The following is a 106,595-nucleotide window of genomic DNA, read 5'->3' as shown; positions in this document are numbered from 1 at the left end:
TTGTCTACGGGTGATGTCACCGGTCGGCGCCTCCAGCTTGAGGACGTCCGCACCCAGCCAGGCCAGCAGCTGGGTCGCCGAGGGACCGGACTGCACATGTGTCATGTCGAGGACTCGGATGCCTTCAAGAGCCTTCGTAGTCACAGGTCACCTCACTTGTCCGTTGCTTCCAGCGCCCTGGCGTCACAGGTCCTGAGCCCTGCTCGGCACATTGCATACAGTCGACGGATACTGTATGAAGATTGTTATCCCGCATCCGATGGGTGATGTCCAGGGGGCGTGCAGCACTTTTAAGACAGGAGCCTGATGATGGACCTGTATGAGCACCAGGCGCGGGCACTCTTCGAAGAGCACGGCATCGTGGTGCCGCGGGCCGAGGTCACCGACTCACCCAAGGAGGCGCGCGAGATCGCCCGCCGACTGGGTGGCAATGTGGTGGTAAAGGCCCAGGTGAAGATCGGCGGGCGCGGCAAGGCGGGTGGGGTGAAAGTCGCCGCGGACCCGGCCGCGGCCGAGCTGACGGCACGTCAGATCCTCGGAATGGACATCAAGGGTCACACGGTTCGCACCGTGATGCTGGCCCAACTCGTGGACGTCGAGAGCGAGTTCTACGTCTCCTACGTCCTCGACAGGGCCGCCGGACAATTCGTCGCGATTGCCTCCGCCGAGGGCGGCATGGAGATCGAAAAGGTGGCTGCGACCAGGCCAGAAGCGGTAGCGCGCATTCCGATCGACCCCGCCGAAGGCGTCACGTCCGCAAAGGCGACCGAAATTATCCAGGTAGCAGGCCTACCACCACAGGCGGTTGACGTGCTGGTTCGGCTGTGGCAGGTGCTGACGCGCGAGGACGCCGTCCTCGTCGAGGTGAACCCCCTCGTCCGTACGGCCAAGGGGCAGATCCTGGCCCTGGACGGCAAGGTCACCCTCGACGACAACGCCCGTTTTCGGCAGGCGCGGTGGGGCGAGAAGGACACCGAGCACGACGATCCGCTGGAGGCGGCGGCCGCCGCCAAGGGCCTCAACTACGTCAAGCTGGACGGCGAGGTCGGAGTCATCGGCAACGGCGCGGGGCTGGTCATGTCGACGCTCGACGTGGTCGCCGGCTGCGGCGCCCGCCCGGCCAACTTCCTCGACATCGGCGGCGGAGCCTCCGCCCAGATCATGGCCGACGGCCTGTCCGTGATCCTCTCCGACCCGGACGTGAAGTCCGTCTTCGTCAACGTCTTCGGCGGGATCACCGCCTGCGACGCGGTCGCCGACGGCATCGTGCAGGCCCTGGAAACCGTCCGGCTGACCAAGCCGCTGGTGGTCCGGCTCGACGGCAACAACGCCGTCCGCGGTCGCGCCATCCTCGACGACCGCGCGCACCCCCTGGTGCAGCAGGCCACCACCATGGACGGCGCCGCGCGCCGTGCCGCCCAACTCGCCAACGCCGCCTGAAGGAAGTGGACATGGCCATCTTTCTCACCAAGGAATCCAAGGTCCTCGTCCAGGGCATGACCGGCGCCGAGGGCATGAAGCACACCCGGCGGATGCTCGCGGCCGGCACCGATGTCGTCGGCGGCGTCAACCCGCGCAAGGCGGGCCGGACCGTCGACTTCGACGACCGCGCCGTCCCGGTGTTCGGGTCGGTGCGCGAAGGCATCGAGGCGACCGGAGCGGACGTGAGTGTCGTCTTCGTTCCACCGGCCTTCGCCAAAGCCGCCGTGCTGGAGGCCGCCGACGCCGGGATCGGACTCGCCGTCGTCATCACCGAGGGCATCCCGGTCCACGACTCCGTGGTCTTCAACGCGTACGCCGCCACCAAGGGCACGCGCGTCATCGGCCCCAACTGCCCGGGCCTGATCAGCCCCGGCGAGTCGAACGCGGGCATCATCCCCGCCGACATCACCAAGCCCGGCCGTATCGGCCTGGTCTCCAAGTCCGGCACTCTCACCTATCAGCTCATGTACGAGCTGAGAGACATCGGCTTCTCGACCTGTGTCGGCATCGGCGGCGACCCCGTCGTCGGCACCACCCACATCGACTGCCTGGCGGCCTTCCAGGAAGACCCCGACACCGAACTGATCGTTCTCATCGGGGAGATCGGCGGCGACGCCGAGGAACGGGCGGCCGCGTACATCCGCGACCACATCACCAAGCCCGTCGTCGGCTACATCGCCGGATTCACCGCCCCTGAAGGAAAGACCATGGGGCACGCGGGCGCCATCGTCTCCGGTTCGTCGGGCACCGCCCAGGCGAAGAAGAAGGCCCTGGAGGCGGTCGGAGTGCGCGTGGGCGGCACCCCGACCGAGACGGCGCGGCTGGTGCTCAACCAGCTCGAAACGGAACGTGACGTCACTCATAGTTGACGTGAGGTGACTGCCGGAGACATCGCGGCCTCACTACGTTCCTCCGTACGGACACAGCTGCCTCACAGCCACTCCGTACGTACGCGACACCTGCTCGCGCGGGTCTGAGCTTTCTGCGGTTCGGCAGAAGCCGGGCCCCCCGCCCCCGACTGTGCACCGAGAGCGGAGACATCCAATGACCACCACCCTCGACACCACCAACCTCGTCCTGAAGTCCGGTACATCCTGGGCCGACGCCTGGCAGCGCTGCCTCCAGGTGGCGCCGGAGGCGTTCCGGGACGACCGGGTTCTCAACCTCTGGGGCTCCGCCTGGCAGGCGGACGGCCGGGCGCTGCCCGCCACCAGCCCCGTCGACGGCAGCCCCATCGCGGGCCCGCCGCGTCTGGACGGCGCCACCGCCCAGCAGGCCGTACGCGCCTCACTCGACCAGCACCGCGCCTGGCGCCACGTTCCACTCGCGGAGCGCCGGGCCCGCGTCGCGGCGACCCTCGACGCGCTGACCGAGCACCGCGAACTGCTCGCCCTTCTGCTGGTCTGGGAGATAGGCAAGCCCTGGCGGCTCGCCCAGGCCGATGTGGACCGGGCCATCGACGGCGTGCGCTGGTACGTCGACGGCATCGAGCCCATGGTGCAAGGCCGGACCCCGCTGGACGGGCCCGTGTCCAACATCGCGAGCTGGAACTACCCGATGAGCGTGCTCGTTCACGCAATGCTGGTACAGGCACTGGCAGGCAACGCGGTCATCGCCAAGACCCCGACCGACGGCGGCGTCGCCTGTCTCACCCTGGCCAGCGCGCTCGCCGCCCGCGAAGGGATCCCCGTCACCCTCGTCAGCGGCAGCGGAGGCGAGCTGTCCGAGGCCCTCGTCCGCGCGCCCGAGATCGGCTGCGTCTCCTTCGTCGGCGGCCGCGACACGGGCGCCGCGGTGGCCACCGCCGTCGCCGACCTGGGCAAGCGACACGTACTGGAACAGGAGGGGCTGAACACCTGGGGCATCTGGAACCACACGGACTGGGACGCACTGACCGCGGTCATCCCCAAGCTCTTCGACTACGGCAAGCAGCGCTGCACCGCCTACCCGCGCTTCGTCGTCCAGCGGACCCTGTTCGACGAGTTCCTGGACGCCTACCTCCCGGCGGTCCGCACCCTGCGCATCGGCCACCCGCTCGCGGTGGAGCACCCCGACGACCCGTACCCGTCCCTCGACTTCGGCCCCGTGATCAACGCTGCCAAGGCCAAGGACCTGCACGACCAGGTCGCCGAGGCCATCGACCGGGGCGCCGTCCCGCTGCACCGCGGCAACCTGTCCGACGCGCGCTTCCTGCCGGGCCAGGACACCTCGGCGTACGTCCATCCCGTCACGATCCTCAACCCGCCCCCGTCCTCGCCGCTGCACCATGCGGAACCCTTCGGCCCGGTCGACACCATCGTCCTGGTCGACACCGAGGCCGAGCTGCTCGCCGCCATGAACGCGTCCAACGGCGCGCTGGTGGCCACCCTGTCGACGGACGACAAGTCCACGTACGACCGGCTGGCACCGCAGATCCGGGCGTTCAAGGTCGGTCACGGCAAGCCCCGTTCCCGCGGCGACCGCGACGAGCTCTTCGGCGGCTTCGGCGCGTCGTGGCGCGGCGCGTTCGTGGGCGGGGAACTGTTGGTGCGCGCGGTGACGCAGGGACCGGCGGGCGAGCGGCTGCCGGGCAACTTCCCCGACTACCACCTCATGCCGTGAGCTGAGGACGGTGCGGGCGGCGTCCAGGATCTGGGCGCCGCCCGCCGTCTCCCGCGTAGTCCCCGGGTCGCCCACTGTGAGCCTCGTAAGGCACCTCCACCTGGGCCCGCGTACCCGCCCCGACAGCCCGGATATGCAGGTGAAAGGCGCTCCGAAACCTTGGTATTGTTGTGCATGTCGCCGCGGGGAACACCCCCGTCCAGGCGGCAGACACCTAGTCCGGGTGGCGGAATGGCAGACGCGCTAGCTTGAGGTGCTAGTGCCCTTTATCGGGCGTGGGGGTTCAAGTCCCCCCTCGGACACAGAACAGATACACAGCTACAGATCACATCCCAGCCTGTGCGGGTCGAGCGAAGCTCGGCTCGCACAGGCTGTTTTCCGGGGATACGACCGATCCCGCTCGTCCTGCGGCCAGGACGAGCGGGCAGGTGAGGCGCGGCCGGTAGCGCCGGGCATCACCCGCCGGCGAACGACCTCAGGGCTTGTCCACCGCCGACGCCCAGTCGAAGTTCACGCCCATCTGGGCGTACATGGTCGAGTATCCGACGAAGCAGTTGAACTTCTCGACCTTGCCGTTGTGCAGGTACCAGAAGTCGGCAGTCGGCGCGTCGACCCTCGCGCCGGTCGGCTTGACGGTGCCTGCCGGCGACTGCAGCGGCCCTTCGAACGTGCCCTGGATCGACAGCTCGATACTGACCACGTCACCGTTCACGGTGATGCGCTTGAGGTCACGGTGGACATCGGGGAAGAGGTTTGCCATGTAGGTCGGAACGCCTCCGAGTGCCTCACCCCGATAGGACTGGCCGGCGACCACGTCGTTGAAGACGCCGTCCTTGGCGAAACTGTTGACGAACGTGTCGACGTCCAGGCTGTCGCCCTCCGCCACGTGGTACGCGCGCAGGACGACTGCGAGGTTGGCCCGCTCCTTCTTGGTCAGGTGGCGGTCCGTGAGCGGCAGCTTCGACAGGTCGCCGGGACTCAGGTCCGCGCGGTCTGCCGCGCTGCTGACGGCAGGGCTTGCGGCCTGTGTCGGCGCAGCGGCGATGGAAAGACCGCCCAGGATCGCTATCGCGGCCGTGGCGGTGATCGTCTTCCGGCTGAGCAACTTCATGTCGTGTTCCTCCAGGTTGGTTCTCAGGATCTGAGACCCGTCGCAACGGTCCCTCGCGCTTCCTTGATAAATCAAACGCTCGCTTTAATTTATGAACGGTAGTGAAGGATGTCAAGCAGATGTTTGAGTTGTCTGGTGGCGGGCGTGCTCACCCCTGGGGCTGGATCCGGTCGAGTCCAGTCGCGATCCACGGGACGGCTGTTTGACAATGAAGTCAAGCATCTGCTTGAGTTCATGCTGTGATGCGGGAGGAAAAGACGGACCTGCGCCGAGAGGCCGGTCAGCGCACGCGGGACGGTCTGCAGACGGCCGCCCTGGAGTTGCTCGCGCAGCGAGGCCAGGAGGGCGTGACACTCCGCGAGATCACAGCTCGCGCCGGAGCCAACGTCGCAGCGGTGAGTTACCACTTCGGGTCGCTGAAGGCACTGTGCGACTCGGCGATCGAGCACGCGTTGGAACGGTATCTGGACGCGCAGATCCTGGCACTCGGTTCCCTTGGCTCCACTTCGACACTGCAGGAGGTGGCGGGAGCCTTCGCCGGGCCGATGGTGCGCGCGCTGGCGGCCGGTGGACAGGACCTGGCGGTGATGCGGACTGTCGCGCGCGTCGGCATCGATCCGCCCCAGGGGTGGGAGCGGCTGACCGGCAAGTTCGACCAGAGCCGCCGGGAGGCCCTCCGGGTGCTGACACCCAACCTTCCCGGAGTCGACGAGCAGGAGCTGATCTTCCGTACGCGATGTGCGGCCGGCCTGCTGAACTGGCTCGCGCTCGCACCCATCGGCGTCGAGCTGGCCGCCATGTCCGCCGAGCAGATCGAGCGACAGCTGGTACCCGTGGTGGCCGGGGCGTTCCGCGGGGACTCCTCCGTCGCCCGCTGACCAGGCCGAAGGCCACCGGAATCCCAACAACTCAAGCGCGTGCTCGGGGCGAGCGCGGCCTCGGCTCGAACAAGCTCTTTTCCGGGTTCGCGTACGTCAGTTTCTGACCAGCAACTGGAAGTCGAACGCGTACCGCGACGCACGGTAGATGTGCGTCCCGTACTCGACCGGACGGCCCGTGTCGTCGTACGCCGTGCGCTGCATGGTGAGCAGTGCCGCCCCCTCCTTCTCGTCGAGGCGGGCGGCCTCCTCGGCGGTGGCCGAGCGGGCGCCGACGGTCTGGCGGGCGCTGTGCAGGGTGATGCCGGCGGTGCGCATCATCCGGTACAGGCCGGTCGACTCCAGCCGGGTGGCGTCGAGTTCGAGCAGATTCGCGGGCAGGTAGTTGCAGAGGAAGGCCATGGGCTGGCCGTGCGTGGCGCGCAGCCGCTCCAGGAGCGTGACCTCGCTGCCCTCCGCGACGCCGAGGGCGGCCGCGACATCGGCGGTCGCGGGCACGCCCTCGTTGCGCACCACCTGCGTGGATGGGCCCTGCCCTGCCGACTCCAGGTCGTCGTAGAGACTGCTGAGTTCCAGTGGCCGCTTGACCTGGCTGTGCACCACCTGCGTACCGACCCCGCGCCGGCGCACCAACAGGCCCTTGTCGACGAGGGACTGGATCGCCTGGCGGACCGTGGGCCGGGACAGGCCCAGGCGCACGGAGAGATCGACCTCGTTGCCCAGGAGATTTCCCGGGGCGAGGGACCCGTGCTCTATCGCCGCCTCCAGTTGCTGCGCGAGCTGGTAGTACAACGGCACCGGACTGCTGCGGTTCAGGGCGAAGTTCACGGCGTCGAGCGCGGGGGCGGTCACGGCACGGGAGCGGTCACGGGTCGCGGCCACGGGGGCTCCTCCTCTCGGATCGTCGGCACGGGTCAGGAGTGGCTGGGGAAACCGAGGTTGATCCCGGCGTCGGACGGGTCCGGCCAGCGCGTGGTGATCACCTTGCCCTGGGTGTAGAAGGCGACGCCGTCGTTGCCGTACACATGCAGGTCGCCGAAGAGGGAGTCCTTCCAGCCGCCGAAGGAGTGGTAGCCGACGGGGACCGGGATCGGCACGTTCACGCCGACCATGCCCGCCTTGACCTCCAGCTGGAAGCGCCGGGCGGCGCCGCCGTCCCGGGTGAAGATCGCGGTGCCGTTGCCCCAACGGGAGTCGTTGATCAGCTTGATGGCCTCGTCGTACGACTCCGCGCGGACCACGACCAGCACCGGGCCGAAGATCTCGTCGCGGTACGCGTCCGCCGTCAGCGGCACCTTGTCCAGGAGGGAGACGCCGAGGAAGAAGCCCTCCTCGTGGCCGTCGACCGAGCAGCCGGTGCCGTCGACGACGACCTCGGCGCCCTGCTCGGCGGCCGACGCGACGTACGACGCGACCTTGTCGCGGTGCTCGCGCGTGATGAGCGGGCCCATCTCGCTCGCCGGGTCGTTGCCGGGGCCGATGCGCAGCTTTCCGGCGCGCTCGGCGATCTTGGCCACCAGCTCGTCACCCGTGTCGCCCACCGCGACCACGACCGACACGGCCATGCAGCGCTCGCCCGCCGAACCGTACGCCGCGTTGATCGCCTGGTCGGCCGCGAAGTCCAGGTCCGCGTCCGGCAGGACCAGCATGTGGTTCTTGGCGCCGCCCAGGGCCTGCACGCGCTTTCCGTGCTCAACTGCCTTGAGCTGGATGTACTTGGCGATCGGGGTCGAGCCGACGAAGGAGACCGCCTCGATGTCCGGGTGCTCCAGGATGCGGTCGACGGCCACCTTGTCGCCCTGTACGACGTTCAGTACACCGTCCGGCAGGCCCGCCTCGGAGGCGAGTTCGGCCAGCCGGAAGGACGCCGACGGGTCTTTCTCGCTGGGCTTCAGCACGAAGGTGTTGCCGCATGCGATGGCGATCGGGAACATCCACATCGGCACCATGGCCGGGAAGTTGAACGGCGTGATGCCCGCGACGACGCCCAACGGCTGGCGGATCGAGGCGACATCGACGCGGGTCGAGACCTGCGTGGACAGTTCACCCTTCAGCTGCACGCTGATCCCGCAGGCCAGCTCCACGATCTCCATGCCGCGCGCGACCTCGCCGAGCGCGTCCGAGTGGACCTTGCCGTGCTCGGCGGTGATCAGCTCGGCGATCTCGTCGCGGTGCGCGTCCAGCAGCTCGCGGTACTTGAACAGGATCGCCGTGCGCTTGGCGATCGAGGCCGTGCCCCAGCTCTCGAACGCGGCCTTCGCGGAGGCCACGGCGGCGTCCACCTCATCCACGGTCGCGAAGGCGGCCTGCTTCTCCTGTGCGCCGGTGGCCGGGTTGTATACGGGTCCGAATCGGCCGGACGTGCCCTCGACGGGCTTGCCGTCGATCCAGTGGGTGATCGTCTTCATGGTGCAAGGGCCTTTCGGGGGAGGGGAGTTCAGAGGTGGTGGCGGCGGTCGGCGACCTTGCGGTCGTAGGCCGAGCGGGCCGTCGTCGCGGCCTCGCGGGACGCGACCTGGGCCACGGGAACGTCCCACCAGGCCTCGGCCGGGGGCGCGGTCGCGGTGACGGTGTCCGTCTCGACGTACACGCACGTCGGCCGGTCCGAGGCGCGGGCGGTAGCAAGGGCCTCGCGCAGTTCGCGCACCGTCTTGGCGCGCAGCACGTCCATGCCGAGGCTCGCCGCGTTGGCGGCGAGGTCGACCGGGAGCGGGGCGCCGGAGAAGGTGCCGTCGGCGGCCCGGTAGCGGTAGGCGGTGCCGAAGCGCTCTCCGCCGACCGACTCGGAGAGGCCGCCGATCGAGGCGTAGCCGTGGTTCTGGATCAGGACCAGGTTGACGGGCAGGCCCTCCTGGACGGCGGTGACGATCTCGGTCGGCATCATCAGGTAGGTGCCGTCGCCGACCAGCGACCAGACGGGCGTGTCAGGGGCGGCCTGCTGGACGCCGATGCCGGCCGGGATCTCGTAGCCCATGCAGGAGTAGCCGTACTCCAGGTGGTACTGGCGGGGGCTGCGCGCCCGCCACAGCTTGTGCAGGTCGCCGGGGAGTGAACCGGCGGCGTTGATCACCACGTCGTCGTCGCCCACGATCGCGTCGAGGGCGCCGAGCACCTGCGTCTGGGTCGGTACGGCGTTCTCGTCGGCGGCGGTGAAAGCGGCGTCAACAACTTGTTCCCAGCGGCCCTTGCCGACGCGGTACTCGGCCTCGTAAGCCGAGTTCACACGGTGGCCGGACAGTGCCTCCGTCAACGCCGTTAGCCCCGCCCTCGCGTCGCAGACCAGCGTCCGCGCGGCCAGCTTGTGGGCGTCGAACGCGGTGATGTTGAGGTTGACGAAGCGGACGTCCGGGTTCTGGAAAAGGGTGCCGGAAGCAGTGGTGAAATCGGTGTAGCGGGTGCCGACGCCGATGACGAGGTCGGCGCCGCGTGCGAGGTCGTCGCTGACCGCCGTGCCGGTGTGGCCGATGCCGCCCAGGTCGGCGGGGTGGTCGTGGCGGAGTGAGCCCTTGCCCGCCTGGGTCGACGCGACCGGGATGCCGGTGGCGTCCACCAGCGCCTTCAGCGCCTCCTCGGCCCGGCTGTGGTGGACCCCGCCGCCCGCCACGATCAGCGGGCGCTCGGCGGCCCGGATCGCCGCCACCGCCTCCGCCAGCTCGAACGGGTCGGGCGCGGGCCGCCGTACGTGCCAGACGCGCTCGGCGAAGAACTCCTCGGGCCAGTCGTATGCCTCGGCCTGAACGTCCTGCGGCAGAGCGAGAGTTACGGCTCCGGTCTCCACCGGGTCGGCGAGCACGCGCATGGCGTTCAGGGCGGACGGGATCAGAGCCTCGGGGCGCGTGATCCGGTCGAAGTAGCGGGACACCGGGCGCAGCGTGTCGTTGACCGACAGGTCCGCCTCGACCGGGTGCTCCAACTGCTGGAGGAGCGGGTCGGCGGCGCGGGTGGCGAAGTAGTCGCCGGGGAGGAGCAGGACCGGCAGGCGGTTGATCGTGGCCAGCGCGGCACCCGTGACGAGGTTGGTGGCGCCCGGTCCGATGGAGCTGGTGACCGCCTGCGTGGACAGCCGGTCCAGGTGGCGGGCGTAGCCGACCGCCGCGTGCACCATGGCCTGCTCGTTGCGGCCCTGGTGGTACGGCATCGCCTCCTCGCCCGCCTCCAGGAGCGCCTGGCCGATGCCTGCCACATTCCCGTGCCCGAAGATGCCCCAGGTACCGGCGATCAGCCGGTGCCGCACGCCGTCGCGCTCGGTGTACTGGACCGACAGGAAGCGCACCAGGGCCTGGGCGACGGTCAGACGGCGGGTGGGGGTGCTCATCAGGACTTCTCCGGTGCCGTGTAGAGGGGGAGGCGGGGGTCGACGGGCTGCTGCGGCCAGGTGGAGCGGACCCAGGCGTGATCGGGGTGGTCGCAGATCAGCCAGGAGCGGTCGTCCTCGGGGCCCGCCATGACGTTGAGGTAGTACATGTGGTGGCCGGGCACCGCCATCGAGGGCCCGTGCCAGCCGTCGGGGATCAACACGACGTCTCCGCCGCGCACTTCGGCCAGAACGTCCGTGTTACGGCCCTGCCCGGACGGGGAGACGCGCTGGTAGCCGAGGCCGGGCGTGCCCTCGTGGTCGGCGAACTCGAAGTAGTAGATCTCCTCAAGGACGGACTCCTCGCCGGGGCGGTGCTCGTCGTGCTTGTGCGGAGGGAACGACGACCAGTTGCCGCCCGGGGTGATCACCTCGACGGCGATCAGCTTGTCGCACTCGAAGACCCCTGCGGCCCCGAAGTTGTTGACCTGACGCGAGCTGTTGCCGGTGCCGCGCAGCTCCACCGGCACCGACGAGGCGGGGCCGTAACGGGCGGGCAGGCGGCGGGTGCAGCGCGCGCCGGTGAGGGCGAAGCGTCCGCCGCCGGTCGACGAGATCGTCGTACGGGCATCGCGTGGGACGTACGCGAAGTCGCTGACGGCGGTGAACACGCTCTTCCGGCCGTGGAGTTGGAAGGTCTCGTGACCGAAGTCGTCGTCGGTGGCGACGGTGCAGGCGCCGCTCAGCGGCAGCACGATCCACTCGCTGTCGCCGGTGTCGAAGGTGTGCCCGCCGCCCGGCGGCAGTTCCAGGACGCGCAGGCTGGAGTAGCCCCAGTCGGCGGACTCGGGGCTGACGTCCACGACGTAGGGGCCACCCAGGGCCTTTCCGGCGGGAAGGTGATACGCACTGGTCATTGTGTGCCTCCGGTTCACAACAGACTCACGGCCGTGTCCACCGCCGTCTCCACGCTGCCCTCGGCGGGGTACAGCAGGGAGCGGCCGACGACCATGCCCTGGACGGTGGGCAGGCGCAGCGCCTTGCGCCAGCGTTCGTACGCGCCTTCCTGGTCGTCCCCGACCTCACCGCCGAGGAGGACGGCGGGCAGGGTCGACGTCTCCAGGACCTCGGCCATGTCGTCCGGGTCGTGGGTGACGGGGAGCTTCAGCCAGGTGTAGGCGGAGGTGCCGCCCAGGCCCGAGGCGATGGCGATCGAGCGGATGACGGCCTCGGCGGACAGGTCGTTGCGGACCGCGCCGTCGATCCGGCGGGAGATGAACGGCTCGACGAACAGGGGGAGTTGAGCCGCCGCCATGTCGTCTATGGCGCGCGCGGTGGATTCCAGGGTGGTCAGCGAGCCCGGGTCGGCGTAGTCGATACGGAGCAGCAGCTTGCCCGCGTCGAAGCGGAGCCGGGCGATGTCCTGGGCGCGGTGGCCGGTGAACCGGTCGTCCATCTCGAAGGTGGCGCCGGCCAGGCCGCCGCGGTTCATCGAGCCCATCACGACCTTGCCGTCGAGGACGCCGAGCAGGAGCAGGTCCTCCAGTATGTCGGCGGTGGCCAGCACCCCGTCGACGCCCGGCCGCGACAGCGCGACGCAAAGGCGCTCCAGCAGGGCGGCCCGGTTCGCCATGGCGCTTCGGCGGTCGCCGACACCGAGGGCGCCGCGCGCCGGATGGTCGGCGGCCACGATCATCAGCCGGCCGCTGTCACCGAGCAGTGGGCGGCGCACCCGGCGGGCGGCCGCCTCGGCGACGGCCTCCGGATGCCGGGCCCTGACCGTGACCAGGTCGGCGATGCTGATGCTCAAGAGAAGCTCCGTTCAAGGGTGGCTCGGTCGGCCGCGTACTCCACGGCGTGCTCAGCCGCTCACTCGGGCGCCAACTCCGGCGCTTGCTTCGGCGCTCACGAGGAGATCCTCGACCTCGGACCCGGTCGGCATCGCGGAGGAGCAGGCGAGCCGGGAGGCGACGAGGGCGCCGGCCGCGTTGGCGTACCGCATGGTTGTCTCCAACTCCCAGCCGGACAGCAGCCCGTGGCACAGCGAGCCGCCGAACGCGTCGCCCGCACCGAGGCCGTTGAGCACCTCGACCGGGACCGGTGGCGCCTCGGCGGTCCTGCCGTCGCGGTGCATGGCCAGGACGCCCTTGGGACCCTGCTTGACGACTGCGAGTTCGACGCCCGCGTCGAGCAGTGCCTGGGCGCAGGCGCGCGGTTCGCGGACGCCGGTGGCGATTTCGCACTCGTCGAGGTTGCCCACCGCGACCGTCGTATGACGCAGCGCTTCGGCGTAGTACGGGCGAGCCTCCTCCGGGTCCCGCCAGAACATCGGGCGCCAGTCGAGGTCGAAGACGGTGATGCCCGCCCTGTCGCGCGCCTTGAGGGCGGCGAGCGTGGCGGAGCGGCTCGGCTCCTCGCTCAGACCGGTGCCGGTGATCCAGAAGACGCGGGCCTTCCGGATCGCGAAGTAGTCCAGCTCGTCGGTGCGGATCTCCAGGTCGGGAGCCTTGGGCTGCCGGTAGAAGTACAGCGGGAAGTCGTCCGGCGGGAAGATTTCGCAGAATGTGACCGGGGTTGGGTGGTCGGCGACCGGCGTGACCCAGCGATCGTCCACGCCGAACTCCCTGAGCGCCTCGTGCAGATAGGTGCCGAAGGGGTCGTCGCCGGTGCGGGTGATCACCGCGGTGCTGCGGCCGAGCCGGGCGGCCGCGACCGCCACGTTGGTGGCCGAACCGCCGAGGAATTTGCCAAAGGTCTCCACGCGCTCCAGGGGCACGCCTGTCTGCAGCGGGTAGAGATCCACCCCGATGCGGCCCATCGTGATCAGATCGAAGGACTGGGCTGACTCGGCCATGCGCGACGCTCCTCGATCGAGCTGCGGGGGTGTGCGGGTCCCAGCGGGCCTGCCGCTTACCAGGTGTAGGACTCGGAGGGGTGCGCTGTCAATAGTTTGTACTTACATTCGGACCTGATCGTGAAATGATGTCTTAACAAAGTATTGACAGCGGACGCGCCCAGGGATTGGATTCCGTCCCAACACGACAGCCGCTTTTCGTAGCGCAAGACCCGGAATCTCCGCAGATCCCGGGCCCCGGATCCTTGTGATCCCTGCTCCCTTTCTTCCGTAGCACAGTGAGGTGCAGGAAAGATGGACCGCTCTTCTCAGACCCGCTTCCGCAGAATGGCCCCCTTCGTAGCCGTGGCCGCGGCAGCGGCCCTGACCCTCGCTGGTTGCTCCAGCAGCTCGGGCGGCAAGAAGGCCGAGGAGAGCGCCGACGGCGCCTCCGCGGGCAAGGCCACCACGCCGCGGATGACGGTCGCCCTGGTCACGCACCAGGCACCCGGTGACACGTTCTGGGACATCGTCCGCAAGGGCGCCGAGGCAGCCGCCGCCAAGGACAACATCAAGCTCATCTACTCGGCGGACCCGAACGCGGGCAACCAGGCCAACCTGGTCCAGAACGCCATCGACCAGAAGGTCGACGGCATCGCGATCACCCTCGCCAAGCCCGACGCGATGAAGGACGTCCTTAGCAAGGCCAAGTCCGCGAACATACCCGTGGTCGGCCTCAACTCCGGTGTCAGCGACTGGAAGAGCCTCGGACTGCTGGAGTTCTTCGGCCAGGACGAGACCGTCGCCGGCGAGGCGCTCGGCAGCAAGCTGAACTCGGAAGGCGCCAAGAAGGTCGTCTGTGTCATCCAGGAGCAGGGCAACATCGGTCTGACCCAGCGCTGCGACGGCGTGAAGAAGACGTTCAGCGGAACCACCGAGACACTGAACGTCAACGGCACCGACATGCCGTCCGTGAAGTCGACCATCACCGCCAAGCTCACGCAGGACAAGGCCATCGACTACGTGGTCACGCTCGGCGCCCCGTTCGCGCTGACCGCCGTGCAGTCGGTGTCCGACGCGGGCAGCAAGGCGAAGATCGCCACCTTCGACCTGAACAAGGACCTGACGAGCGCCATCAGCAAGGGCACCATCGAGTTCGCCGTGGACCAGCAGCCGTACCTCCAGGGCTACTTGGCCGTGGACTCGCTGTGGCTCTACAAGAACAACGGCAACTACAGCGGCGGCGGTGAGCAGCCCGTGCTGACCGGACCGGCCTTCGTCGACAAGACCAACGTCGAGAGCGTCGCCAAGTTCGCCGCCAACGGAACCCGGTGATGAGCATGACCCAGCATGCCGAGCCGGCGGTGACCTCACCGCCGGCCTCCGGCCCGCAGCAGACCGACGGCCGGACCACCCAACGCCCCCTGGCACTCAGGTTGTTGGCCCGCCCCGAGGTCGGCGTCTTCCTCGGCGCCGCCGCGGTCTACGTGTTCTTCCTGATCTCGGCGCCGCCGGTGCGCGAGGCCGGCTCCATGGCGAACGTCCTCTACGGGTCGTCGACCATCGGCATCATGGCGCTGCCGGTGGCTCTGCTGATGATCGGCGGGGAGTTCGACCTGTCGGCCGGTGTCGCCGTGATCACCTCCGCGCTCACCGCGAGCATGCTCAGCTACCAACTGACCATGAACGTATGGGTCGGTGTGATCGCCGCGCTGGTCGTGTCGCTGGGGATCGGCTTCCTCAACGGCTGGCTGGTGGTCAAGACCGGGCTGCCCAGCTTCCTCGTCACCCTGGGCAGCTTCCTGATCCTGCAAGGTGTCAACCTGGCGGTCACCAAGCTGGTCACCGGCAATGTGGCGACCGACGACATCAGCACCATGGACGGCTTCGACCAGGCCAAGAAGGTCTTCGCGTCGAGTTTCGACATCGGCGGCGTCCAGGTGAAGATCACCATCGTGTGGTGGCTGGTCTTCGCGGCCATCGCCACCTGGGTGCTGCTGCGCACCAAGTACGGCAACTGGGTCTTCGCGGTCGGCGGCAACAAGGAGTCCGCGCGGGCCGTCGGTGTTCCGGTGGCCTTCACCAAGATCTCGCTGTTCATGCTGGTCGGCTTCGGCGCCTGGTTCATCGGCATGCACCAGTTGTTCTCCTTCAACACCGTGCAGTCGGGCGAGGGAGTCGGCCAGGAGCTGATCTACATCTCCGCGGCGGTGATCGGCGGTTGCCTGCTGACCGGCGGCGCGGGCTCCGCGATCGGCCCGGTCTTCGGCGCGTTCATGTTCGGCATGGTGCAGCAGGGCATCGTCTACGCCGGCTGGAACCCCGACTGGTTCAAGGCGTTCCTCGGCGTGATGCTGCTCGGCGCCGTAATGATCAATCTGTGGGTCCAGCGCACAGCGACCCGGAGGTGACCCCTATGACAAGCAATGGAACCGGCACCCATGGCGCCATCCTCAAGGACACCGTCCCCCAGGGCGAAGCCCCTCTCGTGGAGCTGCGCAACGCGGGCAAGTCGTACGGCAACATCCGCGCCCTGCACGGCGTAGACCTCACCGTCCGCCCCAGCCAGGTCACCTGCGTCCTTGGCGACAACGGCGCCGGCAAGTCCACCCTCATCAAAATCATCTCGGGGCTGCACCAGCACACCGAGGGCGAGTTCCTCGTCGACGGCGAACCGGTGCACTTCTCGACCCCGCGCCAGGCCCTCGACCGCGGCATCGCCACCGTCTACCAGGACCTGGCCACCGTCCCGTTGATGCCGGTGTGGCGCAACTTCTTCCTCGGCTCCGAGATGACCAAGGGCCCCTGGCCGATCCGCCGCCTCGACATCGAGAGGATGAAGAAGACGGCGGACGAAGAGCTGCGCAACATGGGCATCATCCTGGACGACCTGGAACAGCCCATCGGCACACTCTCCGGCGGCCAGCGCCAGTGCGTCGCCATCGCCCGCGCCGTCTACTTCGGCGCCCGCGTGCTGATCCTGGACGAGCCGACGGCCGCGCTCGGCGTCAAGCAGTCCGGCGTCGTGCTGAAGTACATCGCCGCCGCCCGCGACCGCGGCCTCGGCGTCATCTTCATCACCCACAACCCGCACCACGCCTACATGGTCGGCGACCACTTCAGCGTGCTGCGTCTCGGCACCCTCGAACTCAGTGCGGAGCGCAACGAGATCACCCTCGACGAACTGACCAACCACATGGCCGGCGGCACCGAACTCGTAGCCCTGAAGAACGAGTTGGCCCAGGTCCGCGGTGTCGACGTGGAGGGTCTCCCCGGGGAGAGGGACCTCAAGGCTCCGGTGACCGCTCCGGCTACCGCTTCGCCCGAAGGGACCTCCTGACATGCCCGACCGCCCCCTTCTGGACCGCATCCGGGTGGGCTCCGCCCCCGACTCCTGGGGCGTCTGGTTCCCTGACGACCCCCAACAGGTGCCGTGGCAGCGCTTCCTGGACGAGGTCGCCGAGGCCGGCTACTCCTGGATCGAGCTGGGCCCGTACGGCTATCTGCCGAGCGACCCGGCCCTGCTCACCGACGAGATCGCCAAGCGCGACCTGTTGGTCTCCGCGGGCACGGTCTTCACCGGCCTGCACCGCGGCCCCTCCGTCTGGGACGCCACCTGGGAGCACGTCAGCCAGGTCGCCGCGCTCACCCAGGCGATGGGCGCGCGGCATCTGGTCGTCATCCCCTCCTTCTGGCGGGATGACAAGACCGCCGAGATCCTGGAGCCGCCGGAGCTGACCGGCGCGCAGTGGGCCCACCTCACCAAGGGCATGGAACGTCTCGGGCACGAGGTCAAGGAGACGTACGGCCTCGACATCGTCGTGCATCCGCACGCCGACACCCACATCGACACCGAGGACCACGTCGAGCGCTTCCTCGACTCGACCGACTCCGAACTGGTCAACCTCTGCCTGGACACCGGGCACTACGCCTACTGCGGCGGCGACAGCGTCAAGCTGATCGAGACGTACGCCGAACGCATCGGCTATCTCCACCTCAAGCAGGTCGACCCGGAGATCCTGGCGGACGTAACAGCGAACGAGGTGCCGTTCGGGCCGGCTGTGGCGCGCGGGGTGATGTGCGAACCGCCGTCCGGCGTACCGGAGTTGGAGCCGGTGCTGATCGCGGCACAGCGGCTGGGTGTGGAGCTGTTCGCGATCGTCGAGCAGGACATGTACCCGTGCGAGCCGGACAGGCCGTTCCCCATCGCGGAGCGCACCCGTAAGTTCCTGCGTTCCTGCGGCGCCTGACGACGACGGCGGCGCCGCGTGCACCGGGGTCGGTGTGCGCGGCGCCGCCGTCGTCAGCCCGCTCAGGCCTGCCGTACCTCCTGGACCGTGACGGGGCGGTGCTCGTGCAGGGAAAGTGTGCACGCGTCGGCGATCCAGCCGGCCTCCAGGGCGTCGGCGACCGTGCACGGCGAGGGCCGGGTGCCGGCCACGACCTCGGTGAACGCGGTGAGTTCGGCGCGGTAGGCGGCGGCGAAGCGGTCCATGAAGAAGTCGTACGGGGTGCCCGCCGGGAAGGTCACGCCGGGTTCGACCGAGCGTAGCGGGAGCCTGTCCTCCAGGCCCACGGCGATGGTGTCGTCGAAGCCGTGGATCTCCATGCGGACGTCGTGACCACGGCCGTTGTGGCGGGAGTTGGAGACCACCGCGATGGTGCCGTCGTCCAGGGTGAGGATCGCGCCGGTGGTGTCGGCGTCGCCCGCCTCCTTGATGTACTCGGCGCCCCGGTTGCCGCCCACCGCGTACACCTCGGTCACCTCGTGGCCGGTCACCCAGCGGATGATGTCGAAGTCGTGCACGCTGCAGTCCCGGAAGATGCCCCCGGAGGCGGCGATGTACGCGGCCGGCGGCGGCGCCGGGTCCAGCGTGGTCGACCGTACGGTGTGCAGCTTGCCCAGTTCGCCGGACCGGACAGCGGCGCGCGCGGCCACGAAGCCGGCGTCGAAGCGGCGGTTGTAGCCGATCTGGATCGGCACGTCGCTGCCCCGGACGGCCTTGAGCACCTCGACGCCCTCGCGCATGGTCTTCGCGACGGGCTTCTCGCAGAAGACGGGGACGCCCGCCTCGACCGCGGCGAGGATCAGGCCCGGGTGGGCGTCCGTCGCCGCGGCGATCACGACACCGTCCACCCCGGCGGCCAGCACGGCCTCGGGGGAGTCCGCGACCTCGGCGCCGAACCGGTCGGCGGCCTTCTTCGCGGCCTCCGCGAACGGGTCGGCCACGACGAGGGACTCGACCGCGTCGAGTCCGGAGAGGGTCTCGGCGTGAAAGGCGCCGATGCGGCCGAGGCCGAGGATTCCGATGCGCATGGTCGTGCGGCTCCTTAAAGGCGGTACGAGCGGAGGAGGGGGGAGGTCTGGTCGAGTCCGCCGAACGAGCGGAGGAAGGGGGAGGTCTAGTCGAGTCCGCCGAGCACGTTCTGGTCCCAGTCGATCACCGAACCGGTGACCACCCCGGACCGCTCGGACAGCAGGAACACCACGAAGTCGGCGATCTCGTCCGGCTGGCCGAGCTTGCCCATCGGGAGGCGTTCGGCGGCCTGTTGGAGCCAGTCGTCGCTGGCGCCGTGGAAGGCCCGCTGGGTCGCGTCCTCGCCCTCGGTCGCGGTCCAGCCGATGTTCAGCCCGTTGATCCGGACCCGGTCGAAGCGGTGCGCGTGCGCGGCGTTGCGGGTCAGGCCCATCAGCCCGGCTTTCGCGGCGACGTACGGAGCCAGGAAGGACTGCCCGCCGTGCGCCGAGGACGTGATGATGTTGACGACCGTGCCGGGCGCCTTGCGCGCCACCATGTCGGCCACCACTGTCTGCATCGCGAAGAACGGCGCCTTCAGGTTGATCGCGATGTGCTGGTCGAACAGCTCGGGCGTGGTGTCGAGCAGCGTGCCGCGCGAGGTGAGCCCGGCGGAGTTCACCAGACAGTCCACCCGGCCCTGCGCGGCGATCACCTCGGCCGCGGACGCCTTCGCCTGCTGGGCGTCCGTCAGGTCGGCCCGTACGAACATCGCCTTGCCGCCCGCCTCGGTCAGCTCGGCCACCAGGGCCTCACCGGGCTCGGGACGGCGGCCGGTGACGGCCACCATCGCGCCCTCGCGCACCGCGGCCCGGGCGATCGCGGCGCCCACGCCCTGGCTGCCGCCGTTCACGAGGACGACCTTGTCGTCGAGAAGTCCCACGGTGTTCCTCAGCTCTCGCGTCGCTCGGCACCGGCGCGCAGCTCCTCGCGGAGCGCCTGCGGGGTCCATTCCTCGCGCACCGCACGGCGTACGACGTCGGCCTGCGAGGACGGGGCAAGGCCGTCGACCGGCGGGTCGCTGTCGAGGTTGGTCGGGAAGGGGTAGCCCTCGGCGCAGGCCGCGACGACCGTGTCCAGCCACTCCTCGCCCGCGCCCTCGGCCTTGCGCTTCAGCAGTACGGGAAAGACCGCGTTGGTCACCGCCTCGCGGTCCACCGTCTCCATCGCCCGCCCGAACGCGGAGGACACCTGGAGCAGGTTGGCCATGCGCCGGACGTCCGCCGTGCGGTTGGTGCCGGCCGCGTGGAAGAGCGCGGGGTTGAAGAAGACGGCATCACCCTTGGCGAGGGGGAGTTGGATGTGGTTGGCCTCGAAGTAGGCCTGGAATTGCGGGAGTCGCCACGCCAGATAGCCCGGCTCGTACTTCTGGGAGTGCGGCAGGTACATCGTCGGGCCCGACTCGACCGGCATGTCACAGTGCGCGACCGCCCCTTGGAGCGTGAGCACGGGGGAGAGGCGGTGCACATGAGCCGGGTAGCCGGCGGCGACCTCGTTGGAGAGGAAGCCGAGGTGGTAGTCGCGGTGCACCGTCTGCGCCGCGCCGCCCGGGTGGACGACGTTGACCTGCGAGGTGACCTGGTAGCCGGGGCCGAGCCAGGCGGCCGACGCCAGGGCCAGGATGTCGTTCGCGTAGTAGTCGGCGAACGCCTCGGGGTCTTGGAGGGCGGCCTTCTCCAGGGCGTTCCACACCCGGTCGTTGGCCCCCGGCTTGGCGAAGTGATCCCCGGCGCCCGCGCCCGAGGCACGCTGCTCGGCGATCAGGGCGTCGAAGACGGCGGTCGTATGGTCGACGACCGACGTGTCCGGGAAGGCGCCCTGGAAGACCGCGATGCCGGGCCCCTCGGCGAACGCCCGGACCAGTTCGGCCTGGATGTCGCGGCGCTCGCCGGCCGCCACGGCCTTGCGCAGCCGGTCGCTGTCGTAGACGAGGACGTTCCGTTCCGCCGTGGAGGCGTACGGGAAGTCGGAGAGGCCGGTCGGCTGCTCGACCAGCGCGCGGAAGGCGCCGAGGTCGCAGTCCTGCTCGGAGAGCCGGGCGCGGGGTTCTGCGGAAGTGAAGGACATCGTCGTCCCCTCGGGTCATGGACCGGTGCGGCTCTGTCATTCTTGTCATGACAAACCCTTCGAACAACCAGCAGGAACCCATCAAAAACCCCTCAGGGAGCCGTCGCATGGGCCACCCCTTCCCGATCCGGGAAATCGCACGTCAGGCAGGTCTCAGCGAGGCCACCGTGGACCGGGTCCTGAACGGCAGGGGCGGGGTGCGGGACAGCACCGTGCGTGAGGTCCGGCTGGCCATCGCCGATCTGGACCGGCAGCGCACCCAGGTCAGGCTGGTCGGCCGTACGTTCATGATCGACATCGTGATGCAGACACCGGAGCGGTTCTCCACCGCCGTACAGGCCGCCCTGGAGGCCGAGCTGCCCGACCTGCACCCGGCCGTCGTGCGCTCACGCTTCCACTTCCGCGAGACCGGGCCGGTGGAGGAGCTGGTCAGGACGCTGGACCGGATCGCGCGGCGTGGCTCGCAGGGCGTGATCCTCAAGGCCCCGGACGTGCCGGAGGTGACCGCCGCCGTGGGCCGGCTCGTCGCCGCCGGCATTCCTGTCGTCACCCTGGTGACCGATCTGCCCGCGAGCGCTCGGCTCGCCTACGTCGGCATCGACAACCGGGCGGCGGGCGCGACGGCCGCCTACCTCATGGGCCAGTGGCTCGGTGACCGGCCCGGCAATGTACTGACCAGCCTCAGCAGTGGCTTCTTCCGCAATGAGGAGGAGCGCGAGATGGGCTTCCGGGGCGCGATGCGCGCCCGGCACCCGGAGCGGACCCTCGTCGAGATCGCCGAGGGGCAGGGCCTGGACGCCACCGAGTACGACCTCGTCCGGGCCGCCCTCAAGCGCGACCCGGACATCCGGGCGGTCTACTCGATCGGCGGCGGCAACAACGCGACCCTGCGCGCCTTCGCGGACATGGGCCGCGAGTGCGCCGTGTTCATCGCGCACGACCTCGACCACGACAACACCCTGCTGCTGCGCGAACAACGCCTGTCGGCCGTGCTCCACCACGATCTGCGCCAGGACATGCGCGAGGCCTGCCGCCTCGTGATGCGGGCCCACGACGCCCTGCCGCTCGCCGGCCCGACCCTGCCGTCCGCGATCCAGGTGGTCACGCCCTACAACATGCCTACGACACGGCCACGTTGACCCAGGAGCGGGTCTCCGCCGACCGTGCCCGCCCCGGAGATCCGGGGCATCACGGCCGACGTCAGAGGGTGACCGCTCCGGCCCTGCGCAGTGTCTCGTGCACCGTTCACGTCGTACGGTCGCGGGTTTCGTGGTGTTCGGGTTGTGGCCCTCGCAGGCCAACTTCGGCCGTTGGTGGCTCTTTTCCATCGGTGTGCGGCCGTAGGTGACTGGGAATTGATGTCCCTTGGTGGGAGTGGGAGGGAAGTGTCCTGTGGGGGGAACTATGGGTGTGTGCGTGATCGGTGCGGGTTTGTCGGGTCTGGCGGCCGCGCACGCTCTTGCGGCCAGGGGCGTCGATTTCGTCTGCCTTGAGAAGGCACCGGACGTCGGAGGGATCTGGCGTCAGCCGCAGGCGGGGGAGCGGGGGCCGGGCTATCTGCCGCTGCACCTCAACACCGCCAAGCAACTCACCGGTTACACCGGTTTCCCGATGCCCGAGTCCTTTCCCCTCTACCCGCGGCACAGTGACGTCGCCGCCTACTTGCGTTCCTACGCGGAGTGGGCCGACGTACTGCCACGCATCGAACTGCGCACCGAGGTGCTGTCCGTGCGCCAGGATTCCGACGACGCGTGGACGGTCGTCAGCCGGGACGCGAGCGGAGCATCGACGTCGCGGCGGTTCGAGCATGTGATCGTCGCCTCGGGGCACAACACGAAGCCGGCCTTCCCCGACCCGCTGCCGGCCGGCTCACAGTCGTACGCCGGAACGATTCTGCACTCCATCGACTATCGCGACGGCAGCGACTTCGACGGGCAACGTGTCATCGTCGTAGGGCTCGGCGCGTCGGCGGTGGACATCGCGGCGGACGTCTCCCGGCATGCCGCACAGACGGTGCTCTCGGTCCGCCGCGGGCTGCACATCGTTCCCAAGCAGCTCTACGGACTGTCGCTCGACGAGATAGCCAACGCCCCGTGGTGGACCCAGATGTCCCTGCCCGAGCAGCGTCACTTCGTCGAGCAGTCGCTGCTTGTCGCGCGGGGGAGGCTGACCGACTACGGCCTTCCCGAGCCCGACCATCGGATCTTCGCCTCGGCCGTCACCATCTCGGACGAGATCCTCAGCCGAATACGTCATGGCGCGGTGATCCCCAGACCCGCGATCGAGTCCCTTGAGGGAAGACGGGTCCTCTTCACCGACGGAAGCTCCGAAGAGGCCGACGCGATCGTCTACTGCACCGGGTACCGCATGGCCTTCCCGTTCCTTCCCGCTGGATGGCCGTCAGGCCCGGAAGGGCCGGTCGAGCTGTACAAGCGGGTCGTTGCCCCTGATCACCCGGGCCTGCACTTCATCGGCCTGGTCCGGCCCGTCGGAGCGATCACCCGCCTGGTGGAAGCCCAGGCACGCTGGGTGGCGCGGATCGTCGACGGCGACGTGGACCTCCCGTCCGCGGAGATCATGCACAAGGAGATCAGCGCCTACGTGCGTGGCGTCGTCGACCGCTATGGGGAGGGAGAGGGTTCCTCCATCCAGGTCGATGTCGTGCCGTATCTCCAGGAGTTGTGCGACGAGCAGGACGGCTCGTACGCCGCATAGCCATCTGGCTCGTACCTGCATAGCCAACTGCTCGTACGCCGCATAGCCACCCGAACGAAGCTCCTGCCGGACGGCTTGCCTCCCAGGGCAAGCCGTCCGGCAGGGGCTTCGCGGGTCGAGGCGTGCCTCAGTGCACCGTTTCGACCTGATGGCGCAGTGGGGCGACCGGCGGCCGGACCGCGTAGGCCTCCGAGGAGATGTACGTGGTCACCCGCGTCGGCCGACCGTGCTGGTAGGTCAGCGCGAGATAGGCGATGAGTCCCACACCGTCCCGCGGCCGGCGCGAGGTGACGGCGGCCATTGAGCCGAGGAGCGGCGAGGGGTCCATGCCGTGCCGGCACAGTACGGTCACTGCCCGGGCGAGAGCCTCCCCGTCGTGCCGGACGTAGTCCCTGACCGGGATGTGGAGGGTGAAGCCGCTCGGCAGGCCGGTCGCCGTCTCGGTGAAGGCGTGACAGGACAGGACGGGCCGGCCGCCCAGTCGTGCGTCCGGCCCGTCACCGGACTTGAGGCCGGCTGCCGTGCGGAAGAAGCCCTGGACCTCCGCGGATCCGGGGCCCGGGATCGTACGAGGCAGGCGCCCGGCCTCTGCTTCCGACAGGTCGTCGTGCCGGAGGTAGACCTTCACCCGGGGTGTGTCCCAGTCGCCGAGGTCCAGGGCGAAGAACGGGTAGCCGTCCGCCTGCGGCAGGGTCGCGAACGCCTGCTCGTGGCCAAGTCGGCGCAGCGCTTCCCGTACTGTCCCGGCGGAACGTTCCGGTCCGGACGCCGCGGGATTCAGGTACACCTTGACCTTGGGCACACCGCCGGGGCGCAGCTCCAGCGCGCACCACAGCGCGAAGGGGCCCTCGGCGGAGGACGGGAAGAACAGGTCCTCCAACTCGTCGAGTTGGCCGGTGGAGAAGTCCCAGCGCTTTGCCATCTCGCGGATGACCCGCAGCCCCGTGTGCCCGGTCTGCGTCAGACCGCCGGCACCGCATCCCGGTTCCAGTAATAGGCGCAGTGTCGGGGCCGTTTCCGGCAGGAAGGACAGCGAGAACTCCACCGGCGTGTGATCGTCGGAGAGGAAGCTGTCGGAGGGCGGCGGCCGGTCCAGTGGACGCTCGGCGAGGGGACCCAGCGCGTCGATGAGTACATGCGCGTAGATCTCGGCGTCGGCCCCCTGCAGGCCCGCGACATCGCAGAGCTGCACCAACTGTCCCGCCGCGAACCCGCCGAGCGCCGGAGCGTTCGAATCGCTCCGGTCGCCGGGCCGGGCGGCGGTCACCGTTCGTCTCGCTGTACACCGGAGCGCACAAGAAGATACCCGCCTGCGGGGGCGGGTATTTTGCCTTGTTGTCTATGAAGTTGGGCCGTGATCGCGGCGCTGGTTGGTATGTGGTACACGACACCCCCTATGTCTGGTAGCGACTCAACTGACGCGTTGGTCACTACCCGTGCGGTTGAACTGTCATGCAGTCATGGGGAGTTGACGGTTGTCGTGTACATCACCTTGCAAGTCGGGACAGAAGCTGCCTCCGATCGTGTCGTAGGCGTCGTCGCCCGACACGCCCGGGATCAGAGTTGGGCTTCGGCGAAGCCGGTCAGGAGGACGAGGAAGCCGCCGATCTCACCGGCGATCAGCGCGGCCAGCATGAACCGCATGCTGTGCGGTGCGTTGCGCATCTGGTTGTCGGTCTCGCCCTGCCAGCCGAGCCGGACATAGTTCGTGATCGTCACGATGAACAGCAGGATTATCGCCCCGGCTGCGGTGCCGTTCACCGCGGACGGCCAGCCGGACAGCTGGACGAATGCCGCGATGAGCCCCGTCGCGAACGAGTACAACAGAGCTGACCTGTGTGCGATGTCGACGTACGGGTGCGCCGCGCCGTTCGCCGTGGTGACCATCTGCTGCCATTTCCAGACCCCGAGAATCAAGGCCCACACAAAGATGAGCCCGGCGAAGAACAGCACCCAGGCCGCTTCCGTGCGAATCACGTCATACCTCCGAAAAGAAACGCGCGGAACGGGAGGCCGCGCCCCTCGACTTCGCGCTGTTGGGGCAGCACAGCACCTTGAGGCAGCACGGCACCTGGTAGTGGACCGCAAGAAGGTACCCGCCTGCGGGGGGCGGGTACCTTTGATTGCCTTGCTTCATCACCGACACCAACGCCGCGTGCTCACTACCCCTGCGGTTGAAGGTTCATGCGGTCATGGGGAGTTGACGGATGCCGGGTACGTCACCCCCGCAACCAGGACAGGAACCCGCTCCACCCCGAGCGCTCCGGCTTGCGGGCCGCGGCGGCGTCATTGTCGCGCGCAGGCGCCTCCGTTCGGGACGGAGCGGTTGCCTGCCGCACCGGCTGAACCGGGGTGAAACGGGTGGGAAGTGTGGCCAGCGCCCGGTTGAAGGGGCCGGGTCGCCAGGTCAGGCTGTCCTCGGGCACGGTGAGTTGGGTGTCGGGCAGCCGGTTGAGCAGGTTCTCGATGGCGGTGACGGTGATGTGCATGGCGGGGTCTTTGGACGGGCAGGCGTGCGGACCCGCGCTCCACGCCAAGTGGGCCCGGCTGCTGCCCGCCTGACGTGCGGCCGAGAGCGCGGGACCGGTGTTGGCGGCGGCGAAACTGACCATCACCAGATCACCCGCCGCCAGCTTTCCTCCGGCGAACTCGATGTCGGCCGCCGGGTAGTGCGGCGCGTAGTTCGACATGGGCGGGTTCTCCCACAGCGTGTCCTCAAGGGCTTCCCCGATCAGCCCGCCGTCGTGCGCGTACTTGTCGTGGGTCAGCAGCCGGTGCAGCGTGTTGCCGATGAGGTTCCGCAGCGGTTCGGCTCCCGCTCCCAGGAGCAGAGCCAGCTGATAGACCATCTCCTCGTCGGTCAGCCGTGCCTCGTGCTGCATCAGCCACGAGGCGACGTCGTCACCGGGCTTGGCCCGCTTGAGCGCCACCAGTTCGCCCACGGCCTGGAAGAACACCTCGGCCGCCTTCTCGGCGTTGACGCCGTCGAACATGCCGGAGATGCCGAAAAGAACCCGGTCGCCGATCTCCGCGGGGCAGCCGAAGAGCTCGTTGAACACGAACAGCGGCAGCTGCTTGGCGTAGTCGCCGACCAGGTCGGCCGAACCACGGGCACTGAACTGGGCGATGAGATAGTCCGACACCTGCGTGGTGCTCCGGCTCAGCCGTCGGGAGTCCACCCGCGCCATGGTGTCGGTGACCGCCTGGCGCAGCCGCAGATGCTCGGCGCCGTCACTGAACATGCAGTTGGGCCGGTACGCCAACAGCGGCAGGACCGGGCTGTCCGGGCCGATCTTGCCTTCATTGAAGTCCCGCCAACGGCGAGCGTCCTTGCGGAACGTGCTGGAGTCCTGCAGCAGTTGCAGTGCCGCCGAGTAGTCGGTGACGAGAGTCGCCTCCACGCCCGGAGCGAGTTCCACGGGTGCGGTCGGTCCGTAGTGGCGCATGAACTCGTAGTACGCCTGCGGATCGGCCGCGAACTCCGGCCCGTACAGCGGCACACGGCCGCCGGAATTGTGGGCCGGGCACCCGGGCGGTGGCACGGGTGCGGCGGATTGAGCGTCCATCTCTGCTCCTAGTGGGCACGGTCCTGCAAGTGGCGGACGAGTGTGATCAGTGCTTCGGCCGACGATTTCTCGTCCCGCGCGTCGCAGGTGACGACAGGAGTGTCGTCGAGGAGATCCAGTGCCTCGCGCAGCGCCTGTTCGTCACGAACCGGCACTCCGGTGAAGTGGTTCACGGCGATGGCGTAGTCGAGTCCGTACTGCTCGATCAGGTCGATCACGGGGAAGGAATCCGCGAGCCGCTCGGGGTCGACCAGCACCAGCGCTCCCAGGGCGCCCCGGGCCATGTCTTCCCACATCTGCACGAAACGCTGCTGGCCGGGCGTTCCGAAGAGATAGAGGACGACGCGCTCGCTGATGGTCAGGCGCCCGAAGTCCATGGCGACCGTCGTGGTGGTCTTGCCCTGGACGCCTTTGAGGTCGTCGACCGTTTCCGCGGCCCGCGTCATCGTTTCCTCGGTGGACAGCGGAACGATCTCCGATATCGACCCGATGAACGTGGTCTTGCCCACCGCGAAATGCCCGACGACCAGGATTTTCACCGCGGTCTGTGTCGCCCCGTCACGGACGTAGGCCTCTTCATCCAAACCTTGAACGGAGACCATTCAGCACCTCCTGAAGGATCTGTTGGTCAGCCAGGGCAGCACGTTCCACGGGCGGCCGGGCGATGAGATAGCCCCCCTCGATGAGAGAGGAGAGAACGATCCGCACCACTCCCAGGGGTAACTGCGTGTGCCCCGCGAGCTCGGCGACCGAGAGGTAGCCGACGGCGGAGATGTCCAGCAGTCGCTGCTCCTCGGGAGAGAGCCGGGTCGGCCGCTGGTGCTCGTCGGCCACCGCCGTGACCAGGGTGATCAGCGAGAGCTTCGACTCGTCGGGGAGGCCGCGGCCCTTGGTGACGACGTAGGGCCGCACCAACTCCCCGGCCTCGAACTCCTCTTCATCGGGCCGCGTCATGAGGGTGCGCCGAGGTCTGCGCGAGGCGGCGTCGTCAGCGCCTTGCCGAGCTGGCTGACGAGCTGCTGCATCCGGAAGGTGATGTCCGCCATGTCGACGTCGGGGGAGGCCGACACCGCGAGATAGGCGCCCGGTCCGGCGGAGATCAGGAAGACCCAGCCACCGTCGAACTCAACGAGTGTCTGCCGCCACTGCTGCCGTGGGTCCGCGCAGAAGAACGCGAGCGCGCGGCTCAACGACTGCATACTGCTCATCGCGGCGGCAACTCTGTCCGCGTCGTCCCTGTCGAGATCCTTTGTTCGGGTCATCAACAGACCATCGGCGGAAATCAGCACCGCATGCACGGCCCCGGGTATCTCCAGGGCGCTGTCGAGCATCCATGCCAGATCAGAATCGTCGTTCACGAGACCTCATGTCCTTCGCTGCTTGCACCACGTGTGCCGCTCGTCTGATCCGCCGTGTCCGGATCGGCGTCTCGACCGGACGTCGTGCCTCGTTGGAAGGCCCCGAAGATCGCTGCCCTCTCCGCGCCTGAACGGGTCGAGGTGCCGGAAGCCGCCGGCGTGCCCGGCACGACGGCCATCGGCCGCTTGCGGCGTCGCCTCGGCAGACCGTCGGAGGACGCGGTCAGGGTGGGTTCGGGTCCGATCGAACCCGACACCGCGGCAACGGGGGCCGCAGGCGGTTGTGCCTTCGGCTCCGGCATGGTGGCGAGAAGTTCGTGCGGCAGAAGGAGAATCGACCGCACGCCCCCGTAAGGGGACGAGGAATCCACGGACACCTCGAAGCCGAAGCGCTCGCAGAGCACGCCGATCACGGCGAAACCGAACTGCGGAGGGTTGCCGAGTCCTGAAACACCCGACACCCGCTCACTCGACAGGAGTTTTGCGGCCCTGGCCCTCTCCTCGTCATTCATACCGACACCGGCGTCGTCGACGACGATGCAGATCCCCTTGGGCACGGTACGAATATTGATCTCGACAACGGTGTCAGGGCTGGAGTAGCTCGTGGCGTTGTCGAGCAGTTCCGCGAGAGCCAGTGCCACGGGTTCCACGGCTCGGCTGGTGACGCCGAAGTCGACCTGCGAGAGAATGTCCACCCGCCGGAAGTGGCGGATCCTTCCCTGTGCACTGCGGACCACGTCGTAGACCGAGGCGACCTCACGCCGGCTCCCCAGCCAGCCGCCACACAGCACGGCGATGGACTGGGCGCGCCGCCCGAACTGTGAGTTCGTGTGGTCGATCTCCAGGAGGTCCTGGAGGATAACGGAATCCCCGTATTTCTCCTGAAGCTGAGAGATGATTTTCTGCTGCTCAGCGGCAGTTACCTGGAGTGTCCGCATGGCGGACTTGAGGACTGTTTTGATTTCTTCCTGGGCGTGTTCCTGGGCTTGCTCCTGGGAATCCAGAATGGATTGCGAGTAGTCTTTCTCTCGCTCCGAGTGACGAGCTCTGAGCCCTTCCATCTCCCGTCGCGAATCCCGCGCCGCCCTGCGTTGGACAACAATGACGGCGACTGCGGCAAGGAAGACGAGAAGGAGAGCCCAGAATATCGGGTTCTGTATGTAATGCGTCATAAGACTCTCTTCAGGCGACTGACGGCCAGCTGCTGAATTTCCGTCAATGCGGTGGACCGGTGGACTGCCGGCGTCGGAGTTACCGCCCGGACTGTCCCCGTAGTCGGAGATGTCGTTTTGCACCCATCTGCCCACTCCGCAAGTGCGGAGATCGTATCACCATACGATCACTTGACTGACCGTCAATAGGTCGAATTCCGGGGGGCGTTGATGCCCTATCGAGTCCCGCCCCTCAACGGGGTGGTGACGGCCGACGAGGCTATCTATTTGTCGATTCAAATCCGGACCGCGCTCGACGCGGAAACGGGCACCGGCGCCAGGCCTCCGGTCCGACGACCCCTCGGACGCACGCAGGGCAGGCGCGCGAGCCCTCTCGTCGTCCCACCTGTCTGAGGGCATGCATGAGAGCCCCCACGTTTTCCCACCTGGTCGCAGGGCTTGACTCGGCAACGATCACGCCGGGAAAGTGTCGCTGTCCCCGCGCAGCCCCCCACCCCCGGAGACCGCCCCGTGAGACGTCGAAGAATCCGTCACCCCCTGAGCGCCGTCGCCGCCGCGACGGCGTTGTTCTTGAGCCTCGCCACCGCCGCGGAGGCCGCGCCGACAACGTTGTCGGCATCCGCCGCGACGGCGTCTCTCGTCGAGGACCCCGCCGACTATGTCGATCCGTTCATCGGCACCGGCCTGAGCGGCAGTTCGTTTGGCGAGATCAACAACTTCCCCGGTCCCGCCGCGCCGTTCGGGATGATGCAGTTCTCGCCCGACACCCAGAACAGCTATGCCGGGTACCAGTACCACAACGACCGGATCCGCGGCTTCAGCCTCGATCACGCCTCCGTCGGATGCAGCGCCTTCGGCGATGTGCCGATTCTCCCGGTGGTGGGCGACATCGGCTCCGCACCCTGGGACCGCACCGAGAAGTACTCGCACGACGCCGAGGAGGCGGAGCCCGGCTACTACGCGGTGACGCTGGAGGACTCCGACGTACGCGCCGAGTTGGCCGCGACGACCCGGACCGGGCTCGCCTCCTTCACCTTCCCGGCCACGGACGCCGCCCAGGTGCTGGTCAAGGGCGGCGCGAGTCTGGGTGGGAACGACGCGGCCGACCTGAGGATCGTCGGCGACAACCAGGTCACGGGCTCCGCCACGACGGGGCACTTCTGCGGCAAGTCCAACACGTACACGCTGTACTACTCGATCACCTTCGACCAGCCGTTCACCGCGCACGGCACCTGGGACGGTTCGGCGGTCGAGCCGGGCAGCGACACGGTGGACGCCAAGCGGGCCGGCGCCTATCTGACCTTCGACACGGCGGCCGGTGAGGACCGCACCGTGCAGGCGAAGGTGGCGATGAGCTACGTGAGCGTGGCCGGGGCGCAGGCCAACATGGCCGCGGAGATACCCGGTTGGGACCTCGACGCGGTCGCGCAGAAGACCCGCGACCAGTGGACCGACACCCTGAGCAAGGTACGGGTGGCCGGCCGGGACGAGGGTGAGCTCAAGACCTTCTACACCTCGCTCTACCACTCGCTGATGCACCCGAACACCTTCAATGACGTCGACGGCCGCTACATCGGCTTCGACGACAAGATCCGCACGCTGCCCAAGGGCCGTACGCAGTACGCGAACTTCTCCGACTGGGACACCTACCGCTCCTTGGCCCCGCTCCAGGCCATGCTCTTTCCCGAGGAGGCGAGCGACATGGCGCAGTCGCTCGTGAACGACGCCGAACAGAGCGGCTGGTGGCCCCGCTGGCCGATGGCCAACCAGTCCACGAGTCAGATGACCGGTGACAACTCCGTGCCTCTGGTAGCCGCGTTGTACGCGTACGGGGCACGTGACTTCGACGTGGACACGGCGTTGAAGTACCTCGTCAAGGGTGCGACGACGGTGGACGAGACGCCCGGCGCGTACAAGGAGCGCCCTGGCATCGAGAGTTACGTCGACCTCGGTTACCTGCCCAACAACGACTCCGCGCGCGGCGACCACCAGCGCGTCGGTGCCTCCATCACCCTGGAGTGGTCGATCGACGACTTCGCCATCGCGCAGCTCGCCGAGGCCGTGGGCGAGGACGACACCGCCGCCGAGTTCACCCGGCGCGGCCAGAACTGGCAGAACATCTTCAACGCGTCGACCGACTACCTCCAGCCGCGCACCGAGGAAGGGCTCTTCCCCGACGGCCCCGCGTTCCAGGCCCCGACCTCAGGGATCGGACAGAGCGGCTTCGACGAGGGCAACGCCGCCCAGTACAACTGGCTCGTACCGCAGAACATGGCAGGTCTGACCACCGCCATGGGCGGCCGTGAGGTGGCGGCCGACCGGCTCGACACCTTCCTGACCAAGCTCAACGTCGGCCCCAACGAGCCCTACATGTGGGCAGGCAACGAGCCCAACTTCGCCGTGCCGTGGGCCTACAACTACCTCGGCGAGCCGTGGAAGACGCAGGAGACGGTCCGCAAGGTCGCCACCACGCTCTTCGGACCCACGCCCGACGGCGAACCCGGGAACGACGATCTGGGCGCGCAGTCCGCCTGGTACGTGTGGGCCGCCCTCGGTCTGTATCCCGCGACGCCGGGCACCTCCGATCTCACCGTGCACAGCCCGCTGTTCGAGCGCGCGGTGCTCGATCTGCCCGGCAAGCACACACTCGACCTCCGCGCGCCGGGGGCGTCCGCGGACACCCAGTACATCCACGACCTCAAGCTCAACGGCTCCAACTGGGAGCGCACTTATCTGCCGCAGAACGTCGTACGCAAGGGCGCCAGGCTGGACTTCAAGCTGAGCGAGACCCCCGACACCACCTGGGCGACTTCCGCGAAGGCCGCGCCGCCGTCGTACCGGGAGGGCGAGGAGGCCTTCCTCGCGAGCGCCTCGCCCAACCAGGTCACCGTCGCGCCCGGCGAGTCCGGGACGTTCACCGTGGACGGGCAGCGGCTGAGCGGGCAGGACCGCAAGCTCACCGTGACCGCCGAGGCACCGGAAGGGGTGAGCCTGAGCGCGGCGAAGAAGACGCTGACACTCGACAAGAGCAGCGGTTCCGGCAGCGTCGAATTCACCGCCACCGCGGGGGCGGACACGGCCGACGGGTTCTACGAGATCCCGGTGACCGTGCGCGGTGGCAGGGGCCCGGCGGTCAAGCAGACCGTGTACGTCCAGGTCGCCGCCGAGGGGAGCTTCGCGGCCGCCTACAACGCCACCGCCATCTCCAGCGACACCGACACCTCGCAGGGCGACTTCGACCGCTCCGGCGGCAGTTACTCCCGCCAGGCGCTGGCCGCCGCCGGCCTGAACCCCGGTGCGCAGGTGGAGGTTTCGGGCACCACGCTCACCTGGCCGGACTCCCCGCCCGGCCGCCCCGACCACCTCTACGCGGACGGTCAGACCATTGGCCTCGACGACGCGCAACGGCTGGTGTTCGTGGGCGCGGCGATCTACGGAGACGTGCGGACGACGGCCACGGTCACCTTCACCGACGGCAGTACGGAGCAGACCGACCTGTCGTTCGGCGACTGGGTGTACCCGGGCGGCGGCTCCCAACCCGTCTTCGACAACACGGTGGTGGCCAAGACCGAGTACCGCAATCCGGGCCATGCCGGTCCCGCGTACGTCTTCGCCACCAAGCCCTTCCAAGCACCCGAGGGCAAGCGCATCGCGTCGGTCACGCTGCCGAAGAGCGTGAACACACACCTGTTCGGCATCGGCGTCGGCTGACCGAACCGGCGCACGACTGAGGGGTCTTCACGGGCTGACGCCGGTGAAGACCCCTCTCACGTCGGGCGTCCGACGCTCACGTCACCATTCCCAGGAGGCCTGCGCGTTCCGCAGAGCCGTCCTGGCTGTCTGCTCGCCCGCGATGGCCAGGGCGAGTTGGTCGCACAGCAGCTGCAGGTTCTGCGGAGCGGCGGCGTCCTTGGGCCAGGCAACGGGCGCGTGGACGTCCAGGCCGTCGCGGATGAGCTCGAAGGCGGTCGGAGTGGCCGCCGCGTAGGAGGGGTCGTACAGGACGCTGGTGCGGTTGGGGTCGATGGCGCTGTTCGGCGTGGTCGCCTGTACGAGCACCTCCTCAGGGCTTGTCGCCCACGCCGCGAACGCCAAGGCCTCGGCCTGGTGCTTGGAAGCGGTCGACACGCCGAGCCCATAGCCGTTGTTGAGCGGCGTACGGTGCGTCGTGTTGTTCCCGCCCACCGGGATGGCGACCGCGCCCCACTTGTCGGAGATCTTCGAAAGGGCGGGGTCGGCGGCACGCTGGGCCATACCCGACCAGGTCTCGATCATCGCGACCTGGCCGGCGAGATAGGCGTTGTTCGCGGTGGAGAATCCGGTGGTGAGCGGTGAGGGCAGCGCGTACTGATTGATGTCGATCAGGTGCTGGGCGGCGGCCAGCGCGGCGTCGCTGGTGAGGGTCGGCCTGCCTGAGGGGCTGACGAGGGTGCCTCCGTACCCGACGAGCCGGTTGATGAAGGCGCAGCCCAGAAGCAGTGCGGACGGCTGGCCCTGCACGGCGGCCCCGTAGTACTCGCCACCGCCGGCCTGGGTGATCTTCTTGACCGCGGCGTCGTACTCGTCCCAGGTCGTCGGCGGCTGGAGGCCATGCCGCTCGAGGAGCTCGGTGTTGTAGTAGACGAGGTGCTGGCAGCCGTCGAACGGCAGGCCGTAGCGCCGGCCCTCGAAGAGGGTGTACGGGTCGTAGACGGACGGCAGGTAATCGCGGGTCTTGAGTTCCTTGTGCCGGGCGATCCAGCCGGTGATGTCGACCAAGGTGTCGGCCTCCACCAGCGAACCCAGCCCGTAATAGAAGTAGTCGAATATGTCGTACTCGCCGGTCCCGCTCTGTACGTCCTCGATCTGCTTGGCGATCAACTGGTCGTACGGGACTGCCGTCGCCACCAGCTTGCCACCGGTCTGCTGCTCCCAACGGGGGGCCAGGACATTGTTGTACGTGGCGAGATGCGGCGTATTGACCAGCACCTTGAGCGTGACGCCTGCCGGAGCCGCCTCGGCGTCGGAGGCCTGCGGGCTCGTCGACGCCGCGTAGGCGGGGGCGCCCCCGACGGTGGCCAGCCCGGCGGCCGCGGTGGTTCCCCGGAACAGGGTCCGGCGCGTCCACGCGCGGGTCGGTCTGGGGTCCTGGGACGCGGCGTTGTCAGGTTGGTCGGCGTGGCGGGAGGACATTGTGCTCCTTCTTCGGAACGGACTGTGCAAGGGACTTGGTAATGGGCTGAGTGACGGATTCGGTAACGGATTCAGTAACGGACCGAGTAAGCCTGATGGCCGAGCGACTTGGGGTCGCCGATCGCTGTCAGTATCTCGTCCTGGGAAATTAAGATTCCGCGGTCCAGGATCTGCCCGGCTGAATTGAATGCGTATTCCTGGGCGAGGCGAAATCGCAGGAGGTCGGAATGCGAGCTCAGTCGCCGGAACCGCGCTGGACGAGGCTGCTGGTCCACGCCGTTCACGAGGAACGCGTCGCCGCGACCCGTACCTTCGTCGACCACCGAACATCCCTACAGCGTAGGCGAATTGTTGTGAGCGGGCGTGCCGATGGTGGAGATCCTGGGAGTGGCGCCACGGGCCCCGGGTGACGGGGCGAGGCCGAACTGGGCGATATCGCGCGGCCGTTCGCCGGGAAACGGCCCTGGCGACCGCTGATACCGACGTCCGGGTTGGTCATCGCCAAGGATTAATCGCCTCATGGCCGTATTCCTTCGTCGGTCGGTCGATCTGGACCCGATAAGAGGGACCATAGAAACCTACTAGGGAGCTCCAGGGCATCAAGAGGCGGTGCGGGATTCATAGCAAACTCAAAGGAGACTCCCAGGGGCGCCATGAGAATTCACCGTCCAAGGTGGGCCGGCGCTTCCCGCTCCCCGTGACCTTCTCGGCTGCCGACCCCCTGTGTGGCGGAGGTTGACGACCGCGTGTGTCGGCGCCGCCCGCTCGTGGCAGGCCGGCGCCAGGGCCCGCCGACCACCCCTATTTTCAGGGGCTGTTGAAAACCTTGACCGAGTTTGGGTACAGCAGTAACTTCACGGCAACACTGTTCCCACGCCGGGAGCGGTGTACCTGGAAGATGGCGGGCAGAGCATGGTGCGAACTGCGAGAAGGCCTGGTCGAGCCCTGTCGGCATGCTTGACGGCGGCGTTGCTGATGTTGTGTGCGTGCTCGAACTCAACCCCGGAGGGAGAGGGTTCGGACGACTCCTCGCCCTTGGTCATCGGGGCGTCGCTGTCGCTGTCGGGTGACTTCGCCGAGCTGGCCGAACCGGCGAAGAAGGGCTACGAGTTGTGGGCCGACACGGTGAACGAGAAGGGCGGTCTGCTCGGACGGAAAGTCAGCCTGAAGATCGTCGATGATGCGTCGAACCCGACCCAGGCGGTCACCAACTACCAGAACCTGATCACCCGCGATCGCGTCGACTTGGTGTTCGGCCCCTTCTCCAGCTTGCTCACCATCCCGGCGGCGGGAGTCGCGAAGCGTTTCGACTACGCGTTCATCGAACCGTCAGGTGGGGCTCCTCAGGTATTCGACCTGAAAATGCGCAACTTGTTCTTCGTCCAGCCCGCGCCGATCGTGAACTCCGGTGACGCCTTCGCCGAGTACATTCTCTCGCTGCCCGCGGACCAACGGCCGAAGACAGGTGCCTACCCGACGGCCGACAACCCGTTCACCTCGCCGATCGTCGCGCGGATCCGTGAACGGCTGGAGCGCGCCGGTGTCAAGACGGTGTACTCCAAGACCTATTCAGCCGAGACCGTCGACCTGAGCCCCGTCGTGACCAGGCTCGTCGAGGAGAAGCCCGAGCTCATCGTCTCGGGGACCGGCGGCCCCGACGCCGTCGCCGAGGTCAAGGGCATGGTCCAGTCCGGCTGGACGCCGAAATACCTGTTCTTCACCGGTGGCCCGAACTCCCCGTCCTTCCCCTCGAAGATCGGCGCGGCCAACGCGGAGGGGATCTTCAGCACCGGCGACTGGTTCCCGACCGCCAAGACGACCGGCACCCCCGACTTCATCAAGGCCTACACGGAGAAGCACGGAGGCAAGGCGGAAGACATCGACTCCGCCGCGGCCGAGGCGTTCGCATGCGGCCAGCTCCTCGAACTGGTGGCGGAGCGAGAGAACAAGGTCGACAACAAGACCATCATCGCGGCCCTCCACGAGGGCACCTGGCCCACCTTGGTGGGCGACCTCCGCTGGGACGCGTACGGCGCTCCCCAGGGCCAGAACATCGTCGTGCAGTGGATCGACGGCCGCCTTACGCCGGTGTACCCGAAGGACGAAGCCCTCGCCGACCCGATCGCCAAGCCCTCCTGGGGCGGGTGAGCCGTGCATCTGTTCATACAGGCCGTAATTGTGGGAATCCTGATCGGCGGCGTCTACGCGCTGCTCGCCGGCGGTCAGGCGATGATCTTCGGGGTCACCCGCACCGTGAACTTCGCCCAGGCGATCTTCGCGATCATGTGCTCCTACCTCAGCTACACGCTCTTCCAGGACTTCGGGCTCGACCCCTTCCTCTCGGTCCTGGTGCTCGTGCCGGCCATGTTCGTCTTCGGCAGCGCCATCCACATCGTCCTGCTGCGCCGGCTCAGCAGATCCGGCGCCGAACTCTCCCTGCTCGTCCTGTTCGCGTTGGGCATCGGCATACAGGGGGTGCTGGACTACTTCTACAAGACCGACACCCGGGTCATCGCGACGTCGTACGCGAACGACTCCTGGACCGTCCTCGGCTACCAGGTCCCGGCGGTGCGGTTCTTCGCCTTCCTCCTCGCGGTGGCGGTCCTGGGCGCGCTGCACCTGATCCGTCAGTACACCAAGTTCGGCCGGGCGCTCCGGGCCACCACCCAGAATCCGGATGCGGCCCGGTTGCTGGGCGTGGACGTGGAACGGGTCTCGGCCATCGCGATGGGACTGGGAGTGGCCGCGGCGGGGGCCGCCGGAGCCGTGTTCGGCATGGTCATTCCCTTCAGCGGCAACAGCCAACTCGATCTGCTGAACAAGCTCCTGGCCATCGGCGTCCTCGGCGGAATGGCGAGCTTCCCGGGAACCATCGTGGCCGCGGTCATCCTCGGCGTCATCGAATCGGTCGTGGCCGTCAACCTCTCACCTGACTGGTCCTCCTTCTCCTTCCTCGTCGTCCTCTTCGCCGTGCTCACCTTCCGACCGCAGGGCCTGTTCGGGCAGCGACTACGAGGGGCGGCCTGATGACTCGGCGCAGCACGGAATCGCGGATCCGACCGGCGAGCGCCGCACGCGCGACTGCGTTCGTCGCGTTCCTCGCCGTACTCCCCCTGGTCTTCGCCGGCCACTGGCAGGTCAGCCTGTTGGTGTTCACGGTGATGTACGCGGGTCTCGCCTGCGCCTGGAACCTGCTGGGCGGTTACGCCGGCTACCCCGCCCTCGGCCACGGTGCCTTCTTCGGTATCGGGGCCTATGCGATGGCCATCACCGCCCCGCATCTGGGCGTCGGCAACGGCTACCGTCCCTTTCTCCTCGTCCTCCCGATCGTCGTCGCCACCGCGCTGGCGGTACTGCCCGTCGCGCGGCTGCTCCTGCGGACGCGGGCCGCCGCCTTCGCGGTGCTGAGCATCACGGTGATGTTCATGGTCGCGACGCTGGTCTACAACGTCCGTGGTCTGACGAAGGGTTCCGAGGGCCTGCCCGTGCCGGTCGCGCCGTTCGACGTGGCCACCTTCGAGCGGCCCTTCTACTACGCGATGGCCGTCCTGCTCGCGCTGACCGTGGCCGTCTGCTGGGTGGTGCGGACCAGCAAACTCGGGCTGGCGCTCAACGCCGTGCGCGACGACGAAGACCGCGCCCGAGGACTCGGTGTGCAGACCGAGCTGGTCAAAATGGCCGCCTTCGCGCTGAGCGCCGGTCTCACCGCGGGCTTCGGGGCGGTGTGGGCGTACTACATCACCTACGTGTATCCGCCGTTCGCATTCGACCCACTGCTCTCGCTCGGCGCCGTCCTCATGGCCTTCCTCGGCGGGCGGCGCACCCTGTGGGGTCCGGTCGTCGGCGCGGCTCTGATCGTCCCCGCCCAGCAGTACTTCGCCTACCGCTACGGGGCGAGCCAGCTCTATCTCATCGCGTACGCCGCCCTGTTCCTGCTGGTCATCTACGTCCTCCCGGACGGGATCGTCCCGTCGACCACCCGGCACCTGCGGCGGCTCCGATCGGCCTACCGCGTCCACCTGCGGCGTGACCGGGCGGCGGTGGGCCCTGTCTCGACCCGAGGAGGACAAGGATGAGCACGCTGCTCAAGGTGGAGGGGCTCACCAAGTCGTTCGGAGGGATCCGAGCTCTCGACGAGTGCGGTTTCGAGATCGCCGAAGGGTCGGTGAGCGCCCTCATCGGACCCAACGGCTCCGGAAAGACAACGGCGTTCAACGTGATCACCGGCTACCAGCGTGCCGAGTCGGGCCGACTGACCTTTCGCGGGCGCGCGATTCGCCGTCCCGACCCGTGCCGTCTGCAGCGGCTCGGCCTCGCCCGCACCTTCCAGCAGGCGCGGGTCTTTCCCGGACTGTCGGTGCTGGAGAACATCGTGCTCAGCCGCAGCCAGCCCTGGCACGCCCTGCTCCGCCGCCGGGTGCCCGGCCGGGACCGGCTGCGCGCCGAGGAGCTTCTCGAGGAGTTCGGACTGGCGGCCCATGCCGACAAGCCCGCCGCGCAGTTGTCGTACGGACAACGCAAACTGCTCGAATTCGCCGGCGTGCTCATGGCCGAGCCGCTCCTCGTCCTGCTCGACGAACCCACCGCCGGGGTCAACCCGGTCATGGTGGAGGCGATGGAGCAGCACATTCGCCGACGGCACGCGCAGGGCGTCACCTTCCTGATCGTGGAGCACGAGATGCGGTTCGTGATGCGGCTGTGCGACCCCGTCATCGTGCTGGACCGTGGCCGCCCCATCGCCTGTGCCGCCCCGGAGAAGGTTCAGAACGACCCCCATGTCCTCGACGCCTACCTAGGAGACTGACCCATGGCCGCAGGGCTGGAGCTGCAGGGCGTCGTCGCCGGCTACGGCCAGGGTGACATCCTGCGCGGTCTCGACCTCGACGTGCCCGCGGGCCGGATCACCTGCCTCATCGGGCCGAACGGCTCCGGCAAGTCGACGGTCCTGCGGGTCATCAGCGGCCTGCTCGCCCCGAGAGCCGGTCACGTCCTGCTCGCCGGGCGGAAGGTCACCGGCTGCTCGCCCTCGGCCATGCTCGGTCATGGCGTCGCCCACGTGCCCCAGGAACGCAGCCTCTTTCCCGCCATGTCGGTCTGGGACAACGTCCTCATGGGCGCGTACATCAACCACGACCGCGACGCCGTCGCGCGACGGGCCACCGAGATCGCGCAGCGCTTCCCGATCGTCGCCCGACGCCGGCACGACCTGGCGGGCTCCCTGTCCGGTGGTGAGCAGAAGACCGTGGAGATCGCCCGGAGCATGATGCTCGACCCTCCCGTTCTCTGCTTCGACGAGCCGTCGATCGGCCTGGAACCGCGGGCACGCAGGATGATCTTCGGGATCCTCGACGAACTCCGCCGCGACGGGCGGACCATCCTTCTCGTCGAACAGAACGCGCGTTCCGGGCTGGCCGTCGCCCAGGACGGCGCCGTCCTGGAGGCCGGTGTCATCCGACTGGCCGCCCCTGCCGGCCAACTCCTCGACAGCCCCGAGGTCGGACGTCTCTATCTCGGCGCATCCTGACGATCCCGGCGCATCCTGACGCCTCGGACAAGGACGTGCGATGAACCGTTCTGTGGTGGCGATCAGCCTTCCGGTTCGGCGGCCCGCCGCAGCCGCAGCTCGACGCCGTCCAGGAAGCACTGCAGTCCGAACTCGAACTCCTCCGTGCCGGTTCGTGATGTCAGCGCGTCGGCGAGCTCCACCAGCTGCGGGAACTGCTCGGCGGGCAACGAGCGGTAGAAGTCGCGCAGCGTCAGGCTCTTCGAAGCGCCCAGACCTCCGGTGCGGAAGTCGTTGGTCGATTCCTGCAGGATCGAGGCGAACACCTGATGGGCCAGCGCGGTGTAGACGTCGGCCGCCAGAGCCTGGTCGAAGCCGCGCTCGCGCAGGACGCCGAGGGCAAGCTCTCTGGCGCGCAGCGAGTTCGGGCCGACCGGGATCGCGGTGGCGAGCAGGGTGGCGACGCTCGGGTGGGCGCTCAGCACCCTCCGCATGGAGCGGGCCAGTTCCTCGAGGACCTCGCGCCACCCCAGCCCGTCCACGGGGCGGAGGAGCTGTGCCTCGCCGAGCACCGCGTCGGCGACCAGCACCAGCACCTCGTCCTTGCCGGCGACATACCGGTAGAGCGTCGTGGTGCCCGTCTGCAACTCGGCGGCCAGGTTCCGCATGCTCAGCGCGGCCAGCCCCTCGCGGTCGATGAACGCGAGGGCACCGAGGACGATGCGATCCAGCGTGATGGGAGGGCGCCGGGACGGCTCCTCCCTGCCCTGGCGGGCCGCCCACCAGGCCGGCGAGCCCGGGGCCCTCAGGTCCTGCCAGCCATCGCCCGTCTCATGCGCTTGTGTTCCTGTCACAGGAACAATGTACCCACCGCGGGACATGTGTCTGGCCTTGACCGCGGTACCCGAGGCCGACGCGGTCGCCCGCAAACCCCTTTTCCCGCTTCTCAGTTGGGTGGATTTCCCACTTCCCGTTGCGCGTGCGCGAGGGGTTGACCGGTCCTTGGGCCACTCCTACTGTCCATGGCAACAGTGTTCCCACCGTGGGTCCACTGTAGCCGAATACGGATGGTGACAACCCATGGGAGTACCTGCTCGTCTTGCTACACCCTGGCTCGCGGTCTGTGCGGTGGTCGCTCTGGCCTTGCAGGCCACCGCGACCGGGCCGGTGCAGGCAGCGACCGACAGCACTGGAACCGCGAGCACCTGCACGGGCTCGACCGTGCCGGGTCAGGCGTCCGCATCGTCCACCGCCACGCGGGAACGAGTGAGCAGCGTCCAGATCCCCAAGGACGAGGCTCCCCATCAGGATCCGGACGAGTGGTGGTACTACGTCGGGCATCTCTCGGGCGTGGACCCGGCCGGCCGCGTGCACTGCTACGGATTCGAGCAGGTGGTCTTCCAGTTCCTCGAACTGGCGCCGGAGCCCGTGTACTTCGGGCACTTCGCCATCACCGATCTCACCAGTGGCACATTCCAGTACGACGGCAGGCAGGACTCCTATCCGGTCCCCAGCACACCCGGCAGCTTCTCGCTGCACACCGGCGAATGGACGATGAGCGGAGGATCCGGCAAGAGCAAGCTGCACGCCGCCCTGCCCGACTACGCGCTGGATCTCCAGCTCCAGACCACGAAGCCGGCGGCGTTGCACGGCGACCGCGGCAACATCCCGTACGGGCCGCTGGGCACGTCGAAGTACTACTCGTGGACGTCCCTGAAAGCCAGCGGGACGATCGTCGACCACGGCGTTCCGGTGAAGGTCACCGGGCTGTCGTGGTCGGATCACCAATGGGGCGCGTTCGACTTCGAAACCGGCGCCGGCTGGGACTGGTTCAGCGTCCAGCTGACCAACGGGAAGCAGTACATGCTGTACTTCATCCGCGACCGGGACGGGGCGATCGTCGAGACCATCGGCACGCTGGTCGACTCCTTCGGCAGGACCACGAACCTGGACCCGGCCAAGCTCAGTGACACGGCCACGGGCTCATGGACCAGTCCCACGTCAGGCATCACGTACGGCTCCGGATGGCGGGTGACCGTGCCGGGCGGGACCTTGACCGTCACACCGAACCTGGTCAATCAGGAGGTCGACCTCCTGTCCACCCAGGGCCTCGCCTACTGGGAAGGCTCCGTATCCGTGAGCGGCAACATCGGCGGCGCGTCGGTGACGGGCGTCGGGTACACCGAGATCTTCCCTCACCTCTGACCGAAAGACGTCCGGACCGGGAGAGAGTGACGCCGCTCTCCCGGTCCGCTGTCCTGGCAACGCCCGCTAGGCACCTGCCTTGTACAGCCCCTCGATCTCGGCGGCGTACTTGGTGGCGATGGAGCGCCGCTTGAGCTTCAGGGTGGGCGTCAGCTCGTCGCCCCCCGGTTCCCAGACGTGGGGCAGGATGGTCCACGAACGGATGTGCTCGACACGGGAGAGACGCGCGTTGGCGGCATCAACACCCTGCTGTACGGCGGCCCTCACCTCCGGGGACGCTGCCAGGGCGGCAACGGACGCATCGGCCAGGCCCCGCTGATCCGCGAAGGCCTTGGCTGCTTCCGCGTCGAGGACCAACAGTGCGCTGACATGGGGACGGCGGTCGCCTATCGCGACGGCGGCCGCGACGAGCGGACAGGCGGTCTGTAGAACGTTCTCGATATTGGCGGGCGACATGTTCTTGCCCGAGGCGTTGATGATCAGTTCCTTCTTGCGGTCGACGATGGTCACGTAACCGTCCGCGTCGACGCTGCCGACGTCCCCGGTGTGGATCCAGCCGTCGGAGTCGATGGTCTCCGACGTCCTGGTGGAGTCGCCGCGGTACCCCTTCATGAGCGCGGGGGTGCGGACCAGGATCTCGCCGTCTTCCGCGACCCGGATCTCCGTGCCTGGCAGGGGAGTTCCGACGGTACCGAGGCGCGGCCTCGACGGGGTGTTGAGGGTGGTGACACCGGTGGTCTCGGACATGCCCCAGGCCTCGCTGATCGGCAGCCCCAGCGCGAAGAGGAAGACCATCGCGTCCTGGTCCAGCGGGGCGGAACCGGTGACGACACTGACGGCCTTGTCCAGCCCGATCCGCCCTCGGATCCTGGCGAGCACAAGGCGGTCCGCGACCAGCTCGGGAAGCCGGGACCGGAGCGGGCTTCCGAGCCCCAGCGAGGTGGCCCGCGCTCGGGCCGTGCCGGTACGCAGGGCCCAGCGGGCGAGCGCGCCCTTGAGCCCCGACTGCTGATCCAGGCCGGCCTGGATCGACCCGATGAAGCGGTACCACAGCATCGGTACGCCGACGAAGTCCGTCGGACGCACCTCTCGCAGGATCTCCAGCAGCCGCTTGGGTTCGTTGAGGGTGACCGTGGTGCTGTGGAACATCATGGGTGCGTAGTGGGCACTGAACCGGTTGACGATATGTGCGTCCGGCAGATAGGAGATGACGCGGCCGCCGGTGGATTCTGCCAGGACCTTGGGCAGCTGCCTCAGCACATAGATGACGTTGGCGTGCGTCAGCTCAACTCCCTTGGGCGGACCGGTGGTCCCCGAGGTGTAGATCAGGGTGAGCACGTCCTGTGGGGACACCCTGGACCAGGCGCCGTGAAAGTCGAAGTCGTCGGTGCCTGACGTCTCCAGGTCGGCCAGCGACAGGACCGGGCCGATGTCCTGGCCCGCTGCGGCTGCATCGATGTCCACGCACACGAACGTCTCGACGGACGAGCCCTCGGCGGCTGTCCGCACGGTGCTCAGAAACTGCTCCTCGCACACCACGAGCCTGTTGCCGGCATTGGCGAACAGATAGGAGATCTGCTCGGTGCTGCTGGTGTTGTAGACCGAATAGGGGATGGCGCCCAGGTGCATGACGGCCGCGTCGACGATGTGGAACTCGGGCCGGTTGGTGACCATCAGAGCCACCGTGTCGCCCCGCTGGACCCCTCGGGCGGCCAGCCCGCGAGCCACTGCCTCGACGCGTTCGCCGTACTCGCGCCAGGTCAGTACCGACTTGTTGTCGGCGTCCCGCAGCGCCACCGCTTCCCCGTACTCGGAGATGGTCTGCTGCATCAGAGCGCACAACGTTGTGTTCTCCATGCTGTTCCTCGTTCTGTCAGGAAGTGGGAGGGCGCTGGATCCCTGCGAAGAAGTCGGCCATTTCGACTGCGGTCTTCTCCGGGTACTCGAAGGGCACCATGTGCCCGCACCCGGCGATGACTTGACTGAGCTGTGGGTTCAACAGGGCCTTGACCTCGGCCAGTTTGCTGACCGGGGTGACCTGGTCCTCCTCGCCCCACAGGAGCAGGGTGGGCGTGCCGAGAGCCCCGGCCCGCCGGTAGAGGTCCTGCTGGCGGTGGAAGTCGTAGTCGCGCAGAGTGGAGAGGAGGGCGTACATCGAGCCCTCGCAGCGGTAGGTGTCGCACACCATGTCGGTGAGGGCCCGCACCTGTGCGGGGGTGCGGACGTTGTGGGACAGGTGTGCGCGCAGCAGGAGTTGGCCCAGGTTCTTGCCGAGGAACGGGCCGATGGTCGGCTTGGTGGCCAGTCGTACGGGCGGGGCGTCGCCCTCGGTGAATCCCGCCGGGCCCAGCAGGGTCAGCGATGCCGTCTGTTCGTGGGTGCGCTGCAGCAGACCCAGGGCGGTGAGCGCGCCCATGGAGGAACCGACGGTGTGCCAGGACTCCGGTACGTCGAGGGCCTTGACCAGCTCGTGGGCCTGCCGCACGAACAGTTCACGGTCGTACGGCCCCGCGACGCGGTCCGAGTAGCCGCGGCCGTAGGCGCTGTAGGTCAGGGTGCGCAGCCCGCGGCGGTGCAGATGCTCGACGACGCCGTCCCAGTAGAACAGCGGGACGGTGAGACCCCCGAGGAGGAAGACCAGTTCACCGTCGTCGGGTCCGGTGAGTTCGTAGTGCGTGATGCCGTCGGACAGCTCGACGAAGCTTCCCCGCAGGCGGCTGCGGGTGTCCGGGTTCAGGGGGAGGTTCTCGCCCCTGGCTCGGTAGATCTTGGGCATGGCGGAACTCAATTCCTGGGAGGGCGGGGGACCTGTTCCTGAAGGGGTGTGGGACCTACTCCTGGGTGGTCGAGGAGGGAAGCCCCAGATGCGAACGGATGGCTTCGCCGACTTCAGCGGGGGCTTCTTCGGGCATGAGGTGCCCGACACCCGTGAGGACCACTTCGTGACTGCCGGGGATGTCCCGGTGGAAGTGCTGGCCGTCGATCAGGTCGCCGCGCAGGACCAACGTCGGGACGGCGATCTCCGTGATGTGACCGGAGCGGTCCGCCTGGTCGGTGTTGGCGAAATCGATGAAGGCTGACCGGTTGCCCGGCCGGTTCATCATCGCCGTGACCCGGTCGACCAGGGCCTGGTCCACGACCATGAGCGGGCCGACGGAGGAACGCAGGTTCTGCTCGGCCGCCCCGCTCGGCGCCCACCGGCGAAGCAGCGGGCGCAGCAGGGGGTTGCGGGCCATCTTCAGCGCCGTCGGCAGGGACTTCTCGGGATATCCGGTGGCGTTCATCAGGATCAGCCGCTGCACCCGCTGCGGGTGCTCGACCGCCAGGTTCCAGGCGATGTTTCCGCCCAGCGAATTCCCTGCCACGTTCAGCTTGTCGAGGCCCAGGCCGGAGAGGAACTCCGCGACGAAGGACACGTACGCCTCGATGCGGTAGTCCCGGTCGGGGCGGGGGCCGGTCAGGCCGAAGGCCGGCAGGTCGAGCCTGATGACCTCACAGGAGTTCTTGAGGTCGGCGACGATGGGGTCGAAGGCCTGGAGTGAGGAACCGCTGCCGTGCAGCAGGAGAAGCGGGGGACCGCTGCCCTCCCGTTTGAAGTGCACCCGCACTCCGTCGATCCAGGTGAAACGGGATTCCTCGTCGACATAGGGATCGCTGTGGGTCTCGGAAGCTGTCATGTGTGGGCTCCGTCGAACATGCGCATCACCGAGGTGTGCTCAATGCGGGCAGGCAGGCCACGCAGCACGGCGTCCCGTGCGGTGCTGAGCGGCCCTGAGGGCACAGAAGCGAGCTGATTCATGCGAACCGCCTGGCGCTGGATCCACTCGACCCGCGCGCGGCGTTCCTCTTCGAAGGCCCGGAAGGCATCGGCCACCGAAGCGGTCCCGGCCAGCCGGCGCGCCACCACCGCGGCGTCCTCGATGGCCTGACCGGCTCCCTGCCCGAGGTTGGGCAGCATCGGATGTGAGGCATCGCCCAGCAGAGTGACGATGCCGGAGCCGCCGCGCCACTCTCGCTGCCGCAGCTCGACCTCGATGGTGTCCTTCGGCTCGGTGGCCGCCAGCAAGTCCCGTGCCTGAGCGGGGAATTCGCGGTAGAGCTTTCGATAGAACGTGAGACGGTCCACCGGATCCCGCACCGGCCGCGTCGGTGTGGGGATCAGTGCGAACCAGGAGCTGCGTCCGTCGCGCAGCGGAATGATCCCGAACTGCATGCGGTAGCCCCACCATTCGAGAACCTCGTCGGGCCGCTCCGCCGACACCTCGGTGACCCCGCGCAGGCAGGTTGTTCCCGAGCCCACGGCCGGCGGGTCGCCGTGCAGGCGCGATCGGATCAGGGAGTCGATGCCGTCCGCGGCCACCAGACCGCGCCCCCGCACACGCTCGCCGGAGCGCAGGTGCACCGCCACTCCATCGGCGTCCGTCTCGAATCCGATCACGGGATCACCGGTGAGCAGGTGGTCGTCGCCGAGCTCGGAGAGGAGCACCTCATGGAGGTCGGCGCGGTGGATCCCGAGGGCGGGGGAGCCGACGGTCCCCTCCACGTCCTCGGCCCGCACCTCGGTGAGGACCTTCCCGGTGACCGACATGATCGAGGTGTGGGCGACCCTCCGCCCCTTCTCGGTCACCTGGCGGCCGAGGTTCAGCTCGCTGAGCACCTGCACGGTGTTGGGCTGCAGGAGGATGCTCGTGTTGATCGCGGTGGGCCGGGGCGCCGCCTCGATGAGCGTCCAGGGGATGCCGCGCCGCTGGAGGGCCACAGCGGTGGTCAGGCCACCGACGCCCCCTCCGGCGATCAGTACGTGATCATGCGATGTCGACAACGACTTTCCCCTTAGAACGTCCGCGCTCGACGTACTCCTGAGCCGCCGCGATCTCGGTCAGCGGGTACGTCTGGTCGATGACGGCGCGCACCTTTCCCTCGGCGGCCAGGCGGGCCAGCAGCTCCAGTGCGGCGCGGTCGGGACCGAACAGGCTCCAGCCGTAACTCCGGCGGCTCAGAGCCTCCCGGAGGCGCCGGCCCAAGAGGGTCGCAACGGCCTGAACGCCACCGAGAAAGAGACCCCTCTCGTCGACGAAGCGCATGAGGGGATGCACGAGCGTGCCGTAGCCGGCGCCGGGGCCGCGACGCAGGATGCCGAGCATCTTCGGCTCCTCGGCGTCGTCGGCCAGGCAGATGGCGAAGTCGAAGTCGCGCAGGTGTTCCGCGAAGTCCTGCGTCCGGTAGTTGATCACCTGGTCCGCGCCGAGGCTCTCGCACAGTTCGATGCCGGCGGGCCCGGCCGTGGTGGCCACATGGGCGCCCAGCGCCTTGCAGATCTGTAGGGTGACCACACCCGTGCCGCCCGACCCGCCCTGCAGGAACACCCGCTTTCCGGCAGCGGTCTCCGGCCTGAACCCGGCATCCGTCAGCGCGGCCCACGCGGACAGGAAGGCGTAAGGCAGCGCGGCGGCCTCGCGGTAGGACAGCCCTTCGGGCTTGGCCACGACATCGTCGGCCTTGACGACGCAGTATTCGGAGTACGTCCCCTGCGGCGAGGGCCTCTTGGCGCCGAAAACGGCGTCTCCGGTCTTCAGAGCCGTGACACCGGAACCGACCGCCACGACATCCCCGGAGACGTCGTTCCCCAGGACGAGCGGAAATCCGGTGAGCCCACGCAGCTTCATCAGCTTCTGGCCGTACCCGCCCCGTCTGCGGCAGTCGATCGGATTGACCGAGGTGGCCCGCTGCCGTACCAGGACTTCGCCCTCTCCCGGCGTGGGAGTCGGCGCGTCGTCGACCACTTCGAAGACGTCCTGAGCTGCGCCGAACCGGACGGCCTGGGCCGACCGCATGTGGCTCGGAATCGTGGGTGTGGTGCTGGAGGTCATAACGGCTACGCTAGCACCGAAAAGCGCTTTACGGCTACACGGGATCCGTAATCGGGTGCCGCGAGAAGTGAAGCTTCCGTGGCCTCGGAGACATCTGCCGACCGGGGGGTTCCTGCCTGGCGGGCGAACCGTGGCCGCCCGGCGAGCGCCGCCGCTTTCCTGCGACTTGATCGGCCGGACAGGGCCTAGCAGCAGGCCGCGTCGGGCGGCAGTTCGTGTCTGGCGATCAGTGGTAGCACCGCTGAAGTGAGCATGTCCCGATACTCCTCGGCCGGTTGCGACGGCCGCTTCCGGCTGAATGCCACGAGTTCGCGGAAGAAGCCGGAACCCATCCGCCGTGCGTGCTTCGACCACTCAGTGGGCACAGCGTTCTCCGGAGCTACCGCCATGCCGATGCCCTCGATGGCGAACTGCAGGGCCGCGGACACCTGGCCGGTCCGAGCAACGGCTCGAGGGGCGAAGCCGAGGCCCGCCGCCACCCAGTCGACGACCTCGCTCATGCCCTGCTCGGGCTCGTAGAGCACCCAGTCGGCCGCCGCCAGCTCAGCCGGCTCCGCGGCTGCGCCGATTTCGTATTCGTCCGGTCCGACGACCACCATCTGCTCATAGCCGAGCGAGACGGCAGGCCCCTCCCAGACCGGCGGCCGCGGCCCGACGGCAAGGTCACCCTGCCCGCTGCGAGCGGCTTCCTCGAGGTCACGGCGGTGCGAGAAGTCGTGGAGGCGGAGGACTGTCGTGGGGAACAGGGAGTGCCACCGGGCGGCGGACGGGGGCAGTACCCCTGAGGCCACAGACCTCACCGTGAGCACATGCACGTCGCCCTTGCGTCCTTCGATCACCTGGCGAACGGAGTCCTTGGCATCTTGGGCGGCCTGGACCACGCGCTGCGCCTGAGGGAGGAAGACCCTGCCCGCAGGAGTCAGGGTCACGCCGTGGCGGCCTCGTTCGAGGAGCTCGGTGCCGAGTTCCTTCTCCAGAATGCGGATCTGCTGCGACAACGAGGGCTGGGTGACATAAAGCCTGGTTGCGGCTCCGCTGAACGAACGGCTCTCCCAGATGGCGAGGAAGTATTCCAGCTGGCGCAGCTGCATCCGGTCAAGCTACCTGACACCAGGCCTGCCCGGAACAGCCGTGGCTGCGGCGGTTTTTCGGTCATCGACTCGCCGCACCGGTGCATGCGCAGGCTGGTGGGCGAGCCTTTGGGCGGTGGATCCTCTTACCCGACCAAGGAGATGCTGCCGTCCTCACGTACCAGCCGTGCCAGCAGATAGTCCACTTCTTCTCGCGCTGCGGCCGACAGGACGGCTGCCGGGCTGCGCTGGCTGTCGGACGTGAGCAGACCACGCCGTTTCATGACGTATTTACGCACCGCCAAACCGATTCCGGGCTGCTGTTCGTAGCGCAGCAGGGGCAGGTGCGCGTCGAAGATGTCGTGGGCGGAATCACGGTCTCCCGCCGCCGTGCGGCGGACCACTTCCACGAGCATTTCCGGGAAGCAATAGCCGGTCATTGCACCGTCCGCGCCACGCTCGGTCTCAAAGTCCAGGAAGAGCCCGCCGTTGCCGCACAGGATCGACAGGCGCGGCATGTCCCCGGCGGCTTCGAGCCGTCGTAGTGCACTGATCTTCTCCAGGCCTGGCCAGTCCTCGTGCTTGAGCATGACGCAACCCGGCGCATTGCGTGCGATACGTGAGATGACCGAGGGGCTCATGATGACGGAAAAGGACAGCGGATAATCCTGGATCACAAAAGGAACTTGCGTACCGATCTCCTCGGTGACCCCCCGGTAATAGGCCACGATCTGGTCATCGGTTCGGAGCGTGTTCGGTGGGGCGACCATGACGCCGGCCGCGCCGGCCGCCATGACATCCGAAGTGAGTGTTCCCATGGCCGCGTATCCGGGTGCCGATACTCCGACGACGACCGGAAGGCCTGTCCTTTTCAGGACATGGTCAACTATCCGGACCCCTTCATTATGGGCGAGCTTGGGTGCTTCGCCCATCTGCCCGAGCAGTGTAAGACCAGTGACACCAGCCGATTCATAGAAGTTCACAAGTCGACTGAGCGAGTCGAAGTCGATGCTCCCTTCGTTGTCGAAAGGAGTCGGCACGATGGCGAACACCCCTTTCGTCTCGCGGGTGAGCATCACCATGGTCAGAACTCCCTTGCAGCAGGATATGAGGATCAGATACTTGTGATGAGGCCACCGTCGACACGCACCACCGAGCCGGTTATGTAGGAGGCCGGGGCGCCGGCCAGAAAGGTGATCATGGAGGCATACTCGCGTGGACTTCCGTAGCGGCCTGCCGGAATCGTCGCGAGGCTCTCCGCCGAGACCTGCTCGACGGTCTTTCCTTCTCGCTCCGCCTTGGCTCGGTCAAGAAACTCGGTCCGCTGGGTTCCGATTCGCCCCGGCGTGACGACGTTGCACGTCACGCCGTCGGCCGCGACCTCCCGGGCCAGCGTCTTCGACCAGCCGAGGAGACTGGCGCGCAGTGCGTTCGACAGGCCCAGGTTCGGGATGGGTGCGATGACACCGGAGCTGGTGCTGGTGATGATGCGGCCCCAGCCCCGGCTCCTCATGGCGGGTACGACACTGTCGGTGATGGCGATCACCGAGAGGACCATCGACTGGAAGTATTTGCCCCATACAGCGGGATCCTGGCCGAGAACGGGTGACGGTGGCGGTCCGCCGGTGTTGTTCACGAGTATGTCGACCGGGCCGAGAGATTCCTTGATTTCTCTCATATTGCCCTCGATTGTCCCGAGTTCTCCGATATCCCATTCCAGGGGAAATGCCTGCCCGCCCATGCTGATGATGGCCTCGGCTCGCAGTTTCGCTGCTTCGGGGTTTATATCGGCGACCGCCACTTTGGCTCCTTCTTCTGCGAGCATTTGGGCAACGGCACCTCCGATCCCGCCTCCGCCGCCCAGCACGAGCGCGGTCCTGCCGGCAATCCCTAGATCCACTGCGCTGCTCCTCACATGGCGAATCAGTTTCCCGACCGCTCGGTGAATGCCCGATTCGGTGACTGTCGCACAGCGGCCGTGCGGGTTGCCAATAAGAATCTTCCACACCATCGATAGGAAGCGCTTATGCGACTCGTATAGGCAGTCCCTATAGGAGTCGGCAACGAAACCTCTTGGACAGATATGCCCGGCTCACCAAGACTCGTGGTGATGCCCGCCGGGGCATGAAAGGGAGCCACGTCATGTCCTTGCCGGAAACAATGCTGGCCGCGGTGCTGGGCGAGCCGGGGATCATCGGGACCAGCAGGCTGCCCGTCCCGCAGGTCGGGCCGGAGGACGTTCTCGTCCATGTCCGCAGGGCGTCGCTGTGCGGAACGGACCTCAAGATTCGCAGCCACCAGTTCTTCGGCGAAGGCGGGCCCGCCTCCGACCTGTTCGTACCCGGCCATGAGTACGCGGGGGCGGTCGCGGCCGTCGGGAGTGCCGTCGACGAGTTCCAGGTCGGCGATCGAGTGGTCACCGAGGCCCACCGGGGCTGCATGCGGTGTGCCAACTGCCTGGCCGGGGCGTATACGGACTGCCTCAACTACGGAGACAGGCGCAAGGGCCATCGGGTGCAGGGGATGACCGTCAACGGAGGCTTCGCCGAGTATGCGCTCAACCATGTGTCCACCCTGTACCGGCTCCCGGACTCCGTCGACTTCGACTCGGCCGTGGTACTCACCACCGTCGGCACCGTCATGCATGCCCTCGATGTGCTCGGGACGCTGATCGTCGGCGCGAGCATCGCGGTGATCGGTCCAGGTCCCATCGGACTGCTGGGGGCACAAGTCGCCCGCGAACTCGGGGCCCAGACGGTCGCTCTGATCGGTACACGGGATGCCCGGCTGGAGATCGGCAGGAAATTCGGTGCCGATCTGACTGTCAACTCCCGTGACGAGGACGCCGTCGTGGCGGTCCGCAGCGCGACCGGGGGACAGGGCGTCGACGTCGTCCTGGAATGCTCGGGGGCCCCGAGCGCGGTCGACGATGCTCTGCGCATGGCCAAGCGCTCCGGCAAGGTCGTGCTCGTGGGGTTCTTCGACCGACCGGTCACGGCCGACCTCAACCACGCCGTGATGAACGGCATCTCCATCGAGACGGTCCGGGGCGAGGGGGCCGGCTCAGTAGCCAGAGCGGTCTCACTGGCGGGCCGCGGACGGCTCCGCACCTCCGAGCTGGTGACACACCATTTCGGTCTCGAGGACGTCGCGGAAGCCTTTGACACATACGCGGAGCGCAGAGGCAATGCCATCAAGGTGATGCTGGACGTGTCCGAGGACACGGAGCGGTCCCATGTCGGCTGAGGGCCCGTCGCGGTCGGCGCCCGGTGTCACGGCTTCGGGGCGTGAGGTGGTGGCTGCCGCCATGGCCGGTGCGGCGGCGGCGTGGGTGCGCTCCCTCATGCCGGAGCAGCTGGCCGTCGCCCAGCGTGGCTCCCCGCTGACGCCGGGGGCGGAGGCCGAGCGCCTGAAGTGGTTCTACACGCCGACCGATCACGGCGGGCTGGCCATCCGGGACCAGACGCCCCATCAGGAGAGCCTCGCCATGCAATTGGTGGCATCCGGACTGTCCAAGGCGGGATTCGCCACGGTCGCGACGGTGATGGGTCTGGAGAACATCCTCGACCAGGTCGAAGGCTGGCAGGTCGGCTGGGGCCGACGGCGGGGCCGAGACCCGGGGCTGTACTGGCTCAGGCTCTTCGGTCGGCCCGGGGATCCGGTCTGGGCATGGCGATTCGGCGGCCACCATATTTCCCTGAACAACCTGGTTGTCGCGGGCAGAGTCGTGTCGACGACGCCGTGCTTCGTGGGCGCCGACCCCGCGGAGACCGAGCTCTTGGGCGGATCGTTGCGACCCCTTCACGGACTGGAGCATGCCGCCCGGCAGTTGGTCTCATCCCTTGGCGCGAGGCAGCGGCGGCGCGCGTTGCTCCATGAACGAGCGGTGTCCGACATCGTCTCGGGCAACAGGGCGACTGTCGCGCATGGCGACACCATGATGCATATGCAGGACCTGTGGCGCGGACAGTTCGCTGACCGAAGGCTTGCGGACCTCGTCGACGACATCGACCGGCGCGCGGAGGAAGGCAGCGGATACACCGAGAGGGACCATGCCGCTCTGGCGATCTCCATCCCGCCGAAGGGGATCGGCGCCCGGGACCTGGACGCTGATCAGCGCGCGGATCTACGGCGGCTGCTCGCTCTGTACACCGGCCGGGCTCCGGAGCGGCTCGCCGATGCGTACGCCGTGCACTACGCGGCCGCGTCGGTGCTCGACGAGGTGCATTTCGGCTGGGCGGGCGGTACGGAGGCCGGAGAGCCGCACTACTACCGGGTACAAGGCCCCAACGTGCTCATCGAGTACGACAACACCCAGCGGGGCGCCAATCACGCGCACTCCGTATGGCGGGACCTGACCTCTGACTTCGGGCTCGACGTCCTGGCTGAGCATCGGGCACGCTCCGCGCACTAGGCCGATCCGGACGTGCGGCTTCCCGCATGAAGTGCCACTCGCGGGCGCACGGCTCCCGTGGCTTCATGGACCAGGTGGAATCCCTCAGCGTCCCTCCTCTCCAAGCCGGGCCATTCCCTCCTCGGCACACCGGACCACCTCGGCGTCGAGGTTTCCGAAGTCCTGTCCCGCCATGGCTCCGGCGGCGACCCGGGCGGCGATTCCCTGCGCGATGACGGCGAACTTGAAGTGCGCGAAGGCCTCGTAGAGCGCGAGGTGGTCCAAGGAAGCACCGGTCGCCGCCGCGTAGCGCTGCGCGAGGTACGCCCGGCCCGGAAAGCCGGCTCCAGTCGTCACGGTCGGCGTGAGCGGCGACTCGGTCTCGCCCGCCTCGCGCCAGTAGAACAACAGCAGCCCGAGATCCGTCATCGGGTCGCCGAGTGTGGAAAGCTCCCAGTCGAGCACGGCGGCGACGCGGCCCGGATCGGCCAGGTCCATCAGGCAGTTGTCGAGCCGGAAGTCGCCGTGCACGATCGAGGACCTCGGCATGGCAACCCTCTCGAGCAGCGCCGCGAGCCCGGCGCCGAGTTCATCCAGCGCGGGAACGTCGCGCGTCTTCGACTTCGCCCACTGTCCCTGCCACCGCCGCACCTGGCGCTCCAGGAAACCCGTCGGCCTGCCGAAGTCCGTGAGGCCGACCTCGGCAGGGCCGACCGCGTGCAGTGCGACGAGCACGTCGATCAGCGCGTCGGCGAGTGCGGTACGGTCCGGAGCCGCTTCGGCGTAGGCCGGCGGGAGACGGTCACGGATGACGTGACCGGGCACCTTCTCCATCACGTAGAACGGCGCACCGATCAGTTCGCCGTCCAAGTCATCGAGGAGAACAGCGGCGACCGGGACGGCCGAGTCCCGCAGTGCCCGCTGGACTCGCGCCTCGCGTCCCATGTCGTGCGCGCGGGGAAGGAGCGCCCCGGACGGGGGCCGGCGCAGGACGACCGCGCCGGCCTCACTCGTGATCTCGAACGTGAGGTTGGACTTTCCGTCGGCCAGTAGCGTCGCGTCGAGGCGGAGCCAGCGCTCGTCGTCGAGGGCCGCGGCCAGGGCCGGCGCCAGCCTCTCCAATCGCACCAGGGGAGAGAGGTCCTCCCGCGTCGCGTTCACCTGTTCCTGCACGGCCTCGGGCACGGAAGGGGTGGTGGAGTGCATAACGGCTACGCTAGCGCCGAAAACATGATTGTGGATACGTTGACTCCGCAAGTGCCCTGGCGGCGCTCGGTGACTCGACGAGGAGGGAAGATTTCGTGGCTTCAGAGATGCCCGCCGTCCCCGGCAGCCCCGCCTGGTGGGCGAGCCGCCCGCCGGCCCCCACCTACCGCCGTGGGCGTCCCCCCGTGGATGCCGGACGGATCATCGACGTAGCCCTGAAACTTGTTGATGAAGTCGGAGTCCAGGCGCTGACCCTCCGGATGCTCGCCGACACCCTTGAGTCGGGCACGGCGACGCTCTATCGGCACTTCAGCGGCAAGGACGAGCTGCTTGCCCATGTGGTCGACCGGATCTTCGGCGACGTACGGGTTCCCCTTGGCGCGCTGGACGGACTGACCTGGCGTGAAGCCGCGACAGTCGGCGCGGAGGCCTTCTACGAAGCCCTGTGCAGACATCCCAACGCACTGCCCCTGCTGGTGGCACAGGTTCCCGTCGGCCCCAATGGCCTCCTCAACCGCGAGCGCATCCTCAGGCTGCTCCTGAGTCACGGGTTCTCGGTCGGCCTGGCCGCCCGCGCGTTCACCGCGATCGGCCACTACGTGGTCGGCTTCGCCATCCAGCAGCACGGCCCCGGAGCCGCTAGCCCAGAGGGCGGGGCACAGCTGCGGGACTACTACCGCTCGCTGGATCCGGCCGTCTACCCGGCCACCACAGCCGTGGCCGAGGAGCTGACCTCCGTGCCGCTGCGCGAGGAGTTCCGGTTCGGCCTGGATCTGCTGCTCGACGGACTTGAGGGGGTCCGGCGAGCGGGACCGGAGTGAGGGCATCACAATGAATCGGTCCAGCACATTGATTGATCACGAGTCGATCGGCAGAAGAGATGGAACTGCGCCATCTGAAGTACTTCCTCGCCGTCGCCGAGACGCGTAACTTCACCCAGGCCGCCGCGAACTGCTACGTCGCACAGTCCGCGCTCAGCCAGCAGATCGCCCGCCTGGAGAAGACCGTCGGCGCCCCGCTGTTCAGCCGCACGAGCCGTTCGGTGCGACTGACGGCCGCCGGTGAACTGCTCGAACCGCTGGCCCGGCGGATCCTGGCCGACGTGGACAACGCCCAGGCCGCGGTCGACGCGCTGGCTGGCCTGCGTCGCGGGCGGCTGCGGCTGGGCCTGGTCCAGACACTCGCCGGCTCGATCGACATGGTCGAGGTGATGGCCGAGTACCACGCCCGCCATCCCGGTATCGACTTCGATGTCGCCAACGCCCCCAGCTCCGAGATGACCGCCGCCGTCCTGTCCGGCGGCCTCGACGTCGCCGTGGTCGGCCTCGGCTCGCACGAGGTGCCGGCCGGCCTCGATCACCGGCTCCTGGGCAGCGACCCGCTCATGGTGATCGTGCCGCACGACCATCCCCTGGCGGACCGCGACGTGATCGACCTCGCGGACCTGCCGGAGGGCCACCAGCTCATCCAGTTCGCTCAGGGCACCGGGCTGCGCCACCAGGTCGAGGCCGCTTTCGCACGAGCCGGCGTGGAACCGGGCCGGCACTTCGAGGTCGGCCAGGTGTACGACATGGTCCGGCTGGCCGCACGCGGTGTCGGCGTCACCGTCGTACCGCGCTGGTCCGTCTTCGCCGCCGGATCCCCCCTGGGTCCGTACCCGCATGGCGTTCTGCCCGACGGCGCCCGGGCACTCCGCCTGGCAGACCCGGCGGCGGTGCACGATGTCTCCGTGGTCTACGACAGCAAGCGGCTGCCACCTGCTGCTGCCGCGTTCCTCGACGTCGTGGAGCGGCACGGGGTCGTCGTGGAGCGGCACGCGGACGGAGTGGAGCCGCACACAGTGTCGTAGAGCCGCACGGGACGGCGTGGAGCGGCATCCGTCGAATTGATCGATCGGTGGAACAGATCGCTGGACGCACATCCATATGTTGGACGCGAGGCCGAGTCTGCCTGACGCTGGAAGAGATCCACCGGGAGTACGCCGCACTCCCGGGCCTCGCGAAACGGAGCGCCGTCGTGTCTGTCGCACTGAGAGACGCATGGACCACCGTCGTCCCCGACATGAAAGGCCGGCACGGCCCGCTACCGCCTCTGATGCTCGCGCTGACGGTGGTGACCGGCCTTGTGGACGCCTTCAGTTATCTGCTGCTGGGGCATGTCTTCGTCGCCAACATGACCGGCAACGTCGTCTTCCTCGGCTTCGCCATCGTCGGCGCCGCCGGATTCTCCCTGGCCGCCCCGCTGGTGGCGCTCGGCACCTTCGCCGTCGGCGCCCTGCTCGGCGGCCGCGTCGCCCACCGGGCCCGCCACCGCGGGCGGTTGCTGCACCATGCGCTGCTGGTGGAGACCTTCCTCATTCTGGTCGCGTACGTCATCGCCCAGACCGTCGGCGCCCCGTACGCGGGCGTCGCCCGTTACGGGCTGATCGCGCTCCTCGGGCTCGCCCTGGGTGTCCAGAACGCCGCATCCCGAGCCCTCGCCGTCCCCGATCTGACCACGACCGTGCTGACCCTCACCATCACCGGCATCGCCTCCGACAGCCGAGCCGCCGGAGGCAGCGGCGGCAAGGGCGGACGGCGTACACTCTCCGCGGTCGCCATGCTCGTCGGCGCCCTCGTCGGCGCCGCCACCGCTCTGCACGGCACCCCGGCCGTGCCCCTGCTGATCGCCACCGTGCTCCTCGCGGCAGTCACCGTCGCCGCCTTCAAACTGGCCCGATCCGACGGCGCCTGGACCGCTCCGCTGTGACACGGGTGCGGGTGCACCACCGTGCACCTGGGCTCAGGTGAAGAGTTCGCCTCTCTCGGCCTTCTCGACCAGGGAGGCGGGCGGAACGAAACGCTCGCCGTACCGCTCCGCGAGGTCACGCGCCCGGGCGACGAAGCCGGCCGGGCCGCCCTCGTACTGGTTGATGTATTGGACGACGCCCCCCGTCCACCCCGGGAACCCGATACCGAAGATCGACCCGATGTTGGCCTCGGGGACGGAGCGCAGCACACCCTCGTCGAAGCAGCGGACCGTGTCGATGGCCTCGGCGAAGAGCATCCGCTCCTTCATGTCCTCGAAGGGGATCTCGTGGCCGGGCTGGGTGAAGTGCGCCGTCAGTCCGGGCCACAGTCCGGTCCGCCTGCCGTCCGTGTAGGCGTAGAACCCGGCGCCGCTGGAGCGTCCCTTGCGGTTGAAGTCGTCGATAAGCCGGTCGATGACGGCCTCGGAGCCGTGCGTGGTCCACGTACCGCCCTCGGCTTCGAAGCCGGCGATCGTCTCCTGGCGGATCTTGCGTGGCAGGGTCAGCGTCAGCTCGTCCATCAATTGCAGGGCCGGAGCCGGATATCCTGCCTGGAGCGCGGCCTGCTCTATCGAGGCGGGATGGATGCCCTCGCCGACCATGGCCACGGCCTCGTCCAGGAACTTGCCGATCACCCGGCTGGTGAAGAAGCCCCGGCTGTCGTTGACGACGATGGGCGTCTTCTTGATCTGCCGGGCGATGTCGAGCGCCTTGGCGAGCGCGGCGTCGGAGGTGTTCTCGCCGACGACGATCTCCAGGAGCGGCATCTTGTCGACGGGGGAGAAGAAGTGCAGGCCGATGAAGTTCTCCCGGTCCTTCACTCCCTCGGCGAGCTGGGTGATGGGCAGCGTGGAGGTGTTGGAGCCGAGGAGCGTGCCGGGCTCCACGACGTCCTCGATCTCCTGGAATACCTTCTGCTTGAGTTCGGGGCTCTCGAAGACCGCCTCGATGACCAGGTCGCAGCCGCGCAGATCCTCGGCCCGCGCCGTCGGTGTGATCCGGGCAAGGACCTCGTCGGCCTGCTCGCGGGTGGTCCTCCCCCGGCTGACGGCCTTGTCGAACAGAGCGGCCGAGTAGGCCTTGCCCTTCTCGGCGGCCTCGGCGGAGACGTCCTTGAGGACCACTTCCATGCCGCCGCGGGCGCAGACGTACGCGATCCCGGCGCCCATCATCCCGGCGCCCAGCACCCCCACCTTCGTCGCCCGCCAGGTGTCGTACCCCTCGGGACGGCTGCCGCCGTTGTCGATGTGCTGGAGGTCGAAGAAGAACGCCTGGGTCATGTTCTTCGAGATCTGACCGGTGACCAGCTGCACGAAGTAGCGGCTCTCGATGAGGAAGGCCGTGTCGAGGTCGACCTGAGCACCTTCGACGGCCGCCGCCATGATGTTGCGCGGCGCCGGGTAGTGCGCACCGCGCAGCTGCTTGCGCAGATTGGCGGGGAAGGCCGGGAGGTTGGCGGCGAACTTCGGGTTCGACGGGGTGCCGCCGGGGATCCGGTAGCCCTTGGTGTCCCACGGCTGTACGGCGTCGGGGTGCTCGGCGATCCAGGCCTTGGCGCGGCCGATGAGTTCCTCGGGGGTGTCGACGACCTCGTGCAGCAGCCCGAGGTCCAGGGCCGTGCGCACTTTGTGGCGCTGCCCCTGGAGAAGCACGTTGAGCAGGGCGTCGGTGATGCCGAGCAGCCGCACGGTGCGTACGACACCTCCCGCGCCCGGCAACAGCCCGAGGCCGACCTCGGGCAGGCCGATCTGTGAGCCCTTCGCGTCGAGTGCGATCCGGTGGTGGCAGGACAGGGCGATCTCGAGACCGCCGCCCAGCGCGGCGCCGTTGACCGCCGCGACGACGGGCCTGCCGAGGGTTTCCAGCCTGCGCAGCAGGGCCTTGATGCGGGTGACGAACGCCAGCGCGTCGGCGGCGTCCTCAGGGCCCGCCTGGATGAGTTCCGTCAGGTCGCCGCCCGCGAAGAAGGTCTTCTTCGCGGAGGTGATCACCACGCCGGTGACCGTGTCCTTCGCGGCCTCCAACCGATCCACCACCACGGCGAGGTCGTCGATGAACGCCCGATTCATGGTGTTGGCCGACTGCCCCGGGGCGTCCATCGTGAGGACGACGATGCCGTCCGCGCCCTCTTCCCAGCGGATGTGCTTCTGCTCGGTCATTGCTGATGTCTCTCGTCTCGGTGGTCGTGCGTCTCGATGGTCGCGTTCGTGTCGCGGGGTCAGAGCCGCTCGATGACGGTCGCGATTCGCGGGGTCGGAGGCGCTCGATGGCGGTGGCGATTCGTAGAGCCGGAGGCGCTCGATGAGGGTGGCGATTCGCAGGGGTCAGAGCCGCTCGACGACGGTGGCGATGCCCATGCCGCCGCCGACGCACAAGGTGCACAGTCCGTAGCGCTGACCGCGCCGCTCCAGCTCGTCGATCACCGTGCCGACGATCATGGCGCCGGTCGCGCCGAGCGGATGGCCGAGGGCGATCGCACCGCCGTTGACGTTGACCTTGTCCAGCGGGACGCCCATGTCCTTGGCGAAGCGCAGGACCACGGCGGCGAAGGCTTCGTTGACCTCGAACAGATCGATGTCGTCGACGGTCAGACCCGCCTTGGCCAGCACCTTGCGGGTGGCGGGCACAGGTCCGGTGAGCATGATCGTCGAGTCCGAGCCGGAGAGCGCGGTGGCCACGACGCGGGCTCGGGGAGTGAGGCCCGCCCGGCGGCCGGCCTCTTCGCTGCCGACGAGCAGCAGCGCGGCGCCGTCGACGATGCCGGAGGAGTTGCCGGCATGGTGGACGTGGTTGATCTTCTCGACCCAGTGGTACTTCTGCAGCGCCACCGCGTCGAAGCCGCCGGCCTCGCCCATCACCTCGAACGACGGTGTGAGCGCGGCAAGGCCTTCGAGTGTGGTGTCGGGCCGGACGTACTCGTCGTGGTCGAGCACCGTCAGACCGTTCTGGTCCCGCACCGGCACGACCGAGTCCTTGAAGTATCCGGCCGCCCGCGCCGCCGCGGCACGCTCCTGAGACCGCAGCGCATAGCGGTCCACGTCCTCGCGGGAGAAACCCTCGATGGTCGCGATCAGGTCGGCGCTGACGCCCTGGGGGACGAAGTAGGTGTCGTACGAGGTCGCCGGGTCCAGCGGCCACGCCCCGCCGTCGGAGCCGAGGGGCACCCGGGACATGGACTCGACCCCGCCGGCCAGCACCAGGTCCTCGGAGCCCGAACGCACCTTCTGCGCAGCGAGGTTGACGGCTTCCAGGCCGGACGCGCAGAACCGGTTGACCTGCAGGCCCGCGGTGGTGTCGGGCAGTCCCGCCGCGAGGGCGGCCGTCTTGGCGATGTCGCAGCCCTGGTCGCCGACCGGGCTGACCACACCGAGGACGACGTCCTCGATCAGCTGCGGATCCAGGGTGGGATTGCGCCCCCGCATCTCGTCGATCAGACCGACGACCAGCGATACGGGCTTGATCCCGTGCAGTGAGCCGGTCTTCCTGCCCCGGCCCCGGGGGGTGCGGAGCGCGTCGTAGACAAAGGCTTCAGTGGTCAAGGGAGACGGTCCTCTCTCTGCGGGCCCGCCGTCGTCCGGCTGCCGTCCCGCTGTGTCGCCCGCTCGATCGAGGCAACCTAATGCTCATTAACTTGAATGACACGAGTTCCTGATGTCAAGGGGGCTCTGTCCGCCAACAGGTTCTTAATTTCAGTTAACCTTGGGCGGTGAGAGGATCTATCGCATGCCGACGCCCGCACCTCGCCAGCGCACACGGACCGCCGCCCCGGGGCGGCAGTCCCGACGCGATCAGCTGGCGCTGATCGCCGCCGGGCTGTTCGCGCAGCAGGGCTTCCACAACGTGTCGGTCAACGACATCGCCGCGGCGGCCGGAATCAGCGGCCCCGCCATCTACCGGCACTTCAAGAACAAGCAGGCGATCCTCGCGCACCTGGTGGTCGGGGGGCTCGCGCAGGCCGCGGACATCGTGGAGCGGCATCTTGGCGACGGCGCCGCACGCGAGGGTGCCGGAGGCGACGGTGCCGCACCCGAGGGCGTCTCTCCGGCGGAGCGTCTGGGGGCGGCCCACGAGGAGCTGGCGGCATTTGTCGTCGGCAGCCCCGAGTTCGGCGTCCTGTGGCGGCGCGAGGGGCGGCATCTCGCGGCAGCGGACGCGGAGGAAGTGACCAAGGCCGCGGCGCGGGCGACTGTCCCCCTGGCCGCGGCACTCGGCGAACTCCGGCCGGAGCTGCACCAGGGGGACGCCGAACTGCTGACGTGGTCCGCCCTCAGCGTGTTCGGCAGCATCTCCGACCACCGGGTACGGCTGCCGCAGACCGCTCTGGAAGACCTGCTGACGGCCATCGCGCTGGACGTCCTCGCCGCCGACGTGCCCGCGGCGCGAGAACGCGGCGGGCAGTCACCGGCGGCACAGCCGAGAGCCGCTCTGCTCGACTCCCGAAGGGAGCAACTCCTCGCCGTGGCGGCAGGGTTGTTCTGGGACCGCGGCTATCACGCCGTCACCATGGAGGAGATCGGCGCCGCGGCCGGGATCGCGGGCCCCAGCATCTACAGCCATTTCGGCGGCAAGATGGAGCTGCTCCAGACGGTCGCGAACCGCATCGGCGAGCACCTGCGACAGGCCGTGTTCCAAGCACAGCGAGCCGACCTGGAGGCCGGCGCCACTCTCGGCCTGCTCGCCAGGTCCTACGTCGACACGGTGACCGAGCACCGGGACCTGGTCGCCGCCTACTTCCGCGAGGGCCACAACCTGCCCGGCCGGGACCGCGCGGAGGTGCGCCGGTTCCAGCAGGCGTACACGCAGTACTGGGTCGATCTGGTCGCCGCGGTCGCTCCCGAGCGGTCGGCCAAGGAGACCCGCATCCGCGTCCACGCCGCCTTCGCCCTGGTCAACGACATCGCGCAGACCAAACGCTTCATGGCACGCCCGTACCTCGCCGACGACCTGCACCCGCTCATGCTCACCGTCCTCCTGCCGGGCCGAAGCGGGACCGAAACAGGGGCGGAGAATCGGAACACAGCTATTGACGCTGCGGCAACAAAGCTACCCGGGGTATCCGATCTACACTGACCCGCAGTGCACGGGAACCGGCCTTGTTGACACCCCAGGCAGTGAGGACTGACATGAGCGTCGAGCCACGGGTGAGGCAGCGGCTGGAGCCGGACGAGCGCAGGGCCCAGATCATGAAGGTGGCCCGCGGACTGTTCGGCGAGTATCCGTACGAGGCGGTCGCCACCACCGACATCGCCCGCGCGGCCGGGGTCGCGCGAGGGCTGATCAACCACTACTTCGGGGACAAGCGGGGCCTGTACCTCGCCGTCGTGCGCCAGCTGGTGACAGCGCCCTCTCCCATCGCCGACGACCTGCCCAACTCCGCGGTCGAGCGGCGCGTCACCGTGCTCATCGACCGCTGGCTCGACCTGGTCGAACGCAATGCCTCGATGTGGCTCACGGCCATCGGGAGCGAGGCGGCCGGCCGGGACCCCGAGATCGACGAGATCCTTTTCCAGGGCGACGAGATCGCCACCGACTGGGTGATCCAGGCGGCACGGCTCACGGAAGCCGACGAGTGCGTGGACGAACTCAGAGCGGCCGTCCGTTCCTTCGGCAGCATGATGCGGGCGGCCTCCAGGGAATGGCTCGTGCGGGGTGCCTTCACCCGCAGTGACCTGCACGTCCTGCTGACCGACACGCTGCTGCACCTGCTGAACGTGACCTTCCCCGCGCTGTGCGCGTCCCGCAGGGCCGCCCGGTAACCGGTACCTTCCCGCCTCCTCAGTCCTGGCCGAACCGCCGACGTGTTCTGAGCCGTCGCGATCCAGCTCTATTGACACTGCGCCAATAAAATCGCCATGCTGGACATCATCAGCCCTGCGGAGGAGCACAATGGAGTACACGCAGATCGGCTACGAGGTGAGCGGGCGCATCGCGACGGTGCTGCTGAACCGCCCCGAGTCCCGCAACGGCTACACGATCCGGATGGCCGACGAGATATCGCACGCCTTGCAGGCCGCCAACACCGATGACGAGGTACGCGTCGTCGTGCTCACCGGCGCGGGCGACGACTTCTGTGTCGGAGCGGATCTGAGCGGCGGCGGCCTCGACGTCACCGAGTCCGACGAGTCATCGCCCGTTCCGGCCTGGACCGAACCCGCCACCCGGGTCACCCGGCAGCTGTATCGCAGCGACAAGCCGGTCATCGCCGCCGTGCGCGGTGCGGCGGTCGGGGTCGGCGCGACCATGATCCTGCCGGCCGACTACCGCCTCGCCGCCGACGACAGCAGGTTCGGCTTCGTCTTCTCCCGCCGAGGCATCTATCCCGAAGGCGGCTCCACCTGGTTCCTGCCCCGCCTGGTGGGCATGGGACGCGCACTGGACTGGATGGTCAGCGGTCGGCTGATCCCCGCCCGCGAGGCACTGAGGTCCGGGCTGGTCAGCGCCGTCCACCCCTCGGCCGACGTACTGGACAAGGCGTACGAACTCGCCCGCGAACTTGTCGAGAAAACCGCGCCCGTGTCGGTCGCCGTCATCAGGCAGGCCCTCTACCGCATGAGCGCCCTCGACTCTCCCGAACCCGCCTTCGCCCTCGACTCGCGGCTCATCGCCAGTTGTGCGCACAGCGCCGACGCGGTGGAAGGAGTCGTCTCGTTCCTGGAGCGGCGTCCACCTGCCTTCAAGGGCCTGACCGGCAGCGACCAGCCGGACTTTCTGCCCTGGCGTTCCCGCACCGGTACCGACACCCCGGAGATGAACTGATGCCCGCGACCCGACCCCGCTGGAGCGACGACGAACTCGAAGCGGTACGCCGTCTCGCGCGCACCTACTTCGAGAAGGAGGTCGCGCCCAACGAGGAGAAGCACGCCGAACAGGGCCACCCCGACAGGTCGCTCTACGCCCGCGCGGGGGAGCTGGGCCTGCTGGGCATGACCATCCCGGAGGAGTACGGCGGTGGCGGCGGCACCTTCGCCAACCTGGCCGTACTGATCCAGGAACAGATCCGCAGCGGCGCGGACAGCATGGGCTTCGCCGTGAGCGAGGGCATCGTCGCGCACTACCTGCTCGCGTACGCCACCGAGGAACAGAAGAAGCGCTGGCTACCCAGGATGTGCGTCGGTGAGTGGGTCGGCTCGATCGCCATGACCGAACCCGGCACCGGCTCCGACCTCCAGTCGATCGCCACCCGCGCGGTACGGGTCGGAGACGAGTACCTCGTCTCCGGCACCAAGACCTTCATCTCCAACGGCCACCTGTGCGACTTGATCATCATCGCCGTCAAGACGGACACCTCGCAGGGCGCCGCCGGTATATCGCTGCTCGTCGCCGAGGTCGACGACAACACCCCGGGCTTCACCCGCGGCCGCATCCTCAAGAAGATCGGCCAAAAGGGCCAGGACACCAGCGAGTTGTTCTTCGACGAACTGCGCGTCCCCGCCGGCAACGTCCTCGGCGGCCAGGAGGGCCTCGGCTTCTACCAGTTGATGGAGCAGTTGCCGCAGGAGCGTCTCATCACCGCGGTCATCGCCCAAGCGGTCACCGAGGCGGCCGTCGCCGTCACCCTCGACTACACCAAGCAGCGTGAGGCCTTCGGCAAACCGCTGTTCAGCATGCAGAACACCCGCTTCGAACTCGCCGAGTGCGCCACTATCGCCCGCGTCAACGCGACCTTCCTCGACGACTGCATCGAACGGCACCTCCGCGGCGAACTCGACGCCGCCACCGCCTCGATGGCGAAGTACTGGATCACCGACAGGACCGGCGAGGTCGTCGACCGCTGCCAACAGCTCTTCGGCGGCTACGGCTACTGCCTGGAGTACCCCATCGCGCACATGTACGCCAACAACCGCGTGCTGCGCGTGCTCGCCGGAGCGAACGAGGTCATGAAGGAACTCATCGCCCGGTCGCTGTAACCGGGCGCGCCGAGAGCGGAGTGCGGACGCGGGGCCGATGGAGCGGAGGTCCGGTCGTGAGGCCTTTCTCCCTCAGGCCGGGCTCCACTCGATCTTCAGTGCGCGTCCCTGTGCGCGTCCCGCCTCGGCGGCGGGCGCGCGGGTGGACGGGTCCAGCGGGTTGGCGCCGATCGCTGTCCGCGACGCTTCGTCCGGCTCGATCATCGCGACCGCGGCGCCGGCCGCCCGCAGCTCCTCGATGGCCTTGGCCAGTGGCTTCTCGCTAGGGAACAGCTCGGTGCTCCCGAGCGGCGCGAACACCAGCACCTGCGTCGCGCCGACGGCGTAGTCGGCGTTCTCATTGGAGCGGACGCCCCCGTCGATGTACCGCCGCCCGTCGACCGTCGCAGGAGGCCACACACCCGGCACGGCGCAGCTCGCCGCCACGGCGTCCACCAGGCTCACGCCCGAGGCACTGTCGAACACCCGCGGCTCCCCGGTCTCGGCATCGACCGCGACGATCTTCAACGTACGAGTCGGCCACTCGTGCGACGGCAGCCGCGACTCGATCACCGCGCGCCGCTCCGACTCCGCGACGGTCTCGGCGTCGAGCGCGAACCTGCCCGCGCCGCGCCTCATCTCCGCGGTTGTGGAGGAGCTCTGCAGCAGCTCGAAGAGCTGTGCACCGAAGCTCTCCAGGTCCACCTCGACCATGATCTCGGCGTTCTGCCGCTCGGGCTCGGCCTGCCGGGCGTACAGCTCCTCCAGGCTCACCCCGCTCCCCAGCTGCGCCGCGACGGTCGAGCCCGCGGACGTCCCCACGATCACGTCGGCCCCCGTAACGTCCTGACCCGCATCGGCCAGTCCCGCCAGCAGCCCGGTCATCCAGGCGATCCCGGCAACACCGCCACCGCCCAGCACCAATGCCTCAGCCATCTCATGTCCTTCCGCCCGCCGACGTATCCACGGGAACTCTAGAACGCCTGTTGGCACCCCTGCGATGTGAGGGACCCAAGGGCCGGTGCTTACGATGGCGCTGTGACGCGCTTCGGACAGTCGGCTCGGCCGCAATGGACATTGCGGTTCACCGGGCTGCTGGTCAGCGCTCTGTTGTTGGGCCTGCTCGGTATGCACGGCCTGGGCCCGGTCCCGGTGGCCACCGCTGCCTCCGGACACGACCGGACCATGGTGGCCGCGCCCATGGACGCCACGGCGTCGATGCCGGACACCTGCGATCACGACGAGGGCGGCTGCACGGGACACGCGGATCACGCGGACGCGGTGTGTGCCGCCACGTCCGTGGCCGGGGCTCCCGCGGTGGTGCCGGTGCTGGTGCCCGACGTGGTGGTCCGCGCCGGGGTACCGGACGTACGCACCGCGCCGCCGAGCGGCGGGCCCGACGGCGGCCGAGCACCACCCTGCCTGTCCGAACTCCAACTCCTGCGGATCTAGAGCGGCCCACGTGGCGCCGTACGCCCATGAGGCGCGGCGTCGCGCGCAGGCATGCCCTTCACCGACCCGGTCACATCCCAGGAGTTCCACCATGACCGCACACCGCACGATCATCTGTCGTACTGCCCTCGCCGCCACTACTGCGGTGGCCGCACTAGTCCTGACCGCCTGCAGCGATGGCGCCGGCGGCGGGCACGACATGGGTTCGATGGAGTCCGACTCCAGCCCGACCGCGACCGCGACTACCTCGGCCAAGCCCGGCGATCACAGCGCCGCGGACGTCTCCTTCTCCACGGAGATGATCCGGCACCACCGTCAGGCGATCGAAATGGCCGAACTGGCCGACAGCCACGCCTCCTCGCAGCAGATCAAGGACCTCGCCACGAAGATCAAGGGAGAGCAGGACCCGGAGATCAAGACGATGTCCGGCTGGCTCACGTCGTGGGGCGAGGCGGTTCCCGAGGACATGTCCGGCATGGAGCACGACACGTCGTCTGCCATGCCCGGCATGATGAGCAGCGCCGACATGGACAAGCTGAAGAAGGCCTCCGGCGGCGACTTCGACGCGATGTTCCTCACGATGATGGTCCAGCACCATGAGGGCGCCATCGAGATGGCCAAGACCGAGCGGGCCAACGGCACATACGCTCCCGCCAAGAAGCTCGCGGACACTGTCGTGACGGCCCAGAGCGCCGAGATCGAGCAGATGAAGCAGATGCTCGACAAGAGCTGACGTACAGCCAAGGGGTGGACCGGCGAGGCGAGGGCCTGCCGGTCCACCCGTCGGGTCCGCACCACGTCAACCCTCCGAGTCAGGGATGAGCTGACGAGCTTGCAGGGGCAAACGTCATGCCCCGATAGGCTGTGCGGCGCGCGGTCCTGCGCGTCAGTCGGGTGAACTCGCTGCTGCCTGCCGGAGGTTGTCCGTGTCCGTGGACCCACCTGTTGATCTGCTGGTGAAGGACGCCCTGCTGCTCGTCGTGGACGATGAGCGGGAGATCCCCGGCGGTTGGGTCGCCATCAGCGGCGGCCGGGTGAGCGCGGTCGGTGTGCCCGGCACGGAGCCGGGGGCCACTGCGGTGGTGTCGGCGGCAGGCCGCCTGGTGACCCCCGGGCTGATCAACACGCATCACCACATCTACCAGAACCTCACCCGGTCCTTCGCCCCGGCCGTCAACGGCTCCCTCTTCGACTGGCTGACCACCTTGTATCCGCTGTGGGCGGCGCTGGACGAAGAGGCCTCATACGTCTCGGCGTACGTCGGGATGGCCGAGCTCCTGATGGGCGGCTGTACGACCTCGATGGACCATCTCTACGTCCATCCGCGCCCAGGCCTTGTGGACGCGCAGATCAGGGCCGCGCAGGACATCGGCTTCCGCTTCCACGCGACCCGCGGATCGATGACACGCTCCGTCGAGGACGGCGGGCTGCCGCCACGCAGCGTCACCCAGTCCGAGGAAGAGGTGCTCGCCGACAGCGAACGCCTCGTGAAGGCCTTCCATGACCCTTCGCCGGGGGCGCTCATCAAGGTGGCGCTCGCGCCGTGTTCGCCGTTCTCGGTGACCCGGGAGCTGATGATCGCGACCGCGGAGCTGGCCGAGCGGCTCGACGTGCGCCTGCACACGCATCTGGCGGAGGACCGGGACGAGGACACGTACTGCCAGGAGATGTACGGCTGTCGGCCCGTCGAGTACTTCGAGGCCACCGGCTGGATGAGCGACCGTACCTGGGTCGCGCACTGCATCTACCCGAACGACGCGGAGATGCGACGGCTGGCGGCGGCCGGAGTGGGGGTCGCACACTGCCCGAGCTCGAACATGCTCATCGGCGGGGGCACCGCCCGGGTGCGGGAGATGCGCGAACTGGGCCTACCGGTGGGGATCGGCTGCGACGGCTCCGCCTCCACCGACCACGCCTCGCTCTGGCTGGAGACCCGCGGCGCGCTGCTTCTGGGGCGCTATCGGGGCGGGCCGGGCGCCATGACCGCGCGCGACGCCCTGGACATCGCGACCCGGGGATCGGCGCGCTGCCTCGGGCGGGCGGAGGAGCTGGGTCATCTGCGGCCCGGGGCCTGCGGTGACCTCGTGGTGTGGGACGCGCACCCGGTGGCCCTCGCCGGCGCGCTCAGCGATCCCGTCGAGGCCTGGCTGCGTTGCGGGCCCGCGCGGGCCTGGACCACGGTGGTCGGCGGCCAGGTACTGGTGGAGCGGGGGGAACCCGTACTGCCCGCTCTCGCCGGCGTCCTGCGTGACCACACCCGTATCGCACGGAGCATCCAGAACCTCGCGTAGCGGTGAGTTCCCGTCGGTTCATCCCGTTCGCTCCGTCTTGCGAGAGGTCGCACCGACTGTTCGCGATCGGTGAAGTGCCTTGCGTGTCCGCGCGATTGGGCCCGCCTAGTAGCGGGCGTAACCACCTGAGTTGGCGCCCCGACCAGCACAGCAACCCCGACAACGTCACCGACTGCACAGCTACTACAGACCAGTACGGCAATGTGGCCCACCTGCAAGGCGAGTTCGAGGGCGAGCGGGCCACGACAGCACCTGCGTTTCTGATAGGACCGATGCATGGCGATTGAGCGGTTCATCGGTATCGACCTTGCCTGGGCGCAGGGTGGTCCCCGCTCCAGGCCCAATGAGACGGGCGTCGCCGTCATCGACGGACTCGGCCAGGTGATCGACTGCGGCTGGACCCGTGGCCTCGAGGAGACGATGTCCTGGCTCGGTGAGGTCGTCGTCGACGGGGCGTCCCTGTGCTTTGTCGACGCGCCGCTGGTCGTCGACAACCCGACCGGCCAGCGACCGTGCGAGCGGGAGGTGGGCCGACGGTACGGCCGCTGGAAGGTGAGTGCCAACAGCACCAACCAGGGCTCTCCCCGCCTGGCGGGGGTGCTCCTGCGAGAACATCTGCGGACAGCGGGCTGGGTGTACGACGACGGCCGAGCCGGGCCACCGACTGGCGGCTTGACCATGTCCGAGTGCTACCCGTACACGACCCTGGTCGGAGCGGCCGAGTTGGGCTACGACCAGGAGCGGCCCACGTACAAACGCCGGCCCGCGCGCGTGCCGGCGGCGCAGTGGCGGGCGGTGCGCGCCGAGGAGTGCGACAAGCTGATCGCGCGCGTTGCGGGCCTGGCCGACGTTGATCCGCCCCTGCTTCTCTCCTCCCACCCGGTTTCGCGTCGGCTGATGGAGGAGCCCACGCCTGAGGCGTCGGCCGACTACAAACACCGCGAAGACCTCATCGACGCGCTGTTGTGCGCGTGGACGGCAGCGCTGTGGGCCCGTCATGGATACGCGCGCTGTCAAGTACTGGGCGGAGACAGCCAGGTTGCCTTGGGAACCGCCGCCACCATCATCGCGCCCGCCCGTCCTGAGCAGAGGCGGGGCAGGACGGCGCCCTGAGCCGGCAGGACCGGAGTCGGGTCCAGCGTGCCGAAGGGTGCGACCCGGGATCCCCGGGGACATCAGCCACGCGGTGCACGGCGAAGGGCAACAGGACGCGGCGCTGTGCTAGGTATGAGCGCATGCCGCTCCCGCGTCTTGTGCTCGCCGATTCACAGTGCCGCTTGCTGGCGGAGCTGGTTCTTGAGCAACTTCCGGATCCTGCCGAAGGCGAAGAAGCGGAAGTGGTCATTCTCGCGCGAGGTCTGGACGTAAGCGAGGTGCTGCGTGATGTCCAGGAGCTCGGTTTCCTGGGACTCGCTCTGAGGGAGGACGGTGCGGTGGCTGCCACTGATCTGGGCGCGGCCATCCACTATCAGGCGCTCCACGAAGCCGCGGAGTCCCGGCTGACGGATGTGGTGCGGTTGGTCGCAGCTGTTGAGGACGACCATCCCCATCTGACGCGCGCCGTGCGGCAGTTGGTGCAGGGCGATGTCACGCTTGATCAGGCGCTCGCGAGCATGGACCGAGGGATCTGAACCCGGGGTGGCCTCATCCACCTCCGACGCTGCCTGATCCTGGATCGTCAAACAGTCCGCCGGTCGCGCGCAGTCTGGCCTTGCGAGCCGCTGGGCGCACCGGCAGGACGCTTGCGCTCTGGAGATCTTTCTGTGTGACGGTCGGGCCGGCCAGGATCCCTGCGAGCAACTCGGCCTGAGCCGGGGCGAGATCGGTCAGCCGACGTAGCAGGGAGAGTAGTTCGATGAGCTCGCCGGTCCATTCCGGAGGCCAGCTCTCGACATGGATGTCGTCCAGCGGACTGGTCCTCTTGCTGTTCGGTGACGCCTTGCGATAGCCGAACCACTTCTTGACGATCTCCATGCCACCGACGTCGTACGTCCACACTGCCTCGGTCACCGGGCTGAAGGTGCCGTCACCGACGTGCAGTGTCTCCGATTCGGGCTCGTAGCGCATCCGAGCGGGGAGCGTGTCACCGATGTGGGTCACGTACTTCACTTGCCGTGTGTCACCGGGAGCGAACTGGACGCTCCCGGCAGGGCGTCCTGCTGACGGCTCCGCGTACCGGTCGCCGAAAGTAGACGTCCACAGAACTTCCCGGCCGAGTGCCACTGCCTTGTCCCACAGGTCGCTGACGAGAGTGAGGGGCAGGCGTACGCCCGGGGTCAGCAATTCCTCTGTGAATCGCTCGGTGAAGCCGGAATGCCCGGCAACCGCGATGGTGTAGGCCGCCAGGTCGTCCAGGCTGAGGCTCGCACGGTCGAGAGCTCGGGCGAGGTACGGCAGGAAACCGGTGGGAGTATTGGGGGTGCCGTCGGGGTGCAGTAACGGCATGGTGCGGCCCCCACGCCCGTTGAAGTGGTGTGTATCGGGGATCAGGTGTGTCGCCACCACCGCTGGACCCGAGCCGATCTCGTGCGACGACTGCTGGTTGAGGAAGAGTTGGCCGTCTTGGCGGGATGCCCAGAGGTCGGGGCGTGGGTAGTCGAGTGCGCGGTTGTCGGCGATGAGGTACTGGCGGTCGAAGCTGCGCAGCGCCGTGCGTATGAGGTGCGGGGTGGTGCGCGTTTCCTCGACGAGAGGGCGTGTCGGGGAAGCTATGCCTTGTAACGGCTGTCCTCTGTCCGTGAGATTCAGGTCGCGCGTCTCTTTGAAAAGTTCGACCTTCTGCACCGGGTCGGACTCGCGGATCAGCCGTGCCCATCTGCGGCGCAGGATTTCGGCGGAGGGCGCGCTCACCCAGGAGCGGTTGGCCTTGATTCCCGGACTGCCCCATGGAAACAAATCGTTGAGTTCGGGGAAGTCCTCCCAGCCGGACTCCGTGGCTGGAGTCAGTGGGCGTGCTCCTTGCGAATGAGTGTCATGCCATCCGCCGTCGTCAAGATGGATCTGCTTGAGCTGTGCGAATTTGTCGGAGCGTTTCCCGTTCACGGCCCGGTAGTGGATGCGGGCCCGGTGTTCCGGCCCGCGTTCCAGGCCCGCCTTGCGGACGAAGATGTAGATGGCGAGCGGCTGAGCAACTCCTGGGAACACTCTGGTCGCGATCTCGGGGCGCTGGCCTTCGGGGGAGAGGTTGATGACCCAGCCTTCGTCGCAGGTCCGCCGCAGATAGTCCCGCATGCCGCGGCCGCCGGGTCCTGTGGCCCACCCCGACGGGGTGATCAGACAGACCACACCATGTCGGTCCTCGGTGTGGGCGTCGAAGACCTTCCAGGTGGCCCAGCGCCAGAAGTACACGTACATGTTCTTGAGAACGTGTTCGTAGCGGCCGTTGCCCTCATACCGAAAGGCGTCGAGAGCGGGCGGCTCTTTCCCCTCCGGGCGCTTCTCCACCCAGCCGCCGCGGCCCTCCGCCTTGTCGTCGTAGGGAGGGTTCGCGATGGCGGTGGTGACCGCGATGGTCGCCTTGACCTGATTGGCGCGTCTGCGTGAGAGGGAGAGGGCGCCGTATGTCGAGGCCAGGTACTCCTCTTCGGCATAAGGGTTGTCCAGAGTGTCGGTGACAAAAAGGTTGAGCCCGCCCTCGGGCAAAGGGACCTTGTACTTTTTCAGCAGGTCGGATGCCCGTAACTCGGATACTGCGAAGGGCCCCATCTGCAACTCGAAGCCGAACAGTCTTGATGCGAGCCGGGAGATGGCATCGCGGGCCATCGCCGGGCCGTGACGCTCGACGGCCTGCTCGGCGACCCGTTCGATGATCGTATGGAGGAACGTGCCCGTGCCCATGGCGGGGTCGACGATTCTCACGTCGTCCGCCGCGAAGCCCAGCTCCTGATCCAGCCGCCTGCGGAGCACATCCTCCGTGAGGCGGACCATTTCCGCGACGACCTCGCGAGGCGTGTAGTAAGAGCCGCTCTGCTGGCGCAGCTTGGGGTCGTAGACCGTGAGGAAGTGTTCGTACAGGTGGAGGTAGGCATCCCGGTTGCCGTTGCGAATGGCGGCCCAGTCCACCTTGGCGATGGTGCGGGTCAGCAGATCGAGCGTGACAGTGAAGCGTTCGTTGATGTTGTCCGTGAGTAGCTGGAGCGCCTTGCCCATGAGGGCGTGGTCGGCGTCCAGGTGCCGGCCGATCTCGTGGAAGGAATCGGGTTCGAGGGGGATGTTCTCGGTGCGAGCCAGAAGAAGTGCGAAGGTGACGGTCTGTGCGTAGCCGTCGGCGAAGGTGACATCGTCCGCGGAGGGGAACAGATACCGTCGCCAGTCGTTCCTGAGCCCGGTGAAAGGCCGCGCGCGCGTGTCGTGGTCCGGAGCGGTAGATCTGGCCTCGGCGGCAAGCTGCTCCAGCACGGCGCCGCGCAGCAGTCGGCACAACGGGGCGACGTGTTGTACCAGCCGGGCCACCTGCGCGATGGGCTGGGGCTTCCACATCAGGAACTGCTTGAGCAGGACGTCGAAGGCTGCCGGATCGCCGATGGCGAGCTTCTCACCGGTGCTTTTGAGCGAGCCCGAGAAGAAGACCCCGTCGCCGATCTGTCGGCCGTCCCGGAAGAGCCGCCACTCCGTCCCGTTGGAATACAGCAGGTTGGGCAAGTCCCTTAGTTTCTCCCACTGTTCGCGGTTGCTCTTGCCGAAGGTTTCCGGGTCCACGGACAGACCGGGGCGCTTCAACTCGATGTAACCGATGATGTCCTGCCCTGCACGCACCGCGTAGTCGGGCCGCACCCCCAGGTCGGGCAGTCGGTACTCGTCGTGCCAGGTCACCTCGTGCTGTTCGTGGTGTTCGCCGATTGCCTGCAGCAGGTTTTCCAGCGGGCCGCGTATTGCTGCCTCCGGACTGCCGCCGCCCGACAGCTTCTGCTTGCACGAGGCGCCGAACCGTGTCACGGCAGAGCGCAACCAGCCGTACTCGTCTCTCTGCACAGGCCCCCCAGGGCGAGGCCGCCGTCGACGGTGGGTGCAGGCCTCAACTACCTTAGTTTCACGGGGTATTGCAGAAAAGTCAGGGGTGCTGCAGGCCCTTTCCGTTGGGATATGCGGCGCACCGGGCGCACACTTCGGCCCCGTGCTCCCCGGTGTGCGCCCGGCTCACACTCCGGTGTCGAGCAGGAAGGGACTCGGCTCTCCGGACCAAGACACATGCAGTCCGTCCCGAGCTCGGGTGCAGGCAACGAACAACAGGCAGCGCTCCGCCAGCAGGTCCCTCGCGTGCTGGAGACGATCGAATTCAGCAGGCGTCACTGCCTTCGCGTACGGCAGTGTGCCCTCGCTCACGCCGATCGCGGCGACGCACCGGTACTCCAACCCCTTGAAGGAGTGCATCGTGCCGACGTTGACCGCATCCGGATCAGTCGCCGCATTGCCGCTCAGCCGCATGACCGGGACACCGGCGGCTTTGAGTATTGCTGCCGCCTTGTCGCACGTCTTGTTGAAGCGGGCGCTGACCCCGATCTCGCCGGCAGTGACGCCGCTGTCGAGCCGTACACCTCCTGCACGTCCGCGGGGCGCGCCTCGGGTGCCTTGCGTAGCAGGTGGAGTACGAGCTCCTCCAACTCGACCGGTACGTCGGCGCGCAGCTGTCGCAGCGGGGTCGGCGCCGCGTTGACGTGCTGGAACATCAGCAGGAATTCGCCTTCCGCCGTGAACGCCGGCTGACCGCTGAGCAGTTCGTGCAGCATGCACCCCAGTGCGTACAGGTCGGCCTGCGGCGTGATCTGCCGGCCGCGCATCTGCTCCGGGGACATGTACTGGTAGGTGCCGATCGGGCTGCCGGTCGCGGTCAATGTGGGGACGTCGGTCCGCAGGATGGCCGCGATACCGAAATCGACGACCTTCACCGTCGCGTCCCGCACCACGAGGATGTTGCTCGGCTTCAGATCGCGGTGGATGACCGGCACGTCATGCGCGTACGACAGCACGGTCGCCACCTGCGCCGCGACGGCCACGGCCCAGCTGACGGGCAGCAGCTTGCCGGGATGGATATACCCGGTCAGCGGTGCGCCGTTGACCAGTTCCATCACCAGGAACAGATGCTCGTACGTGTCGTCCAGCACCGCGTCGTACACCTGCGGCACGCCCGGGTTGCTGGATCCGCGCCGTGATTCGCGCCTCGCGCTTGAAGCGCTTGGCGAACTCCTCGGCGAGGTGCGCGGAGGTGACGGACTGCCCCTGATCACCTTCACCGCGACGAGCCGGTCCAGTACGGAGTCGTAGCCGCGCCGTACGTCTCCCAGGCCGCCGTGGTTGAGCTCCTCCAGGAGTTCGTAACGTCCCGCGACTGGCTTCTGTGGCACCCGTACCCCCGTCGAGTGGTCTCGCCGACGTGCGGTGGGTCGGCGCCGCTCGGACTGGTGGGGGACAAGTCTCGCGGGTGCTGCGATCTTCCGTCCAGCGGTTGTGCCTTTTACCGGTCAGCGGCGGCCGGGATCGTCAGCCGCGCCCAGACCGTCTTTCCCGGGCCGTCGGCGCGTGGACACCAGCCCCACAGGTCCGCGAGCGCGGCGACGAGGAGCAGGCCGCGGCCGTCGGTTTGGTTGGCCTCCAGGTCGGCGGGGGCCGGGGCGGGGAGCCGTTCACCGCGGGTGTCGGTCACTTCGATCCGTACGGTCGACGTGGCTTCGGTGGTCACTTGGAGGTGAAAGTCGCGGCCAGGGACGTTTCCGTGGCGGACGGCGTTCGCGCACAGTTCGGCGGTGATGAGGGTGAGTACGTCGTGTACGTCGCTGCCGTACGGGATGCCCCAGGCATCGAGCCGTTCACTGCAGAGCCGCCGGGCGAGGCGGGCGCCTCGTGGGGTCGAACTGAAGCGCATGGCGAAGTGGTGGGTGGGGGTGGTGAGTTGGGCGGTGGCTGTGGAGTCGGTCCCCGGGTTACTGGTCATGCCTCCACGCTGACGCCCGTTGATCTGGTGTGACCAGCGGTGATGTGCCGTCACCGGGCGGTTGTACGTGCCGGTATGGGACCTGTACGTGATGTGCGCCCCACGGTTCCGACTGCGGGACCGGTCCACTGGCTCCCGCGGCCTGCTGGCCGAGCGCGCTCGAATATATGAACCCGACCACGACTTGCCCCCGCCACCAGCTGCTAACTTCATGCAATCGGTCAGCCACGTTCTGGTGGAGGACGCAGCCGCCAGAACCGGAAGAACAGGCTCAACGACGGTGCATATTTCGCAGGTTCTGGACAAGATCGATGCCGGAGACATCGCGCTTCCCGAGTTCCAGCGCGGTTATGTCTGGACACGGGACCAGGTACGCGGCTTCTTCCAATCCCTCTACCGCGGGTACCCGATCGGCGGGTTCTTGACCTGGAGCACCAAGGCGGACGGTGTGCAGACCCGCGGCGGAAATTCGGGTCGTGACGGCACGATCCACCTCCTGCTCGACGGCCAGCAGCGCGTGACCACTCTCTACGGTGTCACCCGCGGCAGAGCCCCGAGCTTTTTCGAGGGCAACGCCTCGGCGCTCACCGGGCTGCACTTCAACCTGCAGACGGAAGCCTTCGAGTTCTACGCTCCGGCGAAGATGAAGGACAACCCGATCTGGGTGGATGTCACCGCCCTCTTCCAGAGCGGACTGGCGAGCCAGCTCCTCGCCGTGACCCAGTTGGCGAACGGGGACGCCGACCTCCAGGTCGCCTACATCGAACGCCTGAATCGCATCACCCAGATCAAGGACCGCAGCGTCCACATCGACGAGGTGACCGGCGAGGACAAGACCATTGACGTGGTCGTGGAGATCTTCAACCGGGTGAACTCAGGCGGTACCAAACTCTCCAAGGGTGACCTCGCCCTGGCCGCCATCTGCGCGGCCTGGCCGGCCGCCCGGCCCACCATGAACCGCGCGCTCCAGGACTGGTCGACCGCCGGTTTCGGCTTCAAGCTCGACTGGCTGCTGCGCAACGTCAATGCCGTCATCACCGGTGAGGCGCAGTTCTCCAAGCTCGCCGACGTGGATGTGCCGGCGTTCCAGTCGGGACTCGCCGAGACCATCGACTCCGTCTCGTATCTGCTCAACTCGCTCGGCGGACGACTGGGGCTCGATCACGGCGCCGTGCTCAGCGGCCGCGGGGCCCTCCCCGTGATGAGCCGCCTGCTCCATCATCACAGCGGTTCGTTCCCCGACGCCATGACACGTGACCGCCTCTTCTACTGGTACGTGCACAGCTTCCTCTGGGGGCGCCACACGGGAGCCACGGAGACTGTCCTCAACCAGGACTTGCAGGCTCTCGACGACGGCGGGGTCGACCAGTTGATCAGTGTGCTGCGGCGCAGCCGCGGCGGCCACCTCGAGGTCGGTTGCGACGACTTCGTCGGGTCAAGCATGGGCTCCCGCTTCTACCCGCTGCTCTACATGCTGACGCGGATCTACGGTGCCCAGGACTTCGTCAGCGGCGTCCCTCTGAGAGACGGGATGTTGGGACGGCTCAGCTCGCTTCAGGTGCACCACATTTTCCCCAAGGCACTGCTCTACAAGCACGATTACGGCCGGGCAGAGGTGAACGCCGTCGCCAACTTCTGCTTCCTCACGCAGGACACCAATCTGAAGATCGCGGCGAAGGAACCGGCGGAGTATCTGGCAGAGATCGAGTCGCGCATGCCGGGGGCGCTGGCAACGCAGTGGATCCCGATGGACCCCGACCTGTGGAAACTGTCCAACTACCCCGACTTCCTTGCCGCCCGGCGCGCTCTCCTGGCCCGCGCCGCAAACGAGTTCCTCCAGGGTCTGCACGACGGCCCGTCCCAGGTAGCCCTCGCGGACTCGCGGGCGTCGCTGACCACGACCTCTTCCGCCGCCCCGCCCACCACGGCGAAAGCCGATGCGGCCGACGAGGTCCCCGGCCTCCGTGCACTGCTGTCCGAGCTGCGCGAAGCCGACCTGGCAACACCGGAACTGGACAGCGAGGTCAGCGACCCGCACACCGGAGCCGCCATCACTGTGGCAGCCGCCTTCTGGCCCCAGGGGCTGTGGGCGGATGGCGGTGTGCCTGTCGTCCTGGCCCCCGACACATCCGAGTCAGAACAGGCGGCACTCGAAGCTGGCGACTACCGCATCTTCCACAGCACGGACGCGCTGCGCGGCTACATCCGCAATCTGCGCGCCGAGCAGTGAGCCCTAGGGCGACGGCTCATGGCCAGGCGTAAGGAGTTGCCTCGGGCATTCCTGATCCCCCATTCACGGTGATGCGTGGTGGCGTAGCGTGACCATTGGTGACGCGTCGTCGCGGTTAGGTTTGTACGTGGCGGGGCGGGCGTGTACGTGGCGGGGCGGGCGTGTACGTGCGGGGCGGGGGAGAGGCGGTGGCCGTGTCGGTGGTGAACCTGCGGGGTGAAGAAGACGCGGGGCAGCGGCCGGAGGACGAGCCAGGGTCGGGCGTTGTGGCCGCGTTCGGGCGGCAGTTGAAGCTGTTGAGGGTGCGGGCGGGGCTGGAGCGGGCGGCGTTCGGGAAGCTTGTGGGGTACGCGGGGGAGTCGATCGCGTCGATCGAGCAGGGGCGGCGGATTCCTCAGCCGAAATTTGTGGACCGGGCGGATGAAGTGCTGGATGCCGGGGGTGTGTTGAAGGCGCTTAAGGAGGAGCTGGCGCGGGCGCAGTATCCGGCGTTCTTCAGGGATGTGGCCCGACTGGAAGCCGAGGCGGTGTGCCTGCACGTGTACGCGACCCTGGCGGTGCCGGGCTTGCTGCAGACCGAGGACTACGCGCGCGCCGTGTTCACGATGCGCCGCCCTCTCCTTGACGAAGAGACAGTGGAGCAGCGCATCACAGCCCGGTTGGCACGTCAGGAGATCTTCTTGCGTAGACCGTTGCCGACACTCAGCTTCGTGATCGAGGAGTCGGTCCTGCGGCGGCCGGTCGGCGGGTGGCCGGTACTACAGGGCCAGCTTGAGCAGATCCTTTTACATGGCCAGCGGAGGAACGTAGAGATCCAGGTGATCCCCAATGACCGCACGGAGCACTGCGGGTTGGGCGGGCCGTTCACCTTGATCGAGAACGGTGAGGGGCGGAGGATGGCCTACGTTGAGGTCCAGCGGAACAGCCGTCTGTACACAGAGCGGGCGATGGTGCGGGATGCCGAAGAGCAGTACGGCATCCTTCGAGCGCAGGCCCTGACGCCGCGCGACTCGCTGGCCTTCGTCGAGGGACTTCTGGGAGAGAAATGATCCACCGGGGTGTTGAGCCGACCGTCCCTGAGTCGGCTTGGTTCAAGAGCAGCTACAGCAGCGGCGAGGGCGGCGAATGCGTCGAGGTTGCCGCAGCCCCCGAAGCCGTCCTGATACGCGACTCGAAGCAACTCGCCGGGCCCGTACTGGCCGTTGGGGTAGACGCATGGGCCGGGTTCGTGGCGTTGGCCTCCGGCCGCTGACGCATAGGAGGCCATGATTGGCAGATTTGCGCCAAGCGCTCAGGGCTGTGACCAGGCCTGATGGAATTATCGCGTAGCACAAATCTGCCAATCACTGCTTCGGCCGGGACTACACGTCGTCCAGACCCTCTTTGCTGCGGATCATGCGCCGCGCGCTGCGGTCCAGGTTCGACTTGAAGTTGCGGTCGGCGCCGAAATAGCGCTTGCCGAGGGCGTCGATGGTGGAGACGCGATCGGCCATGTACCCGTTGAACGCCTTGTCGAAGGCGATGTCGAAGTTGTCCTCGTCGTACTTCCCGCCCTTCGCCGACCGCAGCGCCGCCACCACGCCGGCCGTCCTCGCCGGAGTCGGCACCGCCGTCCACCAGGCCATGCCCTGTAGCGATCCTTCGTTCGCGCCGGACACCTAGGGCCTGGACCGACTCTTCGCCGACATCCGCTGGGAGCGGGACGGCATCGCGGCCAAGGCGAGCGCGTCCGGCCGCCTCGACTTCAGTGGCGGCCTCGAGGACTCGGGCGGCCGTGTCGCCGGCGCCACCTTCTACCCCGCGACGGGAGCCGGGACGGAAGATCCGCGGGCTGCGTCCGTGATCCGGGCGTCGGCCGGACGGCAGGCGTCCGGCTCCTCAGTACTTCGCCCGAAGATCCCGCGTTCACCGAACCAACTCGGCACAAACGGAGATTCGTCATGACCAACCCGAACTTCGGTGCTCAGTACGGTCAGGGCCCGCCCGACGAGGGATCCGGGGCGCTTCCTGCGAGCACGAGGCACGAGCGAATGTCGGCGCCGTAAGGAAGTGGAGCTGCTGCATCGGGCTATGGGATTCGCGGCACACTGCTCATGGGCATGAGCAACACCGATGTGGCGCTGTTCTACGGTGTCGCGGGGCGGCCCGAATGCTGCTAAAGGCGGCGCGTGTGACGCCGCTCGGCCGTCGGACAACAGTCCGGTGTGCCGAAGCGGCGTCGGCGCCCCCGGTCGGTACCGGGCATGCCGCGGGGCAGAAAAACCCAGTGCCCCGCCCCCGCCCGGTTCCCTACACTCGCCACACAACGCGCGCCGCACAACACCGTGGCGCGTGCCGTGACGAATGAGGGGAGACGGGCCGTGCGTTACCGCACCGCTGTCGTTGTTCCCCCGTCACGGTACGAGGTGATCCTCGTGTCTCCGTGTGTCCGGTGCCGGCTGCGCGGCCGGAACCGGATGTCCGCGACGAACACCTGACCTCTCTGCCCGCCGGTACCAAGTGAACCGGGCGTGTGCGTCCCCGTGAGCCTGCGTCTTCTCAGGCGTGCCCACGGGCACAGGTCGTCTCGTCCGGGAATCGCGCCGACCCGTTCCGGATCACCCTGAAAGGCCATGGGCCGTGCGTACCGACCTGCACCGAGACCTCACCTCTCCCGCTCACCCTGCCAACCCGCTGACCGCTGTCCGCAATCTGGGCATCCTCGCCCACGTCGACGCGGGAAAGACCACCGTCACCGAGCGGATCCTGTATCTCACCGGGACCACGCACAAGCGCGGTGAGGTCCACGACGGCACGACCGTCACCGACTTCGATTCCCAGGAGCGAGATCGTGGGATCACCATCTTCGCCGCGGCCGTCAGTTGTGCCTGGGACGGCCACCGGATCAATCTGATCGACACCCCGGGGCATGTCGACTTCTCCGACGAGGTGACCCGCTCGCTGCGGGTGCTCGATGGCGCGATCGCGGTGTTCGACGCCGTCGCCGGGGTCGAGCCGCAGAGTGAGTCGGTCTGGCGGCAGGCCGACCGGTTCGGGGTGCCACGGATCGCTTTCGTCAACAAGCTGGACCGCGCCGGTGCGGACCTCGACTCGGCGGTCGAGTCGATCCGGGAGCGGCTGCATCCGGCGCCGCTGGTCGTGCAGTTGCCGATCGGCGCGGAGGACGGGTTCACCGGAGTGGTGGATCTGCTGCGTATGCGGTCGCTGATCTGGGCCGACGGGCGTGACACGGTCGAGGAGGAGCCCGTACCCGAGGCGCTGCTCGACGAGGCGCACCGGCGTCGCCGGGTGCTGGAGGAAGCGGTGGCGGAACTCCACCCCATGGCGCTGGAGGAGTTCTGCGCGGAGTCCACCGTCTCCGCGCAGACCCTGGCGAGCGCGCTGCGCGACCTGACCCGTACCGGTGACGGCGTGGTGGTGTTGTGCGGCTCGGCCTACCGCAACCGCGGTATCGAGCCGCTGTTGGACGCTGTGTCGGCGTATCTGCCCTCGCCGCTCGATGTACCTGCCGTGCGGGGCACTTTCGACGGCAGGGAGCAGGAGCGGGCCGCCGACCCGGCGGCGCCGTTCGCGGCACTGGCTTTCAAGGTGAGCGCGACCGCCACGGGGCGGCTGACGTACCTGCGTGTGTACTCGGGAACGATCCGGAAGGGAGAGGCAGTGTGGGAGGCGGGCGCGCGGCGAACCGAGCGCATCGGGCGGATCCTGCGGGTCCAGGCCGACCGCCACGCCCAGTTGGACCGGGCGGTGGCCGGGGACATCGTCGCGGTGGTCGGGCTGAAGTCGGTCCGTGCCGGGTCGACACTGTGCGCGCCCGGGGCACCGTTGGTTCTCGAACCGCCGACCACGGCTGATCCGGTCGTGTCCGTGGCCGTCGAGGCAGGGGCGAGCAACGACACGGAGCGCTTGGTGTCGGCGTTGACCCGACTGGTCGAGGAGGATCCTTCGCTCGTCGTCCGGACCGATCCCGAGACTGGGCAGACGGTGCTGTCCGGCATGGGTGAACTGCATCTGGAGGTGGCGGTGGAGAAGATCCGGCGCGCCCACGGGCTGGATGTCCGGGTCGGCCGGCCGAGGGTGGCGTACCGGGAGACGGTTGTCCGCGGCGTTGCCGGACTGGTCTACCGGCACGTCAAGCAGGATGGCGGCGCCGGGCAGTTCGCCCATGTCGTGCTCGACGTCGAGCCGTTGGAGGCGGCCGCCGCGGGTGGCGCCGGCGACAGCACCGGTGGCAACGCGACGGGCTTCGAGTTCCGGTCCGCCGTCGTCGGTGGGCGGGTGCCGCAGGAGTACGTCCGCGCAGTGGAGGCGGGCTGCCGGGACGCCCTGGCCGAGGGGCCACTCGGTGGTCACCCGGTGGTCGGGCTGCGTGTCGTCCTCACCGATGGAGCGACCCATCCGAAGGACTCTTCGGAGATGGCGTTCCGGACGGCCGGGCGACTCGCGCTCCGGGAAGCACTGCGCGCCAGTGCGATGGTCCTGCTGGAACCGGTGGCCGAGGTGACGGTCACCGCGCCCGACGAGGCCGTGGGCGGGGTGCTCGGTGACCTGGCGGCGCGGCGCGGCCGGGTCTCGGGCTCGACCGCGCGGGCGGGCACAGTGCTGGTCACCGCCACCGTGCCGCTGACGGAGCTGTTCGGCTACGCGACCCGGTTGCGCAGCCGGACTCAAGGCCGGGGAGTCTTCACCACCCGGCCCACCGGGTACGCCCCGGCACCAAGCACGGCGTCCGACGGGACACCGGCCCGGTAGCCGCAACGACGGTCCCGCCCGAACGCGGGCGGGACCGTCCACGGCGGACATGCCGGTGCGCCCTCAGCGCATCAGCTTCAGCGCCGCATGGGGAGCTGTACATCCTGCGCCGCATGGGGCGCCGTACATGTTGCGCCACTTGGGGTGTCGCACACGCCACGCGATGGGGGGCGCAGCACACGCTGCGCCCCCATCGCGCAGCAAGCTCAGCCCAACACCTCGCGCAACAACCGCGCGCTCTTCACCACCTGGCTCGATCCGGCACGCTGGGCCACCGCCGTGACCTCGGTGATCTCTCCCTTGGCACCGCAGCGCGCGGCGCAGTCGACGGCGAGGGAGAGCAGGAGTGCCGTGCCCCGGACGGGGGTGCCGCGGAGCAGGCCGGGAAGGGCGGCTTCGAGTACGGACCACACGGTGGCGTAGGCACCGGTCTCGGCCGCCGTGCGCAAGGCGTCGCTCACTCGGTTGATGCCCGGCCAACCGTCGTTCAGCAGGGCTTCCAGTTGTCGTCCGAGCAGGCCTGTGTCCAACTGCCTCCGTGCGGCGAGTACCAGCAGGGCGTCGACCACCGCATCGCGGTCCAGTTGCCAGATCAATCCGAACGCCAGCGCCAGGTGCACCGAGTAACCCGCCGGACCGCCCGACTCCGCGACGAACGGCAGATTGCCGGGCCACCCCTTTTGGGACATCCGCGATTCGAAGTAGTCGCGTGCCATCATCTCCTCGCGGTGGTGCGGCAATTGCGCCACCCAGAAGGGTGCCATCGGGTCGGCGAGGCCGTTGTTGCCGAGGTACGGGCCGACCAGGGCGGCGGCGACCGGCGGCAGCGGGGGATCGATGACGACTCCGGGGCGTGCGGGCGTCCACCACCCCTGCGACGCGGGCTTCGGCGGCTTGCAGTGCGGCCAGCCCTTCGGCTCCGAATCCTGATGGGGCAGGCCGCCCTCGCGCAGCCAGCGTGCCAACCGCTGTCCGGCGTCGGAACCGAGCGCCTCAGCCGCGCGCAGCACCTCCTTGTCCGGCGTCGGGGTGACGCGCAGCAGAGCCTGGGCCAGGTCGATGGGCGCGGGGGTGACGCCGAGCCCGTCGAGCGTCGAGATCCGCTCCACGAGTACGGCGGCGTCCAGCGCGCCGGTGGCGAGGGTCGGCACGGCCAGCAGAAACGGCTGCGTGCCGGACTCGATGATCTCCATCGCCTCGGTCAGGCGTGCCGCGAGCATCGAGCCGGCCAGGGAGTAGGTGCGGCTCGGGCCGGCCTGGTGGAGGTGGACGGCCCGGTGCATCATGACGGCCCGTCTCCGCGGCTCGTCGCCCCGCACCACGCCCGCCACGTCGTAGAGGTCGGCCGGTATCCAGTCGACATTGCTCTTCGGTTCCCTGCGCATGACCGGCTTCAGCGCCTGGGCCAGTGCGGTCCGGTCGAGGTGGGCGTGCCGCACCAGTCCGTCCAGGGCACGCTCGAACGCCACCACGTCCTGGTCGTTCGCGACGACGGCCGCGACCTCCTGCGCGACTTCGACGGCGGTACCGATGGCGCCCGGTACCGGGCGGGGCTGGGGCACAGCGGGCAGCACGTCCGCGTACGGCTGCCCGGTGACGGCGTCCTGGGACGCGCCGAGCGGTTCGTTCGTGCCGAGCGGTTCGGTCGTGTCGAGCGATTCGGTCGTGCCGAGCAGTTCGGCGGCCCGCGCCGAGAGCCCCGGGCTGAGCTGTGCGGCGGCCGTCCGCAGCTCCGGCAGCACCGAGTCGTCGGCGGCCTTGAGATGTTTCGCGACCAGCTTGAGCGCCTGCTCCTGGAGTGTCATCTCCCGGTGGCCGAACGTCGTCGCCGCGTCGACCAGGGCCCCGCCCGCCCGCGCCGGATCCCGTCGCGCCACCCGGCCGAGCCAGCCGAGTTGGGTGCGCACCAGTTTCTTCTCCGGGCGGAGCAGAATCCGTTCGCACGCCTCGGTGAGCAACTCGGGCTCCAGCAGCCCGGCCTCGTCCAGCCCGGTCAGCACTTCCTGGGCGTACGTGGCGACAGGCAACGACCGGTCGAGCAGCGCCAGATGGTCCCTGACCACGAGAGCCTTCTCGGCCGTCGTGGAGGCCAGGGCCCGCAGGAACACCAGGAAGGGCGCGATCTCCCTGCGCGTACCGTCTTCGAGGAGACGCCCGAGAAGATGGTCGACAAGCGCGGCGCGTTCGCGGGCCACCCCGGCGTGTTCGGCAGGGGTGAGCGCGAGTGCTTCCAGCGTGACCACCGCCTGCGTCCCGTGCGGCGGATCGCCGACCATGTCCGCGAAGAGGTTGTGGATCAGCTCGTCACGGTCCACGACGCCTTCGGCGGCGAGGCCGATGAGCGCTTTCAGCGGCCGTTGCCACGTGTGCCAACTGAAGACGAGGGGCCCCGGTCGGGCCACGGCCAGGGGGAGGAGTTTCGGGGTGAAGTCGTCCGCGCGCAACCGCTCCAGGAAGTCGGCACCCGGCGCTCCGCCCAGCACCCGAGGGCGCCGCTCCCGGCTGTCGGCGCGGTCGTACAGCCAGGCCAGGACGAACTCGTGCGAGGCCGGTAGTGGACAGCCGGTGTCGCGGACGAGGTGTTCGGTGACCGCGAACACCGCGCCGGCGGTCGTCGCCTGTTCGCCGAGGCGCGCGACCAACTCGGTCCGCCATGCGACGGGGTACAGGCCCAGGAGGTCCACTGTCCAGGTGTCCATCGTGAAGTACGGGTTCGTCCGGATCCAGACCGCCGTAGCCTCGGGGGTGACCTGACACCCCAGTCGGGCGGCGTACAGGGCGATCCGCTCCTCCTCCGTGTTCTCACGCCGGGCGATGACCTCGAAGAGACCTGTCAACTCGGTTGCGCACGCCCTTCGCTGATTCGGCGTCAGCGCACCCAGTTCCCGTACCACTCCGGCGACATCGCCGGCTTCCACAAGTTCGACCAGCTTCATCGTGCCGCCTCCGTCGCCGTGTCCCGGACCATGCGCACCGCGAGCACGTGCGTGCACGGCCCACGTCCTCCCCGGTACTTCGCCCACCACAGACACGTACAGCTCAGTTGTCCCGTGTCTTCGGCGCGAACGAGATGGCTGCGGTCGCCCTTGCCGACCGACGCCAGTGCGCCGTCCAGCCGTACGGCCCCGTCCGCGACCAGCGCCCGCGCGCGCCGCAGCCTGGGGTTGCGCGCCTCCGCATCGCCCGCCGAGTACGGCAGGTGCCGGTGGAAGTACGCCTCCTCCGCGAGGTCGTAGCCGACCTGGCCGGACGCCCCCAGCACCGTCAGCGCGGCGCGCACCCGCTCGGGAGGCAGGTCGGCCTGCCGGGACAGCTCGGCAACGTCGACCCGCGGTTCCCAGGCCAGCAGTGCCGAGACCAGGTCCGCGTCGTCCGCCGCCGACCCGTTGGCGAGGTCGTGGAGCACGCCGCCCTCGCCGGAGAAACCGCGCGAGGCGTTCTGGGAGAGCATCAACGTCAGCCTCATGCCGGGCAGTTCGACCTCCCACGCGACGGCCGTGGCCTGCCCGTCCGTGACGTCCGGGGCGTACACCCGCAGGGTCGTCGCGTGCCGCAGCACCTGTTGAAGCGCCAGCAGTCGCTCGGGACCGGGCAGACACACGGCACCCGGCGCCGGCCTGCTCACGGGACGCAGAGTGCCGCCCGCCGGCACCACCCAGCGCGTCGTACGGGGACTTGACTGGCGGGTGGGCCGTGGCAGCGTCCGCAGGAAGGCGGCCGCCTCCGCGGCGGGTACCTCGGCCCGCAGGGTGAAGCCCGCCGCGAGTACCTGTGCCTCGGCGAAGCCGCGCAACCAGCGCTCCGGCAGCGGGACTTGTTTCTCCACGAATCGGCCGTCGAAGGTGGTGACCTCCAACTCGCCTGGTCCGACGGCGAGTTGCAGTGGATCCAGCCCGCCGAGCCTGGTGAGCGCCCGCCGGAGGGGGAAGTTGATGTCGACGTTGGTCGTGCCGTGCCCGATGTCGTCGCCGTCGAGGGCGGGCGCGAGCAGGTCGAGGCGGGCGTAGGCGCCGCAGCAGCCGGAGAAGGACTCCATTCGCAGCCGGTCACCGTCGGCCGTCACCACCGGGTCCAGGGAGGCCGGCGCGGCAGGCTGGTAGTAACGGGTGGCCGCGACGTCGGCGACCGTGAGCAACGCCGCCGCCGCGGCGACCGGCGCCGTCAGGAAGCCGCTGAAGAACCGCGGATGGGCCGCCTCGCCGGACGGTGTGGCACCGCCGGAGGTCTCCAGCGCGAGGGTGCGCCGCCCGGCCGTGGACTCGTGCACGGCCGACGGGTGTAAGTAGGCGTAGGACTGTATGTGTGAGGTCACGCGGACACGTTACGACCGAGCAGTGACAGGACGACGAGAGCCGTCAAGTGGCCGACCGCGACACGGACTTGGCCGACCGAATGCGCCGAGCACCGGCACGCCGCCTCAGTCACGGGCCGGTGCGTCCGCATCCACGGGGTTGACCGGGAGCGCGACCGTCATCGCGCAGACTGACGAGGGCGGTGCCGGGCGTCCCCTCCCGGCACCGCCCGTCCAGGGCCGCGCGCCACTTCAAACGCGGCCCGGCCAGTGGGTCACATGTGGACCACAGAAGCGGCGTTCTCGACCACCTCGGGTACGCCGCGGCGGTAGAGGAGGAAGCTGACGACCACGCCGACGGCGAAGAAGACGGCCGACCAGCCGAAGGCGGCGGTGTAACTCTCCATGGCCGCTTGGGCGTTGACGGCGGGGTCCGCGGGGTTCTTGCCGGAGAGGTAGTCGGTGGCGGCGCTGGAGGCGAAGGTGGTGAGGAGGGCGGTGCCGATGGATCCGCCGACCTGTTGCATGGTGTTGACCGTGGCGGAGGCGACGCCCGCGTCCTCGGGAGCCACACCTTGGGTGGCCAGGGACATCGCGGGGGAGATGATCAAGCCCATTCCGGCGCCGAACACGATCAGTTGGGGCAGCACCTCGGAGGCGTAGCCGCTGTTCAGGTCGAGGGTGGTCATCCAGACGAGGCCGATGGCAGACACGGCCATGCCCAGGGGGACGACGGGCTTGGGGCCGATGCGCGGGACGAGGACGTTGCTGGACAGGGCGGTCGTGGCCATGAGCGCGCCGACCAGCGGCAGGAAGGCCAGTCCGGTCTTGACCGGGGTGAAGCCGAGGGTCAGCTGCAGGTAGTAGGTGAGGAAGAGGAAGATCCCGAACATGCCCGCACCGATGATGAGGACGGACAGGAAGGACGCGGCGCGGTTGCGGTCGGCGAGGACGCGCAGGGGTAGCAGTGGGTGGGCGGCCTTGGTCTGCCACAGGGTGAAGGCGGCCAGCAGGACGACGCCCGCGATCAGCAGGCCCCAGGTGCCGGGCGAATCCCAACCGTGGGACTCGGCGTTGGAGAAGCCGTAGACAACGCTGAACAGTCCGGTGGAGACCAGGAGGGTGCCGGGCATGTCGAGTTGGACGTTCTTGTTCCGGGCGCTGCGGGTCAGGAACAGGGCCGCGCCGACGAGGGCGACGCCGGCGAAGATGATGTTGACGTACAGGGTCCAGCGCCAGTCGAGGTACTCGGTGAGCACCCCGCCCAGGAGCAGACCGATCGCGCCGCCGGCTCCGGCGATGGCGCCGTAGACGCTGAACGCCGTTGCTCGTTCCTTGGCGTCGGTGAACGTGGTGGTCAGCAGGGACAGCGCGGCCGGGGCGAGCAGCGCGCCGAACAGCCCCTGCCCGGCACGGGCGGCGACCAGCAGTTCGAAGGTGCCTGCCGCGCCGGCGAGAGCCGAGGCCCCGGCGAACCCGACCAGGCCCACCATGAAGGTGATCTTCTTACCGAAGAGGTCGGCGATACGTCCGCCGAGGAGCAGCAGACTGCCGAAGGCGAGGGCGTAGGCGGTGACCACCCACTGGCGGTCTCCGTCGGAGAAACCGAGGTCCTGCTGTGCCGAGGGCAGGGCGATGTTCACGATGGTGGCGTCCAGGACCACCATCAGCTGGGCGATGCCGACCACGGCGAGGATCCACCAGCGATTCCGGTGCGACTGGTCGGCGGCATCGGATGCCGAGGGGCCGTTCGGTACGGCGGTCAACGAGGTATGTGACATGAGGGTCCAACTCCAAGCGCGTGTGAGAAGGGTTCAGGAGTTCAGGAGGGCCGGCATGAGGACCGTGTCGGTGAACCGGGTGAGGTAGTCGGCGTCCGCGAACACGCCCTCGAACGCGGGGCGGCTGATCACGGCGCCCGTCAGCATTGACGGGAGGAACTGGGCGGCGCCGGGGCGCTGGGCCAGTTCGCCGCGGTCGACGGCGCGGTCGATGAGGCTCATCAGGTGGGCCGCGTCGGGTTCGAGGAGGGCGGTGCGCATCGCCTGGCCGAGGGTGGCGTCCGTCAGAATGGCGTGCCCGAGACCGGAGAGGAGAGCGGTCTCCTTCTCGGCGTGGGCCGCGAGCTTGAGGGCAGACGCCAGCAGGTCACCGCGGAGGGTGCCGGTGTCGATCTGATCGAAGTGCAATGGGCGCGCGGTGTGCAGGGCGGCGACGATCATGCCCGCCTTGCTGTTCCACTGCCGGTAGAGCGTGGCCTTGCTGCAGCGTGCCCGGGTCGCGACGACTTCCATCGACAGGGCCTCGTAACCCACCTCCCGCATCACGTCGAGTGCCACGTTCAGCAGTTCGATCTCCCGGTCGGGCGTCACCCGTGGGCGACGGATCGGGGTGGCGGGGGTGCCGTCCGTGGGCATGGGTGCCTCTTCCTTGGCCCTCGACTCTGACCGAGTCCCATGGCCCTCGACTCTGACGATCGAAACGAAACGGTTCCGTACGCATAGCTAAGCAGCCCGGCAAAAGAAACGCAACCGTTTCATCGGGTGGGCCGGGTTCGCATCGCCCGAGCGGCCCGGCGCATGGCGGGCGCTATGGTGCTGGCATGACAGCGGATCTTCAGTCGGCCTCTGTCGCCGCCGGCGGTGGTGACACCCGCCTCGGCCAGCTGATCATCACGGTCTTCGGTCTCTACGCGCGCGGCGAGCACAACTGGCTCTCGGTCGCGTCGGTGGTGCGGCTCATGGCCGAACTCGGGGCGGAGGGGCAGGCCGTACGGTCCGCGGTCTCCCGCCTGAAGCGTCGCGGGGTACTCCGCAGTGAGCGGCACGCGAACGCGGCGGGCTACTCCCTCGCGGAGCCGACCCTGGAAGTGCTCGCCGAGGGCGATGTACGTATCTTCGAGCGGGCCCGTGCGGTCCAGGACGACGGCTGGCTCGTGGTCGTGTTCTCGGTGCCGGAGCCCGAGCGTGAGAAGCGGCACGCACTGCGGACGAGCCTGACCCGCTTGGGCTTCGGTACCGCCGCGCCCGGGGTGTGGGTGGCGCCGGGCAACCTGGCGGGGGAGACACGGCGGACCCTGGAGCGCCGCGGACTGTCCGCGTACGTGGACCTCTTCACCGGGGACCACTTCGCCTTCGGGGATCTACGGGCGAAGGTCCGCGTGTGGTGGGACCTGGACGAACTCACCGCGCTGTACGCGGACTTCCTGCGCCGCTACGACGCTGCCCGCGACCGGACGTCGGCGGGTGGGACGACTCCGCCGGAGGCGTTCCGGACGTACATCCCCATGCTCACCCAGTGGCGGCGGCTGCCCTACCGCGATCCGGGACTCCCGCTGGCGCTCCTGCCGCCGGGGTGGAACGGGGTGACCGCGGGCGAGATGTTCCACGAGCTGAACATGGCGCTGGGTGCGCCGGCGCGCGAGCATGCCCTGGCTGTGATCCACGGGGCGGGATAGCCGCACCGGTGGCGACGAACCGCGGACGCGTACCGCTCACCCCTGCGGCACCCTGAGCCGCTCCTCGGGAATCACCGCCACGCCGAGAATCTCGATCAGGGCCTCGGGCTGCCACAGGGCCGTGCAGCCGATGCCGGCCATGGCCGGGTAGACGGGGCCGGCGAGTTCGCGCCAGACCTCGCCGATCTCCTTGCCGTGGGCCTGGTAGTCAGGGATGTCGGTGAGGTAGATGGTCACGCTGACCAGGTCTTCGGGCTCGCCGCCCACCTCCCGGAGCGTGGTCAGCAGGTTGCCGAACGCCTGGCGGAACTGCTCCACGATGCCGCCCGGCACGATCTTCAGATCGGCGTCGAGAGCGGTCTGTCCGCCGAGGTGGAGCGTGTTTCCCGCGAGGGTTCCATGTGAGTAGCCGCGGGGCGTCGGGAGGGCGTCCGGGTTCACGGCGACGGGTGAAGTCATGCGGCGGGCCTCCAGGGGAGTTCGGATCGGATTCCGATCCGTCCGGCGGTGCGTATTGACAATAAATGACGACAGTGAAAAATACGAGACATGGCGCGCTCGGTCCCAGCCGCCCGGCGGCACCGGTCCCGGCGCCGCCACGGCCGTTCCCACGACTGCCGAAACGGCCGTCCCGCGACTACCGAAACGCCTGTCCCACGACAACCGAAACGGAGCCGACCCCGTGGAGCCCGACCTAAGCAAGTACCGGCTCGAAGGCGACAACTCGATGTACCGGCTGCCCAGCGGTCTCGTTGCCCCCGTCGTGACCCGCGGCGGCTCCGAGGACGGGGGCACCGCGGATTCGGGCGGGGCCGTCCGGATCTCGGGCGTGAGCATTCAGCACACCCCCGCCACCAGACTCTGGTTCGGTAAGGTCAGCAACGACCCCGGCTATCGCTCGGTCACTCATCACCACGGCGAGGCCGAGACCGGCGGGTACGTCCTGTCGGGCAGGGCGCGCATCTACTTCGGCGAGAAGTTCGAGGACTACGTCGACATGGCAGAGGGCGACTGGGTCTTCGTACCGCCCTTCATGCCGCACGTCGAATGCAACCTCTCGCGGACGAAACCGCTGACATGGATGACGACCCGGACACCGGAGAACATCGTCGTGAACCTCGCCGACGTCGCCGACGCCGACCTGCGCGACTGGCTCGACCGATGACGACCGCCGACTTCGCCTCGGAGAGCGACGTCACCTCGGAGACCTTCACCTCGGCCATCGCGCTGACTCCCGCCGAGCCCGAGCACTTCGACCTCGCCTTCACCGCAGTCACCCAGCCGTGCCCGTGGCCCAAGGCGTACGGCGGTGATCTGGTCGCGCAGGCCGCGGCCGCGGCGATGCGGTCGGTGACCGACGGCAAGACGCTGCATTCGATGCACAGTTACTTCCTGCGCCCGGCCGACATCGGGGCGAGCGTGCGGTACGAGGTGGAAGTACTGCGCGACGGCCGGGGTTACAGCACCCGGCAGGTGCGCGGCTACCAGAACGGCAAGCCGCTCTACGTCTGCCTGGCCAACTTCGCCGCGGGCGAGGCCGGCGGGACCTTCGAGTCGCCACTCGCCGAGGTCGTTCCGGGTCCCGAGGAGCTGCCCGACTCGGCGGGGTACCTCGCGGAGCGCGTCGGCGGCACGATGACCGCCGAGTCCAAGGCCTACTGGTCGGGCGGCCGCAGTTTCGACATGCGGCATGTGCCCGGCCCCGTCTACCTCACCGTCGAGGGGAAGCAGGTGCCGCACCAGGCGGTGTGGCTGAAGCCGTTCGACCCGCTGCGGTCCGTCGAGGGACTCACCGACGCGCAGCGGGACCTGGCCGCCCTCGTCTACGTCTGCGACTACACGATTCTCGAACCCGTCCTGCGGGTGCTCGACCTGTCCTGGGCCAGACCCGGGCTCATCACCGCCAGCCTCGACCACGCCATGTGGTTCCACCGTCCGGGACCGGTGGGCGACTGGCTCCTCTACGTCCAGGAAGCGGTGGCCGCGGACGCGGGCCGCGGACTGGGCACGGGCCGCTTCTTCACGCGCGACCACCGTCACCTGGCCACAGTGGTCCAGGAGGGCATGATCCGCACCGCCTGACCCGCCGCCCCGTCGGCGGGCTCCCGGAAGGACCCCTCCGTTGTCTCCTTCGACTCCGTTGTCCCTTTCGACCTCAGCCCATCTGGACACCTTCGCCCGCGACCACCTGCCGCCCGCGCACCTGTGGCCGACGATCGAGTTCACCACGCCCGAACTCCACTACCCGGACCGGCTGAACGCCGCCACCGAACTCATCGACGTCCCCGTTTCGACGTACGGTGCCGACCGCCCGGCGCTGCGCACCCCGGCGGGGGAGACCTGGACGTACGGCCAACTCCGCACGCGCGCCAACCAAGTTGCCCAGGTACTCACCGAGGACCTCGGGCTGGTCCCCGGGCAGCGGGTCCTGCTACGGGCACCCAACAACCCCTGGGCGGTGGCGTGTTGGCTCGGTGTGCTCAAGGCCGGTGGTGTCGTCGTGACCACCATGGCCGCGCTGCGGGCCCGTGAGATCGCCCCGGTCGTCGAGCGGACGCAGCCTTCGATAGCCCTGGTGGATCACCGTTTCGCCGAGGACGCCCATGCCGTCCGGGACACCACTCTGCCGTCACTGACGGTGGTGGAGTACGGCGGTACCGGACCCGGGGATCTCGTCGAGCGCGCCGCGGGCAAGTCCGGCGACTTCACCAACGTGGAGACCGCCGCGGACGACGTGGCACTCCTCGGACCGACGTCCGGCAGCACGGGTACCCCGAAGATCACCATGCACTTCCACCGGGACATCCTGTCCATCGACAACACCTTCGGCCGCCACACGCTGAAGCTCGTCCCGGACGACCTGGTCGCCTGCACCGCCCCCTTCGCCTTCACCTTCGGCCTCGGCATGCTCGTCGTCTTCCCGCTGCGGGCCGGCGCCTGCGCCCTGCTGACCGAGGCCGTCACCCCGCCGCAACTCGCGGAGCTCGTCGAGCGGGAGGGCGTCACCGTGCTCGCCACGGCGCCCACCGCGTACAAGGCGATCGTGCGAGAAGGGCAGGAACAGCGGCTCGCCGGGCTGCGTGCCGGAGTGTCGGCCGGCGAGCACATCGCCCAGGACACCTGGGAGCGGCTGCGCGACAGGCTCGGACTCAAGGTCATCGACGGCATCGGTGCCACCGAGCTGCTGCACATCTTCATCTCGGCCGCCGGTGACGACATCCGGCCCGGTGCCACCGGGAAGCCGGTGCCGGGTTACCGCGCGGTCGTCCTCGGCCCCGACGGCGCGGAACTCGGCCCCGGGGAACCGGGGTTGCTGGGCGTCATCGGTCCGGTCGGCTGTCGCTACCTCGGCGACGAGCGGCAGAAGGACTACGTCGTGAACGGCTGGAACGTCACCGGTGACGTCTTCCACCGGGACGAGGACGGCTACTTCTTCTACCGGGCCCGCAGCGACAACATGATCGTCTCCTCGGGCTACAACATCGGCGGGCCCGAGGTCGAGGCCGCCGTCGACACCCACCCCGATGTGCTGGAGTCCGCCGTCGTCGCCCGGCCCGACACCAAACGCGGCTCCGTCGTATGCGCCTTCGTCGTGCTCCGCGACGGTGTGCCGGGCGACAGCGCCAAGGCCAAGGAGATCCAGGACCACGTCAAACAGGTCCTGGCTCCCTACAAATACCCACGCGACGTGCGGTTCTGCGACTCCCTGCCGCGCAACACGAGCGGCAAGCTCCAGCGCTTCGCACTCCGCAAGATCATCGAAGCCGAGCAGGCCGTGCAGGCCGTGCGGCCCCCGCAGGCCGCCGCGCCCGGCAGCGAGCAGTGAGAGGAACAACCCCCTTGAAGATCGCGATCATCGGCGGTGGCCCCGGCGGCCTCTACCTCGCTGCTCTCATGAAACAGCTCGACCCCGCCCACGACATCACCGTCTGGGAGCGCAACGCACCCGACGACACCTTCGGGTTCGGCGTGGTCTTCTCCGACGAGACGCTCGGCGGCATCGAGAACTCCGACACCGAGTTCGCCGCCGCCATGGCGCGGCGGTTCGCCCGATGGACCGACATCGACATCCACTTCCGCGGCCAGAGCCACACCGTGGGCGGCCAGGGCTTCGCCGCCATGAGCCGCAAAGAGCTGCTCCGCCTGCTTCAGGAGCGCTGCCGTGACCTCGGGGTCGCCGTGCACTTCCGGACGCCCGCCCCCGAGGGCCTGCTCGCCTCGCACGACCTGGTGGTTGCCGCCGACGGCGCCAACTCCCTTACCCGGGCGGCCCATTCGGATGTCTTCCGCCCCACCCTGGACCGACGCCACAACAAGTACATGTGGCTCGGCACCGACCAGGTCTTCGAGGCCTTCCAGTTCTTCGTCAAGCAGACCGAGTGGGGGACCATGCAGGTCCACGGCTACCCCTACTCCGACAACGGTTCCACCTTCATCGTCGAGATGCACGAGGACGTCTGGCGCCGCGCCGGCTTCGACGCCACCGAGGGGGTCGAGTTCGCGCCGGGGGTCTCCGACGAGCAGGCCGTGGAGCGCATCCGGGACCTCTTCGCCGAGGAGCTCGGGGGCCACAAGGTCTTCGCCAACAACTCGAAATGGCTCAACTTCACCACCGTACGCAACGAACGGTGGCACCACCGCAACCTCGTCCTCGTCGGCGACGCCGCGCACACCGCGCACTTCTCGATCGGCTCGGGTACCAAGCTGGCGATGGAGGACTCGCTCGCTCTCGCCGCCTGCCTGCACGAACACCCGGACGTGGAAGCCGCGTTGACCGCCTACGAGGCCGAGCGGCGGCCCGTCGTCGAGTCCACCCAGCGGGCGGCGCAGGCTTCGTTGGAGTGGTTCGAGAACATCGGCATGTACGTCGATCAGGAGCCGACCCAGTTCTGCTTCAACCTGCTCACGCGGTCGCGCCGCATCACGTACGACAACCTCCGCGCCCGGGACGAGGAGTTCGCCGGTCGCGTCGACGCCGCCTTCGCCGCGTCACAGGGGCTCGACGGTGGCGTGCCGGCGATGTTCCAGCCTTTCCGGCTGGGGGAGTTGGAGCTGAAGAACCGGGTGATCGTCTCTCCGATGGACATGTACTCCGCGGTGGACGGCGTGCCCGGCGACTTCCATCTCGTCCACCTCGGCTCCAAGGCCATGGGCGGCGCAGGACTGGTGATGACGGAGATGGTCTGCCCCTCGCCCGAGGGCCGGATCACCCCCGGCTGCGCGGGTCTGTGGACCGACGAACAGCGCGACTCCTGGGCGAGGATCGTGTCTTTCGTCCACGACCGGAGCACCGCGCGCATCGGACTCCAACTCGGTCATGCGGGGCGGAAGGGTTCCACCCGGCTCATGTGGGAGGGCATGGACGTGCCGCTGCCGGAGGGGAACTGGGAGGTCACCGGCCCGTCACCGCTGCCGTACGGCGCCGGATCGGCCCTTCCGCGTGAGGTGACCCGGGCCGAACTGGACCGGATCGTCGGCGAGTTCGTCGACGCGGCGCGGCGTGGCGCCGAGGCGGGCTTCGACCTGCTCGAACTCCACTGCGCGCACGGCTACTTGCTGTCCTCCTTTCTCTCGCCGACGGCGAATCACCGCACCGACGAGTACGGCGGCTCGCTGGAGAACCGGCTCAGGTTCCCCCTGGAGGTGTTCGACGCCGTGCGTGCGGCCTGGCCCGCCGGGCGGCCGATGATCGTGCGTGTCTCCGCGACCGACTGGGTGCCCGACGGCAACACCGAGCACGACGCCGTCGAGATCGCCCGCGCCTTCATCGCGCACGGGGCGGACGCGATCGACGTGTCCTCGGGCCAGGTGACGAAGGATGAGCGGCCCGCGTACGGCCGCTCCTATCAGACACCGTTCGCGGACCGGATCCGCCACGAGGTCGCCGCCGCCACCGGTACGGCGGTCATCGCGGTCGGCGCCATCGCCTCGTACGACGACGTGAACTCGATCCTGCTCGCGGGCCGCGCCGACCTGTGCGCCCTCGGCCGCACCCACCTCTATGACCCGCACTGGACCCTGCACGCGGCGGCCGAGCAGGAGTACCTGGGCGCGGCGGCGCAGTGGCCGGTGCAGTTCGGCGCGGGGCGCCGCAAGCCGCCGACCTCGCGCACCGACGCCGTACGGCCGCGGCTGTCGCTGTTGCGGGCCGATGAGTCCGAGCGGAACGTGCATCTACGCTGGACGCCGTCGCGTGAACCGGCTTCTGTCTGAACGGTTTCCGTCCGACCCGGTTTCCGTCCGACCCGGCCGCGCGGCGCTGACAGGCCCAGCGCCGTCCCCGTACCAGGAGGCACCCATGCCCGAGCCGTCCGTCCTCTCCGCCCTGGTAGCAGCGTTGCAGGACGGGTCGGTCGAAGTCGTCGACCTCACCTCGCCGTTGTCCGCGTCCACACCGGTGATCCAGCTGCCTCCCGAGTTCGGCCAGACCGCGGTGTTCGAACTGGAGGAGATCAGCAGGTACGACGACCGGGGCCCGGGCTGGTACTGGAACAACTTCCGCAGTGGCGAGCACACCGGTACCCACTTCGACGCACCCAACCACTGGGTCACCGGGAAGGACCTCGGCGACGTGGCGTCGGTGCCGGCGCGACGGCTGATCGCCCCGGCCGCGGTCCTCGACTTCTCCGCCGAGGCGGCGCTGGACCCCGACTTCCTTGTCGAGGTGGACCATGTGAAGGCCTGGGAGGCAGAGAACGGACCACTGCCGGACGGCGGTTGGCTGCTGTTGCGTACCGGCTGGGACACCCGGTCGCATGCGCAGGAGCCGTTCCTCAACGCCGACGAGAACGGCCCGCACACCCCCGGACTGTCTCCCGAATGCGCCCGCTGGGTGGCCCAGGAGGCGCCGGTGATCGGCCTCGGCGTCGAGACGGTGGGTACCGACGCCGGAGCCGCGCACTCCTTCGACCCGGCCTTTCCGTGTCACTCGTACCTCATGGGCAGCGGCAAGTACGGGCTGACCCAGCTGCGGAACGTGGCGGAGCTGCCGCCCACCGGTGCTGTCGTCATCGCAGGACCACTGCCCATCGTCACCGGGTCGGGCGCTCCCGCGCGGGTGCTCGCCCTGGTGGAGCGCTCATGAAGGTCGCGGAAGCCGTCGGCAGGGCGCTGGCGGCGGCCGGGGTCGACCATGTCTTCGGTGTCGTCGGGTCGGGCAACTTCCATCTGACCAACGGGATGGTCGCGGCGGGCTCACGGTTCGTCGCCGCGCGCCACGAGGGCGGCGCGGCCACGATGGCCGACGCGTACGCGCGGATGAGCGGCACGGTGGCGGCGCTGAGCGTGCACCAGGGCCCCGGCCTGACGAACGCCCTCACAGGTATCACCGAGGCCGCCAAGAGCCGTACCCCGCTTGTGGTGTTGGCGGCCGAGGTGACCGAGCCGAGGTCCAACTTCTATGTCGACCAAGAGGCGTTGGCCCACGCGGTGGGCGCGGTATCGGCGCGGGTGACTTCGGCCGAGGACGCGGTCGAGGAGGCGTGTGCCGCCGTACGACATGCGCTGTACGAACGCCGGACCGTGCTCCTGAACCTTCCCTTGCAGGTGCAGGCCCTGGACGTTCCGGACGGTGCGTTGGACCTGGCCGCCCCGCCTGCCGCGCGGGCCGCGGTCGAGCCGACGGCAGCCGACACGGCAGCACTGGTCGAGGTACTGGAACGGGCCCGGCGGCCGGTCTTCGTGGCCGGACGGGGAGCGCGCACCCCCGGCGGCCGGGACGCCCTCGCGGAACTCGCCGAGCACTATGGCGCGTTGCTCGCGACCTCGGCCGTCGCCCGCGGGCTGTTCCACGGCAACCCCTGGTCGCTCGACGTGTCCGGCGGCTTCTCGTCGCCGTTGGCGGCCGAGTTGATCCAGGGCGCGGACCTGATCGTGGGCTGGGGCTGCGCCCTGAACATGTGGACCATGCGGCACGGCCGGCTGATCGGCGCGGACACCACCGTCGTACAGGTCGACGACAACGCCTCGGCGCTCGGGGTGCACCGAGACGTACAACTCGGCGTCACCGGCGATGTGGAGTTCACGGCGCGGCGCGTGCTCGACGGGACGGGCGGCGGCGGGCAGCGGCGGGGTTACCGGACCGCCGACATCGAGGCGGCCATCGCCGCCCGCCTGCGCTGGCGGGATGTGCCGTACGAGGACACGAGCACCCGTGAACGGATCGACCCGCGCACGCTGAGCATCGCGCTCGACGACATCCTTCCCGCCGAGCGGGTGATCGGCGTCGACTCCGGCAACTTCATGGGCTACCCGAGCATGTATCTGTCGGTACCGGACCACAACGGCCTGTGCTTCACCCAGGCGTACCAGTCGATCGGCCTCGGGCTTGCGACCGCGATCGGCGCGGCGCTCGCGTGGCCGGACCGGTTGCCGGTGGCCGCACTCGGTGACGGCGGCGCGCTGATGAGTGCCGTCGAACTCGACACCGTACGGCGGCTCGGGCTGCCGATGGTGGTCGTCGTCTACAACGACGACGCCTACGGAGCGGAGGTGCACCACTTCGCACCCGGTGGATACCCGCTCGACACCGTCGAGTTCCCGTCGACGGACATCGCGGCCGTGGGCCGCGGATACGGCTTCGAAGCGGTCACCGTGCGAACCCAGGCCGATTTGAAGGCCGTAGAGGACTGGGTGGCCGGTCCACGGTCGGCGCCGTTGCTCATCGACGCCAAAGTGGTCAGTGACCGTGGGGCCTGGTGGCTGGAGGAGGCGTTCCGGGGGCACTGAGTATCGGCACGCGGTGGGCGCAGCTTCCTGCGCAAAGCGGACGACGATCCGTGTTCTGCGGAAAGTGGATGGCGAACCGCGTTCCGCGGATAGCGGGGCAATTCGCACGGGCCTACATTTTGGGCAGCTTCACTGCCGTCCATGGGATCGCGGCCACGGATGCCGACTGTGGGGGGCCACTGATGCCGACCGTGGAGAACGAACTTCATTCACCACGTGTCTTCATTCACGACGTGTGGAGACCCCATGAGCGCCCGTTCGACTGTCTCGCCCGACTGGCTGGTCGAAGCCGTCGGTTCGGTGCTCGCCGCCGTGGGCCTCAGACCTAGGGCCGCGACGGCGGTGGCCCGAGGCCTTGTCGAAGCGGACCTCCGCGGCACACCTTCCGACGGTGTGATGCTGGTACCCATGTACGCCGAGCGGCTCCGCAAGGGTTCCGTGGGCACCCATGAGAGCGCCGAGGTGGTGCAGGACATGGGGGCGATCGCGGTGCTCGACGCCGGGCACGCACTCGGCCAGCTCACCGGTGACCAGGCGATGGACCTGGCCGTCCTCAAGGCCCGCACCTATGGGATCGGAGTGGTGACGGTGTGCCACGCCTTCCACTTCGGCGGCGCCTACCGCTATGCGCGGACGGCCGCCTACGCGGGCTGCATCGGTATCGCCGCGGCCAACAGCAGCCCGCTCATGCCCGCCCCGGGCGGAACGGCGGCGGTGGGCGAGAACCCCCTCGCCATCGCCGTCCCCACCGAGAACGGCGAGCCGATCCTCCTCTCCCTGGCCCTCTCCGAAGCCGCACTCGGCGAGGCCCGGCTCGCCGCCCGGCAGGGAGGGCCGATCCCGCGGACCCGGGCCGACGGCCGTGCGGGGACGCCGCCGACCGACCCGGTCGAGGCACTGGCCGGACTGCTGCTGCCCGCGGCCGGACACATGGGGTACGGGCTCGCGCTCGTCGTGGACATCCTGACCGGCGTACTGTCCGGCGGGAGCTTCGGCAGCGGTGTCCGCGACCTGAACGCCGACACCTCGGAGCCCATCGACTGCGCGCACTTCTTCCTCGCGCTGTCCGTCTCCGCGTTCGGGAACCGGGCCGCCTTCGAACAGCGCGTCGCCGAGCTCGCCGCGCAGATCACCGGCTCGCCGAAGACGTCCGGCGCCGAACGGCTGCTGCTGCCCGGTCAGTTGGAGGCCGAGCGGAAAACCGCGACACGCCGCGCCGGAGTCCCGCTCGACGCCAAAGTCCTCGCCGCTCTGCGAGAGACCGCCACCACGGTGGGCGTCACGCTGGGAGCCCCGTCCTAGCGGCACACCCTCGAACAACGCATGAACCGGCACGGCCTCGGTGAGCTACTCCGTGCGCAAAGCCGTCGCCGTGCGCGTCCTGGCCGCCCAGCCCGCCGGAAGCAGCGCGCCGAGCAGGGCGATCGTGATCCCGGCCAGTGCCAGCAGGACCAGCTGCCAGGGCTCGTACACATCGACGATCGACGGCGGCAGATTGGTGCCCGCGGAGTGCCCCATCACCGGCAGTACGAAGCCGTGCAGGGCGAACCCGAGCGGTGCGCCGACCAGACCGCCGAGTACGCCGATCCCGGTCACCGAGGCGAGAACGAGGCTTACCGTCTGCCGCGGTGACATGCCGAGCGCCTTGCAGACGCCGAGGTCGTGGACGCGCTCCCGGGTGTCGAGGACCGCGGAGTTGAGGACACCGAGCCCGGCGACGGAGACCAGCATGAGGGTGAGGAGCACCGCCATCGCCTCCAGGACGAGGATCATGTTCTCGCCCTCCGAGGCGGAGTTGGCCATGGCGTCGGCGCCCAACGGCTGCACCACCGCCGCGAGTTGCTTGGCGTACTCGGCGGGGGAGACACCCGGCTTCACCTCGATGAGGAAGGACTCGGGCTTGGCCGCTTCGAAGTTGGTGAGGTCCGCGTGCAGGTGCATGCCGTCGTCCTCGGTGTCGAAGGCCTCGCCGACGATCCGCAGGGTCTTGGTCTCCTTCTGATACGTCACCCGCACCGTGTCACCGATCTCGGTGCCGGTCCGTTCCAGGAAACCCGTGGGCACCACGACCTGCCCCGCACCGGTGATCCAGTGCCCGGAGATCATCTCGTAGCTGCTCGCACCCAGATCACCCTGGTAGAAGTTGGCCCGGACCGAGCCGGAGACCCCGGCCACGGTCGCCTCGGTCTGCGTCATGCCGTAGTACGAGGCGGTGCCCGACTGGGCCTCGATGGCGGCGCGCACCTTCGCCGGGTCGGCGGCAGGGGCCTCGGCCTTGCCTTCCGCGGGGACAGGTCCGCCAGGGCCGACGCGGGGCCCGCCGCTGACCACGGTGACCGCCGCGCTCTCCTCGGGATCCGCCGCATTGCCGATCGCACTCAGCGACGCGGTCAGCCCCACCGCGAACGTCGCCGCGACCGTGCCGAAGGCCACCGCGAGCAGCATCGCGAGGGTACGGACCGGGTGGGCGAACGGACTCGCGAGGCCGTAGGTCACCGCTCGCGGCAGCGGCAGCCGCCCCGCCGCCCGGTGCGCCCACTGGCCGCGCCCGGTGCGCGGTGCCCGGCCGACGGCGATGGCCTCGACCGTGCGCAGTCTTCCGGCCCGCAGCGCGGGGATCAGCGCCGCGATCCCGACGACAGCCAGCGCGGCGGCCGGCACCACCACGTCCACCCACCAGGCCACGGTCAGCGAGGCACTGCCGTACGCCCGCTCGGTGTCCTCCAACAGGGGTACGGCCAGCAGGTTTCCGAGGACGACCCCCAGCGCGATACCCGCGACCGCCGGGATCAGCGCCTGAGCCACGTACGCGCGCACCACCTCGCGCGGTGTGAAGCCGATGGCCTTGAGGATGCCGATCCTGCGCAGGCTGGTGCCGACCGCCCCGCTGACCACACTGCCGACGATGATCACCGACATGACGATGCCGAGCGCACCGAAGGCGATGAGGAAGGGGATGGTCGCCGCCGCACCCTGATCGGCGGCCCGCTTGGTGTCCAGATAGGACGTGGTGCCGATCAGCGCCCCGGACGGCACGGCGGCGGCGAGCGTCTTGCGGGCGGCGGCGATCTGCGCCTTCGTCCCCGCGGCGTCGAAGCGGTACAGCATCTGGCTCGCGACCGGGCTGTCCTTCGACCCCAGCGCCCTGGCCTGCGCGGGGGTCGCCCACGCGTCGGCGGTCCTGCCGGCCGACACGGCGAGGCCGACGACCGTCAGGGTCTGGGCGTCCGCGCCGTCCGACGTCCTCAGTGTGGAGCCCAGCTTGAAGGCGGGTCCGGCGAACTGCACGGACAGCACGACCTCGCCCGGCTTCGCCGCCCACCGGCCGGACTTGAGGTCCAGATCGTCCACGTCGCTGTGGGGTCCGGACCGGCCGACGAGAGTCAGCGTCGGCGAATTCACCCCCTTGATCACCGTGATCGGGAACGGCCCCGCGGTCGCGGTGACGCCGTCCAACTGCCCGGTGGCCTTGAGCTCGGCCGCAGTCGCCTTGTCCGGGTCGAACTCCGCGGTGAGGTGCGCACCGTGCTGTTTCGCGAAGGCGTGGTCGAAGGGCGCGCTCGCGGCGACCATGAGCGATCCGGCGACCACGGCGGAGGCCACGGCCATCATCGTGGCGATGGCGATCACCACGGTCTGCACCCGGCGCCGGCCCACCCCGGAACGTACGACCCGGCCGAGCGCGCCGGTGCCGAATCCGGTGCCGAAGCGACTCATCGGACCGCCTCCGCGTGGGTGTCGAGGGCGAGGTGGCCGTCGACCAGATGAATCGTGCGGCTCGCGCACGCTTGAGCCAGCGCCAGGTCGTGCGTGACCAGCACGATGGTTTGGCCGCCCCGGTGCAGATCCACCAGCAACTCCCGTACGTCCTGGCCCGAAGCGGTGTCGAGGGCGCCGGTCGGCTCGTCGGCGAGCAGCAGCGCGGGCCGGTTGACCAGCGCCCGGGCGACCGCGACCCGCTGGCGTTCGCCGCCGGAGAGCCGGCCCGGGTAGGCGCGGGCGTGCTTCTGGATGCCAAGGGTCTCCATGAGCTCGCCGGCGCGGGCCGCCGTCTTCCGGCGTGCGCTGCCCGCCAGTTGGGCGGGGAGCTGGATGTTGTCGGTGACGGTGAGGTCGTCGAGCAGGTTGAAGAACTGGAACACCATGCCGATCTGCTCGCGGCGGAACCGGGCCAGCGCGTGCTCACTCAGTTCGTTCAGCGGCCGGCCGGCCACGGACACGGTTCCCTCGGTCGCCTTGTCCAGGCCCGCGACGAGGTTCAGCAGCGTGGACTTGCCGCTGCCGGAGGGGCCCGTCACGGCGAGGGCCTCTCCCTTGTCGACGGAGAGCGTGAGCGGTCCGAGCGCGGGTGTGCCGGAGCTGTCGTAGCGCTTGGCCACGCTCTCCAGTTGGATCACCGGGGTCATGGGAGTCGTCCGTCCTTGGGTTCGTGAAGGTGCGTTGCCGGGCCCAGCGAACCTAGGGGCGGGCGCCGTTCGGGCGCGTCGGCCGCGGCACCGACATACGGCCCTCCCCGCGGAGGACCCGGCCGCCGGGTCATCCCTGCGAAGTACGCCTCCGGGACAGCGACTTGGTCGCGCAGACGGACGCGGGCGGGGCGGGTGGGCCACACAATGTGCTGATGGGCATGGGCATGGGCATGGGCATGGGCATGGGCATGGGCATGGGCACGGAGACGGAGGACCGGCGCGGATGGCGTCAGCAACTGCGTGACGCGCTGCGGCCGGACGCGAAGTCCGCCCCGCTGTCACGGCGGGCGGTGCGCGCCGACGTGGTGCTGGCGGTCGTACTGACCGTCGTCGCGCTGATCGTGGCGGCGCGCTATCCGGGCGACGGTCCGGTACGCATCGTCTCGAAGGACGAGTACGGGTTCCCGGTCCCGCCGCGACCGCTCGCACCCGGTGAGCGGCCCCCGGACGGTGAACTCCCGTCCGTGCCCTGGTTCCTGGTCGTCCTGTCGGCGCTGCCGCTGGCGGCCATGCGCAGATATCCGCTGACCGTGTTCGCGGTGGTGCTCGGCGCGGCGCTGGCCATCGGTGACGACGCCTCCTGGATCAACGTGTTCACCATCGTCATCGGCGCCTACAGCGCGGTCATGTACAGCCGTTACCGGGCGGGGGCGCTGGCCGGTCTTGTCGTCGCCGCCGTGCTGGCCGGTCTGGCCTTCCGGGAGGCGGAGCCGATGCTGCCAGGGTGGTCGAGTCCCGCGGTCGTGCTGCTTGTCGCCGGGGTGGTGGCCAGCCTCGTCCGCTTCTCGCGGCGGCGGCTGGCGGCCAGCCGGGACCGGTTCACGGAGTTGGAGAGGGCGCAGGAGGAGGCCATGCGCCGGGCCGTCGAGGAGGAACGCGCCCGGATCGCCGCCGAGTTGCACGACGTCGTGACCCACAATGTGAGCGTGATGGTGATCCAGGCGGGGGCGGCACGCAAGGTGATGGACGCGGCGCCGGAGCGGTCGAAGGAAGCGCTGCTGGCGGTGGAAGCCGGGGGACGGGCCGCGATGGCCGAACTCCGGCATGTGATGGGCCTGTTGGCCGCCCCGGACACCGGCCGCGCCGACAGTCCCGCCGACGGTCTGGAGCCGCAGCCCGGCCTCGGACAGCTCGACGCCCTGACCGAGCGGGTCCGCGCCGCGGGGACTCCGGTCGGCGTCGCGATGTCGCTGCCGCCGGACCCGCTGCCGCCCGGGGTGGAGCTGGCGGCGTACCGCGTGGTGCAGGAGGCGCTGACCAACACCATCAAACACGCGCCCGGCGCCGACGCCTTCGTCACGATCGGCTACGCCGACGACTGCCTGGAGATCGAGGTCATGGACAACGGCGCCGCCCACGACTCGCCGCCCGCGGACGGCGACTCCTCGCCGGTGGACGGCAACGGCCGCGGACTGATCGGACTGCGCGAGCGCCTCGCGGTGTACGGCGGTGAGCTCACGGCCGGTCCGACCCTCGCCGGCGGATACCGGATCACGGCCCGCGTCCCGTGGCGGACCACGTGAACCGGCCGCCCCTGCGCGCGGTCATCGCGGACGACCAGGCCCTGGTGCGTACGGGCTTCGGGATGATCCTCGCCGCCGACGGCATCGAGGTGACGGCCGAGGCGGCCGACGGGTACGAGGCTGTCACCGCCGTCCGGCGCACCCGGCCCGACGTCGTCCTCATGGACATCCGGATGCCGCGGATGGACGGCATCGAAGCGACCCGGCGGATCATCGAAGGTGCGGGGCCGGGGGACGAGACACGGGTCATCATCCTCACGACGTACGACCTCGACCACTACGTCTACGCGGCGCTCACCGCCGGCGCCAGCGGCTTCCTGCTCAAGGACGTCACCCCCGAGCATCTGGTGGCCGCCGTACGCCTGGTGCAGTCGGGCGACGCTTTGCTCGCGCCCGCGATCACCCGCCGGCTGATCGAACGCTTCGCGCACCGGGTCGAGAACCGCGCGGCCCCCCTGCACCGCGACCTCTCCGGTCTGACCCCCCGTGAACTGGAAGTGCTCCGGCTGCTCGCGACGGGCCTCAGCAACGCCGAGCTCGCCGACCGGCTGTTCCTCAGCCCCACCACGGTGAAGACGCACATCGGCCGCATCCTGTCGAAGCTGGACCTGCGCGACCGGGTGCAAGCAGTCGTCCTCGCCTACGAGACGGGGCTGATCTCGCCAGGTGGTCCGGCCGACACGGGTCGCTAAGGGCCGACTGCTTCAGCGTCGAGGCACTTGAGCCGCGCGAAATCTTGTCCGCGCCCTCTGGACATCTTTCGCTCGTGCCGCAACCATGAAGCAACTCCATACGGTATGCAATCTACAGTATGGACACTCGCTCCCGAGATTCTGAACCGGACCACGTACAAGTGAGGCGGCGAACATGACGAAGGCTCTTGAGGGCGTGCGCGTCCTGGATATGACGCACGTTCAGTCCGGCCCGTCCGCGACGCAGATCCTCGCGTGGCTCGGCGCCGATGTGGTCAAGCTGGAGGCGCCGACCGGTGACATCACGCGCACGCAG

The 106,595-nt window shown here is 68.8% G+C and carries 90 protein-coding genes, 1 tRNA gene and 1 pseudogene; 47 read left to right on the top strand and 45 right to left on the bottom strand.

All coding sequences use genetic code 11. The features are described from left to right. Nucleotides 1-144: CoA transferase (locus AB0N66_RS35265; RefSeq protein WP_365442776.1), on the bottom strand; the 144-nt coding region annotated here is incomplete at its 3' end. 165 nt (nucleotides 145-309) lie between these two features. Here AB0N66_RS35265 and sucC point away from each other — a divergent pair. The 4 genes from sucC to AB0N66_RS35245 all read left to right on the top strand — a co-directional run bounded on the left by sucC (nucleotide 310) and on the right by AB0N66_RS35245 (nucleotide 4,385). Beyond that, nucleotides 310-1,440 carry an ADP-forming succinate--CoA ligase subunit beta gene (gene sucC, locus AB0N66_RS35260; protein ID WP_365442774.1) on the top strand — a complete coding sequence of 377 codons (1,131 nt, stop codon included), beginning with the start codon at nucleotides 310-312 and terminating at the stop codon, nucleotides 1,438-1,440. A gap of 11 nt (nucleotides 1,441-1,451) precedes the next feature. After that, complete coding sequence (sucD, locus tag AB0N66_RS35255; protein ID WP_365442762.1) at nucleotides 1,452-2,351, top strand: succinate--CoA ligase subunit alpha; 900 nt, start codon at nucleotides 1,452-1,454, stop codon at nucleotides 2,349-2,351. Between the two features lie 175 nt (nucleotides 2,352-2,526). Then, a complete protein-coding gene (locus tag AB0N66_RS35250; protein ID WP_365442760.1) occupies nucleotides 2,527-4,083 on the top strand; it encodes an aldehyde dehydrogenase family protein in 1,557 nt (518 codons plus the stop codon). A 217-nt stretch (nucleotides 4,084-4,300) separates the two neighbouring features. Next, a tRNA-Leu gene (locus tag AB0N66_RS35245) sits at nucleotides 4,301-4,385 on the top strand. Between the two features lie 173 nt (nucleotides 4,386-4,558). On the opposite strand, the gene AB0N66_RS35240 is transcribed toward AB0N66_RS35245, so the two are convergent. Beyond that, nucleotides 4,559-5,194 (bottom strand): nuclear transport factor 2 family protein, encoded by a 636-nt coding sequence (locus tag AB0N66_RS35240; protein ID WP_365442758.1) that lies wholly within the window; start codon nucleotides 5,192-5,194, stop codon nucleotides 4,559-4,561. A gap of 242 nt (nucleotides 5,195-5,436) precedes the next feature. Here AB0N66_RS35240 and AB0N66_RS35235 point away from each other — a divergent pair, with 242 nt between their 5' ends. Beyond that, a complete protein-coding gene (locus AB0N66_RS35235; RefSeq protein WP_365442756.1) occupies nucleotides 5,437-6,072 on the top strand; it encodes a TetR family transcriptional regulator in 636 nt (211 codons plus the stop codon). A gap of 96 nt (nucleotides 6,073-6,168) precedes the next feature. Here the strand turns inward: AB0N66_RS35235 and AB0N66_RS35230 are convergent, their stop codons facing one another. The 6 genes from AB0N66_RS35230 to iolC are packed head-to-tail and all read right to left on the bottom strand — an operon-like array spanning nucleotide 6,169 to nucleotide 13,220. Next, complete coding sequence (locus AB0N66_RS35230; protein WP_365442754.1) at nucleotides 6,169-6,954, bottom strand: GntR family transcriptional regulator; 786 nt, start codon at nucleotides 6,952-6,954, stop codon at nucleotides 6,169-6,171. Nucleotides 6,955-6,986: 32 nt separating this feature from the next. Beyond that, nucleotides 6,987-8,480 carry a CoA-acylating methylmalonate-semialdehyde dehydrogenase gene (locus AB0N66_RS35225; RefSeq protein WP_365442752.1) on the bottom strand — a complete coding sequence of 498 codons (1,494 nt, stop codon included), beginning with the start codon at nucleotides 8,478-8,480 and terminating at the stop codon, nucleotides 6,987-6,989. 29 nt (nucleotides 8,481-8,509) lie between these two features. Beyond that, nucleotides 8,510-10,387, bottom strand: coding sequence for a 3D-(3,5/4)-trihydroxycyclohexane-1,2-dione acylhydrolase (decyclizing) (gene iolD, locus AB0N66_RS35220; RefSeq protein WP_365442750.1), 1,878 nt, complete (start codon nucleotides 10,385-10,387; stop codon nucleotides 8,510-8,512). After that, a complete protein-coding gene (gene iolB, locus AB0N66_RS35215) occupies nucleotides 10,387-11,283 on the bottom strand; it encodes a 5-deoxy-glucuronate isomerase (RefSeq protein ID WP_365442748.1) in 897 nt (298 codons plus the stop codon). Before iolB ends, iolD begins: the two co-directional genes overlap by 1 nt. Before the next feature lie 14 nt (nucleotides 11,284-11,297). Further along, complete coding sequence (locus AB0N66_RS35210) at nucleotides 11,298-12,176, bottom strand: deoxyribose-phosphate aldolase (RefSeq protein WP_365442746.1); 879 nt, start codon at nucleotides 12,174-12,176, stop codon at nucleotides 11,298-11,300. A 51-nt stretch (nucleotides 12,177-12,227) separates the two neighbouring features. Next, nucleotides 12,228-13,220 carry a 5-dehydro-2-deoxygluconokinase gene (gene iolC, locus AB0N66_RS35205; protein WP_365442744.1) on the bottom strand — a complete coding sequence of 331 codons (993 nt, stop codon included), beginning with the start codon at nucleotides 13,218-13,220 and terminating at the stop codon, nucleotides 12,228-12,230. A gap of 294 nt (nucleotides 13,221-13,514) precedes the next feature. On the opposite strand from iolC, the gene AB0N66_RS35200 reads away from it, so the two are divergent. The 4 genes from AB0N66_RS35200 to AB0N66_RS35185 are packed head-to-tail and all read left to right on the top strand — an operon-like array spanning nucleotide 13,515 to nucleotide 17,449. Continuing rightward, the gene (locus AB0N66_RS35200) at nucleotides 13,515-14,534 is read left to right on the top strand and encodes a sugar ABC transporter substrate-binding protein (protein ID WP_365442742.1); all 1,020 of its coding nucleotides are present in this window, start codon (nucleotides 13,515-13,517) and stop codon (nucleotides 14,532-14,534) included. Further along, nucleotides 14,534-15,610, top strand: a complete 1,077-nt coding sequence (locus AB0N66_RS35195) for an ABC transporter permease (RefSeq protein WP_365442740.1) — start codon at nucleotides 14,534-14,536, stop codon at nucleotides 15,608-15,610. The genes AB0N66_RS35200 and AB0N66_RS35195 overlap by 1 nt, the downstream gene beginning before the upstream one ends. 5 nt (nucleotides 15,611-15,615) lie before the next feature. Next, nucleotides 15,616-16,539, top strand: a complete 924-nt coding sequence (locus AB0N66_RS35190) for an ATP-binding cassette domain-containing protein (protein WP_365442738.1) — start codon at nucleotides 15,616-15,618, stop codon at nucleotides 16,537-16,539. A 1-nt stretch (nucleotide 16,540) separates the two neighbouring features. Then, on the top strand, nucleotides 16,541-17,449 hold the full coding sequence (locus tag AB0N66_RS35185; RefSeq protein ID WP_365442736.1) for a sugar phosphate isomerase/epimerase: 909 nt from the start codon (nucleotides 16,541-16,543) through the stop codon (nucleotides 17,447-17,449). A gap of 62 nt (nucleotides 17,450-17,511) precedes the next feature. On the opposite strand, the gene AB0N66_RS35180 is transcribed toward AB0N66_RS35185, so the two are convergent. The 3 genes from AB0N66_RS35180 to AB0N66_RS35170 form a co-directional block, all read right to left on the bottom strand. Continuing rightward, nucleotides 17,512-18,516, bottom strand: a complete 1,005-nt coding sequence (locus tag AB0N66_RS35180) for a Gfo/Idh/MocA family oxidoreductase (RefSeq protein ID WP_365442734.1) — start codon at nucleotides 18,514-18,516, stop codon at nucleotides 17,512-17,514. An 86-nt stretch (nucleotides 18,517-18,602) separates the two neighbouring features. Beyond that, complete coding sequence (locus AB0N66_RS35175; protein ID WP_365442732.1) at nucleotides 18,603-19,379, bottom strand: SDR family oxidoreductase; 777 nt, start codon at nucleotides 19,377-19,379, stop codon at nucleotides 18,603-18,605. Nucleotides 19,380-19,387: 8 nt separating this feature from the next. After that, entirely contained in the window at nucleotides 19,388-20,563 is a 1,176-nt protein-coding gene (locus AB0N66_RS35170; RefSeq protein ID WP_365442730.1) for a phytanoyl-CoA dioxygenase family protein, read from the bottom strand. Nucleotides 20,564-20,670: 107 nt separating this feature from the next. On the opposite strand from AB0N66_RS35170, the gene AB0N66_RS35165 reads away from it, so the two are divergent. After that, nucleotides 20,671-21,702 (top strand): LacI family DNA-binding transcriptional regulator, encoded by a 1,032-nt coding sequence (locus AB0N66_RS35165; RefSeq protein WP_365442728.1) that lies wholly within the window; start codon nucleotides 20,671-20,673, stop codon nucleotides 21,700-21,702. A 265-nt stretch (nucleotides 21,703-21,967) separates the two neighbouring features. Beyond that, a complete protein-coding gene (locus AB0N66_RS35160) occupies nucleotides 21,968-23,278 on the top strand; it encodes an NAD(P)-binding domain-containing protein (protein ID WP_365442726.1) in 1,311 nt (436 codons plus the stop codon). A 127-nt stretch (nucleotides 23,279-23,405) separates the two neighbouring features. Here the strand turns inward: AB0N66_RS35160 and AB0N66_RS35155 are convergent, their stop codons facing one another. From AB0N66_RS35155 to AB0N66_RS35125, 7 genes are all read right to left on the bottom strand, one after another. Beyond that, entirely contained in the window at nucleotides 23,406-24,545 is a 1,140-nt protein-coding gene (locus tag AB0N66_RS35155) for a tryptophan dimethylallyltransferase family protein (protein WP_365442724.1), read from the bottom strand. Between the two features lie 290 nt (nucleotides 24,546-24,835). Beyond that, nucleotides 24,836-25,255: a hypothetical protein gene (locus AB0N66_RS35150; RefSeq protein ID WP_365442722.1), complete on the bottom strand. Its 420-nt coding sequence runs from the start codon at nucleotides 25,253-25,255 to the stop codon at nucleotides 24,836-24,838. 242 nt (nucleotides 25,256-25,497) lie between these two features. Next, nucleotides 25,498-26,844 carry a cytochrome P450 gene (locus AB0N66_RS35145; protein WP_365442720.1) on the bottom strand — a complete coding sequence of 449 codons (1,347 nt, stop codon included), beginning with the start codon at nucleotides 26,842-26,844 and terminating at the stop codon, nucleotides 25,498-25,500. A gap of 8 nt (nucleotides 26,845-26,852) precedes the next feature. Continuing rightward, complete coding sequence (locus AB0N66_RS35140; protein ID WP_365442718.1) at nucleotides 26,853-27,446, bottom strand: ATP/GTP-binding protein; 594 nt, start codon at nucleotides 27,444-27,446, stop codon at nucleotides 26,853-26,855. After that, a complete protein-coding gene (locus AB0N66_RS35135) occupies nucleotides 27,421-27,798 on the bottom strand; it encodes a DUF742 domain-containing protein (RefSeq protein ID WP_365442717.1) in 378 nt (125 codons plus the stop codon). The genes AB0N66_RS35140 and AB0N66_RS35135 overlap by 26 nt, the downstream gene beginning before the upstream one ends. After that, entirely contained in the window at nucleotides 27,795-28,202 is a 408-nt protein-coding gene (locus tag AB0N66_RS35130; RefSeq protein ID WP_365442715.1) for a roadblock/LC7 domain-containing protein, read from the bottom strand. The genes AB0N66_RS35135 and AB0N66_RS35130 overlap by 4 nt, the downstream gene beginning before the upstream one ends. Continuing rightward, on the bottom strand, nucleotides 28,199-29,374 hold the full coding sequence (locus AB0N66_RS35125) for an ATP-binding protein (RefSeq protein ID WP_365442713.1): 1,176 nt from the start codon (nucleotides 29,372-29,374) through the stop codon (nucleotides 28,199-28,201). Before AB0N66_RS35125 ends, AB0N66_RS35130 begins: the two co-directional genes overlap by 4 nt. Nucleotides 29,375-29,884: 510 nt before the next feature. On the opposite strand from AB0N66_RS35125, the gene AB0N66_RS35120 reads away from it, so the two are divergent. Then, a complete protein-coding gene (locus AB0N66_RS35120; RefSeq protein WP_365442711.1) occupies nucleotides 29,885-33,085 on the top strand; it encodes a GH92 family glycosyl hydrolase in 3,201 nt (1,066 codons plus the stop codon). 81 nt (nucleotides 33,086-33,166) lie between these two features. Here AB0N66_RS35120 and AB0N66_RS35115 read toward each other — a convergent pair whose 3' ends face one another. Both AB0N66_RS35115 and AB0N66_RS35110 read right to left on the bottom strand, forming a co-directional pair. Then, a complete protein-coding gene (locus tag AB0N66_RS35115) occupies nucleotides 33,167-34,546 on the bottom strand; it encodes an extracellular solute-binding protein (protein WP_365442709.1) in 1,380 nt (459 codons plus the stop codon). Between the two features lie 71 nt (nucleotides 34,547-34,617). After that, the gene (locus AB0N66_RS35110) at nucleotides 34,618-34,869 is read right to left on the bottom strand and encodes a hypothetical protein (protein WP_365442707.1); all 252 of its coding nucleotides are present in this window, start codon (nucleotides 34,867-34,869) and stop codon (nucleotides 34,618-34,620) included. A gap of 712 nt (nucleotides 34,870-35,581) precedes the next feature. Here AB0N66_RS35110 and AB0N66_RS35105 point away from each other — a divergent pair. From AB0N66_RS35105 to AB0N66_RS35085, 5 genes are read left to right on the top strand one after another with little or no spacing between them, the layout of a single operon-like run. Beyond that, nucleotides 35,582-36,694: an amino acid ABC transporter substrate-binding protein gene (locus AB0N66_RS35105; RefSeq protein ID WP_365442705.1), complete on the top strand. Its 1,113-nt coding sequence runs from the start codon at nucleotides 35,582-35,584 to the stop codon at nucleotides 36,692-36,694. 3 nt (nucleotides 36,695-36,697) lie between these two features. Then, nucleotides 36,698-37,573 (top strand): branched-chain amino acid ABC transporter permease, encoded by an 876-nt coding sequence (locus AB0N66_RS35100; protein ID WP_365442703.1) that lies wholly within the window; start codon nucleotides 36,698-36,700, stop codon nucleotides 37,571-37,573. Continuing rightward, nucleotides 37,573-38,622: a branched-chain amino acid ABC transporter permease gene (locus AB0N66_RS35095; protein WP_365442701.1), complete on the top strand. Its 1,050-nt coding sequence runs from the start codon at nucleotides 37,573-37,575 to the stop codon at nucleotides 38,620-38,622. The genes AB0N66_RS35100 and AB0N66_RS35095 overlap by 1 nt, the downstream gene beginning before the upstream one ends. Beyond that, nucleotides 38,619-39,350 carry an ABC transporter ATP-binding protein gene (locus tag AB0N66_RS35090; RefSeq protein WP_365442699.1) on the top strand — a complete coding sequence of 244 codons (732 nt, stop codon included), beginning with the start codon at nucleotides 38,619-38,621 and terminating at the stop codon, nucleotides 39,348-39,350. The genes AB0N66_RS35095 and AB0N66_RS35090 overlap by 4 nt, the downstream gene beginning before the upstream one ends. A gap of 3 nt (nucleotides 39,351-39,353) precedes the next feature. Beyond that, the gene (locus AB0N66_RS35085; RefSeq protein ID WP_365442697.1) at nucleotides 39,354-40,070 is read left to right on the top strand and encodes an ABC transporter ATP-binding protein; all 717 of its coding nucleotides are present in this window, start codon (nucleotides 39,354-39,356) and stop codon (nucleotides 40,068-40,070) included. Nucleotides 40,071-40,132: 62 nt separating this feature from the next. Here AB0N66_RS35085 and AB0N66_RS35080 read toward each other — a convergent pair whose 3' ends face one another. Beyond that, the gene (locus tag AB0N66_RS35080; RefSeq protein WP_365442695.1) at nucleotides 40,133-40,903 is read right to left on the bottom strand and encodes a TetR/AcrR family transcriptional regulator; all 771 of its coding nucleotides are present in this window, start codon (nucleotides 40,901-40,903) and stop codon (nucleotides 40,133-40,135) included. A gap of 226 nt (nucleotides 40,904-41,129) precedes the next feature. On the opposite strand from AB0N66_RS35080, the gene AB0N66_RS35075 reads away from it, so the two are divergent. Beyond that, complete coding sequence (locus AB0N66_RS35075; protein ID WP_365442693.1) at nucleotides 41,130-42,254, top strand: lipocalin family protein; 1,125 nt, start codon at nucleotides 41,130-41,132, stop codon at nucleotides 42,252-42,254. Nucleotides 42,255-42,320: 66 nt separating this feature from the next. On the opposite strand, the gene AB0N66_RS35070 is transcribed toward AB0N66_RS35075, so the two are convergent. The 8 genes from AB0N66_RS35070 to AB0N66_RS35035 all read right to left on the bottom strand — a co-directional run bounded on the left by AB0N66_RS35070 (nucleotide 42,321) and on the right by AB0N66_RS35035 (nucleotide 51,205). Then, nucleotides 42,321-44,111, bottom strand: a complete 1,791-nt coding sequence (locus AB0N66_RS35070) for an AMP-dependent synthetase/ligase (protein ID WP_365442691.1) — start codon at nucleotides 44,109-44,111, stop codon at nucleotides 42,321-42,323. A gap of 16 nt (nucleotides 44,112-44,127) precedes the next feature. Then, nucleotides 44,128-45,030 carry an alpha/beta hydrolase gene (locus tag AB0N66_RS35065; protein ID WP_365442689.1) on the bottom strand — a complete coding sequence of 301 codons (903 nt, stop codon included), beginning with the start codon at nucleotides 45,028-45,030 and terminating at the stop codon, nucleotides 44,128-44,130. Nucleotides 45,031-45,085: 55 nt separating this feature from the next. Continuing rightward, complete coding sequence (locus tag AB0N66_RS35060) at nucleotides 45,086-45,931, bottom strand: alpha/beta hydrolase (protein WP_365442687.1); 846 nt, start codon at nucleotides 45,929-45,931, stop codon at nucleotides 45,086-45,088. After that, a complete protein-coding gene (locus tag AB0N66_RS35055) occupies nucleotides 45,928-47,076 on the bottom strand; it encodes an FAD-dependent monooxygenase (RefSeq protein WP_365442685.1) in 1,149 nt (382 codons plus the stop codon). Before AB0N66_RS35055 ends, AB0N66_RS35060 begins: the two co-directional genes overlap by 4 nt. Continuing rightward, the gene (locus AB0N66_RS35050; protein WP_365442683.1) at nucleotides 47,060-48,124 is read right to left on the bottom strand and encodes a zinc-binding dehydrogenase; all 1,065 of its coding nucleotides are present in this window, start codon (nucleotides 48,122-48,124) and stop codon (nucleotides 47,060-47,062) included. Before AB0N66_RS35050 ends, AB0N66_RS35055 begins: the two co-directional genes overlap by 17 nt. A 185-nt stretch (nucleotides 48,125-48,309) precedes the next feature. Next, nucleotides 48,310-49,215 (bottom strand): LysR family transcriptional regulator, encoded by a 906-nt coding sequence (locus tag AB0N66_RS35045; RefSeq protein WP_365442681.1) that lies wholly within the window; start codon nucleotides 49,213-49,215, stop codon nucleotides 48,310-48,312. A 125-nt stretch (nucleotides 49,216-49,340) separates the two neighbouring features. Next, on the bottom strand, nucleotides 49,341-50,276 hold the full coding sequence (locus AB0N66_RS35040) for a dihydrodipicolinate synthase family protein (RefSeq protein WP_365442679.1): 936 nt from the start codon (nucleotides 50,274-50,276) through the stop codon (nucleotides 49,341-49,343). A 32-nt stretch (nucleotides 50,277-50,308) separates the two neighbouring features. After that, the gene (locus AB0N66_RS35035) at nucleotides 50,309-51,205 is read right to left on the bottom strand and encodes an SDR family oxidoreductase (RefSeq protein ID WP_365442677.1); all 897 of its coding nucleotides are present in this window, start codon (nucleotides 51,203-51,205) and stop codon (nucleotides 50,309-50,311) included. Nucleotides 51,206-51,336: 131 nt separating this feature from the next. Between AB0N66_RS35035 and AB0N66_RS35030 the strand changes: the two genes are divergently transcribed. Both AB0N66_RS35030 and AB0N66_RS35025 read left to right on the top strand, forming a co-directional pair. After that, a complete protein-coding gene (locus tag AB0N66_RS35030; protein WP_365442675.1) occupies nucleotides 51,337-52,440 on the top strand; it encodes a zinc-binding dehydrogenase in 1,104 nt (367 codons plus the stop codon). Further along, nucleotides 52,430-53,608 carry a DUF3500 domain-containing protein gene (locus tag AB0N66_RS35025; protein ID WP_365442673.1) on the top strand — a complete coding sequence of 393 codons (1,179 nt, stop codon included), beginning with the start codon at nucleotides 52,430-52,432 and terminating at the stop codon, nucleotides 53,606-53,608. Before AB0N66_RS35030 ends, AB0N66_RS35025 begins: the two co-directional genes overlap by 11 nt. 84 nt (nucleotides 53,609-53,692) lie before the next feature. Here AB0N66_RS35025 and AB0N66_RS35020 read toward each other — a convergent pair whose 3' ends face one another. Next, the gene (locus AB0N66_RS35020) at nucleotides 53,693-54,793 is read right to left on the bottom strand and encodes a phosphotransferase family protein (protein ID WP_365442671.1); all 1,101 of its coding nucleotides are present in this window, start codon (nucleotides 54,791-54,793) and stop codon (nucleotides 53,693-53,695) included. Nucleotides 54,794-54,888: 95 nt separating this feature from the next. Here AB0N66_RS35020 and AB0N66_RS35015 point away from each other — a divergent pair, with 95 nt between their 5' ends. From AB0N66_RS35015 to AB0N66_RS35005, 3 genes are all read left to right on the top strand, one after another. Next, a complete protein-coding gene (locus AB0N66_RS35015; protein WP_365442669.1) occupies nucleotides 54,889-55,614 on the top strand; it encodes a TetR/AcrR family transcriptional regulator in 726 nt (241 codons plus the stop codon). Nucleotides 55,615-55,673: 59 nt separating this feature from the next. Further along, a complete protein-coding gene (locus AB0N66_RS35010) occupies nucleotides 55,674-56,642 on the top strand; it encodes a LysR family transcriptional regulator (RefSeq protein WP_365442667.1) in 969 nt (322 codons plus the stop codon). A gap of 167 nt (nucleotides 56,643-56,809) precedes the next feature. Next, the gene (locus AB0N66_RS35005; RefSeq protein ID WP_365442665.1) at nucleotides 56,810-57,541 is read left to right on the top strand and encodes a YoaK family protein; all 732 of its coding nucleotides are present in this window, start codon (nucleotides 56,810-56,812) and stop codon (nucleotides 57,539-57,541) included. A gap of 33 nt (nucleotides 57,542-57,574) precedes the next feature. Here the strand turns inward: AB0N66_RS35005 and AB0N66_RS35000 are convergent, their stop codons facing one another. Beyond that, nucleotides 57,575-59,740 (bottom strand): 3-hydroxyacyl-CoA dehydrogenase NAD-binding domain-containing protein, encoded by a 2,166-nt coding sequence (locus AB0N66_RS35000; protein WP_365442663.1) that lies wholly within the window; start codon nucleotides 59,738-59,740, stop codon nucleotides 57,575-57,577. 165 nt (nucleotides 59,741-59,905) lie between these two features. Then, nucleotides 59,906-61,120, bottom strand: coding sequence for an acetyl-CoA C-acetyltransferase (locus AB0N66_RS34995; RefSeq protein ID WP_365442661.1), 1,215 nt, complete (start codon nucleotides 61,118-61,120; stop codon nucleotides 59,906-59,908). 184 nt (nucleotides 61,121-61,304) lie between these two features. On the opposite strand from AB0N66_RS34995, the gene AB0N66_RS34990 reads away from it, so the two are divergent. The 4 genes from AB0N66_RS34990 to AB0N66_RS34975 all read left to right on the top strand — a co-directional run bounded on the left by AB0N66_RS34990 (nucleotide 61,305) and on the right by AB0N66_RS34975 (nucleotide 65,488). Further along, complete coding sequence (locus tag AB0N66_RS34990) at nucleotides 61,305-62,651, top strand: TetR/AcrR family transcriptional regulator (protein WP_365442659.1); 1,347 nt, start codon at nucleotides 61,305-61,307, stop codon at nucleotides 62,649-62,651. A gap of 53 nt (nucleotides 62,652-62,704) precedes the next feature. Further along, on the top strand, nucleotides 62,705-63,337 hold the full coding sequence (locus AB0N66_RS34985; protein WP_365442657.1) for a helix-turn-helix domain-containing protein: 633 nt from the start codon (nucleotides 62,705-62,707) through the stop codon (nucleotides 63,335-63,337). A 130-nt stretch (nucleotides 63,338-63,467) separates the two neighbouring features. After that, complete coding sequence (locus AB0N66_RS34980; protein WP_365442655.1) at nucleotides 63,468-64,337, top strand: enoyl-CoA hydratase-related protein; 870 nt, start codon at nucleotides 63,468-63,470, stop codon at nucleotides 64,335-64,337. Further along, nucleotides 64,337-65,488 (top strand): acyl-CoA dehydrogenase family protein, encoded by a 1,152-nt coding sequence (locus tag AB0N66_RS34975; RefSeq protein ID WP_365442653.1) that lies wholly within the window; start codon nucleotides 64,337-64,339, stop codon nucleotides 65,486-65,488. Before AB0N66_RS34980 ends, AB0N66_RS34975 begins: the two co-directional genes overlap by 1 nt. 72 nt (nucleotides 65,489-65,560) lie before the next feature. Here AB0N66_RS34975 and AB0N66_RS34970 read toward each other — a convergent pair whose 3' ends face one another. Then, nucleotides 65,561-66,403, bottom strand: a complete 843-nt coding sequence (locus AB0N66_RS34970) for a patatin-like phospholipase family protein (RefSeq protein WP_365442651.1) — start codon at nucleotides 66,401-66,403, stop codon at nucleotides 65,561-65,563. A 102-nt stretch (nucleotides 66,404-66,505) separates the two neighbouring features. Between AB0N66_RS34970 and AB0N66_RS34965 the strand changes: the two genes are divergently transcribed. From AB0N66_RS34965 to AB0N66_RS34945, 5 genes are all read left to right on the top strand, one after another. Continuing rightward, complete coding sequence (locus AB0N66_RS34965; RefSeq protein ID WP_365442649.1) at nucleotides 66,506-66,919, top strand: DUF6153 family protein; 414 nt, start codon at nucleotides 66,506-66,508, stop codon at nucleotides 66,917-66,919. A 91-nt stretch (nucleotides 66,920-67,010) separates the two neighbouring features. Beyond that, nucleotides 67,011-67,652, top strand: a complete 642-nt coding sequence (locus AB0N66_RS34960; protein ID WP_365442647.1) for a DUF305 domain-containing protein — start codon at nucleotides 67,011-67,013, stop codon at nucleotides 67,650-67,652. Nucleotides 67,653-67,851: 199 nt separating this feature from the next. Continuing rightward, nucleotides 67,852-69,210: an 8-oxoguanine deaminase gene (locus AB0N66_RS34955; RefSeq protein ID WP_365442772.1), complete on the top strand. Its 1,359-nt coding sequence runs from the start codon at nucleotides 67,852-67,854 to the stop codon at nucleotides 69,208-69,210. Nucleotides 69,211-69,486: 276 nt separating this feature from the next. After that, nucleotides 69,487-70,323, top strand: a complete 837-nt coding sequence (locus AB0N66_RS34950; protein ID WP_365442645.1) for a DUF429 domain-containing protein — start codon at nucleotides 69,487-69,489, stop codon at nucleotides 70,321-70,323. 122 nt (nucleotides 70,324-70,445) lie between these two features. Then, entirely contained in the window at nucleotides 70,446-70,841 is a 396-nt protein-coding gene (locus AB0N66_RS34945; protein ID WP_365442643.1) for a hypothetical protein, read from the top strand. A gap of 13 nt (nucleotides 70,842-70,854) precedes the next feature. On the opposite strand, the gene AB0N66_RS34940 is transcribed toward AB0N66_RS34945, so the two are convergent. From AB0N66_RS34940 to AB0N66_RS34925, 4 genes and pseudogenes are all read right to left on the bottom strand, one after another. Next, nucleotides 70,855-74,181 carry a type ISP restriction/modification enzyme gene (locus AB0N66_RS34940; RefSeq protein ID WP_365442641.1) on the bottom strand — a complete coding sequence of 1,109 codons (3,327 nt, stop codon included), beginning with the start codon at nucleotides 74,179-74,181 and terminating at the stop codon, nucleotides 70,855-70,857. A 165-nt stretch (nucleotides 74,182-74,346) separates the two neighbouring features. Beyond that, a pseudogene (locus tag AB0N66_RS34935) lies at nucleotides 74,347-74,736 on the bottom strand (3'-5' exonuclease); the annotation flags it as partial. Continuing rightward, nucleotides 74,625-75,551 (bottom strand): serine/threonine-protein kinase, encoded by a 927-nt coding sequence (locus AB0N66_RS34930; RefSeq protein ID WP_365442639.1) that lies wholly within the window; start codon nucleotides 75,549-75,551, stop codon nucleotides 74,625-74,627. The gene AB0N66_RS34930 and the pseudogene AB0N66_RS34935, both read right to left, overlap by 112 nt. Nucleotides 75,552-75,661: 110 nt before the next feature. Next, nucleotides 75,662-76,138 (bottom strand): ATP-binding protein, encoded by a 477-nt coding sequence (locus AB0N66_RS34925; RefSeq protein ID WP_365442637.1) that lies wholly within the window; start codon nucleotides 76,136-76,138, stop codon nucleotides 75,662-75,664. A gap of 280 nt (nucleotides 76,139-76,418) precedes the next feature. Here AB0N66_RS34925 and AB0N66_RS34920 point away from each other — a divergent pair, with 280 nt between their 5' ends. From AB0N66_RS34920 to AB0N66_RS34910, 3 genes are all read left to right on the top strand, one after another. Next, complete coding sequence (locus AB0N66_RS34920; RefSeq protein WP_365442635.1) at nucleotides 76,419-78,368, top strand: DUF262 domain-containing protein; 1,950 nt, start codon at nucleotides 76,419-76,421, stop codon at nucleotides 78,366-78,368. A gap of 188 nt (nucleotides 78,369-78,556) precedes the next feature. Continuing rightward, on the top strand, nucleotides 78,557-79,417 hold the full coding sequence (locus AB0N66_RS34915) for a helix-turn-helix transcriptional regulator (protein ID WP_365442633.1): 861 nt from the start codon (nucleotides 78,557-78,559) through the stop codon (nucleotides 79,415-79,417). Continuing rightward, nucleotides 79,414-79,620 carry a DUF397 domain-containing protein gene (locus tag AB0N66_RS34910; protein ID WP_365442631.1) on the top strand — a complete coding sequence of 69 codons (207 nt, stop codon included), beginning with the start codon at nucleotides 79,414-79,416 and terminating at the stop codon, nucleotides 79,618-79,620. Before AB0N66_RS34915 ends, AB0N66_RS34910 begins: the two co-directional genes overlap by 4 nt. 109 nt (nucleotides 79,621-79,729) lie before the next feature. Here the strand turns inward: AB0N66_RS34910 and AB0N66_RS34905 are convergent, their stop codons facing one another. After that, a complete protein-coding gene (locus AB0N66_RS34905) occupies nucleotides 79,730-79,993 on the bottom strand; it encodes a hypothetical protein (RefSeq protein WP_365442629.1) in 264 nt (87 codons plus the stop codon). Nucleotides 79,994-80,999: 1,006 nt separating this feature from the next. Here AB0N66_RS34905 and fusA point away from each other — a divergent pair. After that, nucleotides 81,000-83,120 (top strand): elongation factor G, encoded by a 2,121-nt coding sequence (gene fusA, locus AB0N66_RS34900; protein WP_365442770.1) that lies wholly within the window; start codon nucleotides 81,000-81,002, stop codon nucleotides 83,118-83,120. Between the two features lie 206 nt (nucleotides 83,121-83,326). Here fusA and AB0N66_RS34895 read toward each other — a convergent pair whose 3' ends face one another. The 4 genes from AB0N66_RS34895 to AB0N66_RS34880 all read right to left on the bottom strand — a co-directional run bounded on the left by AB0N66_RS34895 (nucleotide 83,327) and on the right by AB0N66_RS34880 (nucleotide 89,828). Continuing rightward, nucleotides 83,327-86,056 carry a DUF6493 family protein gene (locus AB0N66_RS34895; RefSeq protein WP_365442627.1) on the bottom strand — a complete coding sequence of 910 codons (2,730 nt, stop codon included), beginning with the start codon at nucleotides 86,054-86,056 and terminating at the stop codon, nucleotides 83,327-83,329. Beyond that, nucleotides 86,053-87,432 carry an SWIM zinc finger family protein gene (locus AB0N66_RS34890; RefSeq protein ID WP_365442625.1) on the bottom strand — a complete coding sequence of 460 codons (1,380 nt, stop codon included), beginning with the start codon at nucleotides 87,430-87,432 and terminating at the stop codon, nucleotides 86,053-86,055. The genes AB0N66_RS34895 and AB0N66_RS34890 overlap by 4 nt, the downstream gene beginning before the upstream one ends. Before the next feature lie 254 nt (nucleotides 87,433-87,686). Beyond that, nucleotides 87,687-89,192 carry an MFS transporter gene (locus tag AB0N66_RS34885; protein WP_365442623.1) on the bottom strand — a complete coding sequence of 502 codons (1,506 nt, stop codon included), beginning with the start codon at nucleotides 89,190-89,192 and terminating at the stop codon, nucleotides 87,687-87,689. A 33-nt stretch (nucleotides 89,193-89,225) separates the two neighbouring features. After that, the gene (locus AB0N66_RS34880; protein ID WP_365442621.1) at nucleotides 89,226-89,828 is read right to left on the bottom strand and encodes a TetR/AcrR family transcriptional regulator; all 603 of its coding nucleotides are present in this window, start codon (nucleotides 89,826-89,828) and stop codon (nucleotides 89,226-89,228) included. A 185-nt stretch (nucleotides 89,829-90,013) separates the two neighbouring features. Between AB0N66_RS34880 and AB0N66_RS34875 the strand changes: the two genes are divergently transcribed. Next, on the top strand, nucleotides 90,014-90,868 hold the full coding sequence (locus AB0N66_RS34875) for a PaaX family transcriptional regulator C-terminal domain-containing protein (protein ID WP_365442619.1): 855 nt from the start codon (nucleotides 90,014-90,016) through the stop codon (nucleotides 90,866-90,868). Nucleotides 90,869-90,904: 36 nt separating this feature from the next. Here AB0N66_RS34875 and AB0N66_RS34870 read toward each other — a convergent pair whose 3' ends face one another. Then, entirely contained in the window at nucleotides 90,905-91,327 is a 423-nt protein-coding gene (locus AB0N66_RS34870) for a RidA family protein (RefSeq protein ID WP_365442617.1), read from the bottom strand. 223 nt (nucleotides 91,328-91,550) lie between these two features. Between AB0N66_RS34870 and AB0N66_RS34865 the strand changes: the two genes are divergently transcribed. The 7 genes from AB0N66_RS34865 to AB0N66_RS34835 all read left to right on the top strand — a co-directional run bounded on the left by AB0N66_RS34865 (nucleotide 91,551) and on the right by AB0N66_RS34835 (nucleotide 100,897). Then, on the top strand, nucleotides 91,551-92,033 hold the full coding sequence (locus AB0N66_RS34865) for a cupin domain-containing protein (RefSeq protein WP_365442615.1): 483 nt from the start codon (nucleotides 91,551-91,553) through the stop codon (nucleotides 92,031-92,033). Continuing rightward, nucleotides 92,030-92,950, top strand: a complete 921-nt coding sequence (locus AB0N66_RS34860) for an acyl-CoA thioesterase domain-containing protein (RefSeq protein ID WP_365442613.1) — start codon at nucleotides 92,030-92,032, stop codon at nucleotides 92,948-92,950. The genes AB0N66_RS34865 and AB0N66_RS34860 overlap by 4 nt, the downstream gene beginning before the upstream one ends. A gap of 58 nt (nucleotides 92,951-93,008) precedes the next feature. Next, nucleotides 93,009-94,694: an AMP-binding protein gene (locus AB0N66_RS34855; protein ID WP_365442768.1), complete on the top strand. Its 1,686-nt coding sequence runs from the start codon at nucleotides 93,009-93,011 to the stop codon at nucleotides 94,692-94,694. Nucleotides 94,695-94,708: 14 nt separating this feature from the next. After that, nucleotides 94,709-97,081, top strand: coding sequence for a bifunctional salicylyl-CoA 5-hydroxylase/oxidoreductase (locus AB0N66_RS34850; protein ID WP_365442611.1), 2,373 nt, complete (start codon nucleotides 94,709-94,711; stop codon nucleotides 97,079-97,081). An 85-nt stretch (nucleotides 97,082-97,166) separates the two neighbouring features. After that, complete coding sequence (locus AB0N66_RS34845; RefSeq protein WP_365442609.1) at nucleotides 97,167-97,952, top strand: cyclase family protein; 786 nt, start codon at nucleotides 97,167-97,169, stop codon at nucleotides 97,950-97,952. Then, nucleotides 97,949-99,595 carry a thiamine pyrophosphate-binding protein gene (locus tag AB0N66_RS34840; RefSeq protein WP_365442607.1) on the top strand — a complete coding sequence of 549 codons (1,647 nt, stop codon included), beginning with the start codon at nucleotides 97,949-97,951 and terminating at the stop codon, nucleotides 99,593-99,595. Before AB0N66_RS34845 ends, AB0N66_RS34840 begins: the two co-directional genes overlap by 4 nt. A 246-nt stretch (nucleotides 99,596-99,841) precedes the next feature. Beyond that, nucleotides 99,842-100,897, top strand: a complete 1,056-nt coding sequence (locus AB0N66_RS34835) for an Ldh family oxidoreductase (protein ID WP_365442605.1) — start codon at nucleotides 99,842-99,844, stop codon at nucleotides 100,895-100,897. 45 nt (nucleotides 100,898-100,942) lie between these two features. Here AB0N66_RS34835 and AB0N66_RS34830 read toward each other — a convergent pair whose 3' ends face one another. Both AB0N66_RS34830 and AB0N66_RS34825 read right to left on the bottom strand, forming a co-directional pair. After that, on the bottom strand, nucleotides 100,943-103,312 hold the full coding sequence (locus AB0N66_RS34830; protein WP_365442603.1) for an FtsX-like permease family protein: 2,370 nt from the start codon (nucleotides 103,310-103,312) through the stop codon (nucleotides 100,943-100,945). Further along, a complete protein-coding gene (locus AB0N66_RS34825) occupies nucleotides 103,309-104,001 on the bottom strand; it encodes an ABC transporter ATP-binding protein (RefSeq protein ID WP_365442601.1) in 693 nt (230 codons plus the stop codon). Before AB0N66_RS34825 ends, AB0N66_RS34830 begins: the two co-directional genes overlap by 4 nt. A 257-nt stretch (nucleotides 104,002-104,258) precedes the next feature. Between AB0N66_RS34825 and AB0N66_RS34820 the strand changes: the two genes are divergently transcribed. From AB0N66_RS34820 to AB0N66_RS34810, 3 genes are all read left to right on the top strand, one after another. Continuing rightward, nucleotides 104,259-105,587, top strand: coding sequence for a histidine kinase (locus AB0N66_RS34820; RefSeq protein WP_365442766.1), 1,329 nt, complete (start codon nucleotides 104,259-104,261; stop codon nucleotides 105,585-105,587). After that, complete coding sequence (locus AB0N66_RS34815; protein WP_365442599.1) at nucleotides 105,572-106,279, top strand: response regulator transcription factor; 708 nt, start codon at nucleotides 105,572-105,574, stop codon at nucleotides 106,277-106,279. The genes AB0N66_RS34820 and AB0N66_RS34815 overlap by 16 nt, the downstream gene beginning before the upstream one ends. Before the next feature lie 175 nt (nucleotides 106,280-106,454). Further along, a partial coding sequence (locus AB0N66_RS34810; RefSeq protein WP_365442764.1) for a CoA transferase occupies nucleotides 106,455-106,595 on the top strand: 141 nt, incomplete at its 3' end.

Source organism: Streptomyces sp. NPDC093544, from assembly GCF_040683495.1.
Classification (GTDB): domain Bacteria; phylum Actinomycetota; class Actinomycetes; order Streptomycetales; family Streptomycetaceae; genus Streptomyces.
This window is presented reverse-complemented; position numbering and strand designations above follow the sequence as displayed.

Excerpts from the sequence above, each read along its gene's own strand:
- AB0N66_RS35250 (WP_365442760.1), top strand. The coding sequence starts at position 2,527 with ATGACCACCACCCTCGACACCACCAACCTCGTCCTGAAGTCCGGTACA.
- AB0N66_RS34885 (WP_365442623.1), bottom strand. The coding sequence starts at position 89,192 with ATGTCACATACCTCGTTGACCGCCGTACCGAACGGCCCCTCGGCATCC.
- AB0N66_RS35225 (WP_365442752.1), bottom strand. The coding sequence starts at position 8,480 with ATGAAGACGATCACCCACTGGATCGACGGCAAGCCCGTCGAGGGCACG.
- AB0N66_RS35165 (WP_365442728.1), top strand. The coding sequence starts at position 20,671 with ATGGGCCACCCCTTCCCGATCCGGGAAATCGCACGTCAGGCAGGTCTC.
- AB0N66_RS34975 (WP_365442653.1), top strand. The coding sequence starts at position 64,337 with ATGCCCGCGACCCGACCCCGCTGGAGCGACGACGAACTCGAAGCGGTA.
- AB0N66_RS35115 (WP_365442709.1), bottom strand. The coding sequence starts at position 34,546 with ATGTCCTCCCGCCACGCCGACCAACCTGACAACGCCGCGTCCCAGGAC.
- AB0N66_RS35180 (WP_365442734.1), bottom strand. The coding sequence starts at position 18,516 with ATGCGCATCGGAATCCTCGGCCTCGGCCGCATCGGCGCCTTTCACGCC.
- AB0N66_RS34895 (WP_365442627.1), bottom strand. The coding sequence starts at position 86,056 with ATGAAGCTGGTCGAACTTGTGGAAGCCGGCGATGTCGCCGGAGTGGTA.
- AB0N66_RS34910 (WP_365442631.1), top strand. The coding sequence starts at position 79,414 with ATGATCCACCGGGGTGTTGAGCCGACCGTCCCTGAGTCGGCTTGGTTC.
- AB0N66_RS35040 (WP_365442679.1), bottom strand. The coding sequence starts at position 50,276 with ATGGTGATGCTCACCCGCGAGACGAAAGGGGTGTTCGCCATCGTGCCG.
- AB0N66_RS34840 (WP_365442607.1), top strand. The coding sequence starts at position 97,949 with ATGAAGGTCGCGGAAGCCGTCGGCAGGGCGCTGGCGGCGGCCGGGGTC.
- AB0N66_RS34820 (WP_365442766.1), top strand. The coding sequence starts at position 104,259 with ATGGGCACGGAGACGGAGGACCGGCGCGGATGGCGTCAGCAACTGCGT.
- AB0N66_RS35195 (WP_365442740.1), top strand. The coding sequence starts at position 14,534 with ATGAGCATGACCCAGCATGCCGAGCCGGCGGTGACCTCACCGCCGGCC.
- AB0N66_RS34860 (WP_365442613.1), top strand. The coding sequence starts at position 92,030 with ATGACGACCGCCGACTTCGCCTCGGAGAGCGACGTCACCTCGGAGACC.
- AB0N66_RS35125 (WP_365442713.1), bottom strand. The coding sequence starts at position 29,374 with ATGACGCATTACATACAGAACCCGATATTCTGGGCTCTCCTTCTCGTC.
- AB0N66_RS35170 (WP_365442730.1), bottom strand. The coding sequence starts at position 20,563 with ATGTCCTTCACTTCCGCAGAACCCCGCGCCCGGCTCTCCGAGCAGGAC.
- AB0N66_RS34835 (WP_365442605.1), top strand. The coding sequence starts at position 99,842 with ATGAGCGCCCGTTCGACTGTCTCGCCCGACTGGCTGGTCGAAGCCGTC.
- iolD (WP_365442750.1), bottom strand. The coding sequence starts at position 10,387 with ATGAGCACCCCCACCCGCCGTCTGACCGTCGCCCAGGCCCTGGTGCGC.
- AB0N66_RS34945 (WP_365442643.1), top strand. The coding sequence starts at position 70,446 with ATGCCGCTCCCGCGTCTTGTGCTCGCCGATTCACAGTGCCGCTTGCTG.
- AB0N66_RS35030 (WP_365442675.1), top strand. The coding sequence starts at position 51,337 with ATGTCCTTGCCGGAAACAATGCTGGCCGCGGTGCTGGGCGAGCCGGGG.
- AB0N66_RS34985 (WP_365442657.1), top strand. The coding sequence starts at position 62,705 with ATGAGCGTCGAGCCACGGGTGAGGCAGCGGCTGGAGCCGGACGAGCGC.
- AB0N66_RS35095 (WP_365442701.1), top strand. The coding sequence starts at position 37,573 with ATGACTCGGCGCAGCACGGAATCGCGGATCCGACCGGCGAGCGCCGCA.
- AB0N66_RS35035 (WP_365442677.1), bottom strand. The coding sequence starts at position 51,205 with ATGGTGTGGAAGATTCTTATTGGCAACCCGCACGGCCGCTGTGCGACA.
- AB0N66_RS34990 (WP_365442659.1), top strand. The coding sequence starts at position 61,305 with ATGCCGACGCCCGCACCTCGCCAGCGCACACGGACCGCCGCCCCGGGG.
- AB0N66_RS35235 (WP_365442756.1), top strand. The coding sequence starts at position 5,437 with ATGCGGGAGGAAAAGACGGACCTGCGCCGAGAGGCCGGTCAGCGCACG.
- AB0N66_RS35085 (WP_365442697.1), top strand. The coding sequence starts at position 39,354 with ATGGCCGCAGGGCTGGAGCTGCAGGGCGTCGTCGCCGGCTACGGCCAG.
- AB0N66_RS35045 (WP_365442681.1), bottom strand. The coding sequence starts at position 49,215 with ATGCAGCTGCGCCAGCTGGAATACTTCCTCGCCATCTGGGAGAGCCGT.
- AB0N66_RS35190 (WP_365442738.1), top strand. The coding sequence starts at position 15,616 with ATGACAAGCAATGGAACCGGCACCCATGGCGCCATCCTCAAGGACACC.
- AB0N66_RS35200 (WP_365442742.1), top strand. The coding sequence starts at position 13,515 with ATGGACCGCTCTTCTCAGACCCGCTTCCGCAGAATGGCCCCCTTCGTA.
- AB0N66_RS35145 (WP_365442720.1), bottom strand. The coding sequence starts at position 26,844 with ATGGACGCTCAATCCGCCGCACCCGTGCCACCGCCCGGGTGCCCGGCC.
- AB0N66_RS34870 (WP_365442617.1), bottom strand. The coding sequence starts at position 91,327 with ATGACTTCACCCGTCGCCGTGAACCCGGACGCCCTCCCGACGCCCCGC.
- AB0N66_RS34845 (WP_365442609.1), top strand. The coding sequence starts at position 97,167 with ATGCCCGAGCCGTCCGTCCTCTCCGCCCTGGTAGCAGCGTTGCAGGAC.
- iolB (WP_365442748.1), bottom strand. The coding sequence starts at position 11,283 with ATGACCAGTGCGTATCACCTTCCCGCCGGAAAGGCCCTGGGTGGCCCC.
- AB0N66_RS35185 (WP_365442736.1), top strand. The coding sequence starts at position 16,541 with ATGCCCGACCGCCCCCTTCTGGACCGCATCCGGGTGGGCTCCGCCCCC.
- AB0N66_RS35240 (WP_365442758.1), bottom strand. The coding sequence starts at position 5,194 with ATGAAGTTGCTCAGCCGGAAGACGATCACCGCCACGGCCGCGATAGCG.
- iolC (WP_365442744.1), bottom strand. The coding sequence starts at position 13,220 with ATGGCCGAGTCAGCCCAGTCCTTCGATCTGATCACGATGGGCCGCATC.
- AB0N66_RS34825 (WP_365442601.1), bottom strand. The coding sequence starts at position 104,001 with ATGACCCCGGTGATCCAACTGGAGAGCGTGGCCAAGCGCTACGACAGC.
- AB0N66_RS35160 (WP_365442726.1), top strand. The coding sequence starts at position 21,968 with ATGGGTGTGTGCGTGATCGGTGCGGGTTTGTCGGGTCTGGCGGCCGCG.
- AB0N66_RS35050 (WP_365442683.1), bottom strand. The coding sequence starts at position 48,124 with ATGACCTCCAGCACCACACCCACGATTCCGAGCCACATGCGGTCGGCC.
- AB0N66_RS35065 (WP_365442689.1), bottom strand. The coding sequence starts at position 45,030 with ATGCCCAAGATCTACCGAGCCAGGGGCGAGAACCTCCCCCTGAACCCG.
- AB0N66_RS34960 (WP_365442647.1), top strand. The coding sequence starts at position 67,011 with ATGACCGCACACCGCACGATCATCTGTCGTACTGCCCTCGCCGCCACT.
- AB0N66_RS35010 (WP_365442667.1), top strand. The coding sequence starts at position 55,674 with ATGGAACTGCGCCATCTGAAGTACTTCCTCGCCGTCGCCGAGACGCGT.
- AB0N66_RS35025 (WP_365442673.1), top strand. The coding sequence starts at position 52,430 with ATGTCGGCTGAGGGCCCGTCGCGGTCGGCGCCCGGTGTCACGGCTTCG.
- AB0N66_RS35060 (WP_365442687.1), bottom strand. The coding sequence starts at position 45,931 with ATGACAGCTTCCGAGACCCACAGCGATCCCTATGTCGACGAGGAATCC.
- AB0N66_RS34950 (WP_365442645.1), top strand. The coding sequence starts at position 69,487 with ATGGCGATTGAGCGGTTCATCGGTATCGACCTTGCCTGGGCGCAGGGT.
- AB0N66_RS35075 (WP_365442693.1), top strand. The coding sequence starts at position 41,130 with ATGGGAGTACCTGCTCGTCTTGCTACACCCTGGCTCGCGGTCTGTGCG.
- AB0N66_RS35140 (WP_365442718.1), bottom strand. The coding sequence starts at position 27,446 with ATGGTCTCCGTTCAAGGTTTGGATGAAGAGGCCTACGTCCGTGACGGG.
- AB0N66_RS34970 (WP_365442651.1), bottom strand. The coding sequence starts at position 66,403 with ATGGCTGAGGCATTGGTGCTGGGCGGTGGCGGTGTTGCCGGGATCGCC.
- AB0N66_RS35000 (WP_365442663.1), bottom strand. The coding sequence starts at position 59,740 with ATGACCGAGCAGAAGCACATCCGCTGGGAAGAGGGCGCGGACGGCATC.
- AB0N66_RS34875 (WP_365442619.1), top strand. The coding sequence starts at position 90,014 with ATGACAGCGGATCTTCAGTCGGCCTCTGTCGCCGCCGGCGGTGGTGAC.
- AB0N66_RS34925 (WP_365442637.1), bottom strand. The coding sequence starts at position 76,138 with ATGACCAGTAACCCGGGGACCGACTCCACAGCCACCGCCCAACTCACC.
- AB0N66_RS35020 (WP_365442671.1), bottom strand. The coding sequence starts at position 54,793 with ATGCACTCCACCACCCCTTCCGTGCCCGAGGCCGTGCAGGAACAGGTG.
- AB0N66_RS35090 (WP_365442699.1), top strand. The coding sequence starts at position 38,619 with ATGAGCACGCTGCTCAAGGTGGAGGGGCTCACCAAGTCGTTCGGAGGG.
- AB0N66_RS34880 (WP_365442621.1), bottom strand. The coding sequence starts at position 89,828 with ATGCCCACGGACGGCACCCCCGCCACCCCGATCCGTCGCCCACGGGTG.
- AB0N66_RS34980 (WP_365442655.1), top strand. The coding sequence starts at position 63,468 with ATGGAGTACACGCAGATCGGCTACGAGGTGAGCGGGCGCATCGCGACG.
- AB0N66_RS34905 (WP_365442629.1), bottom strand. The coding sequence starts at position 79,993 with ATGGCCTGGTGGACGGCGGTGCCGACTCCGGCGAGGACGGCCGGCGTG.
- AB0N66_RS35135 (WP_365442717.1), bottom strand. The coding sequence starts at position 27,798 with ATGACGCGGCCCGATGAAGAGGAGTTCGAGGCCGGGGAGTTGGTGCGG.
- sucC (WP_365442774.1), top strand. The coding sequence starts at position 310 with ATGGACCTGTATGAGCACCAGGCGCGGGCACTCTTCGAAGAGCACGGC.
- sucD (WP_365442762.1), top strand. The coding sequence starts at position 1,452 with ATGGCCATCTTTCTCACCAAGGAATCCAAGGTCCTCGTCCAGGGCATG.
- AB0N66_RS34830 (WP_365442603.1), bottom strand. The coding sequence starts at position 103,312 with ATGAGTCGCTTCGGCACCGGATTCGGCACCGGCGCGCTCGGCCGGGTC.
- AB0N66_RS35070 (WP_365442691.1), bottom strand. The coding sequence starts at position 44,111 with ATGGAGAACACAACGTTGTGCGCTCTGATGCAGCAGACCATCTCCGAG.